This window comes from Corynebacterium coyleae (genome assembly GCF_030408635.1).
In the GTDB taxonomy this organism is placed as follows: Bacteria; Actinomycetota; Actinomycetes; order Mycobacteriales; family Mycobacteriaceae; genus Corynebacterium; species Corynebacterium coyleae.
This window is the reverse complement of sequence record NZ_CP047198.1, coordinates 115344-230686: the sequence shown is the minus strand read 5'-3', so window position 1 is coordinate 230686 and position 115343 is coordinate 115344. Positions and strand designations below refer to the sequence as shown.

At 62.3% G+C, this 115343-nt stretch carries 95 protein-coding genes, 8 tRNA genes, 1 other RNA gene and 3 pseudogenes (2 of these 107 cut by a window edge); 46 read left to right on the top strand and 61 right to left on the bottom strand.

What is annotated here, in order from left to right; genetic code table 11:
• The 7 genes and pseudogenes from CCOY_RS01035 to CCOY_RS01005 form a co-directional block, all read left to right on the top strand.
• Positions 1-53: the 3' portion of a sugar nucleotide-binding protein gene (locus CCOY_RS01035; RefSeq protein WP_092101272.1), read on the top strand. 1243 nt of this gene lie to the left of the window's left edge; only the last 53 of its 1296 coding nucleotides appear in the window; its start codon lies beyond the left edge, outside the window; its stop codon occupies positions 51-53.
• A 66-nt stretch (positions 54-119) separates the two neighbouring features.
• Positions 120-980: a hypothetical protein gene (locus tag CCOY_RS01030; RefSeq protein ID WP_092101270.1), complete on the top strand. Its 861-nt coding sequence runs from the start codon at positions 120-122 to the stop codon at positions 978-980.
• A 76-nt stretch (positions 981-1056) separates the two neighbouring features.
• Positions 1057-2491 (top strand): annotated as a pseudogene (locus tag CCOY_RS01025) (ATP-binding protein).
• Between the two features lie 79 nt (positions 2492-2570).
• Positions 2571-3437, top strand: coding sequence for a glucose-1-phosphate thymidylyltransferase RfbA (gene rfbA / locus CCOY_RS01020; protein ID WP_092101268.1), 867 nt, complete (start codon positions 2571-2573; stop codon positions 3435-3437).
• Positions 3437-4234, top strand: a complete 798-nt coding sequence (locus CCOY_RS01015) for a glycosyltransferase (RefSeq protein ID WP_092101266.1) — start codon at positions 3437-3439, stop codon at positions 4232-4234. Before rfbA ends, CCOY_RS01015 begins: the two co-directional genes overlap by 1 nt.
• A 14-nt stretch (positions 4235-4248) precedes the next feature.
• Entirely contained in the window at positions 4249-4938 is a 690-nt protein-coding gene (gene ppgS / locus CCOY_RS01010) for a polyprenyl-phospho-N-acetylgalactosaminyl synthase PpgS (RefSeq protein ID WP_070482973.1), read from the top strand.
• Positions 4935-5270, top strand: a complete 336-nt coding sequence (locus CCOY_RS01005) for a DUF2304 domain-containing protein (RefSeq protein ID WP_070452944.1) — start codon at positions 4935-4937, stop codon at positions 5268-5270. The genes ppgS and CCOY_RS01005 overlap by 4 nt, the downstream gene beginning before the upstream one ends.
• On the opposite strand, the gene CCOY_RS01000 is transcribed toward CCOY_RS01005, so the two are convergent.
• Genes CCOY_RS01000 through CCOY_RS00990 form a run of 3 tightly spaced genes read right to left on the bottom strand, consistent with a single transcriptional unit; the run spans position 5267 to position 7821 of the window.
• A complete protein-coding gene (locus CCOY_RS01000; RefSeq protein WP_070820791.1) occupies positions 5267-5887 on the bottom strand; it encodes an MBL fold metallo-hydrolase in 621 nt (206 codons plus the stop codon). The two genes, CCOY_RS01005 and CCOY_RS01000, sit on opposite strands and share 4 nt — an antisense overlap.
• Positions 5888-6985: an S-(hydroxymethyl)mycothiol dehydrogenase gene (locus tag CCOY_RS00995; protein WP_092101264.1), complete on the bottom strand. Its 1098-nt coding sequence runs from the start codon at positions 6983-6985 to the stop codon at positions 5888-5890. It abuts the gene before it with no gap.
• An 11-nt stretch (positions 6986-6996) separates the two neighbouring features.
• Positions 6997-7821, bottom strand: coding sequence for a GDSL-type esterase/lipase family protein (locus tag CCOY_RS00990; RefSeq protein ID WP_070614769.1), 825 nt, complete (start codon positions 7819-7821; stop codon positions 6997-6999).
• Positions 7822-7872: 51 nt separating this feature from the next.
• Here CCOY_RS00990 and CCOY_RS00985 point away from each other — a divergent pair, with 51 nt between their 5' ends.
• Positions 7873-9474 carry an AMP-binding protein gene (locus tag CCOY_RS00985; protein ID WP_092102919.1) on the top strand — a complete coding sequence of 534 codons (1602 nt, stop codon included), beginning with the start codon at positions 7873-7875 and terminating at the stop codon, positions 9472-9474.
• 166 nt (positions 9475-9640) lie between these two features.
• On the opposite strand, the gene CCOY_RS00980 is transcribed toward CCOY_RS00985, so the two are convergent.
• From CCOY_RS00980 to CCOY_RS00970, 3 genes are all read right to left on the bottom strand, one after another.
• Entirely contained in the window at positions 9641-10288 is a 648-nt protein-coding gene (locus tag CCOY_RS00980; RefSeq protein ID WP_167594489.1) for a DUF3800 domain-containing protein, read from the bottom strand.
• A 136-nt stretch (positions 10289-10424) separates the two neighbouring features.
• Positions 10425-10497: transfer RNA gene (locus CCOY_RS00975), tRNA-Thr, on the bottom strand.
• A gap of 65 nt (positions 10498-10562) precedes the next feature.
• Positions 10563-11777 carry a DNA polymerase III subunit delta' gene (locus CCOY_RS00970; RefSeq protein WP_244268663.1) on the bottom strand — a complete coding sequence of 405 codons (1215 nt, stop codon included), beginning with the start codon at positions 11775-11777 and terminating at the stop codon, positions 10563-10565.
• A gap of 37 nt (positions 11778-11814) precedes the next feature.
• On the opposite strand from CCOY_RS00970, the gene CCOY_RS00965 reads away from it, so the two are divergent.
• The gene (locus tag CCOY_RS00965) at positions 11815-13338 is read left to right on the top strand and encodes an adenylate/guanylate cyclase domain-containing protein (RefSeq protein ID WP_070421533.1); all 1524 of its coding nucleotides are present in this window, start codon (positions 11815-11817) and stop codon (positions 13336-13338) included.
• Between the two features lie 148 nt (positions 13339-13486).
• On the opposite strand, the gene CCOY_RS00960 is transcribed toward CCOY_RS00965, so the two are convergent.
• Together CCOY_RS00960 and topA are read right to left on the bottom strand one after the other, a co-directional pair.
• Positions 13487-14611, bottom strand: a complete 1125-nt coding sequence (locus CCOY_RS00960; protein ID WP_092101258.1) for an HNH endonuclease signature motif containing protein — start codon at positions 14609-14611, stop codon at positions 13487-13489.
• 64 nt (positions 14612-14675) lie between these two features.
• Positions 14676-17552, bottom strand: coding sequence for a type I DNA topoisomerase (gene topA, locus CCOY_RS00955; RefSeq protein WP_092101256.1), 2877 nt, complete (start codon positions 17550-17552; stop codon positions 14676-14678).
• A 165-nt stretch (positions 17553-17717) separates the two neighbouring features.
• Here topA and CCOY_RS00950 point away from each other — a divergent pair, with 165 nt between their 5' ends.
• On the top strand, positions 17718-18344 hold the full coding sequence (locus CCOY_RS00950) for a DedA family protein (protein WP_070570805.1): 627 nt from the start codon (positions 17718-17720) through the stop codon (positions 18342-18344).
• Between the two features lie 51 nt (positions 18345-18395).
• On the opposite strand, the gene CCOY_RS00945 is transcribed toward CCOY_RS00950, so the two are convergent.
• A complete protein-coding gene (locus CCOY_RS00945; protein ID WP_070421537.1) occupies positions 18396-18599 on the bottom strand; it encodes a cold-shock protein in 204 nt (67 codons plus the stop codon).
• A 184-nt stretch (positions 18600-18783) separates the two neighbouring features.
• Here CCOY_RS00945 and CCOY_RS00940 point away from each other — a divergent pair, with 184 nt between their 5' ends.
• On the top strand, positions 18784-21117 hold the full coding sequence (locus CCOY_RS00940; RefSeq protein WP_092101254.1) for a DEAD/DEAH box helicase: 2334 nt from the start codon (positions 18784-18786) through the stop codon (positions 21115-21117).
• An 11-nt stretch (positions 21118-21128) separates the two neighbouring features.
• Here CCOY_RS00940 and CCOY_RS00935 read toward each other — a convergent pair whose 3' ends face one another.
• From CCOY_RS00935 to ssd, 7 genes are read right to left on the bottom strand one after another with little or no spacing between them, the layout of a single operon-like run.
• Positions 21129-21449 carry an Rv3654c family TadE-like protein gene (locus CCOY_RS00935; RefSeq protein ID WP_092101252.1) on the bottom strand — a complete coding sequence of 107 codons (321 nt, stop codon included), beginning with the start codon at positions 21447-21449 and terminating at the stop codon, positions 21129-21131.
• On the bottom strand, positions 21449-21718 hold the full coding sequence (locus CCOY_RS00930) for a hypothetical protein (protein ID WP_092101250.1): 270 nt from the start codon (positions 21716-21718) through the stop codon (positions 21449-21451). The genes CCOY_RS00935 and CCOY_RS00930 overlap by 1 nt, the downstream gene beginning before the upstream one ends.
• Positions 21718-21909, bottom strand: coding sequence for a DUF4244 domain-containing protein (locus CCOY_RS00925; RefSeq protein WP_092101248.1), 192 nt, complete (start codon positions 21907-21909; stop codon positions 21718-21720). Before CCOY_RS00925 ends, CCOY_RS00930 begins: the two co-directional genes overlap by 1 nt.
• An 11-nt stretch (positions 21910-21920) precedes the next feature.
• The gene (locus CCOY_RS00920) at positions 21921-22478 is read right to left on the bottom strand and encodes a type II secretion system F family protein (protein WP_092101246.1); all 558 of its coding nucleotides are present in this window, start codon (positions 22476-22478) and stop codon (positions 21921-21923) included.
• Positions 22475-23221 carry a type II secretion system F family protein gene (locus tag CCOY_RS00915; RefSeq protein WP_092101244.1) on the bottom strand — a complete coding sequence of 249 codons (747 nt, stop codon included), beginning with the start codon at positions 23219-23221 and terminating at the stop codon, positions 22475-22477. The genes CCOY_RS00920 and CCOY_RS00915 overlap by 4 nt, the downstream gene beginning before the upstream one ends.
• Positions 23218-24345, bottom strand: coding sequence for a TadA family conjugal transfer-associated ATPase (locus CCOY_RS00910; protein ID WP_070816057.1), 1128 nt, complete (start codon positions 24343-24345; stop codon positions 23218-23220). The genes CCOY_RS00915 and CCOY_RS00910 overlap by 4 nt, the downstream gene beginning before the upstream one ends.
• A complete protein-coding gene (gene ssd / locus CCOY_RS00905) occupies positions 24346-25365 on the bottom strand; it encodes a septum site-determining protein Ssd (protein WP_092102916.1) in 1020 nt (339 codons plus the stop codon).
• Positions 25366-25533: 168 nt separating this feature from the next.
• Between ssd and CCOY_RS00900 the strand changes: the two genes are divergently transcribed.
• Both CCOY_RS00900 and CCOY_RS00895 read left to right on the top strand, forming a co-directional pair.
• Positions 25534-26352 (top strand): HAD family hydrolase, encoded by an 819-nt coding sequence (locus CCOY_RS00900; RefSeq protein WP_092101242.1) that lies wholly within the window; start codon positions 25534-25536, stop codon positions 26350-26352.
• A 120-nt stretch (positions 26353-26472) separates the two neighbouring features.
• The gene (locus CCOY_RS00895; protein ID WP_092101240.1) at positions 26473-26982 is read left to right on the top strand and encodes a phage holin family protein; all 510 of its coding nucleotides are present in this window, start codon (positions 26473-26475) and stop codon (positions 26980-26982) included.
• Here CCOY_RS00895 and CCOY_RS00890 read toward each other — a convergent pair.
• From CCOY_RS00890 to nth, 4 genes are read right to left on the bottom strand one after another with little or no spacing between them, the layout of a single operon-like run.
• The gene (locus tag CCOY_RS00890) at positions 26979-28166 is read right to left on the bottom strand and encodes a MarP family serine protease (protein WP_092101238.1); all 1188 of its coding nucleotides are present in this window, start codon (positions 28164-28166) and stop codon (positions 26979-26981) included. The two genes, CCOY_RS00895 and CCOY_RS00890, sit on opposite strands and share 4 nt — an antisense overlap.
• A 10-nt stretch (positions 28167-28176) precedes the next feature.
• Positions 28177-28875, bottom strand: a complete 699-nt coding sequence (locus CCOY_RS00885) for an NUDIX hydrolase (protein ID WP_083319452.1) — start codon at positions 28873-28875, stop codon at positions 28177-28179.
• Positions 28875-29432 (bottom strand): TlpA family protein disulfide reductase, encoded by a 558-nt coding sequence (locus tag CCOY_RS00880; RefSeq protein ID WP_092101236.1) that lies wholly within the window; start codon positions 29430-29432, stop codon positions 28875-28877. The genes CCOY_RS00885 and CCOY_RS00880 overlap by 1 nt, the downstream gene beginning before the upstream one ends.
• Positions 29429-30220 (bottom strand): endonuclease III, encoded by a 792-nt coding sequence (gene nth, locus CCOY_RS00875; RefSeq protein ID WP_092101234.1) that lies wholly within the window; start codon positions 30218-30220, stop codon positions 29429-29431. Before nth ends, CCOY_RS00880 begins: the two co-directional genes overlap by 4 nt.
• Positions 30221-30470: 250 nt before the next feature.
• Here nth and glxR point away from each other — a divergent pair, with 250 nt between their 5' ends.
• Entirely contained in the window at positions 30471-31154 is a 684-nt protein-coding gene (gene glxR / locus CCOY_RS00870; RefSeq protein ID WP_070421549.1) for a CRP-like cAMP-activated global transcriptional regulator GlxR, read from the top strand.
• Between the two features lie 30 nt (positions 31155-31184).
• Here glxR and CCOY_RS00865 read toward each other — a convergent pair whose 3' ends face one another.
• From CCOY_RS00865 to CCOY_RS00850, 4 genes are read right to left on the bottom strand one after another with little or no spacing between them, the layout of a single operon-like run.
• The gene (locus tag CCOY_RS00865; RefSeq protein ID WP_092101232.1) at positions 31185-31994 is read right to left on the bottom strand and encodes an MBL fold metallo-hydrolase; all 810 of its coding nucleotides are present in this window, start codon (positions 31992-31994) and stop codon (positions 31185-31187) included.
• A 41-nt stretch (positions 31995-32035) separates the two neighbouring features.
• Positions 32036-32497 (bottom strand): RidA family protein, encoded by a 462-nt coding sequence (locus tag CCOY_RS00860; RefSeq protein ID WP_092101230.1) that lies wholly within the window; start codon positions 32495-32497, stop codon positions 32036-32038.
• Entirely contained in the window at positions 32498-32653 is a 156-nt protein-coding gene (gene sp36 / locus CCOY_RS00855) for a Sp36 family protein (protein WP_092101229.1), read from the bottom strand.
• 14 nt (positions 32654-32667) lie between these two features.
• Entirely contained in the window at positions 32668-33027 is a 360-nt protein-coding gene (locus CCOY_RS00850; protein ID WP_092101227.1) for a WhiB family transcriptional regulator, read from the bottom strand.
• A gap of 182 nt (positions 33028-33209) precedes the next feature.
• Here CCOY_RS00850 and CCOY_RS00845 point away from each other — a divergent pair, with 182 nt between their 5' ends.
• Positions 33210-35612, top strand: coding sequence for a transglycosylase domain-containing protein (locus CCOY_RS00845; RefSeq protein WP_092101226.1), 2403 nt, complete (start codon positions 33210-33212; stop codon positions 35610-35612).
• 9 nt (positions 35613-35621) lie between these two features.
• Here the strand turns inward: CCOY_RS00845 and CCOY_RS00840 are convergent, their stop codons facing one another.
• Positions 35622-36071, bottom strand: coding sequence for a GatB/YqeY domain-containing protein (locus tag CCOY_RS00840; protein ID WP_070614334.1), 450 nt, complete (start codon positions 36069-36071; stop codon positions 35622-35624).
• A 33-nt stretch (positions 36072-36104) separates the two neighbouring features.
• On the opposite strand from CCOY_RS00840, the gene CCOY_RS00835 reads away from it, so the two are divergent.
• Positions 36105-36989 (top strand): metallophosphoesterase, encoded by an 885-nt coding sequence (locus CCOY_RS00835; protein ID WP_425284123.1) that lies wholly within the window; start codon positions 36105-36107, stop codon positions 36987-36989.
• 421 nt (positions 36990-37410) lie between these two features.
• Positions 37411-37487 (top strand) — tRNA-Pro (locus CCOY_RS00830).
• A 141-nt stretch (positions 37488-37628) separates the two neighbouring features.
• On the opposite strand, the gene CCOY_RS00825 is transcribed toward CCOY_RS00830, so the two are convergent.
• On the bottom strand, positions 37629-38807 hold the full coding sequence (locus tag CCOY_RS00825) for an IS256-like element ISCre1 family transposase (RefSeq protein WP_092100740.1): 1179 nt from the start codon (positions 38805-38807) through the stop codon (positions 37629-37631).
• A 203-nt stretch (positions 38808-39010) separates the two neighbouring features.
• Here CCOY_RS00825 and CCOY_RS00820 point away from each other — a divergent pair, with 203 nt between their 5' ends.
• The 6 genes from CCOY_RS00820 to CCOY_RS00795 all read left to right on the top strand — a co-directional run bounded on the left by CCOY_RS00820 (position 39011) and on the right by CCOY_RS00795 (position 46309).
• Positions 39011-39664: a DUF3800 domain-containing protein gene (locus CCOY_RS00820; protein WP_208856576.1), complete on the top strand. Its 654-nt coding sequence runs from the start codon at positions 39011-39013 to the stop codon at positions 39662-39664.
• A 654-nt stretch (positions 39665-40318) separates the two neighbouring features.
• Positions 40319-41047: a hypothetical protein gene (locus CCOY_RS00815; RefSeq protein WP_092101222.1), complete on the top strand. Its 729-nt coding sequence runs from the start codon at positions 40319-40321 to the stop codon at positions 41045-41047.
• A gap of 160 nt (positions 41048-41207) precedes the next feature.
• Positions 41208-42641, top strand: coding sequence for an APC family permease (locus tag CCOY_RS00810; RefSeq protein WP_083320371.1), 1434 nt, complete (start codon positions 41208-41210; stop codon positions 42639-42641).
• On the top strand, positions 42638-43942 hold the full coding sequence (locus CCOY_RS00805) for a type I glutamate--ammonia ligase (protein WP_070570775.1): 1305 nt from the start codon (positions 42638-42640) through the stop codon (positions 43940-43942). Before CCOY_RS00810 ends, CCOY_RS00805 begins: the two co-directional genes overlap by 4 nt.
• Positions 43932-45116 (top strand): amidohydrolase family protein, encoded by a 1185-nt coding sequence (locus tag CCOY_RS00800; RefSeq protein WP_070421559.1) that lies wholly within the window; start codon positions 43932-43934, stop codon positions 45114-45116. Before CCOY_RS00805 ends, CCOY_RS00800 begins: the two co-directional genes overlap by 11 nt.
• Before the next feature lie 2 nt (positions 45117-45118).
• Positions 45119-46309, top strand: a complete 1191-nt coding sequence (locus CCOY_RS00795) for a M20 metallopeptidase family protein (RefSeq protein WP_070421560.1) — start codon at positions 45119-45121, stop codon at positions 46307-46309.
• A gap of 87 nt (positions 46310-46396) precedes the next feature.
• Here the strand turns inward: CCOY_RS00795 and CCOY_RS00790 are convergent, their stop codons facing one another.
• The 5 genes and pseudogenes from CCOY_RS00790 to CCOY_RS00770 form a co-directional block, all read right to left on the bottom strand.
• Positions 46397-49621, bottom strand: a complete 3225-nt coding sequence (locus CCOY_RS00790; protein WP_092101220.1) for an alkaline phosphatase — start codon at positions 49619-49621, stop codon at positions 46397-46399.
• A 170-nt stretch (positions 49622-49791) separates the two neighbouring features.
• Positions 49792-53961 (bottom strand): G5 domain-containing protein, encoded by a 4170-nt coding sequence (locus CCOY_RS00785; protein WP_254179420.1) that lies wholly within the window; start codon positions 53959-53961, stop codon positions 49792-49794.
• A 144-nt stretch (positions 53962-54105) separates the two neighbouring features.
• Positions 54106-54153 (bottom strand): annotated as a pseudogene (locus CCOY_RS00780) (hypothetical protein); the annotation flags it as partial.
• Positions 54154-54431: 278 nt separating this feature from the next.
• Positions 54432-56171 (bottom strand): annotated as a pseudogene (locus tag CCOY_RS12115) (adhesin domain containing protein); the annotation flags it as partial.
• Positions 56172-56309: 138 nt separating this feature from the next.
• Entirely contained in the window at positions 56310-57716 is a 1407-nt protein-coding gene (locus CCOY_RS00770) for a hypothetical protein (protein WP_092101218.1), read from the bottom strand.
• 121 nt (positions 57717-57837) lie between these two features.
• Here CCOY_RS00770 and CCOY_RS00765 point away from each other — a divergent pair, with 121 nt between their 5' ends.
• The 8 genes from CCOY_RS00765 to CCOY_RS00730 are packed head-to-tail and all read left to right on the top strand — an operon-like array spanning position 57838 to position 65724.
• Complete coding sequence (locus CCOY_RS00765) at positions 57838-60747, top strand: DUF4040 family protein (RefSeq protein ID WP_092101216.1); 2910 nt, start codon at positions 57838-57840, stop codon at positions 60745-60747.
• A gap of 3 nt (positions 60748-60750) precedes the next feature.
• On the top strand, positions 60751-61212 hold the full coding sequence (locus CCOY_RS00760) for a cation:proton antiporter subunit C (protein WP_070570765.1): 462 nt from the start codon (positions 60751-60753) through the stop codon (positions 61210-61212).
• Positions 61212-62717, top strand: coding sequence for a monovalent cation/H+ antiporter subunit D family protein (locus CCOY_RS00755; RefSeq protein WP_070570764.1), 1506 nt, complete (start codon positions 61212-61214; stop codon positions 62715-62717). The genes CCOY_RS00760 and CCOY_RS00755 overlap by 1 nt, the downstream gene beginning before the upstream one ends.
• A complete protein-coding gene (locus tag CCOY_RS00750) occupies positions 62717-63154 on the top strand; it encodes a monovalent cation/H+ antiporter subunit E (RefSeq protein WP_092101214.1) in 438 nt (145 codons plus the stop codon). The genes CCOY_RS00755 and CCOY_RS00750 overlap by 1 nt, the downstream gene beginning before the upstream one ends.
• Entirely contained in the window at positions 63155-63421 is a 267-nt protein-coding gene (locus tag CCOY_RS00745) for a cation:proton antiporter (RefSeq protein WP_070614343.1), read from the top strand.
• On the top strand, positions 63421-63732 hold the full coding sequence (locus tag CCOY_RS00740; protein WP_070771266.1) for a Na+/H+ antiporter subunit G: 312 nt from the start codon (positions 63421-63423) through the stop codon (positions 63730-63732). The genes CCOY_RS00745 and CCOY_RS00740 overlap by 1 nt, the downstream gene beginning before the upstream one ends.
• Positions 63733-63744: 12 nt before the next feature.
• Complete coding sequence (locus CCOY_RS00735; RefSeq protein ID WP_092101212.1) at positions 63745-64284, top strand: RNA polymerase sigma factor; 540 nt, start codon at positions 63745-63747, stop codon at positions 64282-64284.
• A gap of 9 nt (positions 64285-64293) precedes the next feature.
• Entirely contained in the window at positions 64294-65724 is a 1431-nt protein-coding gene (locus CCOY_RS00730) for a YkvI family membrane protein (protein WP_070451634.1), read from the top strand.
• A 53-nt stretch (positions 65725-65777) separates the two neighbouring features.
• Here CCOY_RS00730 and CCOY_RS00725 read toward each other — a convergent pair whose 3' ends face one another.
• Both CCOY_RS00725 and CCOY_RS00720 read right to left on the bottom strand, forming a co-directional pair.
• Positions 65778-66806 (bottom strand): aspartate-semialdehyde dehydrogenase, encoded by a 1029-nt coding sequence (locus CCOY_RS00725; protein ID WP_092101210.1) that lies wholly within the window; start codon positions 66804-66806, stop codon positions 65778-65780.
• A 12-nt stretch (positions 66807-66818) separates the two neighbouring features.
• A complete protein-coding gene (locus tag CCOY_RS00720) occupies positions 66819-68084 on the bottom strand; it encodes an aspartate kinase (protein WP_092101209.1) in 1266 nt (421 codons plus the stop codon).
• Between the two features lie 91 nt (positions 68085-68175).
• On the opposite strand from CCOY_RS00720, the gene CCOY_RS00715 reads away from it, so the two are divergent.
• The 6 genes from CCOY_RS00715 to CCOY_RS00690 all read left to right on the top strand — a co-directional run bounded on the left by CCOY_RS00715 (position 68176) and on the right by CCOY_RS00690 (position 75254).
• A complete protein-coding gene (locus tag CCOY_RS00715; protein WP_070614348.1) occupies positions 68176-69006 on the top strand; it encodes a DMT family transporter in 831 nt (276 codons plus the stop codon).
• Between the two features lie 141 nt (positions 69007-69147).
• Entirely contained in the window at positions 69148-70959 is a 1812-nt protein-coding gene (gene leuA, locus CCOY_RS00710) for a 2-isopropylmalate synthase (protein WP_092101207.1), read from the top strand.
• 59 nt (positions 70960-71018) lie between these two features.
• On the top strand, positions 71019-72227 hold the full coding sequence (locus CCOY_RS00705) for a hypothetical protein (RefSeq protein ID WP_099046256.1): 1209 nt from the start codon (positions 71019-71021) through the stop codon (positions 72225-72227).
• Positions 72228-72240: 13 nt separating this feature from the next.
• Positions 72241-73224: an exonuclease domain-containing protein gene (locus tag CCOY_RS00700; RefSeq protein ID WP_092101205.1), complete on the top strand. Its 984-nt coding sequence runs from the start codon at positions 72241-72243 to the stop codon at positions 73222-73224.
• A gap of 10 nt (positions 73225-73234) precedes the next feature.
• Positions 73235-74521, top strand: coding sequence for a Mur ligase family protein (locus CCOY_RS00695; protein ID WP_092101203.1), 1287 nt, complete (start codon positions 73235-73237; stop codon positions 74519-74521).
• On the top strand, positions 74514-75254 hold the full coding sequence (locus CCOY_RS00690; protein ID WP_092101201.1) for a type 1 glutamine amidotransferase: 741 nt from the start codon (positions 74514-74516) through the stop codon (positions 75252-75254). The genes CCOY_RS00695 and CCOY_RS00690 overlap by 8 nt, the downstream gene beginning before the upstream one ends.
• On the opposite strand, the gene CCOY_RS00685 is transcribed toward CCOY_RS00690, so the two are convergent.
• The 7 genes from CCOY_RS00685 to ffs all read right to left on the bottom strand — a co-directional run bounded on the left by CCOY_RS00685 (position 75228) and on the right by ffs (position 81583).
• The gene (locus CCOY_RS00685) at positions 75228-76298 is read right to left on the bottom strand and encodes an HNH endonuclease signature motif containing protein (protein ID WP_092101199.1); all 1071 of its coding nucleotides are present in this window, start codon (positions 76296-76298) and stop codon (positions 75228-75230) included. The genes CCOY_RS00690 and CCOY_RS00685 overlap by 27 nt on opposite strands.
• A 92-nt stretch (positions 76299-76390) precedes the next feature.
• The gene (recR, locus tag CCOY_RS00680; RefSeq protein WP_092101197.1) at positions 76391-77017 is read right to left on the bottom strand and encodes a recombination mediator RecR; all 627 of its coding nucleotides are present in this window, start codon (positions 77015-77017) and stop codon (positions 76391-76393) included.
• A 67-nt stretch (positions 77018-77084) separates the two neighbouring features.
• Positions 77085-77459, bottom strand: a complete 375-nt coding sequence (locus CCOY_RS00675; RefSeq protein WP_070451098.1) for a YbaB/EbfC family nucleoid-associated protein — start codon at positions 77457-77459, stop codon at positions 77085-77087.
• A 53-nt stretch (positions 77460-77512) separates the two neighbouring features.
• Positions 77513-79609, bottom strand: a complete 2097-nt coding sequence (locus CCOY_RS00670) for a DNA polymerase III subunit gamma and tau (RefSeq protein ID WP_092101195.1) — start codon at positions 79607-79609, stop codon at positions 77513-77515.
• A 10-nt stretch (positions 79610-79619) separates the two neighbouring features.
• Complete coding sequence (locus tag CCOY_RS00665; RefSeq protein ID WP_092101193.1) at positions 79620-80156, bottom strand: hypothetical protein; 537 nt, start codon at positions 80154-80156, stop codon at positions 79620-79622.
• Positions 80146-81417 (bottom strand): aspartate aminotransferase type Ic, encoded by a 1272-nt coding sequence (locus CCOY_RS00660; protein WP_092102908.1) that lies wholly within the window; start codon positions 81415-81417, stop codon positions 80146-80148. The genes CCOY_RS00665 and CCOY_RS00660 overlap by 11 nt, the downstream gene beginning before the upstream one ends.
• 70 nt (positions 81418-81487) lie before the next feature.
• Positions 81488-81583, bottom strand: an RNA gene (gene ffs / locus CCOY_RS00655) — signal recognition particle sRNA small type.
• Between the two features lie 131 nt (positions 81584-81714).
• Between ffs and CCOY_RS00650 the strand changes: the two genes are divergently transcribed.
• Positions 81715-81800: transfer RNA gene (locus CCOY_RS00650), tRNA-Ser, on the top strand.
• Positions 81801-81853: 53 nt separating this feature from the next.
• The gene (locus CCOY_RS00645) at positions 81854-83170 is read left to right on the top strand and encodes a hypothetical protein (RefSeq protein ID WP_092101191.1); all 1317 of its coding nucleotides are present in this window, start codon (positions 81854-81856) and stop codon (positions 83168-83170) included.
• Here the strand turns inward: CCOY_RS00645 and CCOY_RS00640 are convergent.
• Entirely contained in the window at positions 83154-84683 is a 1530-nt protein-coding gene (locus CCOY_RS00640) for an N-6 DNA methylase (RefSeq protein ID WP_167594488.1), read from the bottom strand. The two genes, CCOY_RS00645 and CCOY_RS00640, sit on opposite strands and share 17 nt — an antisense overlap.
• A gap of 67 nt (positions 84684-84750) precedes the next feature.
• Between CCOY_RS00640 and CCOY_RS00635 the strand changes: the two genes are divergently transcribed.
• Positions 84751-85251 carry a ferritin gene (locus tag CCOY_RS00635; protein WP_208856607.1) on the top strand — a complete coding sequence of 167 codons (501 nt, stop codon included), beginning with the start codon at positions 84751-84753 and terminating at the stop codon, positions 85249-85251.
• Between the two features lie 54 nt (positions 85252-85305).
• On the opposite strand, the gene CCOY_RS00630 is transcribed toward CCOY_RS00635, so the two are convergent.
• From CCOY_RS00630 to gluQRS, 3 genes are all read right to left on the bottom strand, one after another.
• Entirely contained in the window at positions 85306-85863 is a 558-nt protein-coding gene (locus CCOY_RS00630) for an LURP-one-related/scramblase family protein (RefSeq protein WP_070421596.1), read from the bottom strand.
• Positions 85864-85978: 115 nt separating this feature from the next.
• Positions 85979-88699, bottom strand: coding sequence for a YPDG domain-containing protein (locus CCOY_RS00625; RefSeq protein ID WP_092101187.1), 2721 nt, complete (start codon positions 88697-88699; stop codon positions 85979-85981).
• Between the two features lie 143 nt (positions 88700-88842).
• Positions 88843-89766: a tRNA glutamyl-Q(34) synthetase GluQRS gene (gene gluQRS, locus CCOY_RS00620; protein WP_070614369.1), complete on the bottom strand. Its 924-nt coding sequence runs from the start codon at positions 89764-89766 to the stop codon at positions 88843-88845.
• 19 nt (positions 89767-89785) lie between these two features.
• Here gluQRS and CCOY_RS00615 point away from each other — a divergent pair, with 19 nt between their 5' ends.
• Positions 89786-90442, top strand: coding sequence for a queuosine precursor transporter (locus tag CCOY_RS00615; protein WP_070614360.1), 657 nt, complete (start codon positions 89786-89788; stop codon positions 90440-90442).
• 311 nt (positions 90443-90753) lie between these two features.
• Here the strand turns inward: CCOY_RS00615 and CCOY_RS00610 are convergent, their stop codons facing one another.
• From CCOY_RS00610 to CCOY_RS00575, 8 genes are all read right to left on the bottom strand, one after another.
• Positions 90754-91077 carry a helix-turn-helix domain-containing protein gene (locus CCOY_RS00610; protein WP_083279335.1) on the bottom strand — a complete coding sequence of 108 codons (324 nt, stop codon included), beginning with the start codon at positions 91075-91077 and terminating at the stop codon, positions 90754-90756.
• A 77-nt stretch (positions 91078-91154) separates the two neighbouring features.
• The gene (locus CCOY_RS00605; RefSeq protein WP_141739354.1) at positions 91155-91580 is read right to left on the bottom strand and encodes a hypothetical protein; all 426 of its coding nucleotides are present in this window, start codon (positions 91578-91580) and stop codon (positions 91155-91157) included.
• A 218-nt stretch (positions 91581-91798) separates the two neighbouring features.
• Positions 91799-93055: a tRNA guanosine(34) transglycosylase Tgt gene (gene tgt, locus CCOY_RS00600; RefSeq protein ID WP_092101185.1), complete on the bottom strand. Its 1257-nt coding sequence runs from the start codon at positions 93053-93055 to the stop codon at positions 91799-91801.
• Entirely contained in the window at positions 93052-95415 is a 2364-nt protein-coding gene (locus CCOY_RS00595; RefSeq protein WP_092101182.1) for an MMPL family transporter, read from the bottom strand. Before CCOY_RS00595 ends, tgt begins: the two co-directional genes overlap by 4 nt.
• A gap of 58 nt (positions 95416-95473) precedes the next feature.
• A tRNA-Ser gene (locus CCOY_RS00590) sits at positions 95474-95561 on the bottom strand.
• Positions 95562-95600: 39 nt separating this feature from the next.
• Positions 95601-95828 carry a CsbD family protein gene (locus tag CCOY_RS00585; protein ID WP_070614363.1) on the bottom strand — a complete coding sequence of 76 codons (228 nt, stop codon included), beginning with the start codon at positions 95826-95828 and terminating at the stop codon, positions 95601-95603.
• Positions 95829-95904: 76 nt separating this feature from the next.
• Positions 95905-96339 carry a nucleoside deaminase gene (locus tag CCOY_RS00580; protein WP_092101180.1) on the bottom strand — a complete coding sequence of 145 codons (435 nt, stop codon included), beginning with the start codon at positions 96337-96339 and terminating at the stop codon, positions 95905-95907.
• A 28-nt stretch (positions 96340-96367) separates the two neighbouring features.
• The gene (locus CCOY_RS00575) at positions 96368-96850 is read right to left on the bottom strand and encodes a tRNA adenosine deaminase-associated protein (RefSeq protein ID WP_070421603.1); all 483 of its coding nucleotides are present in this window, start codon (positions 96848-96850) and stop codon (positions 96368-96370) included.
• Positions 96851-96900: 50 nt separating this feature from the next.
• Between CCOY_RS00575 and CCOY_RS00570 the strand changes: the two genes are divergently transcribed.
• Entirely contained in the window at positions 96901-97905 is a 1005-nt protein-coding gene (locus CCOY_RS00570; protein ID WP_092101178.1) for a prephenate dehydrogenase, read from the top strand.
• Between the two features lie 272 nt (positions 97906-98177).
• Here CCOY_RS00570 and CCOY_RS00565 read toward each other — a convergent pair whose 3' ends face one another.
• The 5 genes from CCOY_RS00565 to mgtE all read right to left on the bottom strand — a co-directional run bounded on the left by CCOY_RS00565 (position 98178) and on the right by mgtE (position 109143).
• Positions 98178-99518, bottom strand: a complete 1341-nt coding sequence (locus CCOY_RS00565) for a hypothetical protein (protein WP_092101176.1) — start codon at positions 99516-99518, stop codon at positions 98178-98180.
• A gap of 887 nt (positions 99519-100405) precedes the next feature.
• Entirely contained in the window at positions 100406-102259 is a 1854-nt protein-coding gene (locus CCOY_RS00560; protein WP_092101174.1) for a hypothetical protein, read from the bottom strand.
• Positions 102260-102416: 157 nt separating this feature from the next.
• A complete protein-coding gene (locus CCOY_RS00555; RefSeq protein ID WP_092101172.1) occupies positions 102417-107375 on the bottom strand; it encodes a DUF7507 domain-containing protein in 4959 nt (1652 codons plus the stop codon).
• A 265-nt stretch (positions 107376-107640) separates the two neighbouring features.
• Positions 107641-107716 (bottom strand) — tRNA-Arg (locus CCOY_RS00550).
• Between the two features lie 74 nt (positions 107717-107790).
• Entirely contained in the window at positions 107791-109143 is a 1353-nt protein-coding gene (gene mgtE / locus CCOY_RS00545) for a magnesium transporter (RefSeq protein ID WP_092101170.1), read from the bottom strand.
• Between the two features lie 169 nt (positions 109144-109312).
• On the opposite strand from mgtE, the gene CCOY_RS00540 reads away from it, so the two are divergent.
• Positions 109313-111856, top strand: a complete 2544-nt coding sequence (locus CCOY_RS00540) for a hypothetical protein (RefSeq protein ID WP_092101169.1) — start codon at positions 109313-109315, stop codon at positions 111854-111856.
• Between the two features lie 42 nt (positions 111857-111898).
• On the opposite strand, the gene CCOY_RS00535 is transcribed toward CCOY_RS00540, so the two are convergent.
• Both CCOY_RS00535 and CCOY_RS00530 read right to left on the bottom strand, forming a co-directional pair.
• Positions 111899-111971 (bottom strand) — tRNA-Arg (locus tag CCOY_RS00535).
• A 2-nt stretch (positions 111972-111973) separates the two neighbouring features.
• Positions 111974-112064 (bottom strand) — tRNA-Ser (locus CCOY_RS00530).
• 74 nt (positions 112065-112138) lie between these two features.
• Between CCOY_RS00530 and CCOY_RS00525 the strand changes: the two genes are divergently transcribed.
• Positions 112139-112525 (top strand): hypothetical protein, encoded by a 387-nt coding sequence (locus tag CCOY_RS00525; protein ID WP_070819991.1) that lies wholly within the window; start codon positions 112139-112141, stop codon positions 112523-112525.
• 8 nt (positions 112526-112533) lie between these two features.
• On the opposite strand, the gene CCOY_RS00520 is transcribed toward CCOY_RS00525, so the two are convergent.
• Positions 112534-112621 (bottom strand) — tRNA-Ser (locus tag CCOY_RS00520).
• Between the two features lie 73 nt (positions 112622-112694).
• Between CCOY_RS00520 and CCOY_RS00515 the strand changes: the two genes are divergently transcribed.
• Positions 112695-113651, top strand: a complete 957-nt coding sequence (locus tag CCOY_RS00515; protein WP_092101167.1) for an NAD(P)H-quinone oxidoreductase — start codon at positions 112695-112697, stop codon at positions 113649-113651.
• A 1-nt stretch (position 113652) separates the two neighbouring features.
• Here the strand turns inward: CCOY_RS00515 and CCOY_RS00510 are convergent, their stop codons facing one another.
• On the bottom strand, positions 113653-114864 hold the full coding sequence (locus CCOY_RS00510; RefSeq protein ID WP_092101165.1) for an aminotransferase class V-fold PLP-dependent enzyme: 1212 nt from the start codon (positions 114862-114864) through the stop codon (positions 113653-113655).
• Positions 114865-114948: 84 nt separating this feature from the next.
• Between CCOY_RS00510 and wzm the strand changes: the two genes are divergently transcribed.
• Positions 114949-115343, top strand: partial view of a galactan export ABC transporter permease subunit Wzm/RfbD gene (gene wzm / locus CCOY_RS00505; protein WP_092101163.1) — the start only. The gene runs 514 nt beyond the window's last position; only the first 395 of its 909 coding nucleotides appear in the window; it begins with the start codon at positions 114949-114951; the stop codon falls past the right edge of the window.

Sequence of the window (115343 nt, the reverse complement as noted above, 5' to 3'; positions counted from 1 at the left end):
TCGCGCCGACGAACTGGCGGGCGGCGCTCGCGCTCTACGTCGCCATGCGATAGCCCAACTGAGGGGGTGAATCCCGCTTATACTTACGGAAGTCCCCACCCCGTTCCCAGGAGATTTCCATGAAAACGTCGCGCTTCCTTGCTCTTGCTACTGCCACCGCTGTGGCCTTTTCCGCTGTCACGCCTGCGCAGGCAGCACAGGTCGGCCCCCTCGACCAAAACAAATGCAAGGTGACCTTCACTGCGGCGGAGAAGGATTTCCTGACATCGATGGAACAGGACGTGGCAAGCCGACTCGACTCGACGTTTGCACGCGACATCAACCTGTCGCTCGAAGCCGCATACCCGTCCGCTCGTCCCGTTGGCAATGACTTCGTCGACGCCAACAAGCAACCACTCACCGGCCACAAGACTGTCGATGCCTTCGACGCAGCATTCGACGCCCTGAACAAGGACTCGTACCTGAACCGACTGGGTATGGCAGGTATGAATGAGTCGACCGCGAAGTTTTATCTGCAGCTGCGCGCGCGAGCTGCCTATGGGCAGAACCTCGCCGGCGGCACCGAATCCGAGGAAACAGACTGGGATAATTACTACGTCGAAGCGAGGAAGAAAGAGGGCGATATCGAAGGCAACTTCGTTGGCGGCCTGCTAGCTCTCTTGCTTGGTCTCACCGATGTCCTTGGCAACGAGGCACAGATGGAGAAATTCTACTCTACCTTCGAGAAAACCTCCGCTGGCAAGTACTTCGAGGGAATGAACGTCTTCCTCAACGCCAACGCGGACGCTGAGGAAGCTTGCCTCGGCGAGGGCAACACTACGGTTGCGTTCCCGACGAAGCCGGCAAACCAGCCAGCCAAGGAGGACGGCTCTTCCACCGCTGGCATCGTGGTCGGCGTGATCGCCGCCGTGCTCGCGGTGGTCGGTATCGCGGCGACTCTAGCACCGCAGTTGGGGCTCCAGATCCCGAGCCTGCGCTAACTGAGGTCGCAGGCAACTTACCAATCAACTTCCCAACTACTTACCAACATGGGAAGTTGATTGGTAAGTTGGTGGCATGTTGCCGGTCGATCTTGCTCAGCTGCTAGACAAACTCCGCATAATCGGTACTGAACAGCAGCACGTAGAAGTTAAATCCGGCGCCGGCAAAAACATGTTGGAAACACTCAGTGCTTTTTCTAACAAAGACGGCGGAATCATCATTTTTGGAATCGACGAAGAATCGGGTTTCACCCCGGTTCCCAACTTCGATTCCCGGAAAACTCAAGACTCTCTAAATTCATTTTGTGAGAAGCTCACTCCGCCAGTCCGTCCAACGGTCGAAGTCATGCCATTCGAAGGTTCCAGTGTCGTCGTTGCACATTTCAAAGAAATGGCTCCGTTTGATAAACCGTGTTATATCACCGCACGTGGGCCCTACGGTGGCAGCTATATCCGTTTAGGCGAAAGCGAACATCGCCTTACCGCGTATGAAGTGGATCGATTGCGCGAGGAAAGCCACCAACCACGCTGGGATCGCACTCCCGTCGAAGAAGCACGCTTAACCGACTTAGATGAAAATATTCTTCGGTCCTACCCTTCAGCAACAACGCAATTCACGTCCGAAGACCTTTAAGGACGGGGAAGACATCGCGCTCCGACGGCTTCAAGTGCTCCAAGGCGACTCCCCTACCTTCGCAGCACTGTTAGCAATGGGCGACTTTCCTCAAGAATTCTATCCACGACTGACAGTCACTTTCGCCCTCTATCCAGGTGCCGAAAAAGGCGAGGTAGGAGAAGGAATTCGACTGCTGGATAGTGCGCGACTTAGAGGCCCTATCCCCGAGCTGGTAGACGAAGGTGTCCGCCTAGTTGAGAAAAATATGCGAACTGCTGGTCTTATAGAAGGAGTTTTCCGCCGAGATTTACCGGACTATCCTCAAATCGCAGTTCGCGAGGCACTCGTCAACGCACTTATGCATCGCGATTATTCCCCGACTGCACTCGGCACACCAGTACAGATCGACATGTTCGTGGACAGGCTAGTCATATCTAATCCTGGCGGACTTTACGGCGGTGTTACTAAGGAGAATTTGGGAACCCCTGGTGCGTCTTCTACGAGAAACCAACAGCTAGCAACTTTTTTGGAAGACCTTCATTTCGATGACGGGGGTCTCGTCGCTGAAAATAGAGGTACGGGTATCGCGACGATGACACGAGCGACCGCTGATGCGCTTATGCCGCCTCCTGTTTTCAGTAATTCTCTCACGCATTTCTCTGTGACTTTTCATAAGAGGAAAGTCGCTGCTGAAGAAACTCATGAAACGGCTTACCAACAGGTTCTCCGACTTTTCGATGAACAACATTCCTGGTCAAGCACTGAACTAAGAAATGCAACGGGGAGAAGCCGCAGCGCAATCCAGTTGGCTTTGAATCAGCTGATGGAAGAAGGGCGAGTTGAACGCACTGAGCCTTCTCGAAGCCCGAAACAGCGGTACCGGCTTACGAAGTAGAGCTTCCCAATCAACTTCCCAACTACTTACCAACATGGGAAGTTAGTGGGAAGTTGGCTGCCCACTAGACTTCGGGTCTATGAAAGGCACCATTCTGGCGGGCGGATCGGGTACGCGGCTGTACCCGATCACGCAGGGCATCTCGAAGCAGTTGATGCCGATCTACGACAAGCCGATGATCTATTACCCGCTGTCCACCCTGATCAGCGCTGGTATTCGGGAGATTCTGATCATCACGACGCCGGAGGATCGGGCGAATTTCGAGCGTTTGCTTGGCGACGGCTCCCACCTCGGCATCATGCTCCACTACGCCGAACAGCCGAAGCCGGAAGGCCTCGCCCAAGCGTTTCTGATCGGTGAAGATTTCATTGGCGACGACGCCGTCGCCCTGGTGCTTGGCGACAACATCTTCGACGGCGCCGGCATCCTGGAAGCGCTCGGCCAGGTGCGTGAGATTGAGGGCGGGGCGATCTTCGCCTACGAGGTGTCGGACCCGCAGCGCTACGGCGTGGTGGATTTCGACGCGGACGGCACCGCCCTGTCCATCGAGGAGAAACCGCAGCAACCGAAGTCGAACTTCGCGGTCGTGGGGTTGTACTTCTACGACAACGACGTGGTGGAGATCGCCAAGAACATCACCCCCTCGGCGCGCGGCGAGTTGGAAATCACCTCGGTTAACGAGGCCTACCTCAAGCGCGGCGACCTGAAGGTGCACCGCCTGCACCGCGGGGATGTGTGGCTGGATACCGGCACGATCGATTCGATGAGCGAGGCCAGCTCCTACGTCGAAGTGCTGCAAAAACGCACCGGCACCGTCATCGGTTCGCCGGAGGTCGCCGCCTACCGTGAAGGCTTCATCGACGCCGCCCAGCTGCGCGCGCTCGGCGAGGCCGTGCTCAAATCCGGCTACGGCCGCTACCTTATCGACGCCGCCGAGGAGGCCTAATGCCCACCCTTTCCGCCCTCATGAGCGTCTACCACGCCACCGACGCCGCCGAACTCGAACTCACGCTGAACTCCCTCGACGCCCAAACCCACCCGGCCGACGAGGTTGTGGTGGTCTTTGACGGGGAGGTATCTGGGGCGGTGCGTGGGGTCGTCGCAAAGCATGGCGCTCGCGTGGTCGAACTACCCGAAAACGTCGGCCTAGGCCGGGCGCTCAACGCAGGCTTAGCGACGATCAACGCCACCTACACCGCACGCATCGACTCAGACGACGCCGCCAAACCCGAACGCTTCGCCAAACAGTTGGCCTACCTGGAAGCACACCCGGACGTGGCCGCACTCGGCAGCGCCATGGAAGAGTTCGAACACACCCCCGGCGACCGCGGCACCATCCGCGCACTGCCGCGGGATCCGAACGCGTACGTGAAAATCAACTCCCCGCTCAACCACCCCGCGGTCACCTTCCGCACCGAAGCCGTCAACGCCGTCGGCGGCTACCAGCACGTGCCGTTCATGGAGGACTACGACCTGTGGGCCCGCCTCATCGCCGCCGGCCACACCCTGGCCAACCTCGACGAGCCACTGACCTACTTCCGCGTCACCGACGACCAGCTGCGACGCCGCGCCAGCGCCGACACCCGACGCGCCGAGCGCACCATGCAGGCCAACCTCGTCGAATACGGGCTGATCTCGCGGCCACGCGCGCTGGTGAACCTCGCCGTGCGCAACCTGTACCGCGCCCTGCCCATCGGGCTAACTAAGCGCGTCTACTCCGTGCTCTTCCACCGCGGCGAGTAACCTCTTTAAGCGACATGACCGGATTTTCAGACACTTGGCTGATCGTGCCTTGTTACAACGAGGGCACGGTCATTTTCGACGTGCTCAGCCACGCCCGCGAAACCTTCCCCAACATCGTCGCCGTCAACGACGGATCCCACGACAACTCCGCCGAACAAATCCGCGCCGCCGGCGCCCACCTGGTCAACCACCCGGTGAACCTCGGCCAAGGTGCAGCGATCCAGACCGGCGTGGAGTACGCGCGTGCGCAGCCCGGCGCGAAGTACTTTGTCACCTTCGACGCCGACGGCCAGCACCAGGTCAAGGACGTGGCGCGCATGGTTGAGCGGTTGCGGACGGAGCCGCTGGATATTGTCGTCGGTACGCGGTTTGCGGGCCAAGACAACTCGCAGGTGCCGTGGATTAAGCGCGTCGTGCTGAAAACGGTGGTGATGCTGTCGCCGCGCACCCGCAAACTCGGCCTGTCGGACGCGCACAACGGGCTGCGCGCGTTTAACAAGAAGGTCGCCGACGAGATGAACATCCGTATGAACGGGATGTCGCACGCTTCGGAGATCGTCACCATGATCGAGAAGTTCGGCTGGCGCGTCGACGAAGAGCCGGTGGATATTCTCTACACCGAATACTCCATGTCCAAGGGGCAATCGTTGATCAACGGGGTGAACATCCTTGCGGATGGGCTGGTCGCTAGGAGGCTGCCATGATTCAGGCGTTGTTGCTGCTGGCCATTGTGGCGCTGGCGTGGTTCTTTTTCGCCAACCGCCGCAAGGCGAACGCGAAGGCGTGGGTGAAGTTGGGTTTCGTGCTGATGATCCTCGCCGCCGTGTGGGCGATCGTTCGCCCCGACGATGTGACCGTGCTGGCCAACTGGCTCGGCGTGGACCGCGGCACGGACCTGATGCTTTACCTGCTGGTCATCGCATTTTTCTTTACGACGATCTCCACCTGGACCCGCTTCCGCGAACAGGAACTGCGCTACGCGCGCCTCGCCCGAGCGGTAGCGCTGCAGAACGCCGAGGCGCCCGAACGCGATTAGAACCCGCGGCGGATCCACTCCTCGAGGTGCGGGGCTTCGTCGCCAATCGTGGTGTGGTCGCCGTGGCCGGTGCGCACGACCGTCTCCGGCGGCAGGTCCAGGACGGACTTCTGCAGGGAGTGGATGATGGTGTCAAACGACGAGAAGGATCGTCCCGTCGCGCCCGGCCCGCCCTGGAAGAGGGTGTCGCCGGAGAAGAGTTCGCCGGCTTCCTCGGCGTAGATGACCACGGAGCCCGGCGAGTGGCCGGGGGTGGACATGACGCGTAGTTCGGTGCCGGCGATGTCGAAGGTGGCGCCGTCGAGAAGCGGGCGGTAGTGCGCGCCTGGGTTCTCGCGCTGCCAGAGGAACCCGTCGGTGGGATGCAGGTACACCGGGGCGTTCACGAGGCGGGACAGTTCGGGGGCGGCGTCGATGTGGTCGGAGTGGCCGTGGGTGGCCAGGATGCCCTTCACGCGACGGTTGCCCACCGCGTCGGCGATGGCCTGGGCGTTGTGGGCGGCGTCGATGATGTAGACCTCGGAGTCGTCGCCGACGATCCAGACGTTGTTGTCCACCTCCCATTCGCCGCCGTCGAGTTTGAACAGACCTGATGTGATGACGTTGTCGATACGCATTTAGAACTCCACTACGCTTCGCAGCACGTCGCCGCGCTTCATCTTGTCAAACGATTCTTCGATGTCGCCCACACCAATGCGTTCGGAGACGAACTCGCCGAGCGGGAACCGTCCCTGCTTGTACAGCTCAACGTACGTGGGGAAGTCGCGCTCCGGCAGGCAGTCGCCGTACCAGGCCGGTTTGATGGAGCCGCCGCGGGCGTACAGGTCGATCGCGGGGATGTCCACGTGGTCGGTCTGGTTGGGCACGCCCACCATGACCATGCGGCCGGCGAGGTCGCGCGAGTAGAACGCCTGGCGCCAGGTGGGCTGGATGCCTACGGCGTCGATGGCGACGTCGGCGCCGAAGCCGCCGGTGAGGTCGCGCACGGCCTCGATGACGTCGTCTTCGCTCATGTCCTTGGAGCAGATGGCGTGGGTTGCGCCGAACTTCTCGGTCGCGGCATCGCACTTTCGCTTATCGACGTCCACCGCAACCACCGTCGACGCCCCCGCCAGCGCAGCACCCGCCACGGCCGCAAGACCTACGCCGCCGAGGCCGAACACGACGACGGACTCGCCACGCTGCACCTCACCGGTGTTCACCGCGGCGCCCAGGCCGGCCATGATGCCGCAGCCGAGCAGGCCCGCCGCGGCCGGGTCGGCTTCCGGATCCACCTTGGTGCACTGCTTCTCGTGCACGAGGGTCTTCTCGGCGAAGGAGCCGATGCCTAAGGCTGGGGTGAGCGGGGTGTCGTCGACAAGCGTCATGCGCTGGGACGCGTTGTGGGTGTTGAAGCAGTTCTTCGTGTCCCCCTTGCGACAGGCGCGGCACTCGCCGCAGACTGCGCGCCAGTTCAGCACGACGAAATCGCCGGGCTCGACGTGGGTGACATCCGAGCCAACCGTTTCGACGACGCCGGCCGTTTCGTGGCCGAGCAGGAACGGGAACGCATCCTCAATATCACCGTCGCGGTAGGCCAGGTCCGTGTGGCACACACCGGTGGCCTGAACCTTGACCACAACATCGTTTGGGCCGGGGTCGGGGATCACAATGTCCACAACCTCGACGGGCGCGCCCTTGGAACGGGCGATTACTCCTTGAACAGTCTGTGTCATGCCCTCCCAGACTAGGAGCGGGCGATGATATTTGCCACGTGCTCGTGGCCACGCTGGTTCACGTGGATCGGCAGGTTGCCCGGGCCGCCGTAGAAATCGACCAGGCCAGCCCACATGCGCTGGTTATCCGGGGCGCACATGTTGTTGTTCATCGTGGACGGTTTCAGGTCTAGGAATTCGACGCGGGCGGCGCGAGCGGCGTCGACCTGCATCCACTGGGCGAGGTTCTCCCAACGCTGAACTTCCTGGAAGCGCGTCCAATCGGAGGCATTCGGGGCGATGTGGAACAGGCACACGCGGTCGCCGGCAGTGACCTTCGGGTAGCCGACGATCTGGATGCGCGCGTTCGGGGCGGCGGCGCGGATGCGGTTGATCTGCGGAACCATGTAGCGGGTGAAGTCGCGGCGGATGTCGGCGTCGGGGCGCGAATTGTTGTTGTACGTGTCGTTGAACCCGACGGAGATGATCACGCGTGCGGTTGCTGGCGACAGGCCGCGGTCCGCGATGGCGCGGTCAACCTGCTGGAAGAAGCCCGGCCCCTTCGAAATGGTGACCACGCCGGTGCAGGAGTAGTCACGCGCAGGCAGACCGAGTTTCGCGGCGGAGCGCTTGCCCCAGTTCGTGGCGGAGGTCGGGCACCAGGTGCCGTTGTCGGAGCGCCCGCGCGGGTCGAGGCCGAGTTTGCCGGCGGCCCACTGGCCCATGTTGGGGTCGGAAATAACGGAGTCGCCGAAGATGACCATGTTGCGCTCCTGCGCGTGGGCGGCCGGGGTCAGTGGGGCGACGAGGGCGGCAGCGGCCACAAAGGCGGCTGCGAGACGTCGGAAAACAGACACGAAAATCCTTTCACGCGAGACACTTACGTATCGGTAGGCTACATTATCCTCATGCGTCCCACCCATCGTCCGCTGTTCTTACTGAAGTCTTTCGCGCGATTCGTGCCCGCCGTTACACGCGCCGGCATCATCAGCGCCGAAGGCGGCCCCCGCGCAGCGCTCGCACTCATCCCGAATCTCGCGCGCTACTGGTTCACCACCGCCCGCGAAATCGAACAAGGCGCCGCAGCAGTGCCCGATCGCCTCGCTCTTATCGACGACACCGGGGCGCTGACCTACCGCCAACTGCGCGAAGACTCCCGCACCGTAGCCAAGTGGCTGCTGGCCCAGAAAGAAGAGCGCGGCCTCGACGAACTCCGCATCGGCGTCATGGCCCGCAACGGCCGCGGCATCGTCCTACCCCTCGGCGCCAAGGGCTACACCGGAGGCCACATCTTCCTACTCAACATCGGCTCCTCCACCGAGCAACTGCGCGGCATCATCGCCGAAAACGACATCAACATCCTCTTTATCGACGACGAGTTCGCCGACCGCATCCCCAACGACATCCCCCACATACCCGTAGTGCGCGCATATGAGGACGTGGTGGTGAAAGGGGTCGTCGACAAGCGACTGCCCCTCTGGCCCAAACACGGCAACCTCGTCCTCATGAGCTCCGGCACCACCGGCATCCCCAAAGGCATCGTGCGCCCCGAACCACGCCTGCCATTCGTGGTCGCCGGATACCTCGAAGCAATCCCCTGGCGCGCCGGCGACACCATCCAACTCACCGCATCCATCTTCCACACCTGGGGCTGGTCCGCCCTGCAAGTCGCGCTGGCGACCCGCTCCACCATCGTGACGCAACGCGAATTCGACCCCGAAAACTGCTTCCGCCAAATCGAAGCATTCCGCTGCGACGGCCTCATCTCCTCGCCGATCTTCTTCAAACACATGCTGGACCTCGACGAAAACTACGACACCTCGTCGCTGCGCTACCTCGCCACCGCCGGCAACGCCGTCACCCCGTCGCTACTGCGCCACACCACCGAACGCTTCGGCCCCATCCTGGCCAACATCTACGGCTCCACCGAACTCGCCCTCGCCGCCGCCGCATCCCCCGAACAAATGCAGGCCGACCCCACCACCGTCGGCAAAATTGCGCCCGGCACCGTGCTCAAAATTTACGATGACAACGGCCGCGAAACCCCCACCGGCCAAACCGGCCGCATCTTCCTCCACAACGAAACCGCCCTGCGCGGCTACACCAACCCGAACACCCCCACCGTCGAAATCGACGGGCTCATCGAAATGGGCGACCTCGGCTACATCGACGCCGACGGCTACCTCCACGTGCAATCGCGTAGCGACGACATGATCATCGTCGGCGGCGAAAACGTCCACCCCCAATCCGTGGTGGAAGTCCTCGAAGACATGCCCGGCATCGGCGAGGTCTACGCCCACGGCGTCGACGACGACGACACCTTCAAACGCATCGCCGTCTGGGTCGTCAAAACCGCCGAACTCACCGAGGAAGCCGTCCGCGACTGGGTGCGCTCGCGCTTGGCCGATCACTCGATCCCCCGGGACGTGCACTTCGTCGACAAGCTGCCGCGCAACGCCGTCGGCAAAGTCGTACCGCGCTTCCTGCCCGGGCTAGGGCAAAAAAATTGAGCCACCCAGGCTCGCCCCTCTTGTGCCAACCAATGGCTTTCCATTACTGTTCGAAGCGTAGAGATTGCACGTCGTGTGCAACTCCACATTGCCGGAGCCCCCGCCTAGTGCGGGGTCTTTGTGCGCCTAGGGCCAGACCCTTTGTATCCCGAGCTGTGCAATGTCATTAATCGCACTCCACATTTTGGCTTGCGTTTTGAGCATCCGCACGTTTCCAGTCTTCACATGAAGATGACGCTGATAGACATAACAACAAAGATCTGCAGCCTGGAGACCACGCATGCTCTTCGATGTTTGCGAGCTTCGAACTCTTATATCCGAACGTACCCTTGGCCTTGTACTCAACAAATTCTTTACGACCTTCAGGCGCGGTGTAGTGATCATCGAGATAGCATTTCGCCACTTCATTGTGCGTGTACGCGTATGTATTAACTCTCTCGAGAATGTAACTGATTGCTACTCGACGAGCGTTAAATGCGTAGCGATATTTCTTCTCCTGAGCACGCCTGTCAATCGTCTCCACAAACATGGCCGATGCCCACCGGTTAATGATCCCTAACGCCTTGAGATAGATCGAAGTCGCAACCCTAAGGGGAACGCCATTCCATTCACGCTTTTGCTGCATGATGTCGTATCCGTGAAACTCAGCGTTGATGTCAATGTGCTGCGTTGTCACCGCATATTCCGCGAGTAACACATGAAGTTCATGCTCAAGGTGAGGCAGGTTTTCCTCAGTCACAATCAACGCTGTGAGGGTGAAATATTCATCCCGATGTTCGGATTCATCAATGAAGGCGTGGAGCACAGCGATCACCCTAGCAATCGTTTTTCATGCTCGGTCCCAGCTCGGTTTCAGCTCGGTAATAACAGGGACAACTTGCGCCAACCCGGAGCGCGCGAAACGAAAAGAAAGCCCAGGTAAAACACCGTTTTACCTGGGCTTTTGTGCGAGCCACCTGCGAGAATCGAACTCGCGACCTTCTCATTACGAGTGAGACGCTCTGCCGACTGAGCTAAGGTGGCCGGGCAGCAATGCTGCACCGGGAAGACAGCTTAACCTAGCGGGCGCGACCTGCGAAACCCGCAGGTTAAGACACGTTGCACGCGAGCCTTATGCGGCCAATCATGCCGTTGAACGCCACCGCCGGAGTCACGTTCTGGTCCAGGCGCTCGCGGCACTGCCCGATCGCCTCGAGGCACTCCACGAGCCCCTCCGCCGACACCTGGCCGGCAATCTCACGCGCGAGCTCCTCAAAATCCGGGTGCGTCAGACCGACCTCGGCGCCCGACTGCACCACCATCGCATCCCGGTACACCCCCGCCAAGTCCACCAGAACCAAATCCAACATGTCGCGCTTGCGGCGCGTGCCACGACGCTTCTGCTCCTCTTCCAACTGACGCACCGACGACGCCACCGACCGCAGCGCCTTCGCCGCCCCCTTCCCCTTCGCACCCATACCGAGGGCGTTTTCGAGCTTGGCCCGCTCGGCTTCGTCGTCAGCTTTATGCGCCTCGACGGCCTCCTTCTCCGCCGCCTTCAGCAACGACCCCACCGCCTGAAACGCCTGCGGGCCGTGAAACACCAACTCGGCCAAGTTGATCGCCATCGCACGACGCTGCTGAATCGCCTCCGAACGCACCAACAACCGCGCCCGGCCAATATGGCGTAGCGACGACACCGCCGCCAGGCGCGCATCATGCTCCGACGCCCCCTCCTCCTCGACGAGAATGCGCACCAACTCATCCTCCGACGGCGACGGCACATACACATGCCGGCAGCGCGAACGCAGTGTCTGCGAAAAGTCCTGCGGATCCGTCGACGGCGCACACATGATGATCACGGTGCGCTCCGGCGGTTCCTCCACCGTCTTCAACAGCGCGTCAGCCGGCGCGGTGGTGATCGACGTGGCCAGGCGGTCCGCGTTTTCGATGATGACAACGCGCCAGGGGGCGACCGTCGGTAAGCGAGCTGCCTTTGCGACGATCTCATCACGCACAAAATCAACCTTGATCGTCGACGTATGCGGCACCACATGCACCAAATCCGTATGCGACCCCGCCAACGCATCACGGCACCCCTTACACCGCCCACACCCAATCTCGTCCGGGTTCTCACACATCAACGCCGCCGCAAACGCCAACGCCGCATTCGACCGCCCCGAGCCCGGAGGGCCCGTAAACAGCCACGCATGCGTCATCGCATACGCATCCCCCTGCCCCCTCGCCGTGGCAGCCGCCGACAAGATGATGTCGCGCACCGCCGGGGTGCCAGCCAAACGCTCACTAACGCTGCGGGTAGTCACAGGTGACCAGAGTACCCGCGCGCTAAGGTGATAGACCATGGAACGTATCTGGCGCGAGCTGCAGTGGCTTTGGGGCACGTCGTGGCCTCTCTATGCCGCGACGGTGCTGGGCACCAACCTGCTCGGCGCCGTGGGCTGCATGTTGTTCGTGCGCTTCCTCATCCCGATGGATGCCGTCAACGAGTTAGGCCTCAACGGCCAGCTTGGGTTTATCGGGGTGTTGTATGCGGCGATCGCTGTTGTGCTCGGCATGATCGTCACGTTTTTCCTGTTCCGGCCGGTGCTGGAGTGGCAGCGGCGCCCGGATGATCATGATCCGAACATGGTGCGGCATTTGGTGATGCGTTTGCCGGTGTTGCAGACGATCATCGTTGTTGCGGTGTGGGGGTTGGGCATTGCGATTGTCACGGTGCGCACGTTGCTTGTCGACGTCCCCCTGGGCATCGTCGTCCTCGCCACCACCATCCTGACGTGTTTTGTGGTGTCGGTGCTCACGTATCTGCAGGCGGAGCGTCTCGTGCGTCCGATTGCGGCGTCGGCGCTGGCGCGGCGGTTCGAGGATTCGACGCTCCAGCCGCCGATCGCGTCTCGGTTGATGCTGACGTGGTTCACCACCTCCGCCGTGCCGATGGTCGGGGTGCTGCTGCTGGCTGTGGCACAGCGCGTCGGCTACTTCCGGGACACCCCGGGTGAGATGACGGCGGCGATCGTGGCGCTGATCGCAGCAGGTATTTTCACGGGGTTTGTGGGGACGTCGTTTGCGACGGTGATCGTCGTCGATCCGATTAAGGAGCTGCAGGTCGCCATCAACCGTGTGCGCCGCGGTGAGGGCGACACGCAGGTGGACATTTACGACGGCTCCGAGATCGGTGTCCTCCAAGCTGGCTTTAACGAGATGATGCGGGGTCTGCAGGACCGCCAGCGTGTTCGCGACGTGTTTGCCAAGTACGTCGGTGCTGAGGTCGCGCAGAAGGCGCTGGAGGAGCGCCCGCAGCTCGGCGGCGAGGAACGCAGGGTCGCGGTGCTGTTTATCGACGTCGTCGGTTCCACCACCTACACCGTCCAGCACACCCCGGAGGAGGTCGTGGAGGCGCTCAACGAGTTCTTCGAGGTTGTCGTTGAGGTGGTGCACCGTAACAAGGGCGTGATTAATAAGTTCCAGGGCGATGCGGCGCTTGCGGTGTTCGGAGCGCCAGTTTCGCTTCACGACGCCGCCTCGCACGCCCTCCAAGCCGCCCGCGAAATCCAGCGCGGCTTGGAAGGCTTCGAACTGAAGGCCGGCATCGGTGTCGCCTCGGGCCACGTGGTCGCTGGCCACATCGGTGGCAAGGATCGTTTCGAGTACACCGTGATCGGTGACGCCGTCAACGGCGCCGCCCGCCTCACCGACCTGGCGAAGGACACCCCGGGCATGGTGCTGACCAACGCCGCAACCCTGCGCGCGGCGAACGAGGTTGAGCAGCAGCGCTGGACGCTGATGAAGTCGGTGGAGTTGCGCGGGCGCAACAAGATGACGCAGTTGGCGCGCCCGGTGCGCTCCACAATGGCGGACCGCTCCTAGGGCTTCCCCGGCGCCAGCCCAGCGCAGCGTCGCCAGCCCAGCGTGGCAGCAGCCCAGCGCCGCAGCGCAGCGCCGCCAGCCCAGCGTGGCAGCAGCCCAGCGCAGCGCGGCAGGACTCAGGCCTGCGGGCGCGCGAACTCGCGCCCGGTCAGTTGTTTCCGAACAGGAGCTGCATGGCTCCGGGGGTGTCGTTCGGCACTTCGTATCCGTTGGGTGACACCCACACTGGGATGCCGTCGCGGATGCATATTCGGCCTCGTCTGACGATCCACGGGTCGTCGTCATTGGTGCCGTTGTGGTAACTGCACAGGGGCACGAGGTTGGCCAGGTTGGTTTCCCCGCCGTGTCGCCAGGCGGTGATGTGGTGGATTTCGCAGTGATCGGCTCCGTGACGGCAGCCGGGTACCGGGCAGGTCGGCGACATCATCGACGCCAACGTGCGCTGCTTGTCGTTAGCAAAGCGCTTCGCCCGGTAGAGGTTCACCGCCCCCTCTGCAGGGTGGAACGCGGCGACTTCCAGGTCGGCGCCGAACTTCCGAGCGAGGAATTCGGCGCCGGTCATGGTGGTGCCGTCGGTAAGAATGAGCTCCACTTCGTCGCCGTGGCCGGACTGGATGCGGGTCCACTCCGGCAGCGGCACCAGGATGATGGGGCGCGGGGCGGCATACGGCATGGCGACCCCGGCGCCAGCCCCGTGAGCACTCCCGGCGCCGCCGACACCATCAGCGCCATCAGCACCCCCAGCGCCACCGCGCAGCAGGCTGACCAACGCGTCGGCCATTTGCTCGGCGGCGGGCAGTGACGGGTCGATGAGCGAACGCAGCAGGTGCTCCAAATCGGCGATGTCGCGCTCGGAGTAGGTCAGCGACATGTTGCGCATCCCAGCGCGCGATTTGGAGAAGCGGCACTGCTTCTTGGGGGTGGGTTTCGGGGTGGTGATGGTGTCGTCGATACGCCGCGACAGCGCTTTGTAGGAGCCCCGGAAGCGCAACAGTTCGAGGCGGAGGCGCCAGCGCTCGGCAAGGTCGGCGACGGCGGCAAGTTTGCGCTCAAGCAGGCAGATCTGGTCGAGCGGCATCCCGGCGGCCAAGCGGCGCGCGTCGGCCTGCTTGCGGGTGAACTTCGTCGCGCCGAAGTAGGTGGCGTGCGCCTGCGCCCACTTGCGTTTCAGGGCGGGATCGAGGGCGGCGAAGGCGGGCGCGGACTCGTCGAAACCCTGGAGCACGCTGATGTCGGCGTGCGCCAGGGCCTCGAGAATCTCGCGAAATGTCATGCCATGCACGCTAAGCGCACAGCACAACCCTTGTAAAGGAATTGTCCACTATATTGTGCATTCCTCAGCGCTTGCGAGCTTTGACCACGCGTTTTGTGGTCTGCTTCGGCTTGGCTACGCGCTTGGTTGCTTTCTTCTTTGTCGCCTTTTTCGCCTTTTTCTTGGTGGCTTTCTTGCCGCCGTTTTCGGCTTCGCGGGCGCGGCGCGCGGAGAGCAGTTCGTTGGCGCGCTGGTCCGTCATCGTCTCTGGCGTGTCGCCGCGTTGGAGGGACGCGTTGGTTTCGCCGTCGGTGACGTATGGGCCGAAGCGGCCGTCTTTGACGGTCATGGGTTTGCCGGAGACGTCGTTGTCGCCAAGCATCTTCAATGGTGGCTTGGCGGCGGCGCGGCCGCGGCGTTTCGGTTCGGCGTAGATGCGGCGGGCTTCTTCCAGGGTGATGGAGAAGATCTGGTCTTCGGACGCGAGCGAGCGCGAGTCGGTGCCCTTCTTCAGGTATGGGCCGTAGCGGCCGTTTTGGGCGGTGATGACTTCGCCGTCGGCGGGGTCGACGCCGACTTCGCGCGGCAGCGACAGCAGTTTCAGTGCTTCCTCGAGCGTGACCGTTGCTGGTTCCATCGACGCGAAGAGGGAGGCGGTGGCGGGCTTTAACTGCTCGTCGACAAGCTGCGCCATGCGCTTTTCCTTCTGCGCGGCGGCGGTTTTGGTTTCCCAGTTCTTTGCGCGTTTGCCTTCTTCGGCGCGCTGTTTGTCCTCTTCGGCGCGCTCGGCGGCGATGATTTCTTCGGCGCTGGCTTCGGCGGTGGTGCGTTCGTCGTCACGCACGAGCTCGGTGACATATGGGCCGAAGCGCCCTTCCTTTGCGACGACCACACGCCCATTGGCAGGGTTCTCCCCCAGTTCGCGGCCGGACTGGGGGGTGGCGAAGAGCTTCTCGGCCATCTCGAGCGTGATTTCGTCCGGGGTTGCGGATTCGGGCAGGTTGGCGCGCTGGTATTCGGGCTCGCCTTCGGCGGTCTTACCGACGACGCGTTCGATGTAGGGGCCGTAGCGGCCGACGCGGACGACGACGGGTCGGCCTTCGGCGTCGTCGAAAAGTTTCAGCGAGTTCGCGGCGCGCGCGTCGATGGATTCGAGGTTGTTCTCGATCATGTGCTTCAGGCCGCCGCGGCGTGCGAGGGCTTGGGCCATGGATTCCTTGGCGTCGGCGTCGCCGAAGTAGAAGCCGGTGAGCCACTTGGTGCGGTCTTGGTTGCCGTGGGCGATTTCGTCGAGTTCGTCTTCCATGGAGGAGGTGAAGTCGTAGTCGACGAGCGCGTCGAAGTTGTTTTCCAACAGCCCGACGACGGAGAACGCCACCCAGGACGGCACGAGTGCGTTGCCGCGGACGACAACGTAGCCGCGGTCTTGGATGGTCTTGATGATGGACGCGTAGGTGGACGGGCGGCCGATGCCGAGTTCTTCCATCTTCTTCACCAGCGACGCTTCGTTGTAGCGCGCAGGCGGGTTGGTGGTGTGGCCGTCCGCGGTGACGGACTTGGTGGTCAGTTCGTCGCCCTTGGCCAGTTGCGGCAGGCGGGTTTCGTTGGACTGGCGGTCGGAGTAGGCGCGCAGCCAGCCGGGGAAGGTGACGGTGCGGCCGGTTGCGGTGAACTCGCAAGCCTCACCGGCGGCGTCGGCGGCGATGGTGATCTTGGTGGAGTTGCCGCGTGCGTCTTCCATTTGGGAGGCGACGGTGCGCTGCCAGATCAGTTCGTAGAGCTTGAACTCTTCGGCGTCCAGCGCGCCCGCCAGCTGCCCGGGGGTGGCGAAGCGTTCGCCGGCGGGGCGGATCGCCTCGTGGGCTTCCTGGGAGTTTTTCACCTTGCGGTCGTAGACGCGCGGCTTGGCGGAGACGTAGTCGGCACCGTAGAGCTCGCGTGCTGCGGCGCGTGCGGCGTCCAGGCCCTGCTTGGACAGGGAGGTGGAGTCTGTACGCATGTAGGTGATGTGGCCGTTTTCGTACAGGCGTTGCGCGATGCGCATGGTGCGCGCGGAGGTGAAGTGGAGTTTGCGGCCGGCTTCTTGCTGCAGCGTCGAGGTCATGAACGGTGCGTAGGGTTTGCGCGAGTAGGGCTTTTCTTCCACTGCGGTGACGTGCATCGGTGCGGTGCCGAGGTCGTCGACAAGCGCATGCGCCTTTTGCTTATCGACGACCACCGCATCCGACACCAACTCTCCCCGGTCATTGAAGTCGCGGCCCTGGGCGATGCGCTTGCCGTCGAGGGAGACGAGCTTGGCGTCAAATTCTTCGGAGGAGTGGGCGAGCGAAGCAACCAAGTCCCAGTATTCGGCGGCGATGAACGCCATGCGCTCGCGTTCGCGCTCGACGATGACGCGGGTGGCCACGGATTGGACGCGGCCGGCGGACAGTCGCGGCATGACTTTCTTCCACAGCACGGGGGAAACTTCGTAGCCGTAGAGGCGGTCGAGGATGCGGCGGGTCTCTTGGGCGTCGACAAGATCCATGTCGAGCTCGCGGGTGTTTTCGGCGGCTTCGCGGATGGCAGATTCGGTGATCTCGTTGAACACCATGCGCTCTACCGGCACCTTCGGCTTAAGGGTTTCAAGCAGGTGCCACGCGATCGCTTCACCTTCGCGGTCCGGGTCTGTTGCCAGCAGGAGTTTGTCGGCCTGCTTGAGCTTGGCGCGCAGGTCGGTGACCTTCTTTTTCTTGTCGGCGGACACGACGTAGATCGGGTCGAAACCCTTTTCCGGGTTGACGCCGAGTTTTGCCCACGGCTCGTTTTTGTACTTCGCGGGGATGTCGGCGGCACGGCCCGGCAGGTCACGGATGTGGCCCACCGATGCTTCCACGATGTAATCGTCGCCGAGATACTTCTGTATCTTCTTCGCCTTTGTCGCGGACTCCACGATCACGAGAGTCTTGCCGTTTGCAGTCACGCTGACCTTTCCTCGATTCCCACTAAGCGTATGAGCGGTAAAACTTCCTCATTCTTATCAGACAACTAGCACATGGTTATACGGACGGGGGATTTTCTCGCCCCTGGCATTACACTGCGTTGGTGCCCTGGCGCGGAGTTGTTGGGGTGGAAAGGAGGACGCAGCGTGGTCGATTCACTCATTGAGTTTTTGCATACGTTGATGGGGTTGCCGATCTTTTACCCACTCGTCGTGTTGCTGATCGTTTCGGATGCGTTGGCGCCGGTGGTGCCGTCTGAAACCGTGTTGAATCTGGCTGGTGCGTTTTCCGCGTCGCGTGGTGTGCCGAACGTGTGGGGTGTGATCATCGCGGCGATTATCGGTGCGATTATCGGCGACAATATTTGTTTCGCCCTAGGCGCGAAGTTGATTCACCGGGTGGATAGGTTGGATCCGGATTCGAAGGCTGGCCAGGCGATTACGTGGGTGCGGGCCAACATGAACCGGGGTGCGGGCGCGATGATTATTGTTGCGCGTTTCCTCCCGTGGGCGCGTTGGGTGGCCACGATTGTGCTGGGGTCGGTGCGTTACAACTGGTTTAAGTTCTTCTTTTTCGACACCATCGGCGTGATCCTGTGGGCCTGCCTGAGTGTCGGCATGGGCTATTTGGGTGGCACGCTCCTGCAGCAGTATCCGCTTCTGGGCATGGTGCTGGGTGTAGTGCTGGGTTCGCTTGTGGGGTTTGTGATTCAGAAGCTGCAGAACCAGATCTTCGAGCGTTCAGACGTGCGCCGCGGCATTAGCGCGGTGTAGGCATAAAAATTTCCCCCGGTCGGGTGTGCCGTCCGGGGGAATCGCGCTGTTTTAGAGGGCGCGAACCTGCTGGGCCTGCGGGCCCTTGGCGCCTTCGCCGACCTCAAACTCGACCTGCTGGTTTTCTTCGAGGGTGCGGAAGCCGGAACCCTGAATTTCGGAGTAGTGGACAAAGACGTCGGCGGAGCCGTCGTCGGGTGCGATGAAGCCGAAGCCCTTTTCGGCGTTGAACCATTTAACAGTTCCGGTTGCCATGGTGAAACCTTTCAAAATGTTGCATGTTTTTGTCGTCCACCAGGGCCTGTTTGGTCCTGGTGCCCGCGTGCACAATCCTCGCGAGCACCTGATGAGGCGCACACAAAATCTGTGACCGTTGCCCAGTCTGCCACGATTTGTTGTCGGGGGCACTGCTTTGGCCCGGCTAAAGTGGCTCACCATCATGGTTTCTGGTTTTGGCGATGAGCTCGTTTCGGTGCTTGCGCAGCGTTTCCCTGCTGCGACGGTGACGCATGTGGAGCATGAGCCGGCTCGTCTCGCGGTGTTTGGACAGTGGCCCGAGTGGGTGGAGCCGGGGTTGAAGCAGATGCTTATCGACGACACCGTCACCCTCCCCTACGCCCACCAAACCCAGTGCGCGGAGTTGGCGTGGGCGGGCCGGGATGTGGTGGTGGCGACGGGGACGTCGTCGGGAAAGTCGTTGGGCTATCAGTTGCCGGTGCTTTCCGCGTTGGCGGCGGATGAGAAGGCGTGCGCGATGTATCTGACGCCGACGAAGGCGTTGGGTTCGGACCAGTTGCAGGCAACGCTTGCCATGACGCGGGGTAATGCGGCGCTTGCGTCGGTACATCCGGCGCCGTATGACGGGGATACGCCGCAGGAGTCGCGGGCGGGTATCCGGGAGCACACGCGCTATGTGTTTACGAATCCGGACATGCTGCACGCAGGGCTTTTGGGCGCGCACGAGCGTTGGGCACGGCTGCTGCGCCATTTGAAGTTTGTGGTGGTGGACGAGTGCCACACCTACCGGGGTGTGTTCGGGGCGAACGTGTCGTTGGTGTTGCGCAGGTTGCTGCGTATTGCGAAGGCGTACGGGTCTGAGCCGACGCTGATTTTCGCCTCGGCGACCGCGGCGGATCCTGCGGGCCAGGCGTCGCGGCTGTGCGGGCGCGAGGTTGTTGCGGTGACGGAAGATGCGGCGCCCACCGGCGAGCGCACCATCGCGTTGTGGGAGCCGGGGTTCATCGAGGGCGCCGAGGGCGAAAACGGCGCGCCGGTGCGGTACCCGGCGACGACGGAGGCGGCGTCGATCATGTCGACGTTGCTGTTGCAGGGTGCGCGCACGTTGACGTTTGTGCGCTCGCGCCGCGCCGCGGAGACGGTGGCCATGCGCGCGCAGGAGGACCTGGTGGTGGCGGGCCGGGCGGATTTCGCCGAGCGTGTCGCCTCCTACCGCGCCGGCTACCTCGCGGAGGATCGCCGCGCCCTCGAGCAGCGTCTGGATAACGGCGATCTGCTTGGCGTGGCCACGACGAACGCGCTTGAGCTTGGCATCGACGTCGGGGGCTTGGACGCGGTGGTCATGGCGGGGTTTCCGGGCACGGTGGCATCCTTTCGCCAGCAGGCCGGGCGCGCGGGCCGGCGTGGCCAGGGCTCCGTGGTGGTGATGGTGGCGCGCGACGAGCCGATGGATACGTACCTGGTTCACCACCCCGAAGCACTGTTGGGCCGGCCGGTGGAAAACAGCGTGTTCAACCCGGCCAACCCCTACATCCTGCGCGGGCACATGTACTGCGCGGCGGTGGAGCGTCCGCTTAGCGACGACGACGTCGCCGCCTTCAACGCCACCGACGTGGTCAACGACCTGACCGCCGAGGGGTTGCTACGCCGCCGGCCGCAGGGGTGGTTTGCGGTGCCCCAGTTGGAGGGGGAGGTCACTCCGGAGACGGCGCATTCGTCGGTAAGCATTCGCGGAGGCGTGGGTGAGGAAGTCATGATCGTCGACGTGACCGACGGGCGGCTGTTGGGCACCGTGGACGCGGGGCGTGCGATGAGCCAGGTGCACGACGGCGCGGTGTACATCCACCAGGGCGAATACTTTGTGGTGCAGTCGCTAGACCTGGACGATTACGTGGCGCTGGTCGCGCCGGAGCGGCCGGATTACTCCACGCAGGCGCGCTCCACGACCGACATCACGATCCTTGGCGAGCCGACAGATCTGGAAAACCCGTCGCCGGGACTGTGGGTGGCCAGTGTGGACGTGGAGGTCATCGACCGTGTCACCGGCTATGTCGTCCGGCTTGCCGACGGCACCGTCTCCGAACACATCCCCCTCGACCTGCCCGAGCAACGCCTAGTCACCCGCGCGGTGGCGTACACGATCGACCCGATGGTGCTGGACAAACTGGGTATTACGGCTGGCGAGATCCCCGGCGCGCTGCACGCCGCGGAGCATGCCGCGATCGGCCTGCTGCCCCTTTTGGCCACGTGCGATCGGTGGGACATCGGCGGCGTGTCCACCGCGTTGCACCAGGACACGATGCTGCCCACGGTGTTTGTCTACGACGGCCACCCCGGCGGCGCGGGCTTTGCCGACGAGGGCTTCGCCCGCTTCCACGAGTGGATCGCCGCGACCTACGAAACGGTGCGGTCCTGCGGCTGCAAAGACGGCTGTCCGTCGTGTGTGCAATCGCCGAAGTGCGGCAACGGCAACCAGCCGCTGGACAAGCACGCCGCGCTGAAGCTGCTCGGCGCGTTGGTCACCATGACTGGCTGACAGGCAAGGCGTTACGGCCCGGCGCGAGCGGTCGCTTCGGCGTGGCGCAGCCGCACGGCCACGATGACGTCGCCCTCTGCAAACTCGCACGAGGTGACCTCGGCGCCGTTGTTGCTGGCGGTTTCGTTGCCCCACTTGCAGGCATCAGCACCCCGGTAGAGCGCGGTGGCGGCGGCGACGGCGGCAAGGTCTGCGGCCACGCGGGCCCGGTGCGCGTCGGCGGTGCCGGCCCCGGTGACCACCACCGCAAGGGCGAGTGAGACCACTGCGGTGATGATGCCTGTGGTGGTGACGGTGGCGGAGCCGGTGTCGTCGATAAGCAATCTGCGCATTAGAACTCCACCGGAAAGACCGCGGTGGCGCGCATGGTGCCAATCGGGGCCGGGACTGCGGCGGTGACGGTGGCCAGGCCTGCAGATTCGTGCATGGTCACCTCGCCGCGCGGGGCGGTGTAATCCACCCCCATGGCGTGCGCCCGGGCAGCAGCACCGGCGATGTCCACGGCGGCGATGTAGGCGGACATCGTGGCAATGCCGCCCACGATCGCAGCCGTGACCACCACGAGCGTGGCCATCGAAAGCGCCGTTTCAATCGTGGTCATTAGCCCGGGGTGTTGGTCAGGGCGTTGGTGATCACGTTCTCAATCGCGGAAACGACCCCGTCGCCGTTGACCACGAGATACAGCACCCCGGCAAGGGCAGCTGCCGCGAGTGAACCGAAGGCGTATTCGATGGTGGACATGCCGTCGTCGTTACGCAAACGCTGGATGAAGAAGGTGGAAATGCGGGTCATGATTGTTCCTTTCAGAAGTTGATGAGGTTGCTCCCGAGGCTGATCACCACAGGCGCGAGCCCGAGAACGAAAAACGCCGGGAGGAAAAATGCGGTCAGCGGGATGGCGATGAGTACGCCGGCGCGTTCCGCTTTGGCTTTGGCGTGGTCGGCGGCGTCGGCACGCAGGTTTGAAGCGATACGTTCGCACCCTTGTGCCAGCGCCGCGCCGGACGCGTGCGTCATAGCGACGAGACTGGCCAAGTCCTCCCCGCCGGGAATGGTGTGGAGTTCCGACCAAGCACGCTCAGGTTCGACCCCGAGCGCGAGCAGCGCTGCGACGGTGTGCCACGGGCTGCGGTCGCCGTCGTGAGTTTCGGCAACCGCGGCGGCTGCGGCACTGACCGGCAGGCCGGCCTCGAAGCAGGCGGCGAACAGGGTGATGTCGGCGGCACAGCGGTCCGGCAGCGCGTAGTCGGGTCCGTCGCGCGGGGTCTTCGGCGTGGGCGGCACCTGGCGGGTGACGCGCCGGGCGGGCTGCGTGGGGCTGACGGCGAGCGCGGTGGCGATGAGCAGGGCTGCGGCGATCATGTGGTGGCTCCTTGGATGATGAGTTGGGAAACGATCACACCGGCGCACACCAGCGCGGTGCCGACGGTGAGCAGTACTCCGCCGAGGCCTCCCCCGGTGAGCAGCGCGAGCGGGTTCGCGCCCATCGCCGCGCCCATGAGCAGGCCGGCGAACGGCAGCAGTGCGAGCACAACCGCGGTGGTTTTCGGGCCGGCGAGCGCGGCGTTGGTGGTGGCGCGGTGGCGTCGGGCGTGGTCGATGTCGTCGCGTGCGGCGGCAACCAGGCGCGACAGCGGTACTCCTCTACTGGTCGACAGTGCGAACAGCGGGGCGATGCGGGCGAACTCGTCCGTCTCGGCCGCAAGTGGTGCGCCGGTGGTGACGTGGTGGATGAGGTGCGCGACGTCGCGGGCGATCTCGCGCGGTGCGTGTTCGGCGGCGCGCTCTAACGCGGCGTGCAGTGGCGCGCCGGCTTCGACGTTGGTGCCAAGGTGACCGAGGAAGGTGGCGACCGCTTCCGTGCGCTTGGAGGCGGCCCGGGCGCGCCGTTGGGTATCTGCGACCCACACCACCGTCGCCGCACCCATCGCTAGCGCGATGACCAGGCTGGCCCGGTCGAACGCCAGGGCGGCGAGCACCACGGCGCCGACAACCAGCGGGATGGCAATGCGGGGAGGAACAGCCAACGAGCGCGGCGCGATGCGAGCACTCGGGGCAGGCGGCGGGCAGGCAGCGGCGCCGGCGAGAAGCAACAGCGTGGTCATGACAGGAGCTCCTCGTAACCGTCGGCGCGGCCGGCGTCGGCGTCCCACACCACCTTGGCGCGCACGGGTTGGCCTTCGAGCACGCCGATCTGGTGGAGGCGGCGTGTGCCGTCCGGGTGGCGTTTGACCACGATGACCACGTCGATAGCTGCGGCGAGTTGGGCGTGCAGCCCGGCGCGATCCAGCCCGCCCAGCGCGGCGAGCGCTTCGAAGCGGGCGGGGACCTCGGCGATCGAGTTGGCGTGCAGGGTGCCGGCGCCACCGTCGTGGCCAGTGTTGAGTGCGGCGAGCAGGTCGACGACTTCGGCGCCGCGGATCTCGCCGACCACGACGCGGTCGGGCCGCATGCGCAGCGACTGGCGTACCAGGTCCGCGATGGTGATCTCACCGGCACCCTCGGAGTTCGCCCCACGCGTGGTCAGGTTGACCACGTGCGGGTGGTCGGGGGTGAGTTCCAGGGTGTCTTCGATGGCGACGATGCGCTCGGCCGGGTCGACCTCCGCGAGCAGGGCGGACAGCAGCGTGGTCTTGCCGGAGCCGGTGCCGCCGACAACCACAAACGCTTTTCGCTTTGCGACGACCCCACGCAGCACCTCCGCTACCTCCCCACCCAGTGCGCCTCGCGCTACCAGGTCATCGAGGGTGGCCGAGGCGGTGTGCAGCACACGCAGGGAGATGCAGGTGCCCGCCTGTGCGGTCGGGGCGAGCACGGCGTGGAAGCGTAGGAGGGTGCCGTCGTCGCGGGTGATGTGGCCGTCGCAAAACGGTTGCGCGTCGTCGAGGCGGCGCCCGCAACTGGCGGCCAGGCGGGAGGCCAGCCGGCGCACGGCGGCTTCGGATTCGAAGCGCACCGCGGAGCGTTCCAGGCCCGCGCCCGAGTCGACGTAAACGCAGTTGGGGCCGTTGACGCAGATGTCGGTCACGGTGTCGTCGGCAAGCAGTGCTTCAAGGGGGCCGGTGCCGGTGGTGTCGTCGCGAAGTGTGCGCATCACATCCAGCACGCCGATGTCGCTGATCACCACGGCCTCTTCGCGGATGAGGGCTGCGATGCGGGCAGGCTCCGGAGTGGTGGGTTCGTCGGCGAGGCGGCGCTTGACGCGGGCGATGAGGTCGCGGTCGATCATTTAGGCCACCTCCTCGAGCACCGCATTGGCGCAGGCGGCTAGCGAACGGGGCACACGCGCGGGCAGGCCGGACTTCTCCACCGCGCGGGTCAGCCCGCGCACGTGTGGCAGGTGGGTGAGCACGGTGGCGCCGGTGGTATGCGCGATCTCCTCGTCGGTCAGCGCGGCCCAGGCGCTATCGCGCACAACCACCACACACGGCAGACCAGCGGCGGCGCACTCGGCGACGATACGGGTCGCGGCGGCAACTGAGCGCACCTCGGGCACGACCACCACGACGACCAGGTCGCTGCGGCCGGGAATCAGCGCGGCGGGCGCATCCACCACCGTCAGCCCTGCCCCGCCGACGGCGCCGGCGACGTGCTCCAACGCGGCCGCCTCCAGCCGGAACGGGTCCGCCACGCGCTGGCGCGGAAAGGTCAGCACCGCGATGTCGTCGGCGGTGGCGGGCAGCGCGCGGCGCACGTCGGTGCGCGCCACGGTGCCCTCGCCGAAGTCGATCTCGCCCCAGCGCGCGCCGGGGACGTGCTCGATGCCAAGCAGCAGGTCGAGCCCGCCGGAGAGCCAGTGCCCGTCGAGCAGCGTTGCCGAGTCACCCCGCGCCGCCACCCGACACAGCGCGGCTGCCAGGGTGGACGCCCCTGACCCACCGGATGCGCCCACGACGGTGATCACCTTCCCGCGCGCCGCCACCGCCGTGGGCTGCACGGCAAGGGCGCCAATGGCGCGCAGGAGGTCCGCGGCCTCGGCGGGCAGGACGAAGACCCGCTCGGCTGAATCGACCAGCTCCCCACCGACGCGGAAGACGTTCGCTCCGTGGGGTGGGGAAAGGTCGGGGGCGCGGGTGTCGTCGATAAGCACGGCGAATGCTTTGGGCGCGTGGCGGGCGAGCTCGGCGGCATCGGCGGTGTCGATGACCTGGCGGCCGGTCGCGGCGGCGAGGTGAACGGCCTCGGAGTGGGTGGCGGGGTCGGCGACCGCGACCACGATCGGGCCGGTGTGTGGGTGTGTGCGTGTCATGCCAATAGTGTTTTTCACCAGCGTAAATGTGGCAACCACCCTGTGGACAACCCGCAATCTAAGTGACATTTCAACAAATCGCCTGTGGACAACTCGTCCCAAATGTTCACTTCTTTCACAGCGGGCCTACACTGCCCCACCAGCAAAGTGGGGCTAGACTGCTAAAGCATGTCTCCCACACGGCCGGTGGCGGCGTTTTTCGACCTCGACAAGACGATCATTGCGACGTCTTCCGCCTTCGCCTTCGGCAAAGAATTCCGCAACAACGGAATGATCACGCGACAAGAGGCGTGGGACCTCTACCTGACCAAAGCCCAGTACATGCTGGTCGGCCAATCCAGCGAAAAAATGGACGCCACGCGCGACTCGCTCGCCCACCTCATCGAAGGCTGGTCGATCGAGGACGTCCAGCGCATCACCCAAGAAACGATGCGCACCGTGGTCACGCCCGCGATTTACGCCGAAGCGCGCGAACTTATCGACGAGCACCGCGCCCAAGGCCACGACGTCATCATCATCTCCGCCTCTGCATCAATTCTGGTTGAGCCGATCGCGCGCGAACTCGGCGTAGACACGGTCGTGGCCACCGAACTCGCGGAGAAGGACGGCAAGCTCACCGGCGAGATCACCCGTTACCTCAAGGGCGGGGCGAAGGCGGAGGCTGTGCGCCAGTTTGTCGCCGACCACGACTACGACCTGGAGCGCAGCTACGCCTACTCCGATTCCGCCACGGACATTCCAATGCTGGAACTGGTGGGCAACCCGGTGGCGGTGAACCCGGACCGGGCGCTTCGCAAGCACGCACTGTCACACGATTGGCAGGTGCGGACCTTTAAAGACCCGGAGCCGCTGATCCAGATGCCGAACGCCCGCGAGGTCGGCATCGGCGCGAGCGTGATCGCCGGCGTGACGGCGTTGGCGGTGGCTGGGGTGCTCATCGCGCGTGCGGTCTCCGGCAAGTCCGGCGACAAGCGTCACAGCGCGTGACGCTATCTTTCACCCCGATTCAGGCAAACACTGTGATGTATCGCTAACATCGTTGAGAGAATTCCAGGCACCGTCCCAGGGTGCCTCATGTAATAAGCCACCCAGGAAGGTGAGTAAACAGTGAGCAACGAAGGTCTGTACACCAGCGGCTCGAGCGCCGTAACCGCCAAGGTGGATTCGATTCCGCTGCGCGATACCGATGTGACGGTGCCGGGCCAGCAGTCCATCGGCACCTTGATCTCTAACGCGTCGGAGCAGGTGTCCACCCTGGTCCGCGGCGAGATCGAGCTGGCCAAGGCTGAGGTCATGGGCGAGGTGAAGAAGGGCGCCATCGGCGGCGGCCTGTTCGGCGTCGCCGGCGTGATTGCGCTGTACTCCTCGTTCTTCCTCTTCTTCGCGTTTGCGGAGATGCTCGCATCCTGGATGCACCGTGGCTGGGCATTCCTGATCGTCTTCCTCATCATGATCGCCCTGGCTGGTCTGCTCGCGCTGGTTGGCCTGAAGAAGGTCAAGAAGATCAAGGCTCCGGAGCGCACCAAGAACTCAGTCAACGAGTTGAAGAACCTGAAGCCGGGCGAGGCTCAGAAGAACCTGACCAAGAACGAGGCTGGCCTGTACACGGGCCGCTAACCGCTAACGCAGGCTTGCGTATCGGCGATACCGTTGAGCCTGGTTACATCCCCTACGCGCTGCTGCACCTGGTGTGCGGTCAGCGCGTAACCCGTTTCTGAGGCATCCAGGGACGCACCGAAGATCATGCCTGCCACCTCACCAGCCGGGGTGAGCAACGGGCCGCCCGAGTTGCCCTGACGGATATCGCCACGGATGGTGTAGGCCTCGCGCTCCACACGGCCGGTGGTGTAAATGTCCGGGCCCGAGATGGTCAGTTGGCTGCGGATGCGCGCCGGTGCGGCCTCGAATGGGCCGGATTTGGGGTAGCCCATGACCACGGCGTCGTCGCCACGCTGCAGCTCAGTGGCCGCCCAACGCAGCGGTGGCAAACCAAGCCCTTGGGCGTGGAGCACCGCGATGTCGGTGTCGGGGTCATAAAACACCACGTCTGCGGGCTTCACGCCGACAACGGTGTCCAAAGAGACGCGCTCGGTGCCGGCAACGACGTGCGCGTTGGTAAGCACATAGCCGTCCTCAAACACGAAGCCGGAGCCCATGAGCCGGCGGCGGCAACTTTCTGCATCGCCCATGACGTGGACCACGCTCGGGCGGGCCGCCTCCACAACTTCGGGGCGAAGCGCCGCGTTATCGGGTGCGTCCACCTGGGCGCCGTGCGGGGATTGGAAGGGGGAAACGAGCGGGGGCAGGCCGGACTCGTCGAGAAGCGCTGCGAATTTCGCGGGCAGTTTCCCGGCGCTTTCCGGAGCGGTGTCGTGGATTTTGGCCAGGATGTGCGAGTTGCGGATCCCGTCGCCCAACTCACCCGGTATGGCTGTGGCCAGCGGGATTGAGATAAACCACACCACCAGCGCCAGTGCGACCGATTGGAACAGTGCGCCCACCACCGAATCCACGAAACGCGTCAGGCGGCTGCGTACCCGCGCCCGCAAGTTGCCCCCGAGGGTCACGCCGAGCAGGTTGCCCAGGCCGACGAAGAGCACCACCACCGACAGCAGCAGCGTGATGCGGATGGGTTGGGACTCGGTGACGTCGAGAAGCAACGGCGCCACCGCCAGCCCCACCACGAGGCCCGCGATAATGCCGATTGCGGAGATCACAGCCGAAAACGCACCTTGGCGCCAGCCGCTGACAAACGCAGCGACGACGGCAAGCCCAAGCAGAACGTCAACGACCAGGTGCATTCCGCAAATGTTACAGCTCGCGGTTGCGGGATCGGGCCAGCGCCTCGTAAAGATCGCCCGGACGCTCGTCCCAGGCGCGCACCCAGCCAGCTAATTCCAGCACGACCGCCAGCAGGATTCCGGTAAAACCCCAGATGAGATAGTCGCGGGCCCAAAACGTCGGACCGGTCCAGTGCTTCCAGCCGAGCTTCGCGCGGTTGGCCGGATCCACCAAGTCCCGGATGGGAACGAAGAACACGTCGTCGGTTTCGAGCTCGCTTGCCGGGTACACCTCACCCGGGTCGGGTGCGTACGCCACCACGGGGCGCACCAGCCTGCGGCTGCCACCGGTTTTCACCTGCCCCATCACCGCCAGCGGCACAACCCGCTCAGGGGCCAACCCGGTCTCCTCGTATGCCTCGCGCAACGCCGCCGCCACCGGGCCTGTATCTGTGGCGTCGATGTGCCCGCCCGGAAACGCCATCTGACCGGAGTGGCTGCGCATAGACGGGGTGCGGTGCGTGATCAGCACCCGGGCGTCCTCCGGCAGTTCCTCCGCCTCCGGGTCGCCAGCAAACACGATGAGCACCGCCGCCTGGTCCTCCCCCGGCGTTTGCGGCACGCGCGGGCCCAGCATCGCTTTGACCCGCGCATCGCCCTCGCCAGCGCGCAGCTTATCCACGAGCCCCCGCAGCCACACCGGTGCCCGTTCCGGCCGCACCGCAACCATCACAGCACCCCGCGCACGGCCTCGGCCAGCTCCTCGGCCGAGGTGAACTCCTTGGCAAACACGCCCAACTGCTCCTCACCACGGAACACGACGGTCAGCGGCACCACCGGCGGCAGGCCGAGCGTGCCGGCGAACACGTTGGAGTCGTCCTCGAAGCTCGGCAGGTCCACGCCGAGGTCCTCCAACAACGCCGCGCCGCGCGCCCCATCGCGGTCCGCGTGCACGCCCACCACGGTGTACTCAGGGTGTGCGCGGGCGAACTCCTCCACTACGGGCAACTCCGCACGGCACGGTTCGCACCACCACGCCCACACGTTGGCCACGGTGATCTCCTGCTGCGCGCCGGCCGCCTCGCCGCCTAGGCACGCCAGGTCCACGCCGCCGATCGCACCTTCTGGGCAATCCGGGCGTCGTGTCACCGGGGCAGATTGCTTTTCGACGACACCGTCGCCGGCCGGGGGCGTGGCGTCGTCGACAAGCAACGCCCTGGCACCCGCAATGACCAGAAGAGTCACCGCAACGATCGCGGCGACGCTGACCCAGATTGTGCGCTTCACAGGCCCACCATCCTCAAAATGTGGTCGCGCTCAGGGCCGGAGACCAGTTCGGCGGCTTCCTCCGGGTCGGTGGGACCTACGCCGAAGGAGGGACAGTCGAACGCGATCGGGCAAGCGCCGCAGGCCGGTTTGCGGGCGTTGCAGACGCGGCGGCCGTGGAAGATGATGCGGTGGGAGAACATGGTCCACTCGCGGCGCTCGATCAGTTCCGCGATCGCGTGTTCGATCTTCACCGGATCCGTCTCTTCTGTGAGCATCATGCGCTTGACCAGGCGTTGGAAGTGCGTGTCCACTGTCAGCCCCGGGTAGCCGAACGCGTTGCCGCGCACCACATGCGCCGTCTTGCGGCCCACCCCGGGCAGGGTGATCAGGTCCTCGAGCTTCTCTGGCACCTCGCCACCAAAATCGGTGACCAGCTTCTGGCCCATCGCGATCAGGTTCGCCGCCTTGGAGCGGTAAAACCCGGTCGAGCGGATGATCTCCTCCACCTCTGCCTGGTTGGCCTCCGCGTAGTCGGCGGCCGTGGGGTACTTGGCAAACAGCGCCGGGGTGACCATGTTCACCCGTACGTCCGTGGTCTGCGCGGACAGCGCCGTAGCAACGAGCAACTCCAGCGGGTTAGTAAAGTCCAACTCCGCGTGTGCGTCCGGATACGCTGCCGCCAACGTGCGGTTAATACGGCGTGCCCTGCGCTTACGCCCGATCGGAGTCTCTTTCCCCTTCGCGGCGGGATGGGCGCCTGGGCGGCGATGTTTCAATGGAGAGGTCGAAGCGGCCATGCCCAACATGCTAGCCGTACACTATGGGTATGACCTTTTTGCTTGTGGTGCTGATTCCGCTTGTGCTTGGGGTATTTCCGCTTTGCATGGAGCGTGTGGAAGCAGCGGTCATCGACTAACACAGTTCCCAGTCGCGGAAAGACTATCGCACTGATTAGTTGAGCTGGTAGAGTTCCAATTTGTGTGACGGTCACCGCTAATGGCACCGTTCGTGACCAATCCCACGCAAAATGCGTGAGCGACAGTCTGAGGAGGACTCATGGAAGGCGTTCAAGACACTCTTGCCCGCGCCGGCATCTTTCAGGGCGTCGACCCTGACGCGGTCGCCGCGCTGATCAACGATATGGACACCGTGGATTTCCCGAAGGGCACCACGATTTTCGACGAAGGCGAGCCCGGCGATCGCCTCTACATCATCGTCGAAGGCAAAATTAAACTTGCCCGCCATGCGCCGGACGGTCGCGAGAACTTGCTGTCCGTGATGGGCCCGTCCGACATGTTCGGCGAGCTCTCCATCTTCGACCCGGGCCCGCGTACCTCCTCCGCAGTCTGCGTCACGGACGTCACCTGCGCCACCATGGACTCCACCATGCTGCGCGAGTGGATCGACAACCACCCGGAGATCTCCCAGCAGCTGCTGCGCGTGCTGGCCCGCCGCCTACGCCGCACGAACGCGTCGCTGGCAGACCTGATCTTCACCGACGTGCCTGGCCGCGTAGCCAAGACCTTGCTCCAGCTGGCAAACCGCTTCGGTGTACATGAGGGTGGCGCACTCCGCGTCAACCATGATCTCACCCAGGAAGAGATCGCCCAGCTTGTGGGTGCGTCGCGTGAGACGGTGAACAAGGCATTGGCCACGTTCGCTCACCGCGGCTGGATCCGCCTGGAGGGTAAAAGCGTGCTCATTGTTAACACTGAGCACCTCGCTCGCCGCGCGCGCTAACGGAGGCGCCCGCGGCGGGTCGAGAATCCGCTACTTGGCGTTGAGGTAACGCAGCGCCACACGAGTCGACTGTTCTGCGGCACCGCGCAGGACCGGGTCGACATCGTCGTAAATCGCATCGACCAGCGTATTGATGTCCGCGTTATCGCCATGCTCCTTCAGTGCCTGACGGATCTGATCCAGGCGCTGGTTACGGCGATCGATGTACTTGCGGGCGTACGCAGACAGGTCCTCACCTTCCGGACCGTGGCCCGGAAGCAGCATGACACCCTTGCCCTTTTCCTCGAGCATTTCCAGGGTGTCCAGGTAGGCACCCAGATCACCGTCGGTCTCAGAAATCATGGTGGTGTGGCGACCCGCAATGGTGTCGCCGGTGATGATGCCTTCCGGCTTACCGTCGGTGTCTTCGCCCGGGTAGACGAAGAAGCACACAGAGTCACTGGTGTGGCCCGGCGTAGCGACGACCTTCACGCGCGGGGTAACCCCCTCAACGGAGATTACTTCGCCGTCGGTGAGTGGCTCATCGCCGGAGGTATGAGACGGATCAAGGGCGCGGACCGGTGCGCCAGTGAGCTGGCGGAACCGTTCCGCGCCATCTGCGTGATCGTGGTGACGGTGAGTCAACAGAATCAAAGCGACCTTGTCGGCCTTTGCCTGCAGCACGTTGAGGTGACCCTCATCGGCCGGGCCCGGGTCGACGACGATGCTCGCCTCGTCGCCCTCACCTCGGATCACCCAAGAGTTCGTGCCCTCGAGCGCCGCGTAGCTGGGGTTCGGCACCAGGACCACCGCGGCGTTGGGGGTCACAGGGCGCAGCTGGCTGTATGCGGGATGTTTCATGGCTCCCACCCTACCCCGTCACGGCTGCGCCGATGGGCAAACTAGCCTTCGAGCTCCACGACAATCTCGACCTCAACCGGGGTGTCCATCGGAAGGACAGCAACACCGACTGCGGAACGTGCGTGTGCACCGGCTTCGCCGAAGATTTCCTGCATGAGTTCGGACGCTCCGTTGATCACGGCGGGCTGACCCGTGAATGCCGGATCGGAGGCCACGAAACCCACGATCTTCACCACGCGGGCAACGTTGTCAATGCCTACGTGTGCGTCCACTGCAGCCAGCGCGTTCAGCGCAGCCTGGCGGGCGTAGCCGTATGCATCCTCCTGGGATACCTCGGCGCCAACCTTGCCGGTGGCCGGCAACTTGCCGTCCACGAACGGCAGCTGGCCGGACGTCCACACCTGGTTGCCGGTGCGTGTTGCTGGGACGTATGCGGCCACGGGTGCGGCCACGGCCGGAAGTTCAATGCCCAGTTCTTTCAGGCGCTCAGACCACTGTGCCATTTACTCAACCTCTCGTTTCATGTAGGCGACAACATTGTCCGGGTTCGGACCCGGGGTGACTGCGACGAGTTCCCAGCCGTCCTCACCCCAAGAATCCAGAATCTGCTTGGTGGCGTGCGACAACAGCGGAACGGTTGCGTATTCCCATTTCTTCATGGGATTCACCCTACCTAGAGGCCAATAATTTCGCCGCCGCTGGACAGGTGGGTTGCCCAGTCCTTCACGTGCGGGTTCTTACGCAGTACTGCGCGGCGCTGACGCTCGGTCAGGCCTCCCCATACGCCGAATTCCACCTTGTTATCCAGTGCGTCTGCGCGGCACTCAGTCATCACCGGGCAGGCGCGGCAGATGGCTGCTGCCTTGCGCTGCTCGGCACCGCGGACGAAGAGTGCGTCCGGGTCGCCGCCGCGGCACTGGGCCTGGGTGACCCACTCGCCACGGTCGAAGACCAGTGTTCCCGAGGAGTCGCACTTCTTGGAGGTGGTCGGTCGCAGGTTGGTTGCCGGTGCCTTTTTCAAACTCGTGGTCATCGTGCGTCTCCTTAGACGTCCTATCCCTATCCGGAAGCGGAGCGGACTCCTTTTATACAATCGACCGCATATTAGCGATCCCATGTAAATGGAATCACACAGGAAATTCCATGTCGAATGCATCACATTTTTGGGGGGAGCATGGTATTCCCCCACGCCACAGATTGAATTAAGGTGTTGGCGTGTCTGCCCTGAAAAGCTTAGGAAACCTGCTGGTCGCCGTCGTCGCATCAGCGCTCGTCATGGCGTTATGCCTGGCGCCGATCGCAGGTCTTGGGGGTGCCGCAATTGCGCGTACCGACGAGACCATGCAGTCCAACCTCTCCGACCTCACCCACGGCGACGTGCCGGGCGTGACCACGATTACGGACGTCAACGGCAAACCCATGGCGTGGATCTTCAAACAGCGCCGCTACGAGGTACCCAGCGAGCAGATCTCGCAGTACGCCAAGGACGCGCTGGTTTCTACGGAGGACCGCCGCTTCTACGTCCACGAGGGCGTGGATATGCAGGGCTTTGCCCGCGCGCTGGTGACCAACGTGCTGGCCGGCGGTGTGGAGCAGGGCGCGTCCACGGTGAACCAGCAGTATGTGAAGAACTACCTGTGGCTCATCGATGCTGAGAACGAAGAAGAAGCCCTCGCCGCAACGGAACAGTCCATTCCCCGCAAGCTGCGCGAGATGCGCATGGCGTCGGATCTGGACAAGACGCTGGAGAAGGACGAGATCCTTACCCGGTACCTGAACCTGGTGTCGTTTGGTCAGCACTCCTTTGGCATCGAAGCCGCCGCGCGGACCTACTTTGACACCAGTGCCGCCAAGCTCAATCCGGCCCAGGCTGCGATGCTGGTGGGCCTGCTGCAGTCGGTGGAGGCGCTGAACCCGTATACGAACCCGGAAGGGGCGGTGCGTCGTCGCAACGTAGTGCTCAACAACATGGCCGCTCAGGGCTACATCGAGCAGTCCGAGGCCGACCGCTGGGCGGGCGCACCGTTGGGCATTCTGGACAAGCCGAAGACACTGCCGGAAGGCTGCATCACCGCCGGCGACAACGGCTTCATGTGCGATTACGCCCTGCGCTACCTGGCGGAAAAGGGCCTGGACCTGGACACCATCAAAAACGGGTCCTACACCATCAAGACCACGCTCGACCCGAACATTCAGCAGGTCGCGCTTAACGCAGTGCGCAACAACGTCAGCCCGCACACCGCAGGCGTGGCACAGGTGTTGGACATTGTGGAGCCCGGCACGGACTCGCGCAACATCAAGGCGATGGTGTCTTCCCGCTTCTATGGCCTGGACCTGGACCAAAGCCAGACGATCCTGCCGCAGCCTGTGTCGCTGGTGGGCAACGGCGCAGGCTCCGTGTTCAAGATCTTCACCGCGGCCGCCGCGCTTGAGCAGGGCTACGGGCTGAACTCCATGCTGAACACACCGGCGCGTTCCGTGGTGTACGGCATGGGCGCAGGCGGCGCCGCGAACTGTCCGCCGGGTGCATATTGTGTAGAAAATGCCGGCGTCTATGCACCGAAGATGAGCCTGCAGGACGCGCTTGCACAATCGCCGAACACCACGTTCATTGAGCTGATTCAGACCGTCGGTGTTGCCCCGGTCGTGGATCTGGCGGTTCGCTTGGGCCTGCGCTCCTACAAGGACGACAACTCGTTTGGGGACGGCCGCTCCATCGCCCAGGCCGCCAAGGAAGAAAACATGGGCTCGTTCACCCTCGGCCCCTTAGCCGTCAACGCGCTGGAACTGTCCAATGTCGGCGCCACGATCGCCTCCAACGGGCGCTGGTGTGAGCCGAACCCGATTGCGAGCGTGACCGACGAGCACGGCCGTGAGGTCTTCATCGACCGGCCCGCCTGCGAGCAAGCCATCGACCCGGAGATCGCTGCCGCTTTGGCTGCCGGCATGTCGCACGACATTGTCGACGGCACCGGCGCCGACGCCGCAAAACGCAACCATTGGAGCGCACCCACCGCCGCAAAGACCGGTACGACCGAGTCGCACCAGTCCTCCGCGTTCCTCGGCTTCACGCTGGGCATGTCTGCGGCGCCGTACATCTTCAACGACGGCACCCAAACCACCCCGCTGTGCACCGCCCCGGTCCGCCAGTGCGGCGTGGGCAACCTCTTCGGCGGCAACGAGGCAGCCAACACCTGGTTCCAGGCCGCCGCTGGTGTGCCCGGTGCGGCCTCAGGCCTTCCGGCAGCGAGCGCGAAGTACCAGACCGGTGCGCGCCGCGCAGCCGTGGACTCCGTGGTTGGCCAATACTCCTCCGCCGCGAAATCCCAGCTGGAGGCCCAGGGCTACAAGGTCGTGTTGAAGACGGTGCCGGGCGGCGGTGCCCCGGCCGGCCAGGTTGTGTCCATCACCCCGGCGGACGAGTCGCTCGCGCGCGGCTCCACCATCACCCTGAATGTCTCGGACGGCTCGGCCCCCTCCAGCACCGCGCCGAGCCCATCCCCGTCCCCGTCTGCTCCCCCGAGCCCCGCTGCCCCACCGGCGCCGGACTTCAGCGGCATCGAGCAATCGCTTAACGACGCCCGCGACGCCATCGCCAACGCCTTCGGCAACAACTAACGCGGCTGGCTAGCTCAGGCGGGCCTTGACAGCCTCGGAGATGCGCTTGCCATCAGCACGGCCGGCGGCCTTGGCGGTGGCGGCCTTCATGACCTGCCCCATCTGCGCCATGGAGGTGGCGCCGGTTTCGGCCACGGTGTCGTCGATAAGCACTGCGAGCTCATCGTCCGTCAACTGCTTTGGCTGGTACGCCTCGAGGATGTTCGCCTCGGCAAGCTCGGTTTCGGCGAGATCGTCGCGGCCGTTGGTCTGGTAGATCTCGGCGGACTCGCGGCGCTTCTTAATCTCACGTGCGATGATCTTCTGAATCTCCTGATCATCGACCTCGTGCTTCGTGCCCTCGGTCTCAGCGGTCTGGATCGCCGCCAGCAGCATACGGATCGTGCCGGTGCGCTCCTTCTCCTTCGCCTTCATGGCTTCCTTGAGGTCTGCGCGGATCTGGTCTTTCAATGCACTCATGCCTGCGAGATTACAGTGGTGCGAGTGAAGACGTTGAAGAAAGCCGCCGCAGCCACCCTCGCCGCCGGAGCCTCCGCACTCGCCTGGGGGTTCACCGAACGCAACAACTTCCAACTGCGCGAATACACCCTGCCACTGCTGGAACCAGGCGTGTTGCAGGGGCGCGGGGAGTTTCGGGTGCTGCACGTATCCGACTTGCACATGATCCCCGGACAGAAGGAAAAGGTGGAGTTCGTCTCCGGCCTGGACGCGCTCGACCCGGACCTGGTGATCAACACCGGCGACAACCTGTCGGACCTTGGTGGCGTGCCCTGGGTGCTCGACGCCCTCGGCCCGCTGCTCAACCGCCCCGGCGCGTTTGTGTTCGGCACCAACGACTACTGGGCGCCGCGCCCCGTCAACCCCCTGAAGTACCTCACCGGCGCCAAGCGCGAGCCGTCGTACGTGGACCTGCCGTGGGAAGGCATGCGCGCCGCGTTCATGGAGCGCGGCTGGCACGACGCCACGCATAACCGCCTGGAGTTCAAAGCCTCCGGCGTACGCCTTGCGCTGGCGGGTGTCGACGACCCGCACCACGACCTCGACGACTACCCATCCATCGCCGGCTCGCCGAACCCCGACGCCGACCTGGCCATCGGCCTCCTCCACGCCCCCTACCGGCGCGTACTCGACGCCTTCGAAGCCGACGGCTACCAACTCGCCCTGGCCGGCCACACCCACGGCGGCCAGATCTGCCTACCCGGTGGCCGCGCCCTGGTCACCAACGCCGACATCGACCGCGAACGCGCCTCCGGCCTGCACCGCTACGGCCGCATGTGGATGGAGGTATCCAACGGGCTCGGCCAGTCCAAGTACGCGCCCGTACGCCTGTTCTGCCCACCGTCCGCATCGCTGATCCGGGTCGTCGAGCGCGGGTAGACCGGCTGCGGGGTGGTCGGTTGCGGGCTGGTCGGTTGCGGGCTGGTCGGCCCGTCCGTTCGTCTGCCGCTCCGCTGCTTTGCCTGCTCCGTCTGCTCCGTCTGCTCCGTCTGCTCTGCCTGCTCCGCCGCAGGTCGCGCGAACTGCCTAAAAGACGATATCGGGATTTGGCGATTTTCCCGGAACGCGACCTGGGCTTTTGCAAAAACGAGGACGCAAATCCCGATATCGTCTTTTGTGGCGCTGGATCCAAGCCGCACCGCGCCGCACCGCGCCACCGCCACGCCGCCGCCACACCGCCACCGCGCCACCGCCACGCCCCCACACCGGCAACAAAACGCACACAACCTGCCGTTTTGGCCAAACCGAACCCCAGGGGTATTGTGTTTCGAGTACCGCGGACAACAGTCCGAGATACCACCGGGATATGGCGCAGCTTGGTAGCGCGCTTCGTTCGGGACGAAGAGGTCGCAGGTTCAAATCCTGTTATCCCGACCAACACAACCCGCCTTCCGAGGCGGGTTTTCGCTTTCGATAGTCCGTGTCGGCAGCGCCACTAAGATTATCGCGATGAATAAGAAGAAGATTTTTTCGGGTTAAGCGACAAAATGTGTGTCTGCTATCGGCGTGTCGCGGGGGTTAGATGTGGCCTTTTTGGATGCCGATTGAGTGTGTGTACTCGGTATCGATACCGTTGTCGTAGAGGGCTGGTCGTCCTGTTTCATAGTCGGCTTGGTTCTCGTTTCGGGTCAGGGTTGTAACTTTGGCGAGTTGGTTCTGGCCCCAGTTGGACTGTCTGGCGATTTCTATTGGATCGCCAGGCAGTTCCGTTTTCAGATACAGCCACCAATCCAGCATTTTGCGTTGGTGCTCACCGCGTCTGCCGCGATGAGTTCTTGCAAGGAGCTTCAGCTGGGCGTTGATGCCGCCTTCAAGACTGTTGGTGGTGGATTTGATCCGGTGCGGCTTAAGCACGCCTTTCGGGGGCTTGAGGTAGACAAACAGCAGGTCATTGCGCCACAGGTGGTTGAGGCTGTTGTAGGCCTTGCGCACGTTGACATGGGTCCACACGAGTGTGTCTTTGCCTGTTTTCGGGTCTTTGACCTGTGTCTTTTCGTTGAGCCAATCCTTGTAGAGCGTGTGAAACTCTTGCAGTTGTGCACCCCATTGTGCAGCCTCGTCCAGGGTGGTGATGCGGGTGAGTTTCAGCGCGAGTCGGTAGATGGTGCGGCCAGCATCAGTGCGTGGTCGTGAGGTGGTGTAGCGGCGTACTCTGCGTTGGGCGTGCACGAGGCAGCGTTGGATTTTGGTGTTTGGCCAGCACGTTTTAATTGCGCTTGTGGCTCCTCGGCCACCGTCGATCACAGCGATCAACGGTGCTTCGATGCGCTCGAGCAGGCGCTTGTAGTCGTGTGTGGTTTCTTGTTTGCACCAGTGCCAGGCGATGACGTGGTCGAGCGTTGCCGCCACGATCAGACAGCCACCTGCGGTGTAGGTGCCGTCGATGAAGATCTGGTCGTAGACCCTGCCTGTATGGCCGATGGTCGGGTCAGGCACGTCAACCAGCCAAAAGGCATCGAATTTGCGCTGCAGCGTACGTGTCGAGCAGCTCATGTTGCCGGCGATCGCCGCAAGACTGGTCCCGGTGGTCAGGTGCTGGATGAACGCACGAAATAGGGCTGCGTTGGTGATATCGCTGCGCTGCTTGGTCAGTGAAGCACCGCAGATTTTGCACCGCCACCGGGTCGTCCCGTTGCTGGTGGTGCCGTTTCGTTTCATATCGCCGCCACAATGGCAGCGTGGTCGGTTCTTTGGCATTGGGCAACCGAACCACCGCCGCGTAGCACACCATGGCAGCCACACCGGGGATTTTCGCAAGAGAGGGCCAATATATGCTTTTGGAGCATATATTTTCCGCAAACGCGGAGTTCAGAGCATGAAAATCAACGATTCCGGACACACATTTTGTCGCTTAACCCATTTTTTCGCTCCCTGATCGAGTGCCCGTATCCTCCATCTTCTTGGACGAGTCAGGAACCCGAAACTCTTCAGGTGGGTTCTTTGTTGTCGGGTTCGTCAAAAATAGGAACCTACAAGTACTCGATCGGGAGATTCGCCATCTTCGCCAGTCCCACGGTTTCTATCAAGAAATCCATTTCTCGGAGATCAAGAACAACAAGTTAAATTTCTATTTTGATCTCGTTGAGCTTCTCGCCGCAGCCGACGTGAGAGTTGGAGGCTCGGTTTATGATTCCACTCACTCTTTCGGGGACCATGACACTTGGCTGCAGCAAGCGAAGATGGCTTCTCGGCTTATCCGTGGGAACATTAACCGCGGGGAACTGGTTAATGTTTTCCTTGACTTAGTCCAAACTCCACGAGGAGAGTCGGTCGCACAGTTCGTTAAGAGTGATGTAAACCGCGCGATTGGTAGTCGTTGCGTTCTTGAAGCATACGATTTCAATTCAGAGGCTAGTGACTTTATTCAGCTGGCAGATATTGTTGCTAGTTCCATCGCCTACGAACGCCGGCATGGTCGAATGGACCCAACAGTCCGAAATACACCGAAAGCTCGAGTTGCTGGTCGGCTGAGACGAGCCCTCGCATTAGACAGTTTCGCTGACATTCAGCAAGGCAAAGTCAATATTGTGACGATTGGGTCAGAAAATGCTTGATTTAACTGATGCCAGTTCTATACTGGGGTTCTCGAGGGATTTGGGCTAAAACCCACCACCTCTCGAGCCGGCTGGGATTAAGTTCGCAGTCCCGGAAAGCGCAAGTGGTTGCGCGCTTCAAACTTGAGTGGCCTTTCATCCCTTCAGTGGGATGCGGGGGCCACTCTTTATTTTGCCCAGGCCACGCCCCCACGGCTTAACCCAAAGCTGGGCCTTGCCTCACACATCTACGATTTTTTGTCGCTCTTTTTGCTAGACCGCACATGCCGCAGATACACCAACGGTCCTACCACGGGTATGAACACTAGAAAGAGCACGATCCAGACATCCGACCATCCTCTGTTAGGTTGCCGGAAAAATACAATCACGCTGGCAACTAATAGCACCACAGCCACCAACGTGAGCAACATAAAAACGTAATCGACCGGTGATGGTTCCAATGGAGAAACTCCATTGCCTAGCAAAGCGGCTAACTGCATTTGTGAAATTTCCATTCACCCCTGGTTCATCACATTGCTTCTGACACGGTGTTTTCGCCCAGGATCCTACCCGGCAACGCCCCCACCATCGCGCGTTAACGCTGTCGCAACACGTCTCCCTCGATACTGAGGTGGTACAGCCCGTACACACACTCACACTCCGAGGAGGAAAACCATGACCAGCACCACCACCCGTATCGCCGCGTACGCAACCGCAGCAACGCTCGCGCTCGGCACAGCCGGCGTTGTCGGCGCGGCCACCCCGGCGAACGCCGCTACCGTCGCGGCAAAGGACAAGGACGGCGTGTGCGCCGTGAAGCTCGCGCCGGCCGAGAAGCGTTTCATCGAGTCGTGGTTCGACGAGTCCAAGGCGATCGGTGACTACGAGCAGGCTCGCGACCTCATCGCTGCGGTCGAGCAGGTCTTCCCCGGTGTTGTCGCGGAGAACGAGAAGGCGCTCAAGGGTGAGAAGGCGGAGTTTGGCAAGGTGTTGCCGGAGGGTCTCGTCGCAAAGTATGCGGATGCGCAGAAGACGATGAAGGAGTCGGAGCCGACTGTGAATCGCACGCTGGAGGCGATTGATACGAATTCGTGGCGCGTTGGCCCGGACACGAAGCACATGGAGACGCCGCTGACCGCGAAGGATGGCGACGTGTACAAGGCGTGGACGGAGACCCCGTCCGGGAAGGTCGCCGCGAAGCGCATGCTTATCGACGACGCCGACGCCACCGCCGCCGAAACCTGCACCAAGGGCATGCAGGCAGATGTGAAATACCCCACCGCCAAGGCGGACGTGAACGTGCCGGCCATTGTCGGTGGGGTGATTGCGGCGCTGCTGGTGATCGCAGGCCTGTTCTTCGCGCTGCCCCACTTCGGCATCAAACTGCCGATGTTGGGCATGTAGTTCTCCCCCCAAACCGACCCTGTCTCCTTATCCACGTTGGAGGCAGGGCCTTTTACTATCTCGCATCTGGTGTGCTTTGAATCATATTCAATGATTTACTGCGACCTAAGTCATAGTTTTTGTAGCATTCGTTCATCCCGCTTTTTGGAAGGAATGATCGATGACGACAACTGCAGATATTTCTCCTCCTCTTGAGCGGAAAATGCTCTCTACATGGGAGGTGACTGCCATCTCGGTGGGGTTCATGGCCCCGGTGATGGCAATGTCACTGAACGGCATCGGTGTGGCGGGGCTTGTCGGCAAAGCCGTTCCGTTCGCATTCGCAGTGGCATTCGCTGGCGCAGTGTTCGTTGCTTACGCTTTTGTACGGCTATTGCAACGAGTTACGCACGCTGGCTCGGTGTACGCCCTCGCTGGCGTGACAGTCGGACCAAAAGCCGGGTTCTTTAGTGGTTTCGCGTTGCTCGGCACATACATTTTCATGACTACATGCATCCTCGGCGCATGCTCGGTGTTTTTCGAAGCGATGCTGACGGAGCTCTCCTCCGGATCTTCACAGTTCGTCGGCATTTTGGTTCCGTTGTTCATCGGAGCGCTAGGACTGTACCTCAACCTGCGAAACTCCACTTCGGCCGCGAGAGTCACACTGGTAATCGGCCTGATCGGCATCATCGCCATGTTGATTCTCTCCGTCGTGATCCTGTCAAAGGTAAGTGCCGGCACAGCGCCGTACGAAACATCGATTGATCTTGGAGCACTCACTCCTGCAGGAAACTCATGGTCCGCGATCATGACCGCATCGGTTTTCGCCTTCTTGTCCTGGGCCGGATTTGAGTCTGGTTCCTCACTCGGGGAGGAAACAACGGAGCCGAAAAAGACGGTCCCTAAGGCTCTCTTGCTCGCGGTGGTTACCGGCGGTGTCATTTATGTATTCGTCATGTTTGCTCAGACAATCGGTTTCGGCACTGACGAAGCCGGCGTTGAACGCTTCGCAGGTGCATCGTCGACACTGACCGAGCTCGGCTCCGCGTACATCGGCCAATGGTTCGCGGTGCTGATCTCTGTCATTGCGTTCTCGGTGGCATTTGGCGCGTTCCTCAGCTCGAGTACTGCGACGTCACGCCTCATTTACACTCTCGCCCGCGATGGTTTCGGCCCGACCGTTTTTGCAAACCGCGATCCGCACACTCGTGTTCCGAAACAAGCAGTATGGGCGACCAACATTATCGCGTTGGTGTTTGCGCTTGGAATGGCATTCGCTGGCCGAACCAATGTTGAGGTCTATTACTGGTACGCAACTATTGCGACGCTGTGCATGGTCATCGCCTATGGCATGGCTTCTGTTGGCGCGATCCGGTTCATCCTGAAAAAGGAATCCTCCATTCCCGTCTGGGAAATCGTTTTCCCAATCTTGGCGCTGGGCTACCTCGTTTACGTTTACCTCATCCAAGTCGTGGGACAGGTTGCACCGTACACATATTTCCCCTGGCTCTCTGGCGCGTGGTGCTTGTTGGGCCTCGCAATCATCATCCTCAATCCCAAGCTTGCCCAGAACATTGGGCAGAAACTTACGAAAGAAGACATTGACGCATGAGCATCCACAACAACGGCACGTTCACGTTCCTGGCAACCACAGATATCTCCGCACGCACTAAAGGACGGGCGATAAGCACCAAAGATTTTGAAAAAGGTGCGAGCGTTGGCTGGGTTCCAGCGAATCTAGGCATCGGGCCACTCGGTCACATTGTCGATGGAATTCCCTACGATGCCACTGGTGATATTCGTCTTGTGGCAGATGCTGATGCAACCTATGAAATCGCCGGTATCCCGGAAATCCCAACGTTTTCTTTGAGCTTCGCAAACCTGATCAACACCGATGGCACTCCGTGGGAATCTTGCGCTCGTAACTTCCTCAAGGAAGCGGTCGACGAGCTTCGCGACCGACATGGGTTAGTCATGACCGCAGCGTTTGAGCATGAGTTCACCGAACGCCACGCGAAAGAAGCGACACACCCATTTTCGTTCGCTAGCTTCGTCGACGGAGAGCCAGTGGGGAGTGCACTCTTCAATGTTCTGGAAAACGCAGGTGTAAACCCAGAATGCTGGCTGCCGGAGTATGCGCCGTATCAATACGAGCTGACTGTCAAGCCGACAGACCCTGTTACTGCTGCGGATCGTGCAATTTTGGTTCGCGATATTGTCCGCACTGTTTTTAAGGCCTACGACCGTGAGGTCACTTTCTCCCCTGTTCCGGTTGCCTCCGAGGGCGGTTCTGGAGTTCATGTCCATTACGGGTTGTACGGCACCGACGGCGAAGTTGTCGCATTTGATCCGGACGGACCCGGACGGATGTCGCGCATTGCGAGTCAGTTTAACGCGGGACTGGTTAAGTACGCTGCGCCGATGACCTGCTTATTTGCCCCATTGACAGTTAGCTACGAGCGCCTCAAGCCACACAATTGGTCGGTTGCCCAAGCATTCTGTGGCGAACAGAACCGTGAGGCTTTGGTACGCATTTGTCCGACGAACGAAGCCGACGGACGCACACCGGATAAACAGTTCCACTTCGAATTCCGCGGCGGCGATATCGGCGCGAACCCTTGGATCCTGATGGGCATGATTATCCGAGCGGGGATGGCCGGAATAGAGGAAAACCTCGACCCAGTGCCGGTAGTGACTGGCGACGATTACTCTGAGCTCGAATCGCAGGACAACGAAAACCTACCTGCGAGCCTTAAAGAAGCCCTAGACCGTTTTGAAACAAACGAGGTCGTACGCTCTTGGTTCTCAGATGCCTGGGTAGAAACATTCTTGAAGGTCAAGCGCGACGAGATCCAGCATCTGAAGGACAAGAGCATCGTTGAGCAGTGTGAGGTTTACGCGAATGTCTACTAACAACGAGTTGCAAGATGCTATCGATCGGATCCCCCTCTTTGATCACCATTGCCATGGCGTGGTCACAGACACTCTAACCCGCGAGGAATTCGAGGCGCTCATCTCTGAGTCTTCAAGCGCGGCCACTCCAGGTACGACACGGTTCGACTCGCAGATCGGTTTCCAGGTCCGCAACCTGTGTGCACCGGTTCTGGGACTTGATCCGTTCGCAAGTCCTGACGACTACATCGCCGCCCGTGCTGAACTCGAATCAGAAGAAGTCAACAAACGCTTCATCCGCAGGACCGGTATCGCGGAGTTCGGCGTGGAGACCGGACATGCCGCTGACACGATCACTGACCCGGATGCTTTTCGACGAACATCTGGAGGCACTGTTTACGAGATTGTCCGACTCGAGCGTGTCGCAGAGCAAGTGGCAGAAGCTGTTCGTGATGGTGAAGCCGTTGGTGACAAAGCCACTGAATTCCTCACCCAGCTCGGAGTAACGCTTGACGAGCATCTTGTTACAGCAGCTGGTGTGAAGTCCATCGCTGCATACCGAACTGGTCTCGATTTCGATGCAGATCGCCCCTCTGAACAGGAGGTACTTGCAGCGGCGGAAAGGTTTGTAAGAACCTCCGGGAAGCTTCGACTAGAGGACAGCACTCTCATTCGCCATTTGCTGTGGTTCGCCATCGATCGTGCGCAGGTGATCCAACTCCACATCGGCTACGGTGACGACGATGTGGACTTGCATCGCTGCAATCCGCTACTACTCACGAATCTGTTCCGCGCCTCTCTAGAATCCGGTGCCCGCTTCACCCTGCTGCACTGCTATCCGTTCCATCGAGAGGCGGGCTACCTTGCAGATGTTTTCCCACACGTGTACTTCGATGTTGGACTGGCTATCAACTACACCGGTGCCCGGTCACGCGCAGTAATTGCGGAGTCACTGGAACTGGCACCTTTCGGCAAGATTCTGTTCAGTACAGATGCGTTCGGCCTACCCGAGCTTTATTACATCGGTACTTTGCTGTTCCGTGAAGGACTTTTGTCAGTGCTTGAAGAGTTTCACAAACACAACGGATGGCCAATCGATGAATGCATCCGCGTCGCGCAAATGATCGGATTCGAAAACGCACAGCGCTTGTACGGTGTATCTACAACTAGCAGCAACGAAAAGGAGCCAAGCTAAGGATGCGCGAAAACCTTCAACAGCTGGCGGAACAGTGGGTTTCTGAATTCAACAAGTACCTCAGCGATGTCGTGGAGCTACGGAAACAAATTCACAGTTCTCCCTTCGTGAGTGGCGAAGAACAGCCCACTACTGACTTGATGATCGAAACGATGAGCGTACGACTCGAGCCGGTTGCTCAAACTGGCGCGGTCGGCCGAATCGGGCCGACAGAGGGTGCGTCCATCGGCATCCGAGGAGAGTTAGACGCACTGCCGGTAACAGAGGAGACGGGGGTGGAATGGTCATCAACAAACGATGCGATGCATGCCTGTGGTCACGACGTACACCTTGCAGCCTTGGCCGGTGTGATCAGAGCAGCGAAGAACCTCGATCTGCCATATGGCCTTGTACCAATCCTGCAGCCGCGTGAGGAAACGTACCCATCCGGTGCGCTCGACATCGCAGAGTCCGGAAAACTTCAACAACTCGGCGTCCGCCATGTCATCGGCGCACACGTTCACCCCTCAATTCCCACGGGTGCAGTTGCCGCAGGCTCTGGATTTGTCAATGCTGCTGCTGGCGAGATTGCAATCTCGGTAACCGGTAAGGGAGGCCACGGTGCGTACCCACACAACGGGTGTGACGCCGCTGTTCCCACGGCGCAAATCGCTGTAGGTATCTCGGAGGTTGTACGCAGGATCGCCGACCCAATGTCGCCTGCTTTGGTAAGCATCGGCACTATCGCGGTAGGACAGGGGGCAGCGAATGTTTTGCCACGGTCGGGACGGATCTTCGCTACTGTCCGCAGCACTACGTCTGCGATTAATGAGCGCATCGTTGAGGCAATCCGCACAATGGCAACCGGTATCGCAACTGGATATGGTTGCACCGTCAATGTGGAATACAAACCAGGCGAACCGGAGCTCGTAAACGCCGAAGTTTTGTCAGAGAAATTCGATGCCTACGCCGCTTCCCTCGGCATCGCGAATGCAGAGACGATGCGTTCGATGGGCGCCGACGACTTCTCATTTTATGGAGAGATCTGCCCATCCCTCATGTGCTTTGTCGGTGTCGCAGACAGCGAGAAAGAAACGGCGTCTCTGCACGATCCATCATTTCTCCCGTCCGACGAGGCGCTGTCAAACGTAGGTAAGACAATGATCGCTGGCTACATTGCTGCAGCCGAAGCCATCTCGGAAGGTGAAGGCTAGCCAATCCCCACGCCGATTGGCAGTTAGCAAAATTGCCACCGAGAACACATCTTGTTCTCGGTGGCTATTTTTAGTTTCTAGTTCTGGCTAGAACTTAGCGATCGGGCCGAGGGCGCGGTCGACAGCAAACGGTGCCAGCAGGGCAATCAGGGAGATGAGGCCCGCGATGCCTGCAATCGCCAGAGTGGCGATGAGCGCCGGGGAGTCGACGTCGACGGAGGAGCCGGCGGCGGTGTTCTCCTCGGTGGTCTCCTCCACCGGCTGCATCTTGTTCTCAAAGGTCAGATTGTGGTTGACCGGATCGATGCCCAGCGCGTTCAGGCTGGCAAAGAAGAGGTCGGTCTGGTCGATCTGGCCGGTGAGGTTCGCGGCACCCGGGCCGGAGGCTGCGACACGCAGCTGCGCACCGGTGTGCTGCTGGCCGCCGAGCGCATCCTCGTCCTCGTTGGTCTTGGAGGTGGCGAAGTTGACGGCCATGGTGGAGCCTTCAACCGTGGTCAGCTGAGTGACGCGACCAGCGGTGTTCTGGTTCTCGTAGGTGATCTGTGCGGTGTGAGCGTGGTCGGCGGTGGCGACGATCAGGGTCTCCTCACCGGTCTTCTCCACCCAATCCTGAACAGCCTGGACGGCCTCGTCGAGCTGGCCGACCTCGCCGATCAGGCCACAGGCGTCAGCCTGGTGGTCGGCCTTGTCCGGCGAGGCGGACTCGACCTGGAGCACGAAGCCCTTGTCGTTCTGCAGCAGCTCGAGCGCCTTGGAGGTCATGGCTGCCAGTCGCGGAGTCTCAGCGGTGAACTCCGGGTTAGCAACGCAGGTGGCCGGCTCGAGGTCACCGCCATCGGTGGTCGGAATGGACTGGTTCAGCGCGCGCGGCATGTTGCCCTCGGAGAACAGACCGAGGACCGGCTTGTCGGCGTTTGCCTCTGCGATCGCGTCGAGCTCGGAGGCGTTAGTGACAACCTGGTAGCCATTGTCCTTCGCGTTTTCCAGAACAGACTTGCCGGCGGTCCAAACGTTGCCGTTTTCGCCCCACTGGCCGCCCTGGACGACCTCAGTGTTGAAGTAGCTGCGGCCGCCACCGAGGGTGACGTCTGCGCGCAGGTCGACGATCTGCTCGGAGATGGAGCCAAGACCGCCGTTTTCACGCAGCTGCTCGCCCTCTGCGACCTTCTTGTCGCCAGACGGTGCGTAGTAGGAACGCTTGATTGCGTGTGCAGCGAAGGCTGCCGGAGTAGCGTCCTGGATTTCGGCGGTGGTGACGTTGCCGATCTTCAGGCCCTTGGCCTTTGCGATCTCGCCGAGGGTTGCAACCGGCTTGCCGGCGTTGTCCACGCCGACCGCGCCGTTGTAGGTCTTCACACCGGAGTTCCAGGCGGTGCCGGTCGCAGCGGAATCACCGACGTAGTTCGGCAGGCCGGTCTCCTTGTCCAGGGAGAACGTAGTCAGGTAGCCGGTGTAGTCCAGGTCGTCGAGACCCTCGAAGCGGCCCGCGGAGCCCTTGAGGTAGTTACGCGCTGCGGTGATCTCGGAGTCGCCGGTGCCGTCGCCGATGAGCAGGACGACGTTCTTCGCCTTGGCGTTGTCGATGCCCTGGCCCTCGGTGCCGAACTGGGCACAGTCGCCGACCTTCGGTGCCTCGCCTGCGGAGACGAGGTAGCAGAGCTGGTCGCCCGGCTTCGCCTTGGAGCGGTTGGCCAGCGAGATGACCTTGTTGCTCTTGTTGATCTTCCACGGCTCCTGGCCACCCTCGGTGCCACCGTTGAGGCCGAGCGCATTCGCCATGACGTAGAAGGCGTCGGTTTGGTCGAGCTGGCCGTTGACGTTCTCGGAGCCCGGGCCGAAGCCTGCGATGCGCACCTGGGTGCCGGTATGCATCATGGAGAAGTTCGGGGTGTCGAACGGGTCGCCGTTGGCCTTCTTGTCAAAGACCGGGTTGCCGTTCTCATCCAGCCACGGCTGGGTGCCGAAGCCGATGGACATGGTGGTGCCGTCCTTCGGCGTCTTCAGGCGAGTTACGGCGGACACTGACGGGCGGCCGTCCGGGATGATTTCCGCGGTGTGCGCGTGGTCGGCGGTGACAACGATCATGGTCTCACCGTCCGCCTTGGCAAAGTCGAGGGCTTCCTTAATAACCTCGTCGATTTGCTGGGTCTCGCCGATCATGCCGCAGGCGTCGGCTGCGTGGTCCGCCTTATCGATGGAGGCGGACTCGACCTGGAGGAAGAAGCCCTTGTCGGCGCTCTTGTCGTCGAGAAGCTCGATAGCCTTCTTGGTCATCTCGGCTGCGGACGGCTCGTCGCCGCGATCAGCTTCCTTGCAGACCTCCGGCTCGGTGGTGCCGTCGGACTTCACCGGCACGGTCTGCTCGAACTTGCGGGTCATGTTCTTGTCGTGGAACAGGCCGAGCACCGGCTGGTCCTGGTTCGCGACGGTGATGCCCTCGAGGCCCTGCTTGTCGTCGACAACCTGGTAGCCCTTGGCAATCGCGTTTTCGCGGACGGACTTGCCGGCCTCCCAGTCGGCGCCGCCGTCGTTCTTGTCGGTCAGGAACGGGTTGCGGTTCTCGCCACCCTGCTGAACCTCGGCGTCGAAGTACTTGCGGCCGCCGCCCAGGGTGACGTCGGCGCGGGTGTCGATGATCTGCTCGGAGATGGAGCCAAGACCGCCGTTTTCGCGAGCTTCAGCACCCTTGACCGGCTTCGCGTCGCCGGACGGCGCGTAGTAGCCGCGTTTGGAGATGTGCGAGTGCATCGCGCCCGGGGTCGCATCCTGGATCTCCGCGGTGGAGACGTTACCGGTGCGCATACCGGCGTTCTTCGCCATCTCCAACAGGTTCTCGTGCGGCTTGCCGGTGATATCGATGGACAACGCGCCGTTGTAGGTCTTCGTGCCGGTGGACCAGCCCGTTGCGGACGCGGCGGAGTCGGTGACGTACTGACGCTTGCCATCCTCACCGATAGCGAAGGTCGTGTAAGCACCTGCCGCAGTCAGCTCGTCGAGGCCCTCGAAGCGGCCGTTAGCGCCCTTGAGGTAGTTACGAGCAGCAGTGATCTCCTGGTGGCCCATGCCGTCGCCCAGGATGAAGATGACGTTGCGTGCCTGGGCGTCGGTGTTGCCCTGGCCGCCCTTGCCGAACTGTGTGCAGTCACCCGGCTGCGGGGCGACGATGTTGCCGTTGGAATCGATGGAAATGCAGGTGTCCTTGCCGTTGAAGGACTGCTCCGCCGACTGTGCGAGGGAGGTAGGCAGGTTCGCAATAGCCAACGCAGAAGCGCTGACTACCGCGGTAGCTGCTTTTAGCGAGAAACGCATGTTGGGTTCCTTATAACGAGAAGCCGAAGAATATGAAACGGTTTTTGAACCGATACGCACCCTAAACACAGCAAATTTCTAATAAGGAACACTCAGGTGAATTTTAGGTAACGGCAGATGCGAAAAGGGCGGCACCCAACCTGGTACCGCCCTTCGCTTACGCGCTCAGACTACTTACTGGAGGAGCCTGCGTTCTCCGACGAACCTGCGTTCTCCGATGAGCCCTTGCTTGACGACGAGCCCGTCTCGCCCGAGGACGTCACACGCTCCGTCGAGCCGAGCACGGTCATGCCGTTGTCGAAGCCCTCTTCGCGGCAGGCCTGTGCAATCAGCACACCGGTGAGGCTGGCTGCAGCAATGACACCAAGCGCAATACCCAGCGGCTGGAGCTGCTCGCCGTAGCCTGCGAACTGACGGTTGATGGCGTCTGCCTTCACTTGCAGTTCGCGAGCCCACTCAGGCTGCTCCCACTGGCGGCCCTGGTGGCCGTGACCCCAGTCATGCTTCGGCATGGACTCCTGGAAACGAGCGTTGAGCTCTGCAGATGCCTTCTGGATCTGCGGACCGAACGCCTCGTTCACGCCGTAGCCAATGCCAGCGAGGACGCCGATTGGCAGCAGCCACAGGATCGGGCTGTTCTTCGCAAACGCGTTGGCCACGCAGCGCTTCGCCTTATCGGACGAGCTCTGAGCCGGATCCGCCGGGGTGGTCGGATCGGTCGGCTTGTCCGGGTCAGCCGGCTGCTTCGTGCCAACCTTGACGATCAGCTTCTGCGGAGCCTTCTCCTCGACGGTGCCGTCTTCCTTGTGGATGCGCTCACCCGGAACACCTGGCTGCACGATCTCGTGCTTGCCAGCTTCCATGTTCGGATCCTCTCGGATCTCGAAATCGTAGGCGGTTTCCTCGGTCCAACGGACGCCGTCGGCCGGCTTGGTGCCAACGCGCACGACGCGTTCGACCGGCTCCTTCACCACCTCGGCGGCAGCCTTGCCGTCGACGACCTTGATGACGTACTTGCCGTCCTCACCAGCAACATCTTCGACTTCCTCACCTGGCTCGAGGCTCGGATCGTAGACGATCTTGGTGGTGTAGTGGACGCCAATTTCGAGGTCTTCGGTCGGCGTCGGCGTGTTCGGGTCCGTCGTCGGCTTCTTGGTACCAACGCGGATGATCATGTCCTGCGAATCGGAGATCTTTTCATACGTCGGCACCGCTTCGCCCTGCTTAGCCCCGTCGACATACTTCCAGACCTTTGTGGTCTTGTCGTAGCCAGTCCTGCCCTGTTGTTCAACCTTGTACTGGCCAGCCTCGAGGGTGTCATCTTCGATGATTTGGGTCTTGAACGGGACGTCAGTGACTTCGATCTCCTTGACGTAGCCGTCACTGATACCAGTGCCGACCTCGATGATCTCATCCTTCGGCTGCTCGATGACCTCGACCTCGTCACCAACGTGACGAGCCAGACCCGGAACGCCCTTCTGAACAACACGGTGGGTGCCAGCCGGCAGATCCGGCCTCTCTACAGTCTTTACCTTGAACGGAATGTTGTTCTTCCACTCCGGCGTTTCACCCGGCTTGGCACCAACACGGATCTTGCGCGGCTGTGCCGGCTCGATCTCTTCGACGACCGTCTTGCCGTCTTCGGAGGTCACGCGAATCTTGCCCGGCTTACCCGGGGAAACTTCAACTTCCTTGCCCGGTTCCAAGTTCTCATCAAACTCGACCTCGGTCTCGAATGGAACCTCAACGTAGGTCTCAGCCTTCTTCGGATCAGGGATCTTGGTGCCAACACGGATGATCTGCTTGACCGGCTCCTTGGTGCGGTCAGTGGTCACCTTTGGATCCCCGGACGGCTTGCCGTCGACGATCTTCTGGGTGGAGGTCTCAACGTCCTCACCAAGCTCGCCCTGCTGATCGACAACCTGCTTACCAGACTCAAGGGTGTCGTCGAGGATGACCTCGGTCTCGAACGGAACTGGCTTCTTCACCTTGGTGGTCAGATCGCCGTCCTTGATGGCCGGACCGTACTCGATGATCTCGTTGACCGGATCCTTGGTCTGCTTCTCTTCAGGCTTCACGGAAGCCTGGTCGCCCTTGGCGGTGAAGTCAGCGGTGTAGGTCTTCTCACCCGGGACGCCCTTCTGGGCGACCTTGATCTCACCCGGCTTCAACTCCGGGTTCGGACGGGTCTCAACACCAAACGGAACCTGAGCAGTCCAGGTCACCTTATCGCTAGCACTCGACGGCTTGGTACCAACCTTGATCACCTGCTTCGTCGGTTGGGAAAGCACATTCTCGGTAACCACTGGATCACCAGGAACACCATCTGTCACCTTACGAGTGGTGGTGATTTCCTTCTCGCCAGACTTGCCTTCAGTAACAGTTTCGGACTCGCCTGCTGGCATCTCTGGGTCATAGATGACCTCAGTCTCGAAAGGAATCTGAGTCTTGACCTTGTCGACGATATCCGGCGTCGGCTTCACACCGATACGAATTACCGCATTCTTCGGTTCCTGAATGGTGCGGGTCGTGATCACGGGATCGCCGGTGGGGCGGCCGTTGACAATCTTTTGGGTTGCGGTGACCGCTTCCTGCCCAACGACGCCCTGATCAATGACCTGCTCGCCTTCTTGCAAGGTGTCATCGAAAATAACCTTGGTTTCAAACGGAATGTGACGGGTGGTCTCAACTACGTAGTCGTCAGAATCGGTCTGCAAACCGTATTCCACAATGCGCGGCTTCGCGGGCTTACGCACCTCTCCCTCATTGACCCCCGCCTCGCCGCCAGCAGCGGTGAACTTCGCGGTGTAGGTAACCTCGCCGTCTTCACCTTCCTGGACCACGCGGGTTTCACCCGGCGCAAGGTCATCAGCCGGGCGCAGTTCCGTGCTGTACGGAATCGGCTCAGTCCAAGTCACATCGGACTTCGACTTCGCTTGCTTAGTGCCCACGAGGATGATCTTTGTGACCGGTGCCTTCGTCTCGTCGAAGGTCATCTCCGGGTCGCCATCAGGCTGGGAGTTGCGGATCTTCTGCGTGACCGTCGTGGTTTTCTTACCCGGCACACCCTCTTGCTTGACCTTGGTCTCGCCAGCAGGAATGGAATCGTCGTAGACGATCTCAACCGTGTACGGAACATCAACTTCGTACTTGTTAGTGATCTCGCCTTCGGTCATCGTGCCGACGCGAACAACGGCGTCCTTCTTTTCCTTTGTCACTTCCTCGGTGACTACAGGATCTCCGGAAGGGCGACCGTCGACAAGCTTCTGCGTCGAGGTCACAGTGATTTCGCCGGTTTCGCCTTCCTCATCAGTGATGGTCCGACCGGCGACGAGGGTGTCATCAAAAATGATCTTGGTTTCAAAGACAACCGGCTTCTTGGTCGTCACCACCAACTCGTCATCGTTGAGTTGCGGACCGTACTCAATGATCTGGTCTACCGGCGGCTCCAGCTCAGTCTTCGTCGGTGTGGTCTCGGTCTGCCCATCCTTGGCCGAGAAGTCCACCGTGTACTGGGTCTTGCCAGGCGTACCTTCCCGAACAATCTTGGTTTCACCCGGCTTGAGATCAGGATTTGGGCGAAGCACAGTGTCGTAAGGAGTTGGCGCAATCCACGTTTGAGTGCCTGTTGCTACGACCGGCTTGGTGCCGACAAGGACGACCTCATCAACCGGCTCTTCGGTTCGCTCCCAAGTGCCGTCTCTGTTCTGCTTCTCCTTGCCCGGCTTGCCCTTGGTTTCGACCTCGTACTCGCCGGCCGGAATAGAGTCGTCTTGCTTATATACGACCTTGTACGGGACTTCGCGTGTCGGCACGTCAACAACGTTGATGACAGCCTTCACCTGATCCGTGGAACCATCCTCGTAGGTCACGGTGACGGGAATCTCAACCTGAGTCCCCTGTTCCGCGTCTTCAGGGGCCGTTGCGATGATTTTGCCGTTGCTGTCAATGCTGACGGTCCAACCAGTCGGAACCTTGCCCAGCTTGTAGGGGGTATCCTTCGCCACGTTAACGTCATCTGGCTTGTCAAGGTTAACCGCCAACTCTGCGGTATCTCCCGGGAAGACTGTTTCAACAGGGTATGTTGGCTCTGCCTCCCACGCATTGGTCAGCTTCACCACGGTGGTGACAGGCGCCTGAGTGGTCAAACCACCCGGTGCGTTTACCGTAACGGAGACAGTCTTCCTTTCTCCCGGCTTGGCATCCGTCGGCGGGGTAGCTGTGACCACACCGGTTTTCGGGTCGATGGTGTAATTCCAACCATCTACTTCCTGGGTGAGGACCGGCTTGCCATTCTTCTGGCCGAAGGAGAACGTGGAGCCGTCTGGCGTGTCCTCCACCTGGTGCTCAGTTGCTTGGCCTGGACCTGTGACCTGGACATCGTACGATGCCTTCAGATCGCCCTTGATGACGACGACAGTGCCTACAACCGTCTGCGGCTTTTGCTTGCCTTCATCGCTGTAGTGAGCCTGGACCGGAACGTTCAGGATGTCGCCTTCCTGCGCACCCTTCGGAATCGTGGTCGTGATTTCACCAGTGTTCTCATCAACGTTGACGGTCCAGGTCTTACCATCCTTACTCGTAAGGCGGGTCTGGTTGGTGCCATCCTCGAAGGTATATAGCGCGTCGGGGCTTCATCGGTCGTGTTGCCGCTCAGACCACGCTCCGGGATCTCGGGAGTGAGGCTGACGCTTGCGTTCGGCTGACCGGTCTTGGTGTCGTACGTCGGGATCTTGATGTCCACGATGGCCTGGAACTGGACCTCGATCTCATCCGTGGTCTGGTCCGGATAGGTCGCTTTGACCTTCGGGGTAATGACGGTTCCCGGTGCAACAGAGTCATCGGCCTTCGCGGTGACCTTGCCGGTGTCGTCGACGGTGACAGTCCAGCCATCTGGGACAGTGGACTCATCGATCTCAAACTTGGCCGGGTGGACCGGCTTGTGGCCCTTCATGATGGACTTGGTGCCCACCTGGGCGGTAATTTCCTCGTTCAGCTTGCCCTTGGATAGGCCAGGGCGCACGAGGTCTGTGACCTGGGTGTTGTTCGGGTCGACAACCACGAGGAGTTGGAGTACGTCTGTGGAGCCGTTCGAGTACTCGACAGTGATTTTGGGCTGCGCAAAGCTACCCGGCTTCGGATTTTCCGGAGCAGTGACGGTGACGTTGTAATCCTCGTCAATGTCGACGGTCCAGCCCTCGTAGACATACTTCTCGTCAATCTCGACCTTGGCCTCGAATCCACCGTCGCCCTTCTTCTTTGCCAGATTGGCGATCAGATCCGGGACCTGCTTGAAGACGACCTTCTGCGGTTCGGTAGCCAGCGGGCCGGTAGCACTATCGACGCCGGAGATGATCGACGCGTCCGTCTTGTCGTACTTCGGATCGTGGTCCTCGGTGTCATCCAGCGAGAACTCCTTGGAGTCGATGACGTTCGCCTTGCTGTAGCGGTCCAGCGAGTTGGAGCTGTCGAAGGTCTTATTCTCGCCCCATTCGTTGTTGTGGTCAGCAGCGGCCTGGAGTTGGTCAACAGTACGCGGCTTCGCCAAAACGGAGAAGTTGACGTTCTTGTCGGTAGCCAGGTCAGTACCACGGTACTCCGGCCAGGTGAAGAAGATCTCACCGGTCTTTTCGTCGATACGCAAGTTCTGCGTACCACCGGAGGCTTCCGGGTCGGTGGTGCCGATGAACTTGCCGTTGCCGTCGTAAGCTTCCACGACCATGCGGGACATGGAATCGTCCTTGCCGTCGTTCTGCACAGCAGGAATGTTGACGGTACCGACCTTGGTTTCGTCACCGGGCACGATGACGTGCTTCTCGAAAGACTCCCACGACACCGTAATCGGGTTACATTCGATGTTCTCGCTCGGCCACGGGTTTACAGTAGCGCTGAATGCAGAGCTGTCACCTTCCGTGGCTTTCAGGCCCGAAGGATTGTCCTTCTTGTAGTTGCTCTGCCAGGCGTAGCGCACGGGATTCTCGGCAGTGGCCGAAGCGAACTGCTTGACCTCCTCAGCAGTGAGATCTGCGTAGAGATTTAGGTTTCGTTGGTCGCGAGAACCAGTAATTTCGATGCTTTCGTCAGCCTTGTGCGTGACGCTCTTGCCAAGGAAGGTCTGGTCGGCATCCATGGAAGGCACCTCACCGGTACCCAAGACGCCGCCAAGCTTCCCGCCATTGGTGAAGGACCAATCGGCGAACGTGCGGTCCTTCGAGTTATCAAAAGAGACGCTCAAGCCCCACAGGGTCTTGTCGGGGCTATCTGTACCCGGCTCCCGGGTGGTCCAGCTGAAACCAGCCTGGCTGTGGTTAGCGGTGTCGGTCTCTGAAACAACACACGAACCAGCCGGCAGGTCGGAGGCCTTCTGGGCGTCCTGCTCTACCGCGCCGGACTTGTCGCGGATTCCGCCGGACAATGTGGCAGCCGCGGCGTACGGCGCCAGCGGGCCCGGGCCGACGACACTCAGGCCACCAAGCGCGAGCGCAATCGCAGATGTTGCCGCGATGCTAGTAGACGTGGACTTACGAAAACGCCGAGATGATTCGGCCATGTGATACTCCTCTGTTAAGCCACTCGACGGGGCCGTGAAAGCGGCTTCTCGATCAGGCAGCTGTTTTGTAACCTTCGCTTAGCCCAGACAGCCAAGCAATAGATGACATCACATTTTAGAGGCGTATTGAACGCATGTCTAGGTGGCGGTTTGCTCGGCGGTTCGGCGCCACACCCCCGCCAGCCCCGCTGCGGCAAGCAACGCGGACAGCAGCAGTGCGGCGACCACGCCTCGGTAGTCCCCGCCATTGCCGGCGGCAGACACAGCGACAGTTGTCCAGTGCATGGGTACTGCCTGCGAGAGTGCTGCCCACACCGCATCCAACTGTGCGGTGGTAGCAGTGCGCCACACCCAACCGACGAGGCCGGTCTGTGCCAGCGCCATCACTGCCGCGGCCCCCAACCCGACAGCCAGACCACACAAACGCATCAACACTGCGGCTAGCCCCGTTGAGGCGAGTGCGCCAGCCAACAGTCCAGCGGCGACCACTGCATATTCCTGTGCGCCGAGCCCCTCACCGAGGACACCAGCCAGGATGGTGCCGGCCGCTGCGATAATGATGGCGCCGGGGATGATGATCCACCGGCGGGTGCGCGTCGATAGGCAAAATGCTGCTGCGAGCGCTGTACCACCCAGCACCGCCATTGCTGCAAGCAACATCGCGGCAATCGGCGCAAGCGTCGAACGGGTCTGCTCCGCACCCTGGGCACCCGGCGCGGCCGCGGGCACCGGAAGCGCTGCACGCACCGCGGAGACCTTGTCGGCGTTCATGCCGGCCATCTGGTCGATCTTTTGCACGCCGGCGACCAACTCGTCGATACCACCGGTGGCCTGTGCGGTCTGTCCCTGCAACTCGCGCAGGCCCGCGGCCAACTCGGCAGCGCCGTTGGTGGCTGTATATATACCGTCGTGGTAGCTGTATCCCGGAACGGCGAGCTGGTTGGCAAGGTCGCGGGAACCGTCGCGCAGTTGGTTCATCTTCGCCACCACATCCGGCGGCAACTGGGCAGTCTGGGCTTGCTCACGCAGACCCTTGAGCGAGTCGCGGGCCTGGACCGCATCCGGGTCCTTCGCGTCCTTCAACTCGGCGAGCGAGCGGTCAATCGCGCCGACCACTTGGCCGCGCACCGCCTCAAAACCCGTGACCTGGTTGACCACCTCGCCGATAGAATCTGCTAACTGGGTCGCGCCCGCGCCCAACTGGCCGGTACCGGCTTGGAGTTGCACCATGCCGTCGGACAACTGCTGGGAGCCGGTCTGGGCGGCAGCGAGGGCGTCGAGAAGCTGCTGCGTCTGCCCCTGCGCCTCACCAACACCTTCGGCCAACTTGCCAGCGCCCTCCTTGAGCACCTTCGCCTGCTGGCCAGCCTCACCGGCGGCACGGCGCGCGTCCCCAAGGTTGTCCGCACCAACCTGCGGGGCGCCGGACACCTCCGCATCGCGCGCGGCGTTCGCCCACGTGGACGCCGGGGACAACGGCATAAACACGCCAACCACCAGCGCTAACAGAGCACACACCAACCGCAACGCGTTGTCCGATTTCATGCAACTGTTCTTATCACCAGTCACATGTGTTCTGCGGGAGGCGCACCGCCCGCTCGTGCAGCTTGATACTGTCTTTAACGTTCATTGCCAATCCCTTACAAACCTTTGAAAAGGGTTCACCATGACTCTCCCCCTCGTCATCGGGCTCGTTGCAGCAACGGTGGTGCTTTCGCCGCTGCTGGTGCGAGTCATGGACAGGAAAGCCGGGTACCCGCTCGCAGCACTGCTGTTCGCTGCCGCAGGTGTGCTGGGCACCAACTTCACCGCCGTTTCCCAGGGCAGCGACCTGTTGTGGTCGTTCGTGTGGGCGCGCGATGTGATGGGTACCGGCTCCGCGATCGAGTTCGCACTGCGCGCGGACGGCTTAGGCATCTTCTTCGCGCTGCTTGCGCTGGTCATCGGCGGTGTAGTGTTCGTCTACTCCGCCGCCTACCTGCCCGAAAAGCAAGGCAACACGAGTTTCTACACCATCATGACGGCCTTCACGCTGTCCGTGCTGTTGCTTGTGCTTGCCGACGACGCCGTGCTGCTCTTCATCGCCTGGGAGCTCGTCTCCATCGCGTCGTTCATGCTGATCGCCCGATCCGGCTCGTCGGGCGAGGCCGGTTCGTACCGCACCCTGATCCTGACGTTCTTCGGCGGCCTGACGCTTTTGGCGGGCCTTGCGGTCGCCGCCATCCAGGCAGGCACGACGCGACTAGCGGATATTTTGGCCGCGGACGTGTGGGGCGACAACCGCGTCACCGTTGTCGTCGCGCTGCTGATCGCGTTCTCCGCATTTACCAAGGCTGCGCAGTTCCCGTTCCACTTCTGGCTGCCCGAAGCCATGGCTGCCGCCACCCCGGTGTCCGCGTTCCTGCACGCCGCCGCCGTGGTCAAGGCCGGCGTGTACTTGCTGCTGCGCTTCTCCACTGTGTTCTCGGACGTCGCCGCCTGGAACTACCTGCTGGTCATCATCGGCCTGTTCACGGCAATCATGTCGGCGTGCTTTGCCATCACCAAGACGGACCTGAAGCACCTCACCGCCTACTCCACCGTGTCGCACCTCGGCTGGATCGTCGCCGCCATCGGCGTCGGCTCCCCGATTGGCCTGGCCGCCGCACTGACCCACACGCTGGCGCACGCACTGTTTAAGTCCTCGCTGTTCATGCTCATCGGTGTGGTCGACCACGAGGCCGGCACCCGCGACATGCGACGTCTGGGCAAGCTTTACGACAAGATGCCGTTCACGTTCGCCTCCACCGTGGTGGCGGCCGCCTCCATGGCTGCGGTTCCCCCGCTGTTCGGCTTCGTATCCAAGGAATCCATCCTCGACGCCTTCCACGAGGCGCCCTACGGCATGGCCCTTTTGATCATCGCCGGGTTCGCCGCATTCCTGACGTTCCTGTACTCGCTGAAGATTGTCTTCGGCGCGTTCGTGGACGGCCCGAAGGACATGTCGCACGTCCACGAAGCACCCGTCGCCCTCTGGCTGCCGGCCGCACTGCCGGGCTGGATGTCCGTCGTCCTGCCGTTCATGCTGTTCTGGGTGGACAACCCCGTCTCCGCAGGCGTACGCGCAATTACTGGCGACGACACCTTCACCACCCACCTGGCCATCTGGCACGGCCTGACCGCACCGTTCATCGTCTCCCTGATCGTTCTGATCGCCGGCGTGATCTTCGCAGTTGCCTTCCGCAAACCCGTCTTCGCGGCACTGCGCAACAAGCAACTCCTGCCTGCCGACGGCCCCGACATTCTCTTCCGGATCACCCGCGGCCTGTCCGACTTCGGCGAGCAACTGGGCAAGCTGGCCGACGGCTTCAACCCGTCACGCCACCTCTTCCCACTGCTGGCCTCCGTCACCGCCATGGGCCTGTGCGTCATCGCACTCACCGACGGCATCGACGGTGTGACCCCAGCCGACCGTGCCGAAGGCCTCGACGTGTGGTGGGACCTCATCCCGTTTGCCATCATCGCCATGTCGGTCCTGGGCATGGTGTTCACCCGCTCCCGCCTGGCCTCCGCCGTACTGCTGGGCACCGTGGGCGTGGGCATGACCCTGCAGATGTTCATGCTCGGTGCCCCCGACGTGGCGCTGACCCAGTTCCTCGTCGAGGCACTCACCGTCGTGGTCATCCTGGTTGTGCTGCGCTACCAGCCGCGTGTCTTCCCGGAGACGAAGCCTCGTCGTAAAGCACTTGCTGCTGTATTTGCACTGCTCGCCGGCGTCGTTGCCTTCTTCGGCGTCTACGGGCTGACCGGCCGTCGCGGCCGCTCCGAACTCGCCGAGTGGTACCTCACCGAAGGCGGCGACGTCACCGGCGCCGACAACATCGTCGCCGTGATCATCGTGGAATTCCGTGGCTTCGATACCCTCGGCGAACTCTCCGTCCTCGGCATGGCCGCCGTGGTCATTGCCGCCGTGGTCGCCTCCATGCCACGCCACCTCTTCGAAGCTGGCACACGCCCGCGCCCGTTCGGCCAATCGCAGTTGAACTCCATCCCGCTGCGCAAGGCCGCCGCGCTTGTCGCCCCGGTACTCGTCGTACTGTCGGTGCTGATCTTCTTCCGCGGCCACACCGCACCAGGCGGCGGCTTCGTCGCAGCACTGGTCATGGCAACCGCATTCGCCATCAACTACCTCTCCCGCGGCTCGGATGCCGACGTGGTGAAGAACTTCACCCCAATCCGCCTGACCGGCTGGGGCATCATCATCGCGATCTCCTCCGGCTTCCTCGGGTTCATCGAAGGCGGCTTCATGTACGCCATCCACGGCGAAATCGCCGGCGAACACATGACCACCTCGCTCATCTTCGACTTCGGCATCTACCTCGCCGTGCTCGGCATGGTCACCGCCGCCATCAACGCACTCGGCGGCTACCTGCGCCCCGGCGCCGACCTGTCCGACCTGGACTACTCGCGCGACGAAGCCGAAAACCCACTGCCGTCCATCCCCGAGCCGCTACCGCCGGAAAACCCGGTGGACGCACACCCCGACCCGATCAACCCGGCGCACGACCCGCAGCCGGTTATCACGAAGGAGCCTTAACCCATGGTCATGGCACTTACCATCGCGGTTCTCGTCGCGGGATCCGTCTACCTCGTACTCCAACGCGGCATGGTGCGCATCGTCTTCGGCATGTCCCTATTCGGCCACGCCTCCAACCTCACCCTGCTCGCCGCAGGCGTGGGCTCCTGGCGCGGCGAAGCATTCCCCTCCCGCGTCCCCTTCGAAGACATGGGCGACCCGTTGCCACAGGCATTCGTGCTGACCGCCATCGTCATCGCAATGGCAACCACCACGATCCTGCTTATGCTCGCATCGCTCGGGCGTAACGACGACACCGCCGAGCAACCCACCGGCACCGACGCCGGCTACTCCAAGATGTGGCTCAGCCCCTCCGCACTGTCCACCGCCGGCCGCAACGCGCGCCTCAACCCCAAGAAGCTGGAAGAGATCCGCGCACGCGAGATCAGCCACGTCACCAACGATGATCTGAAGGTGAAAGACTAATGGCCGTCGACGCAATCCTGCCTATCTTCGTTGCGCTACCGCTGATCGTCTCCGCGGTCACGGCGCTGAGCCCCTGGAGGAAGCTCAACAACACGCTCGCCATCGCCATCCCGGCGATCAACCTGGCAATGGGTGTGTGGCTCTACCTCTACACCGCTGAGCACGGCACGATCGCCCACGTCATCGGCCTGTACCAAGGCGGCGTTGGCATCTCGTTCGCCGCGGATACGTTCTCCGCGGTGATGATCGTGACCACCATGATCGTGGCGCTGACCTCCAACTGGTTCGCCATCGCCGTCGGCGAAACCCAAGCACGCTTCTACACACCCCTGTCGCTCGTACTGATCACCGGCGTGTGCGGCGCGCTGCTCACCGCGGACCTGTTCAACTTCTTCGTCATGATCGAGGTCTGCCTCCTGCCCTCCTACGGCCTGATCGCCATGTCGGGCACCCGCCACCGCCTGCTGTCGGCGCGTATGTTCGTGCTGGTCAACCTGGCGGCGTCGACAATGCTGGTGCTCGGCGTGGGCTACCTCTACGCCGTCACCGGCGTGGTCAACCTCGCCTCCCTGCAAGGTGTGGCTGCGGGCAACGGCCCGGCAACGGTGGCCACCGGCATCGTCGTCATCGCAATTGCTGCGAAGGCTGGCGTGTTCCCCGTCTACACCTGGCTGCCACGCACCTACCCGTCCACCTCGGCCGCCGTGATGGGCCTGTTCTCCGGCCTGCACACCAAGGTCGCCGTCTACATGCTCTTCCGCATCTGGGTGATCATGTTCGACATGGACCCGCGCTGGAACACCCTGCTGATCGTGGTCATGGTCATCTCCATGATCATCGGCGGCTACGCAGGCCTGGCCGAATCCACCATGCGCCGCGTGCTCGCCTACCAGATGGTCAACGGCATGCCGTTCATCCTCATCATGCTGGCATTCACTAACGACGACGCCCGCTACGCCCTGGCCGCCGGCCTGCTCTACACCCTGCACCACATGGTCACCATCGCCGCACTGGTGCTCAACTCCGGCGCGATCGAAGAAACCTACGGCACCGGCACCATGGCCAAACTTTCCGGCATCGCCCGGCGCGACCCATGGACCTCCGCCGTGTTCGTCGCCGGCGCGTTCTCCATCGTCGGCTTCCCGCCATTTTCCGGCATCTTCGGCAAAGTCACCATCGTGCTCGCCGCCGCAACACCCGGCGACTGGCGCTCCTGGGTAGCCATCACCGCCATCATCGTCGCCTCCTTCGGCGCCCTGCTGTCCATGATGCGCCTCTGGCAACGCGTCTTCTGGGGCCGACCCATGCAGCACTACCCCGAAGCGCTCAACGTGCGAGTGAGCTTCATGCTGCCGTCCGCGGTCCTCATGATCCTCTCGCTCGGCATGTTCATCTTCGCCGGCCAAATGTGGGACATCACCACCACCGCAGTCGACGACCTACTCAACGTCGACGCCTACACCAGCGCCGTACTTGGCGACGACTCCATCGGAGGCGATAACTAATGCGAGGCATCATCCACGCCGCGGGCTACACCTGCTGGATCATCAAAGAAATCTTCGCCGCAGGCTTCGACGCCGTGTTCAAGGCATTCAACCCGGCGACCAAGATCGAACCAATCGTCATCTACTACCCCATGCGCCTGCGCACCGACTGGGAAGTGTTCTGGTTCACCACCTCCATCACCGCCACCCCAGGCACCCTCTCCATGGGCCTGCGCCACCCCATCGAGCCCGGCGGCCCCATCACCCTGCTGGTGCAAGCCGCGTTCGGCTCCGACCCGGAAGACATCATCGCGGGGCTGGCGGATATGGAGGAGCACGTGCGGCCGTCGCTACGCAATAGCCCCATCGACCCGAAAACCGTCACCTGGGAGCCCTACGTCGACCAAGGCCCCACGCCTGACGACGACACCGTCCCGCCCGCAGAAAGGATGAACTAAATGTTTGTCACCATCATGCAGGCCTGCCTCATCATCATGGCCATCTGCCTACTCATCTCCCTTGCAGCGGTCATCCTGACCAAAGACGAATTGTCGCGCGCCGTCATGGCCGACATGGTCTTCTACGGCATGATCGCCATCTTCCTCGTCTGGACCCTGTGGAACACCTCGTCCATCGCCTACGAGATCCCCATCCTCGCCGGCATCGTCTGCGGCGTGATCCCAACGATCTCCATGGCCCGCATCATCTCGAGAGGACGCCGCTAATGACCGCTTACGAAATCATCGTCGCTGCCCTGGTCATCCTGGCCACCATCTGCGTCATCGCAGCCACCATCCTGCAACTACGCGCCCCCGACGCGCTCACGCGCGTCAACCTGCTCGGCCCCCTGGTAGTCATTGCGTTTCCGATCCTGATCATCGCGAAACTCATCTACTCCTGGTCCACCACCGGCTTCGACCTCAACGACTTCATCCGCGCCATCATCGCCATCCTCGGCGTCTGGATCGTCGGCTCCGTCGCCTCCTTCATCATGGGCCGCTCCCTCTACGGCGTGACGGTGTCCGACAAACTGTAATCTCTACAGGTTGTGAGCAGGAACGACGAAGGCTACATCACCGAACTGGCGCTACGCGCCGGCCGCGGTGACAAAGCCGCGCTCACCGAATTCATCCGGCTCACCCAAGACGACGTATGGCGCCTGCTCGCCCACCTGGCTGGCCCCCAACACGCCGACGACCTCACCCAAGAGACCTACCTGCGCGTCCTCGGGTCCCTGCCGCGCTTCCAGGCGCGGTCGTCCGCCCGCACATGGTTGCTCTCGCTCGCGCGGCGGGCCTGGGTCGACTCCGTCCGCCACGACATGGCACGGCCCCGCAAATCCGCCGCCGAATACGAAACCGTCGCCGCCTCCGACCCCAGCCCCGACAACTCCAACACATGGGGCGACGTCATCGACGCACGCTCGCTTCTCGACGACCTCCCCGCCGAACGCCGCGAAGCCCTCGTATTAACCCAGGTCCTGGGCTACACCTACGAGGAAGCCGCGAAGATCGCAGGGGTGCGCGTGGGCACCATCCGATCCCGGGTTGCGCGGGCCCGTCGCGACATCATCGCTGGCACCGAGTAAATTATCTACATGCTGAAAAAAGCCTTACTTATCTCTGCCGCGTTCATCGGCACCGTGGTCGGCGCAGGCTTCGCGTCCGGCCAGGAGGCCATGCTGTACTTTTCCGCCTTCGGCACCCAGGGCCTGTGGGGAGCGATCCTCTCCTCCGCCCTCATGCTGATCGCAGGCGTAACCATCCTCCAGCTCGGCTCGTTCTTCCAAGCCAAGGAGCATATGGAAGTGCTGGGCATGATTTCGTCGAAAGTCATGGGCTGGATCTTGGACATCGCCACCATTGTGACGCTGTTCTCCATCGGCTTTGTCATGTTCGCCGGTGCTGGTGCCAACCTCAACCAACAGTTCGGCCTGCCCGTGTGGATCGGCGCGGTGCTCATGCTGCTGATGACGCTTGGCTTCGGCATGCTGGACGTGGACAAGGTCACCGGCGCTATCGGTGCGCTGACCCCGTTCCTGCTCATCTTCGTCATCGTCGGCTGTGGCTGGACCCTGGTCAACGGCCACCCCGACTGGGACGCCCTCAACATCGCCGCATCCAACGTGGAGACGTCACTGCCGAATTGGTGGGTCGCCGCCCTGAACTACACGGGCCTGAACATCATCTGCGTGACGTCCATGGCCATCGTCATCGGCGGTAACCAACTGGACACCCGCGCTGCCGGCCTCGGCGGCCTGCTGGGCGGCGTGGGCTACCTGGTCATGCTGATCCTGCTGGCGCTGTCGCTGCTGGTGAAGATCGAGACCGTCGAAGGCGACGACATGCCGCTGCTCACCCTGATCACCGAACTCAACCCGACCATGGGCACCATCATGGCCCTAGTCATCTTCGGCATGATCTTCGCCACCTCGCTGAGCATGTTCTACGCCCTGGGCAAGCGCCTCGCCCGCGGCCGCGAAGAACGATTCCGCCTCATCTTCGTCGCCGCCTGCCTGATCGGCTTCGCGCTGTCGTTTGTGGGCTTCCAGTCGCTGGTGTCCACCGTTTACCCGATCCTGGGTTACCTGGGCATCCTGCTGATCACCGTGATGACCCTGGCGTGGCTTCGCGGCATCCCGAAACTGCGCAAGGAAGGCGACCGTCGCCGCCGCGCACTCGAACTGACGCGCAAGAAGATGGACCCGAGCGAGCGCTTTACCAAGAACGAGGAACGCGAACTCGAGTACATCACGTCCAAGTCCAACGTGGATGAAGAAGAGCTCGTCGAGGCACTCGAGGAGGAAGTTGCGCAAGAGCTTCTCGACGACGACGAGATCGACTACGACGAAGAAGACCGCGAAAGCCCCTCCGACCTGGTCTACATCTCCTACACGGAGCCCGTGTCGGCCGAGGAGTACAAGGCGAACCCGGACGAGCCGTGGAACGACAGCACCGTCGACGACATGATCGCCGCCGAGGAGGCAGCCGAAGCCGCCGAGCGCGAAGAGGAGGAGCGCCGCCTCTAGCCACACATACAAAAAGAGGGAGCAGGTTCTACTCCCTCTTTTTTATGTACCGGCTAGACCAGCAACTCGGCGATCTGGATCGTGTTCAGCGCGGCACCCTTGCGCAGGTTGTCGCCGGAGACCACGAACACAAGGCCGCGGTTGCCGTCGATGGTCTGATCCTGGCGGATGCGGCCGACAAGCGAGTCGTCGATACCCGTTGCCTCACGCGGGGTGGGCACCTCGACGACGCGCACACCCGGCGCGCCCTCGAGCACCTCGGCGGCACGCTCCGGGGTGATCTCCTTCTCAAACTCCGCGTGCACCACCATCGTGTGCCCCGTGAACACCGGGATGCGCACGCAGGTGCCTGCGACCTTGAGTTCCGGGATGTCCAGGATGCGGCGGGATTCGTTGCGCAGTTTTTGTTCTTCGTCGGTTTCGAGGGTGCCGTCGTCGACAATCGAGCCCGCCAACGGCAGGGCGTTAAACGCGATCGGGGCGACGTACGGGCCGAAATCCTTGTTCTTGTCGGTGGCACCGTCGCGCACCAGCACGTGCGGGTCGCCCAACTCGGCGACCTGGTTGGCCAACGTGTCCACACCAGCGAGCCCCGAACCAGAGACGGCCTGGTAGGAGGAGACGCGCAGGGTGCGCAGGGTGGCGTCGTCGTGAAGCGGCTTGAGCACCGGCATCGCGGCCATGGTGGTGCAGTTCGGATTGGCGATGATGCCCTTGGCCAAGTTCTTCACCGTCTCCGGGTTCACTTCAGACACGACGAGCGGGACGTCGGTGTCCTTGCGCCACGCTGAGGAGTTATCCACCACGGTCGCACCAGCTGCGGCGAACACGGGCGCCCACTCGCGCGACGTGGAACCACCGGCGGAAAACAGGGCAATGTCGACGTCCGCGACGGACTCCTCCGTGACCTGTGTGAGGTCCTCGACGACGATGTCCTCGCCACGGAACGCAATCGTCGTACCGGCAGAGCGTGGCGACGCAAAGAAGCGCACCTTATCCGCCGGGAAGTTACGTTCGGTGAGGATATCGCGCATCACGCGGCCAACCTGGCCAGTCGCGCCAACAACAGCAAGCGTGGTCATTTGCAAAACTCCTTAACGTCCAGTGCCTGCGTACACCACGGCCGGCTCGTCGCCGCCGAGGTCAAACTTCGAGTGGATCGCACGCGCCGCCTCGGCCACGTCGGCCTTGCGCACCACGGCGGTGATGCGGATCTCGGAGGTGGTGATCATCTCGATGTTGATGCCCGCGTCGCGCAGCGCGTCGCAGAAATCAGCGGTCACACCCGGGTGAGACTTCATGCCGGCGCCGACGAGCGATACCTTGCCGATCTCGTCGTCGTACGTAATGTCGTCCCAACCCTCGTTGACCTGCATGGCGCGCAGCAGTTCCATGGTGGCGGCGCCGTTGGCCTTCGGCAGGGTGAAGGTGATGTCCGTCTTGTTGTCCTCGATGTTGGAGATGTTCTGGATCACCATGTCGATGTTCACCTCAGCGTCCGCGAGCGCACGGAACACCTTGGCGGCCTCGCCCACCTCGTCGGTGATGCCCAGGATGGTGATCTTGCCTTCCGAATCGTCGGTGGCCACACCGGTGAGAACTGCTTCTTCCATGGGGATATCCTCCAATGCTCCGGCGACCAGGGTGCCGGTGTCGTTGCTGTAAGACGAGCGCACCCGCAGGGGCACGTTAAAGGCACGCGCGTACTCGACGCTGCGCAGTACAAGAATTTTGGAACCGCTGGCGGCCAGCTCGAGCATCTCCTCGAAGCAGAGCTTGTCCAGTTTGCGGGCGTCGGCCACGATGCGCGGGTCTGCGGTGTAGACGCCGTCGACGTCCGAGTAGATCTCGCACTCGTCGGCGTTCAATGCGGCGGCGAGCGCGACGGCGGTGGTGTCGGAGCCGCCGCGGCCAAGCGTGGTGACGTCCTTCGTTTCACGGTTCACGCCCTGGAAGCCGGCGACGATGGCGATGTTGCCCTCGTCGATAGCTTCCTTCACACGCCCGGGCGTGACCTCGATGATGCGGGCGTTGCCGTGGCGCTCCGTGGTGATCACGCCGGCCTGGGAGCCGGTAAAGGACTGCACCTTCTCCCCCAGCGCGTCGACCGCCATGGCGACCAGCGAGTTGGAGATGCGCTCGCCTGCGGTGAGCAGCATGTCCATCTCGCGCGCGGGCGGGGTCGGGTTGACCTGTGCTGCCAGGTCGAGCAGTTCGTCGGTGGTGTCACCCATTGCCGAGCAGACCACCACCACATCGTTGCCTGCCCGGCGCGTCTCCACAATGCGCCGGGCGACCGCGTTGATGCGCTCGGCGCTTTCTAACGAAGATCCTCCGTATTTCTGGACAATCAGTGCCATGTCAGCCTCCCACGGATCCTTCGTGCATTCCAACGGTCAAGAATAGCGTCCCAAAAGCGTTGGTTGGCGTCTCTCGCTAATATCATTCACCGTGCATAGTATTTTTCTCGCCGTTGTCTTCGCGCTGCTTTCCGCGGCGACGATGGCGGCGGGCACCGTGTGGCGACACCGGATCATGCGTGACGGCAGTTCGGTGGTGAAGTCCATGCGTCGGCCGGCGTGGTGGGCGTCGATGGGGCTGGCGTTTCTCGCCTACGGTTTCCAGGCCGCGGCGTTAGCGTTTGGCACCCTGCTGGTAGTGCAGCCGATCCTGGCGCTCTCCCTCATGCTCACGCTGGTGTTTTCGGCGCGCGCGGAGCATCGCCGGATGCACCAGGCGGAGGCGTTTTGGGCGATCGTCCTCACCGCGAGTGTGGCGAGTGTGATCGTGTTCGGCCGCCCCATCCCCGGCGAGCGTGAGCCCGCGACCTGGGAGTGGGCCACCGTGGTGGGGGTCGGTGCGGTGGTCTCGATACTTGCCCTCGCCATTGCTTCTCGACGACGCCCCAACACCCGCGCACTCATCGACGGCATCATCTGCGGCGCCATGTTCGGCTTCCAGGCCGTGTTCTCCAAGGTGGCGGTGGACGCGTTCGTCCACGGCGGCATCTCTGGGCTGCTCGCCTCCTGGCAACTGTGGGCGATGCTGGTCGCGGCGACCGCCGGCACCATCGTGCAGCAATACGCCTTCGCCGCCGGCAACCTGGCCACCTCCCTGCCAGCCTCCAAGATCGTCGAACCCCTGCTGGCGTTCTCGCTCAGTCTGACGTTGCTGGGTGAAAGCTTCAGGCACCAGTCGGTGCTTGGGTACGTGTTGGTGGGGTCGTCGATAAGCGTGATGCTCATCTCCGCGGCGTTCCTCACACGCGTTTCCATAAAGTGATGTAGGGTGTGACGCATGTCGCAACGGACGCTTCTCCTTCTACGCCGCGGCGGGAATCAGGCCCACTAACACGGCCGGCACCCCGTCGCGGAGTTTCTCATTGCCGGCCGTGGACACCCCCGACAATGAAGGAACCAAACAATGTCCGACTTCTTTGCACCCCGCGAAATCCAAACCCCATCCGGCCCACGCAACGAAGGCCAGCCCGCCTGGAACAAGCAGCGCGGCTCCCAGATGCCCGTCGACCGCTACCTGACGTTCGCCCAAGAGGTAGAAGACATCACCCTGCCGGACCGCACCTGGCCCGACAAGAAAATCACCCACGCGCCACAGTGGTGCGCCGTTGACCTGCGCGACGGCAACCAAGCCCTGATCGACCCCATGAGCCCCGAACGCAAGCGCCGCATGTTCAACCTGCTGGTGGAAATGGGCTTCAAGGAGATCGAGGTCGGCTTCCCCTCCGCATCGCAGACGGACTTTGATTTCGTGCGCGAGATCATCGAAAAGGACATGATTCCCGACGACGTCACCATCCAGGTCCTCGTCCAAGCCCGCGAACACCTCATCCGCCGCACGTTCGAAGCCTGCGCGGGTGCGAAGAACGTCATCGTTCACTTCTACAACTCCACCTCCAAACTGCAACGCCGCGTGGTCTTCCGCAAGGACCGCGACCAGATCAAAGCCCTGGCCACCGACGCCGCCGAACTGATCAAAACCATCTCCGCCGACTACCCCGACACCAACTGGCGCTGGGAATACTCCCCCGAATCCTTCACGGGCACCGAGCTGGAGTTTGCGAAGGAGGTCTGTGACGCGGTCGTCGCAAAGATGGGTGCCACGCCAGACAACCCGATGATCATCAACCTGCCCGCCACCGTGGAAATGATCACCCCCAACGTCTACGCCGACTCCATCGAATGGATGCACCGCAACCTGGCCAACCGCGAGGCCGTGATCCTGTCGCTGCACCCCCACAACGACCGCGGCACCGGCGTCGCCGCAGCCGAACTCGGCTACCTCGCCGGCGGCGACCGCATCGAAGGCTGCCTGTTCGGCAACGGCGAGCGCACCGGCAACGTCGACCTGATCACTCTCGGCCTGAACATGCTCACCCAAGGCGTCGACCCCCAAATCGACTTCTCCGACATCTCCCGCATCCGCGACGTCGTCGAATACTGCAACCAACTGCGCGTACCCGAACGCCACCCATACGGCGGCGACCTCGTCTTCACCGCATTCTCCGGCTCCCACCAAGACGCGATTAACAAGGGCCTCGACGCACTCGCCCAAACCGTACGCCCCGACGCCACCAGCGAAGACGTCACCTGGGACGAACTGCGCGACACCACCTGGGAAGTGCCCTACCTGCCAATCGACCCCAAGGACGTCGGCCGCACCTACGAAGCCGTCATTCGCGTCAACTCCCAATCCGGCAAGGGCGGCGTCGCCTACATCATGAAAACCGACCACGGCATCAACATGCCGCGTGCCATGCAGCCCGAATTCTCCGCCGTGGTGCAAAACATCACCGACTCCGAAGGCGGCGAAGTCAACTCCAAGAACATGTGGGACATCTTCGCCCAGACGTACCTCGACCTGGACACCCCGCTGGACCTGGCGTCCTACCACATCGATGCCGCCGAAGAAGACGGCGAAGACACGCGCGTGTCGGCGGTGGTGGCCTACGAAGGGGCTCGTCGAGAAGTGCAGGGCTCCGGCAACGGCCCCATCGCGGCGTTCGCCAACGCACTCGAGCAAATCGGCATTGACTTCGAAGTGCAGGACTACTCGCAACGCGCCCGCACCGCAGGCGACGACGCCGACGCAGCCTGCTACATCTACGCCGACGTCGACGGCACCTCCGCCTGGGGCGTAGGCATTGCCGGCTCCACCACACGTGCCTCGCTTGAAGCGATCGTGTCGGCTGTGAACCGCTCCTACGTCAAGAACTAGGCCGCCCTGCCCAAGAGGTCTATACTTGGGCACACCTTTACAGGCAGTGAGGAGGACGGATGCGAACGTACGCGGTACCCGGTGGCGGATTTGACGTCCCCATCGAGCAACCGCGTATCGACGACCCCACCGCCACCCCCTTCACCGCCACCCTCAACCCCCTCGACCGAGGCGGGTTCGAGGTACTGCGTGGTGACGCCGTGGTTGGCGTGTTGAGCGCCGGGCGCCGCGCCGACCTCGACCACATCGCCCGCCACGGCTTCGCACCCCAAGTGCGCGCACGCATCGACGGCGACGACATCGTCCTCGACCTCGCCGTCCCCAGCCTCTCCATCCCCACCAACGAACCACCCCGCGCCCCCTGGGTCCTCCTCCCCAGCGGCCAGACCTACGCGGTCGGCCCGTACGAAACCGACCAACACCCCGCCCAAGTCCTGGCAGTGATCGCTCCGGGTGGGGACGTGTCGGTCGATGGGCGCGTCGTCGCAAAGCTAGAGGCCCCGGAGCTTGCCGACACGATCGCCGACCTCACCGCGCGCGACCTCACCATCGTCGCCCGCGGCACCGCCGACGGCCACACGCTGACCATCGACGCCGCACCCCACACCGGCGACCTCAACATCTCACCCCTGCCATTCTTGCCCGCCCTGCCGCGCGAAGACGACACCGGATTCTTCGCCACCGTCGACGCCGAAGCCGCAGCCCTCGCAGCCGACACCGAAGAACACGCCGAACTCGACACCACAGGCAACAGTGGCCTCACCCGCCGCCTCATCGCCGCAGGCGCCGCCGTCATCGCCGTCGCCATCACCGTCGTCGGCACCGCAATGATCAGCGCATCCTGGCGCGAAGACCAACGCTCCATCTCCCCATTCCCCGAAACCGTCACCAACACGACCACGTCGGAATCGTCGGAATCGTCTGAGTCGGAGACGCCCGAGCCTTCGGAGCCGTCGGAGGCGTCGGAATCGCCCGAGCCTTCCGAAGCACCCGCGCCAAGCGCCCCCGCCGTACGCGTACCCACCCCACAGCAACAACTGCCCGTCCCCGCCCCGGCACCCGCGCCCGTCCAAGCACCAGCGCCTGCCCCTGCCCCCGCGCCAGCGCCAGCGCCGGCACCGGCACAAGAGCAAGCCCCGGCCCCCGCACCCGCACCCGCACCTGCCCCGGCGCCCGACCCACGCCCATACGAATACTCCATCGGCGGCTTCAAAATCCGGTCCAACGCCCCGCTCGACCGCCCACTGTATGAGGTCACCGAGCCGTAGTACCCTCTGAACAATGAGTGACTACCCCTTCGTCGCAGTATTCGTGCAGGCAACCGGCATCCACCCGGCCACCGCACGCCTGCTCACCATCGACGCAGTCACCTTCGACGCCTCCGGCCGCATCGGCGAAGACTTCCACGCCGTGATCAACCCCGGCACCGACCCCGGCCCCGCCCACACCCACGGCCTCACCCCACACGACTTCGCCCAAGCACCACGCTTCTCCCGCCACCTGCGCACACTGGACAAACTTCTCGACGGCCGCACCCTCATCGTCCACGACACCCCCACCACCTGGGGCTTCATCGTCTCCGAAGCAAAACGCGCCATGAACGCCGCCGCCCGCGCCAACCGCTCACGCCGCGGCCGAGGCAACAAACGACGCCAACGCGTCGGACACGTGCCGCGGCCGGAGATGATTGTGGACGTGCTGGCGTCGTCGCAACGCAATGGCCACATCCCCACAGACACCCGCATCAACGCAGTCGCCAACATGATTGGCGTCGCATCCCCACCCGCAACCGCCTCGCTCGAACGCGCGCAGGTCCCCGAAGCCGAATTCTCCCGCGAACAAACCCTCAAACTCATCGCCATGTACCTCCACATGGCCGACAACCCCGCCACCTACAACCCCGCCGACCTCACCGGCGACAAATTCGGCCTCCAACGCAGCGCCATACGCGTCGACGCCGAAAAAGCCCCCGCACTCACCGCCAACCCCGGCCCGCTCGACGAAGACGGTCTCAAACCCGGCATGGAATTCGTCATCTCCGACGACATCAGCCGCAACCCCGACGACCTCATCGACGCCGCCATGCGCGCAGGCCTGACCTACCGCGAAAAACTCACCCGCGAAACCTCCGTCGCCGTCTCCGACGCCAAACTCCGCGGCGCCGAACTCCGCGGCAAAGCCATGCACGCCGACCGCAAAAACATCCCCGTCGTCTCCGGCGACGAATTCGCCCGCCTACTAGGAGACATGACCCCCGCAGAGTAGCCTTGTGCGCATGCAAGGACCCATCTCCCGAGCCCGGGCACGCCTAGCGACGACCGCAGCCAACCTCGCCACCGCAGCCTCCCGCGCCACCGGACGCGGCGCCGGCGGCATGATCGGCGGCCTCGTCGCAGGCGCGATCGACCCAAACATCATGGCCACCCTCGGCCGCGGCCGCCCCACCGTGCTGGTCACCGGCACCAACGGCAAATCCACCACCACCCGCATGCTCGCCGGCGCCGTGCGCACAAAGCACACCGTGGCCACCAACGACGGCGGCGACAACATGGACGCCGGCATCATCTCCGCTTTGCTCGCCGGCAAGGACGCGGAGGCCATCGTGCTCGAGTGCGACGAACTGCACGTCCCCAAAGTTGCCGAGCGTCTGCAGCCGAAAGCGTTCGTCCTGCTGAACCTCACGCGCGACCAGTTAGACCGCGTCGGGGAGATCAACTCCATCGAACGCGCGCTACGTGCGGCGGTGATGGCGCATCCGGAGGCGGTAGTCGTCGCTAATTGTGACGACGTGCTCATCTCCTCGATCGCCTACGACCACCCCAACGTCATCTGGGTCGCAGCGGGCGCCGGCTGGCTCGGCGACTCCGTGACCAACCCACGCTCCGGCGGGCACGTCGTGCGTTCCTCCGTCACGCACGACGAAGAAACTGACTGGTACGCCGTCGAACCCCTCCCCGACGGCCGCGAATTCCGCCGCCCCACCCCGCAGTACACCGTCACCGACAACGCCCTGCAAACCCCGCAAGGCGCAGCGGTACTCGACCTGAAACTGCCCGGACGTGCGAACCGGGGCAACGCTGCCCAAGCCATCGCGTGTGCCGTCGAAGCCTTCGGGGTGCCGCTCGACGATGCGGTGCGCGCCGCCAGCGAAGTGGACAACGTCGCCGGTCGCTACACCACCGTCCACCTCGGCGAACACGACATCCACCTGCTGCTGGCCAAGAATCCCGCCGGCTGGCAGGAGGCGCTGTCCATGGTGGACCGTGACGCCGACGGCGTGGTCATCGCCGTCAACGCCAAGCAGGGCGACGGCGAGGACGTCTCGTGGCTGTGGGACGTCAAGTTTGAGGATTTCGGCGACACCCACGTCATCGCCTCGGGCGAGCGCGCCACCGACCTTGCGGTGCGCCTGACGTATGGCGGCATTGACCACGAGCGCATCCCCGACCCCGTGGAGGCGATTCGCGCCTGCCCTCCGGGTCGCGTGGAGGTGTTGGCCAACTACACGGCGTTGCTGAATCTGCGCCGCGCGCTGTCGAAGCAGGAGGATTACCGTGCCTAAACTCACCATTGGTCTTGTGTTGCCCGACGTGTTGGGCACCTACGGCGATGATGGCAATGCGTTGGTGTTGCGTGAGCGTGCGCGTTTGCGTGGTTTCGATGCGCACATCGAGCGCTTCTTGCTTAACGACGACATCCCCGCCACCTGCGACATCTACACCCTTGGCGGTGGCGAGGACGCCGCCCAGTTAATCGCTGCTACCCGTTTGAGCGCCTCGCCGGGGCTGCAGGCGGCTGCCGCGGATGGGCGACCGGTCTTCGCGGTGTGCGCCGGCCTGCAGGTGTTGGGGCATACGTTCCGTGCGCACGGCGAGGAGGTTGAGGGCGTGGGTCTGTTGGACATCACCACGTCCCCGTTGAAGACCCGTGCGACGGGCGAACTCCTGTCCGAGCCGACACGTGCCGGCATCACCGCCGAACTGACCGAGTCGCTGACCGGCTTTGAGAACCACATGGGCGCGACCGTGCTCGGGCCTGAGGCGGAAGCGCTGGGTGTGGTGACGCGCGGCGTCGGTAATGGCGTCGGTGTCGCAGGCTCCACCGACGAAGAGTTGGTTGACGGCGTGGTGCAGGGCAGCGTGATCGCCACGTACATGCACGGTCCGGCGCTCGCGCGGAACCCGCAGTTGGCGGATGTGCTCATTGCACGCGCACTGGACGTGCCGCTTGCGGAGTTGGCTCCGCTTGATCTCGAGGATGTTGCCCAACTACGTCGGGAACGCCTCGCCAAATAGTTGGTTCATTGCCCCGCGGTTGGTGTTTTTCACCGGATACCCGCGGGGCGAAATCCATACTGGGGCACCCCGCACCATGACGATCCGGCCGCGTTTCTTACGCCACGGGTCATCATCATTGACCCGGTTGTGATACCTGCATAGCGGCGCCAGGTTGCCAATATTGGTCTCCCCACCATGCCGCCACGCCTCCACATGGTGTAACTCGCAGTTGTCTGCTCCGTGACGACAGCCAGGAAACGCACACACCGGCGAGACCAACTTGGCCAGATCGCGCTGCTTCTGATTCGCCAAACGCTGCGTGCGATACAGATTCACCGCACCGGCCTGCGGGTGAAACGCCGCCACCTCAAGCGCATCACCGAACTGGGCGGCGAGAAACTCCGCACCCGTCATCGTCGTGCCATCGGTCATAGCAAGGATGACGTCGTCGCCCGAGCCGTCCAGGATGCGCAGGTAGTCCGGCAGCGGCACCAACACCGTCGGGCGAGGTGCTGCGGTAGCGACTTTGCCCTCGCCGAAGAAGATCCCAATCAAATTCTCGGCAATCTGGGGTGCAGCCGGACGATCCTGATCAATCCCGAGACGCCCAGCGTGTTCCATGTCGGAGATCTCCCGCTCGTCATAGGTTAGGTGCAGGGTGCGTTTGCCGTTTCGCGACGGACCGAACTTCGCCGCATCCACCGCAGGCTTCTCATCTGCCGGCACCAACGTGCGGGCCGCAGCCTCAATCGCCCGGTAGCCACCTTCGACCTCAAGTAAGGCAAGGCGCAGCGCCCACCGCTGGGAGGCATCCTTGACCGGTGCGATGCGACGCTCGATCAGCGCCAGCTCGTCGAGGGAGAAACCTCGCGCTAAAGAACTGGCTGTCTTTTGTTTGCGCGTGAACTTGGTGCGACCGAAATACACATCCCGCAGCCGCGACCACGCCCGCGCCCGGTCCGGTGCGAAGCCCGAGGCGAGTGCAACATCAAGGTCGAAGTCAGCCAGCGTCTCTAACGCTGCGGCCGACATCGCCTGCACTAACACCTCGAACGAATTCATACCCAAAACGCTAAACGCCCGGCGCAGAAAATGCACCTGGCCTGTGGATAACTGGGCGTGGGGTCGTCGAAAAGTAAAGAGTTATCCACAAATCACAGCTTGAGGCGCCCGGTTAACGCGCGGGAGAGTGTCAGCTCGTCGACAAACTCCAAGTCCCCGCCAAGCGGCATACCCGACGCCAAGCGCGACACCGTCAGCGACGGGAAGTCCTTCAACAGACGCGCCAAATACGACGCCGTCGCCTCCCCCTCCGTATCAGGGTCGGTAGCCAAGATGACTTCGGTGACGTCGGGGTTGTCGGCGCCGTCGACGTCGTCAAGCACACCGCCAATGCGCTGCAACAACGGCGCGATGGCCAGATCCTTCGGGCCGACATTCGCCAACGGATCCAACGACCCGCCCAACACGTGATAGCGGCCCGAATACTCCCCCGTGCGCTCAATGACCTGGATGTCCTTCGCGTCCTCCACCACGCACACCAGCGTCTTGTCGCGGCTCGAATCGGCACAGATGCGGCACACTTCCTCGCGCGAGACGTTGTTGCAGATGCGACAAAACGTCACCCCGTCGCGCACGGCGGCTAGGGCGGTGCGCAGCCTATCGATGTCCTCCGGCTCCGTCTTCAGCAAATGAAACGCGATACGTTGCGCGGATTTGGGGCCGATGCCGGGGAGGCGCGAGAATTCGTCGATAAGGTCTTGCAGCGGTCCTTCAAACACGCGGGGGTTCCTTTCGTGGCATGAAAAACGCGCCCGACCAAGCCGGCCGGACGCGGGAAGCGACAGGTTAGACGATGCCGCCGAACGGGATCTCGCCCGGGCCTGCCTGCGGGGCGCCACCCTGCGGTGCGCCGCCACCCATTGCGCCGCCGGTCAGCGGGGCGATCTTCTCTTCGGCGAGCTTGCCGGCCTGGTCATGGGCGTCGCGGTATGCGGCGAGGATGAGGTCCTGCAGCGTCTCGACGTCCTCCGGGTCAACGGCTTCCGGCTTGATGGTCAGGTCGGTGATTTCGGCGCCGCCGGTCATGGTGACGGCAACGAGGCCGCCGCCTGCGGTGCCGGTGACCTCGGTCTGCAGCAGTTCCATCTGTGCCTGCTGGAGTGCGGCCTGCACTTCGGCGGCCTGGCGGATGAGTTCCTGCATGTCCTGTGGCTGGGTCATGGTTGCAACCTTTCGTTTGTTGGTAAAGCTCCGTGGGCCATTGTACGCGTCGCTTAGAGGGGTTTGGCTCCGAGTTCGGCGGCGAGGAGGTCCATGGCGACTTCGGTGGCGTCGCGGCGGTCTGCTGTTCGTTCTCCGTCGCGTGCTTCTTGGGCCATGTCGCGTTCTTCGTCTTCGCGTGTGTATTCGGGTTCGGCTTCTTCGAAGGGTTCGGCCGGTTCGGGTGGTGGTGGGATGTCGTCGCGTTCGCGTTTGGCGCGTTCGGCGGCTTTTTGGCTGGCTGCGGCGACTGCGGCTTGCCAACTGTTGGCGGGGGCAGGGTCTTCGGGCTTTTCGCTTGACGACGACCCCTCCCCCGGATTCCACACCTCCCTCGGTTCTGGCCGCTTGACGTGGGCGGCGTCGGGGTTGGTGCCGACCACGCAACGGACCTTGATCGGCGTCCCGAGCTTCTCGGTGAACACTGCGACGATGTCTGCGTTGTTGCGTTCGGCGTTGATGCGGTCGGCGAGCGCCCCGGTGTGATGGCCGACGACGAGGGTGTCGTTGTCGAAGCCGAGCGGTTTCGCCTCCGTCAGCATGATTTCGGCGACCTGGTTGCGTGCGCCGACGGATTGGCGCAGGCGGGTCCAGTCGCGTTCGATGCGCTGGTATAGGTCGTCCGTGTCCGGTTGTGGCGCGGGTTGCTGCGACGCGGGTTGGGCAGGTTCGGGTTCACGCTGCGGTTCCGGTTGCGGCGCGGGTTCGTGCGGCGGTTCCGACGCAGGCTGCTGTGGTTCGGGCGGCGGCGTCTGCTGCGCTCGCTGCTCGGGTGCCGGTTGAGCAGCCGCGGCTTGCGGTTCGGGAGTTGGCTGTTGCTGCGCAGGCTGTGCGGGCGCGGGCGCGGGTTTGCGCGAGGCGGTGCGGGAGCTTGCGGCGGCGGCTGCAGCGGCTGCGGCGGCTGCAGCGCCTCCCCCGCCAGCGGCGCCGGAAGGAGCGCCAGCAGAACCACCGGCAGAACCGGCAGAGCCAACAGCCCCAGCCCCAGCACCGGCCGCGCCCACCGCGCCACCGCCAACGCTGACGGTGAGGAGGTGCGCCATCATGATTTCGAGGAGCAGGCGGGGCGAGGTGGCGCCGGCGAGGTCTGGGAGTCGGTCGTTGACTTCGGTGGCCAGGGCGGACAGATGGGCGGGGGTGAAGAGTTCGGCTTGGTGTTTGAGGATTTCGGAGCGGTCGGTGGGGGCGTCGACAAGCCCTTGCCCGAATGCGTCGGGGACGGTGCGGATCAGGAGGAGGTCGCGCATGCGGTCGAGGAGGTCGAGGGCGAAGCGGCGGGGTTCGTGGCCGGATTCGATGACTTCGTCGATGGTGTGGAACATGGCGGAGCCGTCGCCAGATGCGATGGCGTTGACGGCGGCGTCGAGAAGTGTGAGGTCCGTGACGCCCAACAGTGGCAGGGCGAGGTCGTAGATCAGGCCGTCGGGTCCGGCGCCGGCGAGGAGTTGGTCGAGGATGGACAGGGTGTCGCGCGGGGAGCCGCCGCCGGCGCGGATGACCAGGGGGTAGACGTTTTCGTCGACGGTGACGCCTTCGTCGGCAACGATGCGCTCGAGAAGGGAACGCATGGCTTGGGGTGCGAGGAGGCGGAATGGGTAGTTGTGGGTGCGCGAGCGGATGGTGCCCAGCATCTTTTCGGGTTCGGTGGTGGCGAAGATGAAGATGAGGTGGGCGGGTGGTTCTTCGACGATTTTGAGCAGCGCGTTGTTGCCCTCTTTGGAGATCATGTGGGCTTCGTCGATGATGAAGACGCGGTAGCGTGAGTCGCTGGGTGCGTACAGGGCGCGTTCGCGCAGGTCGCGCATGTCTTCGACGCCGCCGTGGGAGGCTGCGTCGATTTCCATGACGTCGAGGTTTCCGTTGCCGCCGGGGGCGAGGGAGATGCAGGAGGGGCATACGCCGCAGGGGGTGGAGGTTGGTCCTTCGGCGCAGTTGAGTGAGCGTGCGAGGATGCGGGCGGATGATGTTTTGCCGCAGCCTCGTGGGCCGGAGAACAGGTAGGCGTGCGAGATGCGGTTGTTGTCCAGCGCGGTGGACAACGGCCGGGTTACTTGTTCTTGCCCGACGACTTCGCCGAATGTTGCGGGGCGGTATTTCCTGTACAGAGCCACGCGGGCTACCTTACTCGGCCTCGCGATTCCATTCGGTGGTGTTGGTGCCGCGGCGTCGTAGCCTGCGGGTTAGGACGTCGAGGCCTTGGTTGCGGGCGATGGCGTATTCGTCGTCGGTGAGGGCGACGAGTTCGAGCAGCAGGGTGAGCCTGTCGGGTTCGCGGTATAGCGGTGTGCCGCGGTCGAAGAGTTCGGGTTCGCGCAGCCAGCCGTGGCGTGCGGTGGTGCCGAGCTCGTCGAGGGCGCCTTCGAGCAGCATGCCGGGTTGTGCGGGGATGCCGAGGCGCTCAATGGCACGGGCTGCGGCAACGACGGCGCGCCCGGGCAATTGCTTATCGACGACCCCACCCACCGTCACAATCTCACACCGCACATCAGTCGCCCCATCCCCGTCGATGACCAGGCCGGTGTCGACTTGGGAGAAGCCGACGGTGCAGGCCGCAGGGGTGGAGTTGATGGTGGTGAGGGCGACGGCGGCGTCGTCGATAAGCATGAGCTCGATGTCCATGAAGGACCCGAGCCATGCGGCGACCTGATCAGTTTTCATGCGCCTCGATGCATGCGAGCAGCACGCAGGTGGCAACGCCGTCCATGGCGGTGCGGACCTCGTCGAGCGGCGGCAGGGACGGTGCGAGGCGGATGTTCTCGTCGTTTTCGTCGATGCCGCCCGGGAAGGATGCGCCGGCCTTGGTCAGGGTGATGCCGGCCTCCTTGGCCAGTTCCCAGACGCGCTTGGCGGAGCCGTCCTTGACGTCCAGGGAGATGAAGTAGCCGCCGGTCGGCTCGGTCCACTCGGCGACGTTGTACTCGCCGAGGCGCTCCTTGAGGATGCCGATGACAGCCTCGAACTTCGGGGCGAGCGAACCGGAGTGCTTGAGCATGTGGGCGCGCAGGCCGTCGACATCGCCAAAGAAGCGAGCGTGTGCCAACTGGTTGACCTTGTTCGGCCCGATGCCGCGCACACCGGCGTGGCTGTTGTACCAGTCCAGGTTCTCCTTGGAGGAGGCAAAGAACGCCACGCCCGAGCCAGCGTGCGTGATCTTGGAGGTGGACGACATGTACCAGAAGCGGTTCGGGTTGCCGTGCTTCGCGGAGATCTCGAGGACGTTCGGGTTGTCCGGGAACTCGTCGGTCAGCGTGTGGATCGCGTACGCGTTGTCCCAGATCAGGCGGAAGTCCGGCGCGGCGGTCTCCATCGCGCAGAGGCGCTCGATGGTCTCGGCGGAGTAGGTGATGCCGGTGGGGTTGCCGAAGATCGGCACCGACCACATGCCCTTGACCTGCGGGTCCTTCACCAGTTCCTCGACGAGGTCCATGTCGGGGCCGGTCGGGGTCATCGGCACCTGGATCATCTCGAAGCCGAAGTGCTCGACGATGGTGAAGTGGCGGTCGTAGCCCGGCACCGGGCAGATCCACTTGACGGTCTCCTCGTCCTTCCAGGGGCGTGGCGAATCGTTGGTGCCCCAGATGTAGGCAAAGGAGACGAGGTCGAACATGATGCTCAGGCTCGAGGAATCACCCGCGACGACGTTCTCCGGGGCGACGCCGAGGGCCTCGGCCCAGAGCTCGCGGATGTCCGCAATGCCGTCGAGGTTGCCGTAGTTGCGCACGTCAGCGCCGGTCTTGTCGGTGTAGTCGTCCGCCCCCGGCAGCGACAGCAACGCGTCAGAGAACCCGAGCTGCTCTGCGGACGGCTTGCCGCGCGTCAGGTTCAGGTTGAGGTTTCGGGCCTTGAGTTCCTCGTACTGTGCGCGGGTGCGCTCGGCGAGTTCGTTGAACTGGGCTGCGTCCAGGTCCTTGAGAGACATCATCACTCCAGATGTTCGAAGGCGAATTTTGCGTGCCCACCATCGTAGCGGCCTATCCGTCCCCGAACATGAAAAAGGGACCTCACGCACCTGCTAGAGCTCGCTGACCCTTGCTGCGTTCCCGCCCTGGGGGAGTTCACAAGATAACACCGCGTGAGATCCTGCCTGACACTGTAGCCATCTCTTCCGCCAGAACACAACCTGCGCCGGGCCACGCTGCGGTTTTGGTCTTGTGGGGTGTGTGCATTACCATGTCCAAAGACGCTTCGCCGGTGCATGCCGGGGAAGTTGTTCGCTGGAGGATTCGACTAGCGGCCTATGTCACACGCCTGGAACGCGTGCGGGTTTCACGACCCTCGTGGGTTCAAATCCCACATCCTCCGCAAAATGCACGCCCCGCGTTTCTACGCGGGGCGTTTTTGCTACCGTTTTGTGCGTGACCACCGCTGCGAACACTGCACACACTGCGCTCGATCAACTCGCTGACCTGCTGGATGTCGGCCGTTTCACGGTTGCGGATGCGGGCATGATCCCGCGCGCGATCGCCCTTGCCGCCGCCGAGGAACTTAACGTGCCGTACGAGGACGCGTGGACTGCCGAGGAGATCGCCGACAGCATCTTCGACAACTTCGCCCAGTACATCCTGGGCTCCGGTGTTGACGGTCGGGCGGCGACGCTGCTTGCAATTGTCGACGACCACTTCACCGCCCAGACGTCTCGCACCCGTGGGTCGGGGGTGTCGTCGTTTAGCAAGCTCTCGTCGGACGACTTCACCCCGGCGAAAAACAAGTTGGAGGCGGTCAACCGCATTAGCGCGCTGACGGGTTCGGGCCCGGAGACGCTCGGGCCGGGGTCAAAAGAGCGCAAGTCGGTGCTGGTGAACCTGGCGCGTGCGATCGACAACAACAACGCGCCGGAGGATGCAACCAAGATCGAACTCGGCCGCTGGCTGGCGGGACAGCTCGGCGGGACGTGGGGACCAAGCGATTACTCGTCCGGCTACACGATCACGCTGAACGGCCTGAACAACCTGCTGCACTTGGCCACGCGCAGGTTCACGGGCGTGGAGGATTTCGCCTCCCCGCTGCTGGAGGCCAACGCGCTCGTCGCTGGTGCTGCGGAGGCGCTCGGCCTGCGGGCGGACACCGATTGGGCGAGCCTGCCGTTCGATGGGCGCACGTGTGTGGAGGAGATGTTCGCGGCGCAGTACCGCAACCGGAACCAAACGGAGTGGTTCGCCTGGTACGCCGAGTTCAAGGTCCTGCCGTTTTACGCCAAGAAGTTCAAGGGCGGACCGGCGACCATCGGCCACACGGAGTTCGACTATCAGGGCACCCGCACGTGGGATTTGAAGGTGCATTCCAGCGACGGCAAAGCGGACCGCACGCCGCTGAACGACCAGTACTCGGTGGATCTTGCCGCAGCACAGGACGGGGTCGGGTTCATCGTGGTCAACACTGTGCCGGATTACACCGACGAGGACGCGTTTTACCGCTGGCACATGGCTAAGCGCAACAAGGTGGTCAAGAACCGCAAGCCGAACTCGCGCAAACTCAAGGTCGCGCACACGGTGACCAGCATTGAGGCGTACTACTTCCCGGACACTGCATCTATTAGCGACGCCATCGCCCGCGGCATCATCAAAGTCTTCAACCAGGGCCGCCAGCAGGACGGGTCGCCGCGCAAGCCGAAGTACGAGATGGACATGGCACTCGCGCGCGGCACAAAGTATTTGCTCACGGCACTTCTGTGAGGTCCTGTGCGTACGCCGCCGCCACGTCCACGTCACGCCCGAACACCACGCGGTTGAGCCGCTCCACAAGGGCGAAGGGGTGCTTGACGTTTTCATTGACAATGCCGGCGTTGAGTTTGGTGACTAGGTTGTTGCGTTCGGAGGCGCGGATGTCGTCGATAAGCACCGGCTCTAGGTCGGGCACTGGCACGGACATGAGCACGCGACGGGTGAGGCTTACGCCGCCGTCGTGCCAGCGCCACCACAAATACGGCGCGGACGAGTTCAGCGTCACCGCCGCGAGGTCCCGGTCGTGTGCGGTGGCGAAGTGCAGCACCTGCTTCGAGCGCCGGCTCAACTCCCCGAACGCGGCGGAGATGTAGTAGCGCGGAGTGGTGGCTACGGTGAGCGAAAACTCGGTCGGGCCAGGCACGACGAGGTCGGCGATGGTGCGCTCCCACCCCTGCATCTGCCGCCAGATGTCCTGGTGGTCGGGGTGGATTTTCAGCCACTCCCCTCCCTGACCGACCTGCCGTGGGGCGAGCAGATGCGGTGCCTTTTCCAGCAAGGCTGCCCTTGATGCCGCACGCCATCGCAAGATCGGCGTGACCCGCCACGCGCTTGCCCCCGGCGGGCACACGGTGACGGCAGCGCGCACAAAGTTGGTTTTCGACGTGTTCGACGAGCCGAACTTGTAGCCGCGGAACAGGGTGTCGGGGACGTTGTCGAAGACGGTGATGTCGCCGCCGGTGAGGTGGTCGTCGATTAGCAATCGCAGCCCTGCGAACTTCGGCGCGCCCAGGTAGGAGGCGGGCGTGACCGCGATGAAGCCGCGGCTGGTGGTGGCGACGCGCTCCATGAAATAGGCGAACAGGTCGCGGGTGGCGGCGGTGGCGAACGTGTCGTCGCGCGCAGTGGAGGCGTACGGCGGGTTCATGATGACAAAGTCGTGGGCGGGGATGTCGTCGTGAAGAAAATCGGCCACCACACAACGCGCGGCGAGCGCTTCAAAGCCTGCGGTGTCGCCCGGCGCGAGGAAGTGCGACAGCAGCACCACCGCGGTGTGCAGCGCGACCGGGTCGATGTCCACCAGGATCAACTGCTTTGCGACGAAGCCCCCCACATCCCCATCAACCTTCCGCGCAAGGTGCCACGCGAGCACCCCAGTGCCACAGCACGGGTCCACCCACGTGCCCTGTGGGAAACGGTTGACGTGCTGGGCCATGAACGCCGCGGCGTCATCCGGCGTGAAGTACTGGCCCGCATCCTTGCGCGCCTTACTGTCGCTGAGCGCCAGGAACGCCTCGTAACAAACCGCGATCTCCCCGATGGTCATGTTTTCGAACACATCTTCTGCCAGCGGCTCGACCCCCAGGTAGGATTCCACCACCGGCGCAAGGTCGGGCCGCAACGCGTTCGAGTGCGCCGCGATCCCCCGCAGCCATGCCTGTTGGCCTGCGATTTCGGGGTGCGCGCGCAGGCGGTTCAGCGTGGCGGTGACACGCTTTGCGGAGAAGTTCGATCCCTGGGGCACGGTGCCCGAGCTTATAGCTCTTTTACTCTTCCGCTCCAATCTGGGCTGCTGTATACTCGCGTGCATGATCGACGCAAAGCTTTACGAAGCAATCAACCAGCAAGTCACCGAAGAGTACGGTGCCGCCTACATCTACCGCTACCTGGCCAACGAGATGGACGCCCTGTCCTTCCCGGGCCTGAGCGAGTGGTTCGCCGCGCAGGCATCTGAGGAGTGCGACCACGCGCAGAAGTTCGCCCAGCACCTCATTGACCGTGGCGAGCATGTCAAGCCGCACAACATTGAAATCGACGCGCCTGAGATCAAGACCCCGCTCGACGCATTTGAGGCTGCTCTTGCGCACGAGAAGAAGGTCTCGGAGCAGATCCGCCAGATCACTCGCCTGGCCGATGAGGTCGGCGACCTGGGCTCCCGCCCGCTGCTGAACTGGTTCCTGGAGGAGCAGATTGAGGAAGAGTCGACCGTGAGCGAGATCGTCGACCAGCTCAAGCTTGTTGGCAAGGACGGCTCGGGCCTGTTGCGTATCGACGCCCGCCTGGCCGGCCGCTCCACCGACTCCGACGCGTAACCCACCCCGGATTTCGCGTTCAGCCCCCGTCACGTGCGGGGGCTTTGTTTGTGTCTAGCTGGATTGTTGGCGGCGCTTGACCCGCCACATGTCGATCGCGATGACCACACCGAGGATCGCAGCGTGCTGGCGTTCGCTCAGCTCCGGCTCGAACTGCACCCGGTAGTCCGACTTGCCGGTCAGTTCGCGCCCGAAGCCTTTGTATTCCGCGACCACGTGCGCGATCGGGCGGCCCTGCGATGTGAGCGTGTAGTTGCGGTTGAACACCTTGCCTTCGACTTGCACCTCGGGAAACCCTGCGATGTCGAGGTCGAATTTTGAGCCCATGAGCTTGAACCGCGATGTCAGCCGCGCCAGCTCCATCGCGGGAGTGACCAGACGCACGGTGTAGCTGTCGCGGATGAGGTCGATCGGGTCTTCGATGCTGATAAGGTGCGTGCCGCCTGCGTCGAACACGTCGACTTGGCGCGAGGCCCGGCTCAGCACGTCTTTCATGTTGAGCTTCGTTTGCCGTGCCGTGCCAAGGGGTTGTCCGGTGGGTGCTTCGATCGCGAACTCGTTGCGGCCGAAGATTTTGGTTTGCCGGATAATGACTTCGTTTTCCCGCAGCATGATGTAAATCGTAGTGCTGCCCCGCTGCGCGTGCTGGGCAGAAATGCGTAAAAGGCTGACGCCAGTTCCGAGTGTGGACTGGTGTCAGCCTTTTACGGTGTTCGGAAGAGAAGGGTTAGGCGGTTTCCTCGGTCTCCTTACCGTCGCTCTTGCCTTCGCCCTTGTTGGAGGAACCCTTCGCGTCTGACTTGGAGCTCTGGGCCCACTCCGGCAGTTCGCCGTCCTTGCACAGGGCGGCGAGGATGCCAATGCCTGCTGCCAGACCAGCCAGGGACAAACCGATGGCTGCTGCCTGGGTGACCTCCGGGCCGAACTGCTGCTGCAGACGGTCAGCCTCAACCTGGATCTGACGCATCCACTCCGGCTGCGGGCGACGGTTGGTCTCGCCGCCGAGGCCGAACTGCTCGAGCGGGTTCGGGATGTTCATCTTCTCCGACACGTTCGCTGCTGCCTTGCCCAGCTCGGCGCCGAGCGGGCCGGCCAGCGGTGCACCGATGGCGATCAGCAGGCCGAGCGGAACCAGCCACAGCAGTGGGTTGTTCTCGGACGACATGCTGTCGAAGCACTTCTTCAAGTTCTCCGAGGAGCCCTGGTCAGACACCAGGTTCTGCGGCTGCTTCTGGCCTGGGTCGTTCGGGATGGAACCGTTGTCGGTCTTGACCGGGATCTCGACGATCGTGGTCTTGCCGTCCGGTGTCTTCACTTCCACCGGGATGGTGATGTTGGTGCCCGGCTTCACGTCGGCTGGCGGGGTGATGGTTAGGTTGCCCGTGCTTGGGTTGACCTCGACCTTCCAACCCTCCGGGATCTTCGGGTTGTCCGGGATCTTCCACTCGCCCGAACCGTTCGGCGGCGGAACCTCCGTCTTCTGGCCCGGGTAGACAACGATCACGGTGGTGGTGTTGTTGTTGTCGCCTGGGGTGGTGTTGTCGGTGCCGTTGCCCGGCTGGGTATCCGGGACCTTCACCGTGACCTTTGCCGGCACGACGTCGGTCTTGCCGCTCGGGTAGGTGACGGTGACGTCGATGATTTTCTCGTCGCCATCCTTCGCGGTCTTCGGCACGGTGACCGTGATGTCGCCAGTCTTGGCGTCGATCTGCGGGTTCCACTCCTCAAGGTCCTGGCCCGGGGTGATCTCGTAGGTGGAACCACCCGGCACGTCGTCCTTCTTCGGCTTCAAGGTGGCGTTCTGGCCCGGGGTCTTCTCTACCTCCGGGTACTCCGGGGCACCGTGGACGATGACCTTCGCCGGAACGTTCTTATCCACGGAACCGTCCGGGTAGGTCACGTCGACCAGGATCGTCTTCACATCGCCAGGCTTTGCGGAGCCCGGGATGGTGACGGTGATGGTGCCGGTTGTCGGATCAACCTTCGGCACCCAATCGCCCAAGTCCTGGCCCGGGGTGATGGTGAAGGTGGAGCCCTCCGGCAGGTTCTTGTTGTTCTGCTCGAGGCTGACCTCCACCCCGACCTTGCCGTAGGTCTCGCCGTAGCCCGGGGTGTTCAGGTTTGCATCGGTCTCGCGCACCGTCACCACCGTGTCGATGGTGTCCTTGGAACCGTCGGCGTAGGTGACGTCCACGGTGAACGTGGCGGTATCGCCGTGCTTCGCACCCTTCGGGGCGGTGACCTTCAGCGTGCCGTCCTTGGCTGGTTCGGCGGTCCACCCTTCCGGTGCGTCGACGACGGTGTAGGTGGCGTCGACGGCGATGCCGCGGACGTCGCCAGGCTGTGCCTTCAACGCGACATCAACGGAGCTACCCGGCTTGACCGTGTTCGGCGTGTTGTAGGCGGGAGCAAACTTGGCAACGGGGACGGAACCGGTGAACTTCGGCGTGTCCTGATCAACAACGCCGTCCTCGGTTGCAACGCGCAGTACCTGTGGGTTCTTGTAGGCGTCGAAATCCTCGTCCTTGGTGGCCTCGCGAGGGTTCGCGATGATCTCCACATCAACCTTCGCCGCCTTGTCGTCATCAACCGAACCGGTCGCGCCCTTGGGGAGGGTGACGTAGACCTTGCCGGTGTCGTCGACACGCACCTTGGCACCCTCGATCTTCTTGCCAGCGATGGAAACGTTGCCGGTCAAACGTTGGTAGTCGTTCTCCGCATTGGCCACCGTGATGCCGGTGTCGTACTCATTGCCGTCCGCGATGATCGCCTGGGACTGCTGCTCAGAAGCAACAATTGGCGCGCAGTCATCGGTCTCAAATACCCACGGGGCGACTTCAATCTGCACAGTTGGGCTGACGCGGGTCTTCTCAGCCGCCAAGATCGTCGGATTATTGACCTTCCAGGCCCACGTCTGCGCCTGCTGATTGCTGTCCACAGCCAGCCTCACAACGGCCGTGCGCTTCTGATCACGCTTCAGCGAAAACGACTCCTGATCAATCAGCGCAACCTCGTTGACATCAAGCATCTCAACGGGCTCATTGCCCTTGCGCTTGATCTCAACGGAGCCCTTCTTCAGAGCTTCAAGCTTGTAGGAGTGGGTTGCATCCTGCGTACCTACGTTTTCAACAACGATGAACGCCGTGCCGGATTGAAACACCCGCTCACTGTCAGCGCTTACGCTCACCCACGGCACGAAAGCGTTGTCTACCTCGTCGAGGCCAACACCCACGCTGACCCCGTTTTGGGTTGTCTTCAGCGCCACGCCAGGGTTCACCGTGGTGATGTTCTGATCCAACACAACAGCACATGCGCCCTGCTGTGGGTTCGCGGTCCGACCCGGAGGGCTTGTGAATTCTTCTGGCAGCGCGGTTGCTTGCGGGGCGACAACAGCCGAAGCACCGAGGGCAAGCGCAACGGTGCTCGCAGCAATCTTCTTCGAAATCATGAAGTCTCCTTAGAGGTTCGTTGCCCAGTGGTGCGTCCCCAAACGCAGCCACGTGACCTTCCTCCAAATATGAGTGAGCTTCAGACCGACCGCAAGAGTTTTAACATATAAAAAACAGGTTATACTTCACTAAAACACAGCAATTACAAAGATTCCCACGTCCATGGGTCGCGCGACAGTTGTGACGGTTCGAACACATCCAACAAACCATTCACGCTATCTACCTGGCCATATCCGAGCGACCCGGCAATATCACGCACAATGTCGGACTGACGTTTATCGGCCAACATCTCCCGCAAGGTGACAGCACCATCGCGCTTTGCTAATCGACGACCCCCTGGCCCCACCACAAGCGGAACGTGAATATAAAAAGGCGTCACGAGAGAAAGTTGATCAGCCAAATACGCTTGTGCCGGGGCAGAAAACAACAAATCGTCGCCTCGCACAACCTGATCCACCCCCTGAAAACCGTCGTCCACAACGACCGCCAAGTTGTACGCCCAATCCCCCGCCTGCGCCTGATCCACACGCCCGCCGCGCTTCAAAATCACATCATCAACCGGCCCCGTGTAGGCACCGTGGTAGAAATCCTCAACCGTCCACTCACGCACGTGGGCCCGCAGACGGATTGCGGGGAGGCGGCCCTCGTCGGCGAGGTCGCGTCGTCGTAAAGCACGCTGCTCCTCCGTGAGATCACGACACGTCCCCGGATACATCCCCGGCTGCGCATGCGGCGCGGATGCCGCCTCGCGGATATCCCGGCGCGTGCAATAACACTCATACGTATCCAGGCGAGCCAGCGCATCTGCATACGCGTCCCCGCGATCGTGCTGGTAGAGCACCGGAGGATCGAAGTCGAGGCCGAGCGCCTCCAAGTCCTCAATCTGGCGCAGCGCCGACTCCGCGGATGAACGCTCCGAATCAATATCCTCCACACGCAAAAAGAACTTCCGGCCGCTTTGGCGAGCAAACAACCACGCCAACACCGCCGTACGCAAATTGCCAAAATGGAGATCGCCGCTCGGACTCGGCGCATAGCGACCAGCAGGACCTTGGAAAACAGCCATATGTGCAATGATATTGCGCATGTCACCGCGCGTATCCCGCTCCCCATACCCGTACCTGCTCGCCGTGTTCTGCGCGGTGTTTCTCATCTCAAACATCACGGCACAAAAAGGCGTGGTCATCGGGCCGCTGGTCACCGACGGGGCCTTCTTCCTCTTCCCCATCTCCTATGTCATCGGGGACGTCATCGCCGAAGTCTACGGGTTCAAAGCCGCACGCCGCGCCGTGTTCACCGGCTTTTTCATCGCGGTGCTTGCCGTGGTGACGTTCTACATCGCCATCTGGCTGCCCGCGGCGGACTTCTACGACATGCAAGACACCTTCGCCGCAGTCCTGGGCTTGTTGCCGCGCATCGTCGCGGCCTCGCTCGCCGGCTACGTAGTGGGTCAACTACTCAACGCGTGGGTACTGCAGAAGATGAAAGACCGCTTCGGCACCGACCGCCTCTGGGCGCGCCTGATCGGCTCCACCATTGTCGGCGAATTCGCGGACACGCTGCTGTTCTGCACCATCGCCGCGAGCGTGATCGGCGTCGATTCCGCGAGCACGTTTATCAACTACGTCGTTGTTGGGTTCCTGTGGAAGACCCTCATGGAGGTCGTGCTGCTGCCGATCACCTATCCGACGATCGCAGCCGTGCGCCGCGCCGAACATCGCATTGCCGACGAGAGCGTGTAACCCACAGGGCTCCGAAACCTGTACTGTTGCTGATGCAGACCCCCTCCACACGTGTGGACCAAGGGGGTCTAGCTGTTTCTAATCTAACTCGCGTGGCCCCCCTGGAAGGATCACGTGGAGCGAGGTACTCGCTGTACCAATTGTGGGCGAACTTGTGTTTGGGCACTTTCATTAACGACGAATTCGCACTCCACGCAACGTGATCTGCCATCTGAACGAGTTGGGACGCCCTGGAGCCCAGGAAGATGGGATCCTCAATAACATGCCGAGTTGTCCTTGGGAGTTCACGATGTGCTCGGCGAAAGTTTTTCTCAGTTCCGTCCCTTACGAGCCGGTGTGAAGGCCAAGCGCAAATCCAGCGCAGCTAGAACCTTAAGCAGCGTTTCTACCGTCGGATTCCCAACTCCATTTTCTATGCGACTCAGTTCAGCCTGTTGAATTCCGGCAGCATCAGCAACAGATTGCTGAGTTGCGCCGCGATCATGCCGGGCCGACGCAAGTGCAGCACCTACCGCTTTACGCTCTGCAAGTTCCGCAGCAAACGCTCGCGTTGCCGCATCACGAATTACCTCGGCTGCTGGCGATTCCGATTCTCGATATGGCTGGATGAAGTCTTCAAACTTTGTAGTGGCCATTTGTTCACCCCCACGCTCCGCTTAATAGGTAACCAGCAGCAAGTTTATGTGTTTAACCCCATAACAGCAAGGCGTATTTACTCTCTTTTCCAGGCAGACAAAACGGAGCGCGCTGCACGAATTTCCTTCTGCTCCTGCTTTCGACTTGGATCGCGCAACTTGTTGTATCCACCGAGCAACAAAACGATTCGCTGACCATAGAAAGTGCAATAGACACGAATTAGCACCCGTTTCCGCCTCCACCGCTTTGGAACTTCGCCAACCCTTTCCGCTGCACCAAATTCGCGCAAGATCGTCTCGATGTCACGTCGTATTCGTAGTTCGAAAAGACCCTGCCCTAAATTCTTTCCCCACTCGCTGGCACAGATATCGATGCCCAACGGTGCGAGCACATGCTCAATCGCTACCTCTACGACAGTGCGCTCTGCTTCATCCAACCGGCTATAGAAACGGGCAAAATTCCCACCGTCAAAAACCTCAATACTCCAAGTTGGTTCAGCCAAACTATCCCCCATTCCCCAATGCGATTCACTTTAGCCGGATGCGGCTCGAAGTTTCCCCAAAATCGCTCCAACCCTAGACCCGCAAATCACAGCTTAGGGGCAAACCCGAACTCACCCTGCTTGCTAGATCGAGCACATGAGTGCCCCAGAGGGCGTCTAACAGGACATCGGGTCGAGTTCGGGTTTGCTCCTAAGCTGGCTGCGCGACTACATGTCCCCTACTTCCCGGCGTAGTAGCGGCCGAGGAACTCGTCGCGGTAGGCCTCGTAATCGCCGGCGTCGATGGCAAGGCGGATGTTGTCCACGAGGCGGATCATGAACTCTAGGTTGTGGATCGTGCACAGCGTGCCCGCCAGGAACTCCTTCGCCTTGAGCAGGTGGTGGATGTAGGCGCGGGAAAAGTTCTCAGAGACGTAGCCGCCGAACTCCTCGTCCACGCCGGAGAAGTCGCGCTTGAAGCGGGCGCCGGCGAGGTTCATGCGGCCGTCCAGGGTGTACACGCCGCCGCGGCGGCCGAGGCGCGTCGGGGCAACGCAGTCGAAGGTGTCGGCACCAGCTTCGACGGCGGTGAAGATGTCGTCCGGCTCCGAAATGCCCAGCAGGTGGCGTGGCATGTCGATAGGAAGTTCGTCGGTGACCCAGCCGACGATCGTGCCCAGATTTTCCTTCTCCAGGGCGCCACCGATGCCGAAGCCACCGAAGCCACGGCGGCCCTCGTCGAGCGCCTCGCGGTGAAGATCCAACAAGCCGTGCACCGCCTGGCGGCGCAGGTCCTCGTACTGCGCCCCCTGCACCACGCCCCACAGGGACTGCAGCGGCTTGTCCGCCCGAACCTCGGTCAGGCGGTCGTGCTCGATGAGGCAACGACGGGCCCAACGTCGGGTGCGCTCGACGGAATGCTCCTGGTAGGCGCGGGTATCCACAAGCGTGGTCAGTTCGTCGAAGGCAAACATGATGTCGGCGCCCAGCTGGTGCTGGATCTGCATCGACACTTCAGGAGTGAAGCGGTGGGAGGAGCCGTCGATGACGGATTTGAAGTCGACGCCGTCGTCGTCGACACGCGCCATGCGATCCTTGTTCGCCGCACGGATGTCGCCCTCGGTCAGGCCTGCGGTGTCCATGGCGAGGACCTTTTTGAAGCCGACGCCGAGGCTCATCACCTGGAAGCCGCCGGAGTCGGTGTAGGTGGGGCCGTGCCAGTTTTCGAAGGCGGCGACGCCGCCGGCCTCGTCGACAATGTCGGGCCCTGGCTGCAGGTACAGGTGGTAGGCGTTGGAGAGGATCGCTTGCGCACCGGTGGAGCGGATCTGCTCGGGCGTGAGCGTTTTCACCGTCGCCTTGGTGGCCACGGGGATGAACGCAGGGGTCTGAATGGAACCGTGCGGGGTGTGGATCACACCGGTGCGGCCATGCCTACCCGGCGCGGGCTCCAGCTGGGTGCCGACCTCGAAGGTGGTGTCCGTCTGCTGCGTCATGCGTGTTCCTTTTCTAGTTCGGTGCCCTCAACGTCGACCTCGGGGAGGAGTTTGTCCAGCCATTTTGGCATCCACCACGAGGCGCGGCCGAGGAGGAACATGGTGGCGGGGACGAGGGCCATGCGGATGAAGAAGGCGTCGAAAAGTACTGCGACGCCGAGTGCGAAGCCGAAGATCTGGATGAACGGCAACGGCTGATCCAAGAAGGCGATGAAGACGGCGATCATGATGATCGCGGCGGCGGTGACCACGCGGGCGGCCTGGGTGAAGCCTTGCACGGTGGATTCGTGCACGGCGCGCAGCCGGTCGCCGTCGCCGTTGCGCAAGTAGGCCTCGCGCATGCGAGTAACCAGGAAGACTTGGTAGTCCATGGCCAGGCCGAAGGTGACGCCGATGAGGAAGATCGGCAGGAAGGACAGGATCGGGGTCGGTGTGTTCACCAAACCCCACAGGCCTTCTTGGAAGAACAGCACGGTCACGCCGAAGGCGGCGCCGACGGACAGCAGGAAGCCAAGGCCTGCCACGAGCGGCACCATGATGGAGCGGAACACGATAACGAGCAGCACGATCGCCAGCCCCACCACGATGGACAGGTACAGCGGCATGGCCTTTGAGAGTTCTTCGGTGATGTCCATTTGGACGGCGGTCAGGCCGGTCAGGCCAACGTCGATACCCGTGGCGTCTTCCACCTGGCTGATCGCGTCGCGCACGCCGTGGGCGATTTGCAAGGTGCGTTCCTCTTCCGGACCACCGGTTGGGGTGGCGAGGATCTGGGCGGCTGTGAGGTCGTCGTTAGCTGCGATGAGCTGCGCGTGTTCGATGCCGTTGACGGAGCCGATCTCGCCCATGGTGTAGATGAAGGACGCGAGCGCTGCCTTTTGGGCGTCGCCGCCAGCCTCATCCGGTATCGCTGACATGTACGGCTGGAGAATCTCCGAGTTGGGGTTGACGCTGTGTGCATCAACCACCAGCAGCAGCGGGGCGTTCACACCGGGTCCGAAGCCTTCCGCCATGAGGTCCGCGGACTTGCGTTGGGTGGTGTCGTAGTTGGAGGTGCTGTCGGACGGCAGCGACATCTCCAAGCCAAGCACCGGGGTGGACAGCGCGCCGAGCCCCAGCACGACCACTGCCATAACAAGGCCCGGCACCTTTTCGACGAAGCGCACCCACCGCCTACCCATCGAATTCTCATCGAGGTCCTTCGCCGGACGCTTACCCGGACCCGGATTACCGGCCAGACCGGGAATCTTGCCCGCGAAGGTCTTCGAGCCGAACGCGCCAAGCAACGCCGGTACAAGCGTCAGCGCGACGAGCACCGCGATGAACACGGTGACGGCGGCGGCAAGGCCCATCCAGGTGAGGAACTCGATCTGCGCCAGTGCCAGGGCGACCAGCGCGGTAAAGACCGTGGCACCGGCGAACACCACCGAGGAACCCGCGGTGCCGACAGCCATTCCGGCCGCCTCATCCGGCGGGAGGTGGCGTGCCTCCTGGCGGTAGCGCGACAGGATGAACAGGGCGTAGTCGATGCCCACGGCCAGGCCGATCATGACGGCAAGGACCGGGGTGACGTCGTTGAGCTCCACCCAGTGGGTGGTCAGCAGCACCAGCAGCGCGCCGATGCCCACGCCGACCACGGCGGAGATGATCGGGATCACCGAAGCAGCAAGCGAACCGAAGGTGACCACGAGCACCAGGAACGCCACGGCCAGGCCGACCATCTCTGAGGTGGTCTTAATGGCAATTGGCTCGCCGAAACCGGCGCCGCCGGCCTCCACCTGAAGGCCCGCGTCCCGGCCGATTTTCATAGCCTCGTTCACCACGTCGCGGTCCGCCTGGTCGACGGACATCGACGACTCAGCGTCGAACTCGAAAGTGGTGTAGGCGATGCGGGCGTCATCGCTAAGCATGCGCAACTGATACGCATCCGCTTCCGCGCGCTCTCGCGGCATGCCCATCTCAGTCATCTGGCCAATGACCATGCGCTGCAACTCGCCGTTGACCGTCACTGGATTGCCGAAGCGCTCCCCCTCCACCCCGAGATGGTCGCGGATATAGCCGACGGTGGCATCCATCGCCGCCATATGCTCGGGCGTATCCAGGCGCTGACCCTCAGGCGCGGCGAACACCAAGTTCACGCCAGGGGCTGTGGCCACATTGCCGGCATCGGGGAAGTTTTTCTCCATGTCGCGCAGCGCGTCGATAGCCGGTGTGCCCTCGATTGCGAACTCGGAGGTAAACGGCTTCATCAACGAAAACGCGCCGCCCGCAGTCGCACCGAACAGCAGCAGCCACGCCACAATCACCCGCCATTTGTGCAGGTAGGACCAACGTCCGAGGTTGTACAGCAGTTTCGCCACGTCAAAGGGTTCCTTCTGTGATACGGAAAAAGCCCCCGTTGCCGGGGGCTTTAACACTTGGCGGTAGCGGCGGGATTTGAACCCGCGGTGGTTTTACCCACACTCGCTTTCGAGGCGAGTACCTTCGGCCGCTCGGACACGCTACCGCCGACTAGATTAACGGCAGCGCCGCCAAGAAACCAAATTTAGCGGTCAGCTTCGTCGCGGACCTCGTCCGCCTTGTCCTCAACCTTGGCTGCAACCTCGTTGGCCTTGTCCTTAATAGCGTCGCCCGCCTCGGAGAGCTTCTCCTTAGCGTTGCCGATCAGCTGATCGGCCTTGCCTTCGTTCTGAAGCTTCTCGTTATCGGTAAGGTCGCCAGCCGCTTCCTTAGCCTGGCCCTTGATCTGATCAAGCTTGTCATCCAAACCCATGATGTTCTCCTTTATTCGTTGAAATTCGGTGCAGTCGCCCAGTGTAGGGACAAACCCGAACACTTTGGGTAACGATTCAATTACTCCTCAGCTCTTCAAAGAAATCACTCAGTAACCTGGCAGTTTCTTCCTCCAGCACGCCGGCGCGTACCTCAGGGACATGCAGATGCCGCGGGTCTCGGATGGCATCCAGCACCGAACCCACCGCACCCGTCTTCGGCTCCCATGCGCCAAAAATTAACGACGACACCCTCGCCCCCAAGATCGCCCCCGCACACATCGTGCAGGGCTCCAGCGTGACAACGAGCTCACACCCATCCAGCCTCCACCTCCCCAACGCCTCGCACGCCTGCCGGATGGCCTCCACCTCCGCGTGCGCGGTCGGATCGTTGTTCGCCTCCCGGCGGTTCACCCCCACCCCAAGGACCTCGCCCTCCGGGGAGAACACCACAGCCCCCACCGGTACATCGCAAGGCGGGGTCATGCGGGCAACCTCGATCGCCTCCCGCATCCGTTCTTCAGCCCGGCGGGCAGGTTTGCTAATCGACGGCATCAGCAAGCTCGTCGCCAAATCCCAACTCGTCGGCGATGGTGTGGGCGAGATCGGCCGGGTCGGCGTCGTCGTCAAGCAAAATGCTCAACTGCTCCTCGGACAACCCCAGGTCCGCGAGGATGGCAAAATCACCATCAGCCCAGCCGTCGACGTTGTCCAGCTCATCCGGGTCGATGTCGGGGATGTCCACGTCGGCCTCATCGAGGATGTCAGCCGCGAAATCATCATCCACCGCCATCGTCGCGTCCGAAATCAACACACGCACCTTCGACGGGCCCGGACGCACCACAACCAAATAGTCATCCTCCACGTTGAGCAGCGCAAACGCCGCGCCCTCGCTGCGCAAACCGCGCACAGCGTCAATGGAGGTGGAAAGGTCCGTGAAATCGTCGCGGAACTCGCGCACCTGCCACGAACCCCCAACCTGAGCGACGGTGACGGCAAACCCGTCCGTGAAGTCCTGACTCATGGGACGAAAGCGTAGTCCGCGCGGGCCAAAGTGTCACTAGACTTAACGCGGTGACTACCTACCAACTGCCCCCCATCTGCATTCTCGGCCTCGGCCTGATCGGCGGGTCGCTCATGCGCGACCTGACCATCTCTAACGAACGCGTCTTTGGCTACACCATGCACGGGGCACGCGCGGCACAACGGGACGGCTTCGACGTCTCCGACAACATGGAAGAAGTGCTGCGCCGCGCAGAGGCCGACAACGCGCTCATCGTGGTTGCGGTGCCGATGGCGGCAGTGGCGTCCGTGCTGGACCAGGTAGCTTCGTTCGCCCCGACGTGCGACATCACCGACGTGGTATCCGTCAAAGAGCGCGTGTACGACCTCATCGTCGAGCGCGACATGCAGGGCCGCTACGTCGGCGGCCACCCCATGGCGGGCACCGAGTTTTCCGGCTGGAGCGCCTCCCACGAGGGCCTGTTCGAGGGCGCCGCGTGGGCCGTAACGTATGACTACGCGCGCGAAGGCCTTGCCGACGACCACTGGGCTGCCCTGTTCACCACCGTGTGCCGGCTCGCATCCGTTGTCGGTGCGGAGGCGGTCCCCGTGCGCGTATCGCTTCACGACGAATCCGTCGCCCGCGTCTCCCACCTCCCCCACGTCATCGCCGAAGCCCTTTCGTTGGTCGGCGACCGGGGCGGCACGCTCGCACAGTCCCTGTCGGCCGGGTCCTTTAGAGGCGCGACCCGGGTAGCTAGTACGGAACCCGAACTCGTGCGCAACATGTGCGAAACCAACGCCGACTCGCTCGTGCCGGTGCTCGACGAGTTCATCGAACTCCTCCAAGCCGCACGCACTTCTCTTGCGGACGATCCGGCGTCCATGAAGCAGCTAGCGGAATCTGGCAACCGCGCCTACCTGCGCATGGCAGCCCGCAAAGGCGCCCGCCGCGAGTCCGTCTCCCCCGTGAAGATTTCTTCCCGCCCGGTCATGCGCGTCCACCCTGGCGCACCGGGCTGGGTCCGCCAACTCGAGCAGGTGGAGTCCCTCGGCGGACGCGTCGAGGTGTTCTAGGTTTTGTTTTCTGGGGGGTTGGGGGCTTGGGGGGTTGATCCCTGGGGTTCCCCGGGGTTCTAGCCGGCCGTTTTCCCTGGTCGTCTAGCTCTGTGTTTGTGCAACCAGACGATGAGCTCCGTATTGACCATGGTGTTCGTTATCACCTGGGGGTTTGTGAAAGCGGTTTCGAGACCGTCTAGCTGTATGTGCGGGGGTGCTAGACGATCAGGGGCAGCAACGAAAAGAGTGTGCCCTCATTGGGGCACACTCTTTGTGGTTTGGGTGTTTGGTTAGAGCATCATGTTGGCGAAGCCGATGCCGATTCCGACGATGGCCAGCAGTGCGACGATCGGGGCGACGATGGCGACGATGTTGACGTCTGCTCCTGCAGGCTTGTTGTTGTCTGCCTGCTTCTTGGCGTTGTCCACCTTGGCCGGTGCGTCCTGCTCAGCTTCAGCCTGGTCTTGTACCTGCTCCTCGGCCTTGTCGTTAGCCTTGTTCCTAGCCTTGGCCGGGGCTTCTGCTTCGGCTTCGACCTGTGCTGGTGCTTCTACCTTGTCGTCTGCCTTGTCGGCGGCGGGTGCTTCTACCTTGTTTTCTTCCTTGGCGGGTGCTTCTGGTTTGTTGTCGATGATGGCACCTGCCATGGCACTGAAGTCGCCGATTTCAAGGTTGTCAGCAGCAATACGCGCAGTATTGATCTTTAGTACGTCCCAGTCGGCGGGGACAACTGCGTTGCCGTTGGGGGTTTCAAGCAGGTATGGCTTTTCCGAGTAGTTGAACTTGCCAAACTGGTACAGGTAGTTCATCACCGAGTCATACCCAGGCGCCATCGGAAGCGATACACCCTTGATCAACTCGCCGACGGTGTCGTTAGCACCCCAGTGGCGAAGATCTAGAGTGTGGCCTAATTCGTGCAGGATGGTGTTGCGCAGTTTTGCATCTGATCCCATCAGGCGGTTATTGGCGATGAAAAGCGAGTTATCGCCAACCAAGGAAATACCCGAGGCGTAGTTACCTTGATCAATCTGATCACCGATAACCCCGATGCGGAAGATGTTGTCACGCTCACCTAAGAACTCGTCGATGTTGTCGAGCAGTTTGTAGGCCTGGATTTCATCTTTGAAGTAGTAGCGGTTGTAGTCGACGGTTTCCCCGCCTTGTGGGGTGTAGTTGGGGATGTTGGTAAACAACTCGCCTGCGTCGATGTGCAGGTTAATGCCGTGGTCGTTAAACAGGTCGACCATCTCCTGCAACATCGATGCGGACGGGCCAAGGTTGCGCTTGTCAGCGAAATCACAAGCGTCAACGTAGGTGTCTTCGCAGCCAAGGCTGCGGTATTCGGACGCCATCCAGTTCAGTTGCAAAAACAGATCCGGACGATTCACATCAGCCCCATAACCGGGAAGCGGTACTGCAGTGCCGTCAGACAAGATGACACCGTGTTGTTCCCATACGTCGGGAAGACCGTCACCATCAGAGTCAACCAGGTCGAGCCCAGCGCCGAAATCAACCGGGGCGATCAATGCTTGCTCATCGCAAGCGTCGCACGCATTGGCGGGGGTGATACCGGCAATGGCCATGGTGGCAGTCAGTGCTGCTGCGATGGTGTTGCGGATGGCGTTGCGCATTGGTGGTGCTCCTTGGTGATTTCTTGTTTCGCTGATCAGGACCTGTTCTTCCTGACATCCATAAGGTTATGCAGTTTGTATGCGCAGGTAAAACGATTGCTGGACACGTTGATTTTTGGCGGGATTGTTCAACGTTTTTTCTGGATTGTTCAACGCTTTCACCCTGGTTAACGTCTGGATTGTTCACCAATCCAACCCACAAGAATCACCGACGCGAAGGGTTGTTGAACGATCTGATTTGCCCCGAGTGCACTTCGTTGAACAATCTTTATGCATGCATAGTATGCGATTTAAGGGTGTTTTCAGCCAACACCCGCCCGTTTGAATCGCGACCTGGGGAAATGCCGGAACAACACTTCAAAACAGCCCAGAAATGGTCGGGAGGATTGTTCAACGACTGTGAAAACGGCTCGAAATGGGTGTGACGTGCGGATTGTTCAGCAATCCGCACCACCTGCTTACCCCCGGAAATTACCCCCGTTTTACGAGCACACACGCAACAATAGCCTTCGAGACACGAAAAACAGGGCGCTTTAGCCCTGTTCTGCTAGTACGTTTCGCGCCCAACTAGCCGATGAGCCCACTAATAAACACCATGCCCAACGCCACTTGGACAAACACCACCGGCATCTTTCGATCTGCTAGCACAATCCCGAACACCACTAGCAGACCAGGAGAACACCACCCCAACGCTCATCGTCTAGCACCCCGAAACACCAGCTAGACGATCAGCCCCATAACGACAAACAACCCCAACACCACCAGGGCAAACACAGAGGCCAAAACGAGACCGTCTAGCAGCATCACAAGCCCAGCTAGACGATCAGCCCACAGACGCGGAAACGCCCGCCGGTGTCGAATCCTGCGGGCGTTTCTATGCCTGGTTTTTAGTTCTCGTTGGTCTCGCGGCGACGGCCGAGCGCCAGGTAGGCGCCACCCACCAGCATCAGCAGGACGCCGAGGGAGATCACGGCGCGCATCGGCGTACCGGTATCCGCAAGATCACCGTCGCGCTCCTTACTGGAGGAGGTGGTGGTCTTCTTCGTGGAAGTCGAACCCTTCGCAGCAACGCGGTTGGAGTTGTTGCTTGCGTTCTTCACGGACGTGGTGCGGCCCGTGGAGCGGCTCGGGGTGGTCTTCAGCGGCAGTGGCGTCGCCGAGGACTTCTTGGTCTTCGCACCGCCACCGGCACCTGCGAGACTCGCGGCACCGGCCATTGCGGCAGCCGGGCCGAGAACCTTGGTGGCAATCGGCTTGAACTCATCAATCGCCTTCAAAATCTGCTGCGGACGGTTCAACGTGGTCACGTTCGGGTCACGCGGCAGGACGATCTCTGCGGTCTTCGCGTTGCGCTGGACCTGGATTTCCGTGTTCTTGTAGCCGTGCGGTGGTTCGATCAAGGTGAGCTTGATCAGCTTGCGATCCTTAGCGTCCTTATTCAGATCGAACACGACGTTTGCGCGTCCGTCGGCACCAGTCCTACCGGCAACGCGGCCATCAGCGCTCTTGAACTCAGCGCCTTCAACAGCCTTGTTGTCATCGGTGCGGACAAGGACCTCCATGACCCAGTCATCCTCAGCCGCAGGCGCGGTTGGGGTCGTGGCCGAGTTGGTCGGGGTCTCGGTGGCAGGCGTGGTGGTCGTGGCCGGGTTCGTCGGGGTCTCGCTGCCCGGGGTTGCGGTCGGGGTTGCAGCGCCAGTCTCCGGGTTGTCAAGGCCAGGCAGCTTGAGGCCAGCGACACCGGCGAAGTTGTCAGCTTCATCACCCTTGGTGACGACGTTAGAAACCGCGTTGTCCTTCACGTGGATAGCGGTCGCGTCGTCGTCGGCAAAGACGAACTCGCCGTCTTCGTTCTTGTAGGCGTAGTTCAGTGCCTTTACCTTCGGCAGGGTTGCCTTTTCCGGCACTGTCACAGCGGCGTGGGTCGCGGCTGGGGCCTTCTCGTCGACGTCGAGGTGCCACAGGTAAGCCTCACCCTTGTCGTTGGTGGACAGGGCGACAAGCGAGGTCTCGTTCTTCTCACCGTCGGCAGCCCATGCGGCGGGCTTGCCGGCTTCCTTCACGCCGTCGATCTTCAGCGGCTTAGTGGTGAACGCGAGCGGGGTGTTCTTGGCGCCCGACTTATCGTCGGAAAGATCCAGGGTGTACACCTTGTCCTCGCCGAACAGCACAAGCGTGCCGCCTGCGGTGAAGGCAGCGGTGTCGATCTTGGTGGCGTCGTCACCCTTGAGGTCGATCTTGCCCAGATCCATCAGACCACCATCGTTGGCGTTAATGCGCAGCAGGTGACCGGCGTCCTTGCCCTCCTCGTCCTGGGAGATGGCGTACAGCAGCTTGTTTTCAGGGTGGCGCGCAAGAGCGGTGTAGGTACGGCCCTTGGAGTTGTACTGCGCGCCAGAGGTACCGGTGCCGTTACCGGGCGTATCCAGGAACAAGGCAGCAAATGCCTTTGCAGCATCCGAGATGCTCGAGTCCTTGGCTGGGGTCTGCGTCACCGGCGCGGCCGAGTCCGCCACGGGGGTGTTGGCGGTGGCCGGGGTGGTTGCTGGGGTCGTCGATACGCTGCTCGCATTGCTTGTCGACGACACCGGGTCCACCGCAGCAGACGACGTCACAGGCGCAGTCTCCTTCGCAGTAGCGCTCTCCTGTGCGTTTGCGACCGGCACGAGTGCGATCGAGCCTGCGACTGCTGCCGCGAGCGAAAGCCCGACGGCACGTTTTGCCTTGGATGTTGCTGCCATTATTACCTCTCGAGAATAGAAAAAGCGCGCGCGAGCGCCCCCAAAAACCACATATGAATGTATACGCCAACCTTGGACTTCACAATACATCCCGAACAAAAGCGAAACCCGCCTACTCGCCGAGCAATTTGCATCGGTTTCGTAGGCGGGTCAGCTTTTAGGCTTCAGCCGGTTCCGCTGGCTCCTCAGGCTTGGCGGTCTCCGTTGCCTCGGCCTTGTTGTTGGAGCTGCTGCCCTCGGTCTCTACGTTCCAGCCGAGCTGGCAGCTGGCGTAGTACAGACCCATGATCAGACCAGCCACAGCCAGGAGGCCAACACCGGCAACCGCAGCCGGGGCGGCCGGGTTGATCTGGGACAGCTGGCGGTTGACCTGGTCGATCTGCGCCTGGAACTGGTTGAACACAGACGGGACTTCAATGTTCACGTTCGGCATCACGCTGCGCACTGCCTCGTTGGCCTGTGCGGCCGCGGCGTTGAGCTCGTCTTCGAACATCACACCGATACCACCGGCGACTGCACCGAGAAGGCCGATCGGCACCAGCCACGCAACCGGGTTGGATACCGAGGATGCGGTGGCCAGGCACTTGCCCAGGGAGCTGCCGTCCTCGCCAACAATTTCGTTGTCCCTGCCGATACCGCCACCTGCAGCGATGTCGCCGTTGCCCTTCTCAAACTGCAGACCGATCACGATTTCCTTCTGGGACGGATCATCCGCAGCCGGACGCAGTTCGAACGGCTCGGAGAACTTGCCGCGAACCTTGAACGGCTTCGACTCCAGGGTCGAGCCCGCACGGGACGAGTTCTTCTCCGGATCACGCGGATCAATCAGACGCAGGTTGCCCGGGTTGTCGATCTCGAAGGTGTACTCACCCCACGGTGCAGACTCGAAGTAGACGTTGCCGTCTTCGTTGGTCTCGCCCGCGATGGACGGACCACCATCGGTCGGAACCAGCTTGACCTTCAGCCCTGCGAGGCCTTCGTTCTCGTCCTGCGTGCGGTTCTGGTTCTCATCAACCCATGCGATCAGGCGCAGGTTGTCAGCCAGCGGAGCACCCTGGTCAACGATGATGTGAGCGTTGCCCTTGAGGTTCTCGCGCGGGGAGATGATCAGCGTGGATGACGGGTCATCGCCGTAGTCCGGTTCACCCGCGAGGCCGCGGCCACGAGCCGGACGCGTCGGGAGTTCACCCGTTGCTTGTGCTTGGTTGTGGTGACGGACATTGTTAGCCAGACCTTCCGGGATCTCAGCAGTGAAGATCACACGCTGACCTGGCAGCAACGTGCCGTTGAAGCCCTCAGGCTTCTTAATCTCAAGATCCTTGACCTTCTTCAGCTGATCAGCTGGAACGTCGTTGCCATCCTTGTCCTTGGCATCGCCCTCAAAGATCGCGTCCTTTAGCTCCACGTTCACCATCGGTGCAGAACCGGTGTTCTGGATTTCGTAGGTGAACTTCAGCGCGTTGCCGACGCCCATACGAACAGGCTTGTCCGGGTTGGTAGCAAAGCGGGCGTTGACCTTCTTGTGCACCTCTGCCTTGATGAACTTGGTGTACGCCGAATCCGGTGCGGAACCTACCTTTTCACCAGTGGAGGTTTCACCGAAGGCGGTAGCGACGTTGTTGAAGTCGAACGCATCCTCCGGAGCCTTCATCTTGGCCTTAATCACCTCGGTTTCACCCGGGGCGAGCTCAGCAGTCCAGCCTTCCGGCATCTTCAATTCGATGTTGCGCGACTGAAGTTCCGGATCATCGATCTCGATGTTCTTAATCGGCGTATCACCGGTGTTGGTGATGAAGAGCTCGTAGTAGAGATCTTCGCCGGGAAGGGTGGTCATGACATCGTCGACAAGATTGCCGTCCTTGTCCTTAACCTGGCCCAGGTTATCGGCGTCGCGGCCCCAGACCTGCTTCTCCAGTTTCAGGGAAGCATTCTTGGTCAGCTGGATTTCCGGCAGCTTCACGTCATCACCAGGGCGGACCGGAACCTTGATCTTGTCGATCTCGCGGTCGCTACCCGGAGTCAGGATCTCGATCTCGTTGACGCCAGGCGTGACATCTTCGATCTTGAAGTTGCCCTTCTCATCAACGTCGATGATCTTGGAGTCGCCGTTCGGGTCGGTCACTACGACCTTGGTACCCGGAACAGCATTGCCGTTGCCGTCGTTGACATTGCCCTCAATGGACTGATCGATCGGAGCCTTGACACGGATCTCGCCCATGTCGGTACGCTCGCCCTGCTTCACCGTGACCTTACGGTTCAGCGGCTTGCCGTTGATGTCGGTGTCCGGCCAGCCCTCCGGCAGCTCAATTTCCATGTCGAAATCGACGACGCCTTCAGGGAAGTACTGGAAATCGATCTCCGGGGTGACGAAGAAGCCGTCTCCATCAACGCTGAGCGGAATCTCGTAGTCGAAGTACTCCGGTCCCTTGGTCTCCTCAGTGCGGGGATCGACCGAGATCGTGTTCGGATCAGCGACATCCTTCTTGATGAACTTGATCTTTGCACCCTGGATCGGGTTACCGTGCTCATCGATCAACCAACCACCGACGGTGTTTTCACCGATGCGGTCAGACTTGTCCTTGCGGCCACGTTCCGACTTGTCGACCTCGAACTCGATCGGATCAGACTCGCCGTCCTTGACCTCAACGATCTTCGGACGTGGGTTGTTCATGCCCTCAGGGGTCTCTACCTCGACGATGTACTTACCGTCAGGCAGCGGCTTGTCGTCCGGACCATGGATCTCGAAGTTGCCCTCTGGATCCGTGATCTCTACGTTCTCAGCAACCTTCTCGCCATCAGGTCCGTAAACCGTGACATTCGGCTTACCCTCGCCGTCCTGCGGCAGCGGCTTGCCGTCCTTGTCCTTGACTGTGCCGGTAATGGAAGGCTTGGTCTCGGCCGGAGTGGTCGTGGTCGGCGTCGGCTTTTCAGTCGTCGAGGTCGGCGTCGGCTTCGACGTGGTCACCTTCGTGGTCATCGGCTTTTCAGTTGTCGAAGTTGGCGTCGGCTTGGACGTGGTCACCATCGTGGTCGTCGGCTTTTCAGTCGTCGAGGTCGGCGTCGGCTTCGACGTGGTCACGGTCACCTTCGTGGTCGTCGGCTTCTCAGTTGTCGAAGTTGGCGTCGGCTTCTCAGTCGTCGGAGTCGGCGTCGGCTTGCTGGTCGTCGGCTTCGGGGTCGGGTTGATGTTCTCCAGCTTGGTGTCCTGGTCCTTCTTCACCTCCACTGTCTGATCCTTAGGCGCGGTGTACTTATCCTTATCCTTCGGAGTGACCACAACCGTGTAGTCACCCGTCGGAATCTCATCCAGCTTCACATTGCCGTTGGAATCAATCGACACCTCACGACGCTCATTCGTCTTCGGGTCAACCAACTCAATCTTTTCAACAGCTTCCGGATCCACAGAACCAGACACCGAACCCTTATCGCGCGAAGGCGCAACATTCTCCAGCTTGGTGTCCTGGTCCTTCTTCACCTCCACTGTCTGATCCTTAGGCGCGGTGTACTTATCCTTATCCTTCGGAGTGACCACAACCGTGTAGTCACCCGTCGGAATCTCATCCAGCTTCACATTGCCGTTGGAATCAATCGACACCTCACGACGCTCATTCGTCTTCGGGTCAACCAACTCAATCTTTTCAACAGCTTCCGGATCCACAGAACCAGACACCGAACCCTTATCACGGGTAACGGTCAACTTGACCTTGCCATCGCCGTTCTCCGAGACGTGTGTCGCGGCCTCGCCTCTGACCGAATACCTCTCAGGCGTCTTCACTTCTACTGTGTAAGAACCAATTGGGGCCTTTCCCCAGGTAAATCCACGGTCTACCATTCCGAAAGGGTAAATGTCATTGTCATTATGACGCGCGTTAACTTCAACCGGTACAGGAGTATCGAGCTCAACTGTCAAGAAGCCAATTCGCTTAGTCAGCTCGAAGTTCTTAGTTTCGATGCCATTATTCGTGACGTTAGCGCTCTGCGGGTCAGGCACGGCAAGGTCACCAGGAACAGTTTCTTCCACAACCTCGACCCGGTATTTACCCGTTGGCAAATCCGAAACCGAGTACTCGCCGTTGTTTACGTCAACAATAACAATCTTTTCAACATCGCGAGTGGCATCTTCGACTCCGGTAACACGGATCTTCAGATTCGAGTCCTTTGGGGCATTCGTTACAGATCCTTTAATGGATCCCTTCTCGCGCTGCGGAGTGATATCCCCAAGCTTGTATTCTTCATTGGCCTTAATCTTCACCTGCCGACCATCGGGCTTTGCGTATCCGCGTGCTGGTGTAACTACAAGGGTGTAAGCCCCCTCGGGAATGCCAGATGCAGAGATTTTACCGTCAGAATTCACGGATACGGTCGTAGAGCTTCCATTGGCATCAACGAGTTCAACCTTTTGAATCGAGCCAGGCTTCACAGTTCCAGACAAAGAACCCGGCTTCGCAGTCTCGACCCAGGATCTAGTCAACCCAGACGAGGCAGGACCACCTGAGTACGGCCACTGGGTATTCTTTCCCTCTTTGTCTAGACCTTTCTTGTTCGCACCCTTCGCGACGAGTTTAATTGCCCCGCCATTCGTTGCAATTGGTTTATTGAAAGTAATACGCGCTACCGGCCCGTTGTTCGGTGTTTGGCTTAGTCCCTGCTCCCAATTATCCCCAATCGCCGCATTAATGAGGGACGCACTAAGTCCCTGTTCCCTTACAAATTTCCTGCCATTGGAGATATAAACCTCATCAAACGTATAGCGTTCTTTCGGGTAGCGACGATCCTTTGTGGTGGTATTGATCAAGGGCGCATTCTCACGCATCGAGAAAATCAGTTCATTAAACGTTTGATTCGAGGAATCCTCAGCGATCCAGATTTCAATGTCCCGCCCGACCGCCTTCGAGGTCACCTGAAGCAACGAACCTGCCGGACGTTTATTAGTTTCCTGCGCCCCTGCAACCTGCACCTCCCCACCAACAACACTCGGCACAGTCAAGCCAGACAGCGCCAGCGACACTGCGGTCATGCCTGCAATGGCGGTGCGCTTACCGGAGAAGCCGCGACGTGAGGAACGGCGCGCGGAGAAGTTTGCATTGAAATCGAACGGAGAGGAAGCGTTGTTCAAGATTGCTCCAATGGTTGATTTTTCTATAACGGGAGAAATTCGAGCAAGAAGTACATAGAACACGAACTTCCGCGCGAGACTTCCAAATAATTTACCAACTTGGACAGGCGCTTTCAAGCGCACTCACATCTAAAGCCCCTGCTTAATCAGTGTTTATTCAGATTCAAAGGGTTTATTAATCTTTGCCGTAATTACGTCTCAGACAAATCGCGAAAGAAGCAAAAAGGGAAGGCCCCACACAGTTTGTGCAGGGCCTTCCCAAAATTGGTGCGCCCGGAGGGATTCGAACCCCCAACCTTCTGATCCGTAGTCAGATGCTCTATCCGTTGAGCTACGGGCGCAGTGCCTGTTGGCAACGAAGAAGAACATTACACCCGGCGGAGCGCACCACCAAAACCGCTGTTCAGACCCCCCATTACAGGCCGAGAACGCTCTTGGCAATAAGGAAGTAGATAACCAAACCGGTCGCGTCACAGAAGGTGGAGATGAACGGGTTGGAGAACACTGCCGGGTCGGCGCCGACTGCGCGGGCGATGATCGGCATGATGCCGCCGACGGTCGCGGACATCGCACACACGCAAAAGAGTGTGGATCCGATCACAATGCCGATTTCTTGCCCGAAAACGGCCCACGCGATGCCCAAACCGAGGATACCAAGCACCGAACCAAGGGTCGCGCCGACGCGGAGTTCGCGCCACATGACTTTGAAGATGTCGCCCTTGGATACGTCGTGAAGCGCAAGGGCACGCGTGACCGTCGTTGCCGCCTGGTTGCCGGTGTTGCCGCCGGTACCGGTCAGCAGCGGAATGAACAGCGACAGCACGGTGACCTGGGCAAGGGTGTCCTCGAAAATGCCGAGAACCTGCACGGTCAGGATCGCAGAGACCGCCAGTACGAGCAGCCACACGATACGGGAGCGCACCAGGTTCAGCACTGGTGTGGACAGGTACGGCTGCTTCAGCGACTCGGAACCACCCAGGCGGGCAGAGTCCTCACTGTCAGCGAATTCGACGATGTCCTGGGCTTCGTCGTACGTGAAAATGCCCACGAGGTGCTGCCCGTTATCCACAACTGGATACGCAAGGCGGCCGGACGCGATCAGGCGACGCGCCGCGTATTCGGCATCTTCGCTTTCCAGGACGGTTTGGGCTTCGCGCATGATGGTGCCCACTTCGTCGTCCGCGCGCGCCTTGAACAGGTCCTTCAGGCTGAGAACACCGGTGACGTGGTGCATGTCGTCGATAACTGGCACGGTGTAGATCGTCTCCAAGTCATCAACGTGAGAGCGCAGCTTATCGACGACCTCCTGCGCCGTCTCCGTCGCACCAACCGCCTCCACATTCGGCGACATCACACGACCGACTGACCCCTTCTCGTAGGCGAGAATCAGGTCTGTGTAGGCGCGGTCGTCCTCATCCAACTCGTTGAGAACCCGCTCCGCCACCTCCGGATCCATGTGATCGAGCAGCATGACCAAGTCCTCGGTGCCGAGGGCATCGAACAGGCCGGGGATCTGATGATCGCCTAAGGCTTCGACGATTTCGGCCTGGTGGGCGGGCGCGAGGGCGTCGAAAAGCACAGCGGCTCGAGGCGCTGGCAGCAGTCGCACCAGCTCCGCACCGCGTCTCGACGGCTGCCGCTCCACCAAACGGACGATGTCACGCAAGTCCATCCCCGCGAGTTTCCGCTGCATAGCAGCCAAATCACGCGGGGATAGACGGCGGCGCCGCAACTTCCGTTCAATATTGGCCAAATCAGCCGTTTGCATAGCTCTCACACCGCGAGCGTACCTGGCTTCATATTCACCCGAGCGGGGGCTATTCCCAGATAGCTATTCCGCATTTATTACGCATGTGTAAAACTTTACGAACGTTTTGCGATACATCTCGCGGAAACACCCAGGAATCGGCGTTATCGCCCAGACCCAAGGAGCCCCCATGGCAAAAACTGTACGTTCCCGACGCGTATCCATCGCGGCGGGCGCGCTCTCCCTGGCGCTGGTGGCGCCATTCGTATCCCCCGTCAGCATCACCCCGGTGGCGGCAGCTGTCGACGCCAGCGCGTTCGACACCACCTACACCACCACCAACTTCTGGGATGTCGACGAAGCAGTCGTAGAAGGGCTTGTGCTTGAGCCCGGCGACAAGGTCGAAGCAACGGCACTCCTTCTCGCCCGCAATAAATGGCGCTTCCGCACCAGCGGCTGCAACCTGATTCTCATCCGTCCAGAGGCTGCGATCTCCTTCGGGACAGGTAACCAGAACATTGCGGTCAAGGTAACCAAGGCCGACGGGTCCTCCTTCGACACCACGCTGAAGGTCAACGTCGTGGATAAGAAGGCCGAGGGAAACACGTTCACCGAGCCTGCCGACGCCTGCCCAGCGCCGGAGGAGCCAACGCCTGAGGAGCCGACCTCCGAGGCCCCAACGTCCGAGGAACCGACGCCCGAGGCCCCAACCTCGGAGGAGCCCGCTCCGACCACGACCGCTCCTGCGGAAGAGCCAACGTCTGAGCCGGCTCCGACGACGGCTACCCCGCCGGCGGAGGAGTCGTCGACAAGCAATGCCCCGAAGACAACCGCAAACGCCTTCAACGGTCGCTTCAACACCGCCAACTTCTGGAACAAGAAGGAAGCAGTGGTCGAAGGCCTGAAACTGCAGCCGGGTGACACCGTCGCACCGACGACGAACACGATCTTCAACTGGAACTTCCGTAACGACAACGGCACCCTCACCGTGATTCGCCCGCAGTCCGCGACTGCTTTTGGTACCGGCAACAAGGACATCGCCGTGAAGGTGACCCCCGCCGAGGGCGAGGCGTTCACGACCACGCTGCGTCTGAACGTTATCGACGAGCGCCCCGTCGGCGATTGGGAAAAGGAACTGGAGAAGACCTACCCGGTCGACTTTGAGAAGTCCACCTCCGCCAAGACGCTGGATGCGCTCAAGCTGCCGAAGGGCGTGACCCTGAGCAAGGGTGGCGTGAGCCTGCCGACCGGCTGGAGCGTCACCACCGACGCCGACGGCGTCCGCATCACCCCGCCGGCCACCTTCACGGAAGGCGACATTGAACTGCCTGTCTCCGTCGAGCAGGTCCACGCCGACGGCACGAAGGACACGTTCAAGGCAACGCTGAAGATTGCTGCGAAGAACCCGTCCAAAACCCCGGCTGAAGTAGCAGGTACCGCAGCAGACATTCTCGGCCCGCTGCTGGGAAGCATCATCGGCGGCGCGACCGGCGGCACCGGCCTGGGCAGCCTCATTGGCAACCTGATCGGTGGCGGCAAGGGCGAAGGCTCCGAAGGCGGCAGCGGCGGCGGCCTTGGTGGTGTCATCGGCAACGCTCTCGGCGGCCTGCTCGGTGGCGGTAAGGACGGCAAGAGCCCGCTGGAGGGCATCGTCAAGGTTGAGGTGCAGCCGAGCGGCATCATCGTCACCGGCAACGCCAACCCGACCGTGGAGATCCGTGACAACGGCTCCAACAATGGTTCCGGCAACTCGGTCGTCGTGACGAACAATGCGAACCCGACGGTGGACATTCGCGACAACGGCTCCAACAACTCCGTGGTTGTTACCGATAATGCGAACCCGCGCGACAACTTCAACAACAACGGCAACCCGTCCGTTGTCATTACGGATAACCTGAACCCGGTTATCACGGGCAACATGAACGACAACGGGTCCAACAACGGCTCGAACAACTCCGTTGTGGTCACCAACAACGCCAACCCGGTCATCACCAACAACGCCAACAACAACGGCTCGAACAACTCGGCCATTGTGACGGGCAACGCGAACCCTGTTGTCACCGGCAACGCGAACAACAACGGTTCTGGTAACTCGGTCGTCGTCACGGACAATGCAAACCCGCGCGACAACCTGAACAACAACGGTTCCAACAACTCGGTCGTGGCGACCAACAACGCCAACCCGACCGTTGTCATCACCGGCAACGCGAACGACAACGGCTCGAACAACTCCGTTGTGGTCACGAACAACGCCAACCCGGACATCCGCGACAACGCCAACGGTGGTCTGTTCGGCAGCTCGGGTGGCTCCTCGAAGAAGGGTGGCAACGGCGACCAGCAGGGCGGCGACAAGCTCGTCGGCGCCAAGGTCAACGCCACCGGTGGGTCCTCCGACCCGCGCTGCATCGCTTCCCTCGTCGGCCTTGGCGTGCCGCTGGTCCTGATGCTGCCGCTCGCGCTGGCTAACCAGGCGGGCCTCCCGGGCCTGGGTCAGGCAAACGGCCAGGCTGGCGACATCTTCACCGCGGCCGCCCGCAACGCTGGCCTCGATCCTGCCCAGGCGATGGCAATCGGCGGCGGTATCGTCGGCCTGGTTTCCGCGCTGCTGATCGCTACCGCGGTACGCACCTGTGTCCCGGACGTGCAGAGCGTTGACATCAACGTCAACGGCTCGTCCCGCAAGGATAAGGAGGAGGCGCCGACTACGGTTGCGCCGGTCGTCGAGACGCAGTAGCCCCTCAATGCGAAAACCCCCGCTGAGCGGGGGTTTTTCTTGTGCGCCCGGAGGGATTCGAACCCCCAACCTTCTGATCCGTAGTCAGATGCTCTATCCGTTGAGCTACGGGCGCAATGGCGGAGATGACAGGATTTGAACCTGCGGCCCCCGTCAAGGGGGCAACTCCTTAGCAGGGAGCCCCATTCGGCCACTCTGGCACATCTCCAGCGCTGCGTACACATTACCTGTATCCGGGCGAGCAGCCAAATATCACCGAAATCCGTCCGTATACTCGGCCGCATGAAAATCCACACGTGGCTCAATTCCGGACTGGCAGCACGCGACAATTCCGGCGACACCGCGGATTACCTCCTCTGGTTCCCCGCGGCACTGGACACGCTCGGCACTGGTCCGCTCACCGGCTCGCTGCATTTCACGCCGAAAACATCGGTGCTGCGCGACGCGCCCGAAGGCACTGTGCTGCTCGGCATCCCAGCGGGCGATCTTCAGGGCATTCTGCCTATCGACGACACCACCACCCCCGTACACCTCACCAACCCCCTCCCCCTCGAGCAGATCCAGGTCGTCGCCGGCCAGAACCGCCCGGACACCAAGCGCGCCATCGAAATCCTGCGTGACGTTCCCGGCGAGCGCCAGTTCCACACCATGCCGGAACTCTTCCCATAAGAAGTAATTGGCGGAGACGAGGGGATTTGAACCCCTGGAGGGATAAACCTCGCCGGTTTTCAAGACCGGTGCATTCGGCCGCTCTGCCACGTCTCCTCGTCGCAAAGCAAGTGCGACGCACATACTCTACAACACGTCGCGCGTCGCTCAATCTCGGTAGCCTAGCCGCATGAAAGCGATCACACTTATCGACGACACCAACCCTCGCTCCCTCGAACTCACCGAGGTAGACACCCCGCAACTGCAGGATGGGGAGGTGTTGGTCAGGGTCACGGCGGCGGGCGTGAACCGTGGCGACATCGTGCAGGCCGAAGGTAAGTATCCGCCGCCGAAGGGTGAGTCGGAGATTATTGGCCTGGAGTGCGCCGGCGTGATCGAGGACCCGGGCACCACCGGGCACGAAAAGGGCGAAGAGGTCGGCTGCCTGCTGGCGGGCGGCGGGTACGCCGAATACGTCGCGGTGCCGGAGGGCCAGCTCACGCCGAAGCCCGCGAACCTCACGTTGGAGGAAACCGCCGGCGTGGTGGAGGCGGCCTGCACGGTGTGGTCGAACCTGGGCATGCTCGCCGGCATCCAGGAAGGCGACAACGTGCTGATCCACGGCGGCGCGGGCGGCATCGGCTCGTTCGCCATCCAGTTGTGCAAGGCGCTGGGCTGCACCGTCGCCGTCACGGCGGGCAGCCAGGAGAAGCTCGACTACTGCAAGGGCCTCGGCGCGGACGTCCTTATTAACTACAAGGAGCAGGACTTCGACGAGGAACTCAAGGCCTGGGCGGACGTGATCCTCGACGTGGTTGGCGGGCCGTACCTGGAGCAGAACATCAAGACGCTCAACACCGACGGTCGCCTCGTGGTCATTGCGGTGCAGGGCGGGCCGAAGGGCACCCTGTCGCTTGGCCGGATGATGCCGAGGCGCCTGTCGGTCCACGCCACCACGCTGCGCGCCCGGCCGCGTCCGATGAAGGCGGAGATTGTCGCCTCGACGGTGAAGAACGTCTGGCCGCTCATCGAATCGGGCCAGATCAAGCCCAACATCACCGCCACGTTCCCCCTCGCCGACGCCGCCAAGGCCCACGACCACATGGATTCCGGCGACAACACCGGAAAAATCCTTTTGATCGCGTAGGCTACGCCAGCGAGGCGACTGTGCGCACCAACTGCTCGATGTCGTTCTGGGTATTAAAGGGCGACATGGCGATGGTGACGGCGCCGCCCATGTCGGCGACGCCCATGTCGTCGAGAAGCTGTGTCTGCGTCGTCTGAGCAGCGACAATACCGTGCGTGACCAAGCGATCCAGCACGGTTTCCGACGGCACGCCTCGCACACCGAACGCCAGGCGCGGGATGCGCTCCACACGCGCGTCCTCCGCTGCCTCGCCCGTCACACCAACGATGTGCACCGCAGGCAGCGTGCCCAAAAACGTATGCAGATCATCCCGCAGCCCGTTCAGGTACGCGGTGGTCTCCCCCATCGAGTACTTCAAGCGATTGCGTCTCGACGACCTCCCCGCCGCCCCCTCAACCAACGACGCATAGTGCTCCACCACAGCCGGCACACCACCAGCAAGACCAGGCGACACCTCCAACTCGAGAGCCTCACGGTCCAAACGCTTAAACATCGCCGCGTCACGGAAAATCAGGGCCGCGATCTCCGGGCCGCCGAACTGGGCCATGTCCACCGCAGCGATATCGGCACCCCACGCATCCAAATCCAACGGACGGTACGGGGCGTACGCCGACGCATCCACAAGCACCCACGCCCGGGACTTCTCACGCACCGCCTCCACAATGTCCGCAACGCCCACAACGTTGCCCAACTCCGGATGCGCCGCCGGCACCGACACCAAACGCGTCGACCCGTCCGCAATGTCGCGGTACTGCCACGCAGGCAAATCGCCGGTGGCCAGATCGGCCTGCGCCCAGGTCGTCGATACGCCAGCGCGCTGCAAACGCCCCGACAACACCGGACGATCCACCGGATTCAGCACCATCGACGAGTTATGCCGCAACATCGGACGCATCGCCGACACCAACGCCGAATACAACGCCGGAACACTCGGCCCCAACACCACCTGCTCCGGCATCACCCCAGCCAGATCCGCAATAGCTACCCGCGCCGCCTTCGGATACTCCGCCCCCTCCGGCAAACCAACATCCGACCGGGAATGCGATCCCAACACCGGCTCCGGCGGCGGCACCGACGCAGCATTACGGAAACTCCGCGCAACCGCCCCCGCAACCTTCTCCGGCACCTGCGGCGACACATGCGCATTCAGATACGTCCAACCGCCACCCAACGACCCGTAAAGCCCACGGACCCCCCACACGTCATAAGCCACGGCCGACCTCCTTCACGCAAGAACGCCCTTAATTATGCACGCACGTCCGACACAGCGCACACCACCAGCTCGGGAGCACGAAACATGTGCACTAGGGTGAACTGCGTGCATAACGTAGAACAACTGCGCGATGACGTCGCCCGGATGACCAGCGCGCCTGGCGAAAACACCCCGCCATCAACATCCAAAACGTTCCGGCGGGCATTCGACGACCTCATCCGCGGCTGGGGCCAACACGAGCTCTGGCTCCAACTCGGCTGGCAGGACATCAAACAGCGCTACCGACGCTCCACGCTCGGCCCCCTGTGGATCACCATCGCCACCGGCGTGATGTCGCTCGCCCTCGGCCTGCTGTACTCCATGCTGTTCCAAATCGACGTCGCCGACTTCCTCCCACACGTCACCGTCGGCTTCATCGTCTGGGGCTTCATCTCCGGCTGCATCAAAGACGGCGCGAACGTCTTCATCGAAAACGAAGG

Excerpts from the sequence above, each read along its gene's own strand:
- CCOY_RS01030 (WP_092101270.1), top strand. The coding sequence starts at position 120 with ATGAAAACGTCGCGCTTCCTTGCTCTTGCTACTGCCACCGCTGTGGCC.
- rfbA (WP_092101268.1), top strand. The coding sequence starts at position 2,571 with ATGAAAGGCACCATTCTGGCGGGCGGATCGGGTACGCGGCTGTACCCG.
- CCOY_RS01015 (WP_092101266.1), top strand. The coding sequence starts at position 3,437 with ATGCCCACCCTTTCCGCCCTCATGAGCGTCTACCACGCCACCGACGCC.
- ppgS (WP_070482973.1), top strand. The coding sequence starts at position 4,249 with ATGACCGGATTTTCAGACACTTGGCTGATCGTGCCTTGTTACAACGAG.
- CCOY_RS01005 (WP_070452944.1), top strand. The coding sequence starts at position 4,935 with ATGATTCAGGCGTTGTTGCTGCTGGCCATTGTGGCGCTGGCGTGGTTC.
- CCOY_RS01000 (WP_070820791.1), bottom strand. The coding sequence starts at position 5,887 with ATGCGTATCGACAACGTCATCACATCAGGTCTGTTCAAACTCGACGGC.
- CCOY_RS00995 (WP_092101264.1), bottom strand. The coding sequence starts at position 6,985 with ATGACACAGACTGTTCAAGGAGTAATCGCCCGTTCCAAGGGCGCGCCC.
- CCOY_RS00985 (WP_092102919.1), top strand. The coding sequence starts at position 7,873 with ATGCGTCCCACCCATCGTCCGCTGTTCTTACTGAAGTCTTTCGCGCGA.
- CCOY_RS00965 (WP_070421533.1), top strand. The coding sequence starts at position 11,815 with ATGGAACGTATCTGGCGCGAGCTGCAGTGGCTTTGGGGCACGTCGTGG.
- CCOY_RS00960 (WP_092101258.1), bottom strand. The coding sequence starts at position 14,611 with ATGACATTTCGCGAGATTCTCGAGGCCCTGGCGCACGCCGACATCAGC.
- CCOY_RS00945 (WP_070421537.1), bottom strand. The coding sequence starts at position 18,599 with ATGGCAACCGGAACTGTTAAATGGTTCAACGCCGAAAAGGGCTTCGGC.
- CCOY_RS00940 (WP_092101254.1), top strand. The coding sequence starts at position 18,784 with ATGGTTTCTGGTTTTGGCGATGAGCTCGTTTCGGTGCTTGCGCAGCGT.
- CCOY_RS00935 (WP_092101252.1), bottom strand. The coding sequence starts at position 21,449 with ATGCGCAGATTGCTTATCGACGACACCGGCTCCGCCACCGTCACCACC.
- CCOY_RS00930 (WP_092101250.1), bottom strand. The coding sequence starts at position 21,718 with ATGACCACGATTGAAACGGCGCTTTCGATGGCCACGCTCGTGGTGGTC.
- CCOY_RS00925 (WP_092101248.1), bottom strand. The coding sequence starts at position 21,909 with ATGACCCGCATTTCCACCTTCTTCATCCAGCGTTTGCGTAACGACGAC.
- CCOY_RS00920 (WP_092101246.1), bottom strand. The coding sequence starts at position 22,478 with ATGATCGCCGCAGCCCTGCTCATCGCCACCGCGCTCGCCGTCAGCCCC.
- CCOY_RS00915 (WP_092101244.1), bottom strand. The coding sequence starts at position 23,221 with ATGACCACGCTGTTGCTTCTCGCCGGCGCCGCTGCCTGCCCGCCGCCT.
- CCOY_RS00910 (WP_070816057.1), bottom strand. The coding sequence starts at position 24,345 with ATGATCGACCGCGACCTCATCGCCCGCGTCAAGCGCCGCCTCGCCGAC.
- ssd (WP_092102916.1), bottom strand. The coding sequence starts at position 25,365 with ATGACACGCACACACCCACACACCGGCCCGATCGTGGTCGCGGTCGCC.
- CCOY_RS00900 (WP_092101242.1), top strand. The coding sequence starts at position 25,534 with ATGTCTCCCACACGGCCGGTGGCGGCGTTTTTCGACCTCGACAAGACG.
- CCOY_RS00890 (WP_092101238.1), bottom strand. The coding sequence starts at position 28,166 with ATGCACCTGGTCGTTGACGTTCTGCTTGGGCTTGCCGTCGTCGCTGCG.
- CCOY_RS00885 (WP_083319452.1), bottom strand. The coding sequence starts at position 28,875 with ATGGTTGCGGTGCGGCCGGAACGGGCACCGGTGTGGCTGCGGGGGCTC.
- nth (WP_092101234.1), bottom strand. The coding sequence starts at position 30,220 with ATGTTGGGCATGGCCGCTTCGACCTCTCCATTGAAACATCGCCGCCCA.
- glxR (WP_070421549.1), top strand. The coding sequence starts at position 30,471 with ATGGAAGGCGTTCAAGACACTCTTGCCCGCGCCGGCATCTTTCAGGGC.
- CCOY_RS00865 (WP_092101232.1), bottom strand. The coding sequence starts at position 31,994 with ATGAAACATCCCGCATACAGCCAGCTGCGCCCTGTGACCCCCAACGCC.
- CCOY_RS00860 (WP_092101230.1), bottom strand. The coding sequence starts at position 32,497 with ATGGCACAGTGGTCTGAGCGCCTGAAAGAACTGGGCATTGAACTTCCG.
- sp36 (WP_092101229.1), bottom strand. The coding sequence starts at position 32,653 with ATGAAGAAATGGGAATACGCAACCGTTCCGCTGTTGTCGCACGCCACC.
- CCOY_RS00850 (WP_092101227.1), bottom strand. The coding sequence starts at position 33,027 with ATGACCACGAGTTTGAAAAAGGCACCGGCAACCAACCTGCGACCGACC.
- CCOY_RS00840 (WP_070614334.1), bottom strand. The coding sequence starts at position 36,071 with ATGAGTGCATTGAAAGACCAGATCCGCGCAGACCTCAAGGAAGCCATG.
- CCOY_RS00825 (WP_092100740.1), bottom strand. The coding sequence starts at position 38,807 with ATGCCAAAGAACCGACCACGCTGCCATTGTGGCGGCGATATGAAACGA.
- CCOY_RS00815 (WP_092101222.1), top strand. The coding sequence starts at position 40,319 with ATGACCAGCACCACCACCCGTATCGCCGCGTACGCAACCGCAGCAACG.
- CCOY_RS00810 (WP_083320371.1), top strand. The coding sequence starts at position 41,208 with ATGACGACAACTGCAGATATTTCTCCTCCTCTTGAGCGGAAAATGCTC.
- CCOY_RS00805 (WP_070570775.1), top strand. The coding sequence starts at position 42,638 with ATGAGCATCCACAACAACGGCACGTTCACGTTCCTGGCAACCACAGAT.
- CCOY_RS00800 (WP_070421559.1), top strand. The coding sequence starts at position 43,932 with ATGTCTACTAACAACGAGTTGCAAGATGCTATCGATCGGATCCCCCTC.
- CCOY_RS00795 (WP_070421560.1), top strand. The coding sequence starts at position 45,119 with ATGCGCGAAAACCTTCAACAGCTGGCGGAACAGTGGGTTTCTGAATTC.
- CCOY_RS00790 (WP_092101220.1), bottom strand. The coding sequence starts at position 49,621 with ATGCGTTTCTCGCTAAAAGCAGCTACCGCGGTAGTCAGCGCTTCTGCG.
- CCOY_RS00770 (WP_092101218.1), bottom strand. The coding sequence starts at position 57,716 with ATGAAATCGGACAACGCGTTGCGGTTGGTGTGTGCTCTGTTAGCGCTG.
- CCOY_RS00765 (WP_092101216.1), top strand. The coding sequence starts at position 57,838 with ATGACTCTCCCCCTCGTCATCGGGCTCGTTGCAGCAACGGTGGTGCTT.
- CCOY_RS00760 (WP_070570765.1), top strand. The coding sequence starts at position 60,751 with ATGGTCATGGCACTTACCATCGCGGTTCTCGTCGCGGGATCCGTCTAC.
- CCOY_RS00755 (WP_070570764.1), top strand. The coding sequence starts at position 61,212 with ATGGCCGTCGACGCAATCCTGCCTATCTTCGTTGCGCTACCGCTGATC.
- CCOY_RS00750 (WP_092101214.1), top strand. The coding sequence starts at position 62,717 with ATGCGAGGCATCATCCACGCCGCGGGCTACACCTGCTGGATCATCAAA.
- CCOY_RS00745 (WP_070614343.1), top strand. The coding sequence starts at position 63,155 with ATGTTTGTCACCATCATGCAGGCCTGCCTCATCATCATGGCCATCTGC.
- CCOY_RS00740 (WP_070771266.1), top strand. The coding sequence starts at position 63,421 with ATGACCGCTTACGAAATCATCGTCGCTGCCCTGGTCATCCTGGCCACC.
- CCOY_RS00730 (WP_070451634.1), top strand. The coding sequence starts at position 64,294 with ATGCTGAAAAAAGCCTTACTTATCTCTGCCGCGTTCATCGGCACCGTG.
- CCOY_RS00725 (WP_092101210.1), bottom strand. The coding sequence starts at position 66,806 with ATGACCACGCTTGCTGTTGTTGGCGCGACTGGCCAGGTTGGCCGCGTG.
- CCOY_RS00720 (WP_092101209.1), bottom strand. The coding sequence starts at position 68,084 with ATGGCACTGATTGTCCAGAAATACGGAGGATCTTCGTTAGAAAGCGCC.
- leuA (WP_092101207.1), top strand. The coding sequence starts at position 69,148 with ATGTCCGACTTCTTTGCACCCCGCGAAATCCAAACCCCATCCGGCCCA.
- CCOY_RS00705 (WP_099046256.1), top strand. The coding sequence starts at position 71,019 with ATGCGAACGTACGCGGTACCCGGTGGCGGATTTGACGTCCCCATCGAG.
- CCOY_RS00700 (WP_092101205.1), top strand. The coding sequence starts at position 72,241 with ATGAGTGACTACCCCTTCGTCGCAGTATTCGTGCAGGCAACCGGCATC.
- CCOY_RS00695 (WP_092101203.1), top strand. The coding sequence starts at position 73,235 with ATGCAAGGACCCATCTCCCGAGCCCGGGCACGCCTAGCGACGACCGCA.
- CCOY_RS00685 (WP_092101199.1), bottom strand. The coding sequence starts at position 76,298 with ATGAATTCGTTCGAGGTGTTAGTGCAGGCGATGTCGGCCGCAGCGTTA.
- CCOY_RS00675 (WP_070451098.1), bottom strand. The coding sequence starts at position 77,459 with ATGACCCAGCCACAGGACATGCAGGAACTCATCCGCCAGGCCGCCGAA.
- CCOY_RS00665 (WP_092101193.1), bottom strand. The coding sequence starts at position 80,156 with ATGAAAACTGATCAGGTCGCCGCATGGCTCGGGTCCTTCATGGACATC.
- CCOY_RS00660 (WP_092102908.1), bottom strand. The coding sequence starts at position 81,417 with ATGTCTCTCAAGGACCTGGACGCAGCCCAGTTCAACGAACTCGCCGAG.
- CCOY_RS00630 (WP_070421596.1), bottom strand. The coding sequence starts at position 85,863 with ATGCTGCGGGAAAACGAAGTCATTATCCGGCAAACCAAAATCTTCGGC.
- CCOY_RS00625 (WP_092101187.1), bottom strand. The coding sequence starts at position 88,699 with ATGATTTCGAAGAAGATTGCTGCGAGCACCGTTGCGCTTGCCCTCGGT.
- gluQRS (WP_070614369.1), bottom strand. The coding sequence starts at position 89,766 with ATGGCTGTTTTCCAAGGTCCTGCTGGTCGCTATGCGCCGAGTCCGAGC.
- CCOY_RS00615 (WP_070614360.1), top strand. The coding sequence starts at position 89,786 with ATGTCACCGCGCGTATCCCGCTCCCCATACCCGTACCTGCTCGCCGTG.
- CCOY_RS00610 (WP_083279335.1), bottom strand. The coding sequence starts at position 91,077 with ATGGCCACTACAAAGTTTGAAGACTTCATCCAGCCATATCGAGAATCG.
- tgt (WP_092101185.1), bottom strand. The coding sequence starts at position 93,055 with ATGACGCAGCAGACGGACACCACCTTCGAGGTCGGCACCCAGCTGGAG.
- CCOY_RS00585 (WP_070614363.1), bottom strand. The coding sequence starts at position 95,828 with ATGGGTTTGGATGACAAGCTTGATCAGATCAAGGGCCAGGCTAAGGAA.
- CCOY_RS00580 (WP_092101180.1), bottom strand. The coding sequence starts at position 96,339 with ATGCGGGAGGCGATCGAGGTTGCCCGCATGACCCCGCCTTGCGATGTA.
- CCOY_RS00575 (WP_070421603.1), bottom strand. The coding sequence starts at position 96,850 with ATGAGTCAGGACTTCACGGACGGGTTTGCCGTCACCGTCGCTCAGGTT.
- CCOY_RS00565 (WP_092101176.1), bottom strand. The coding sequence starts at position 99,518 with ATGCGCAACGCCATCCGCAACACCATCGCAGCAGCACTGACTGCCACC.
- CCOY_RS00560 (WP_092101174.1), bottom strand. The coding sequence starts at position 102,259 with ATGGCAGCAACATCCAAGGCAAAACGTGCCGTCGGGCTTTCGCTCGCG.
- mgtE (WP_092101170.1), bottom strand. The coding sequence starts at position 109,143 with ATGCAAACGGCTGATTTGGCCAATATTGAACGGAAGTTGCGGCGCCGC.
- CCOY_RS00540 (WP_092101169.1), top strand. The coding sequence starts at position 109,313 with ATGGCAAAAACTGTACGTTCCCGACGCGTATCCATCGCGGCGGGCGCG.
- CCOY_RS00525 (WP_070819991.1), top strand. The coding sequence starts at position 112,139 with ATGAAAATCCACACGTGGCTCAATTCCGGACTGGCAGCACGCGACAAT.
- CCOY_RS00515 (WP_092101167.1), top strand. The coding sequence starts at position 112,695 with ATGAAAGCGATCACACTTATCGACGACACCAACCCTCGCTCCCTCGAA.